This window comes from Synechocystis sp. FACHB-908, from assembly GCF_014698595.1.
Classification (GTDB): Bacteria; Cyanobacteriota; Cyanobacteriia; order Cyanobacteriales; family Microcystaceae; genus Synechocystis.
The window spans coordinates 115,344-230,686 of the sequence record NZ_JACJTH010000042.1 but is presented as its reverse complement, the minus strand read 5'-3'; the positions used below and the strand labels follow the sequence as shown (position 1 = coordinate 230,686).

94 protein-coding genes, 2 tRNA genes and 2 pseudogenes (2 of these 98 cut by a window edge) are annotated in these 115,343 nt (G+C 48.2%); 48 read left to right on the top strand and 50 right to left on the bottom strand.

The window, feature by feature from the left end; genetic code table 11:
- Together H6G46_RS16800 and H6G46_RS16795 are read right to left on the bottom strand one after the other, a co-directional pair.
- On the bottom strand, window positions 1-8 hold the 5' end (the start) of the coding sequence (locus H6G46_RS16800) for a type II secretion system F family protein (protein WP_014407124.1). The gene continues 1,207 nt to the left of window position 1, outside the view; 8 of the gene's 1,215 nt are visible here — the first part of the coding sequence; its start codon is at window positions 6-8; the stop codon falls past the left edge of the window.
- Between the two features lie 103 nt (window positions 9-111).
- Complete coding sequence (locus tag H6G46_RS16795) at window positions 112-1,221, bottom strand: type IV pilus twitching motility protein PilT (protein ID WP_010873187.1); 1,110 nt, start codon at window positions 1,219-1,221, stop codon at window positions 112-114.
- A gap of 393 nt (window positions 1,222-1,614) precedes the next feature.
- On the opposite strand from H6G46_RS16795, the gene H6G46_RS16790 reads away from it, so the two are divergent.
- Both H6G46_RS16790 and H6G46_RS16785 read left to right on the top strand, forming a co-directional pair.
- Window positions 1,615-3,018: an efflux RND transporter periplasmic adaptor subunit gene (locus tag H6G46_RS16790; RefSeq protein ID WP_010873186.1), complete on the top strand. Its 1,404-nt coding sequence runs from the start codon at window positions 1,615-1,617 to the stop codon at window positions 3,016-3,018.
- A 187-nt stretch (window positions 3,019-3,205) separates the two neighbouring features.
- The gene (locus H6G46_RS16785; protein WP_010873185.1) at window positions 3,206-6,433 is read left to right on the top strand and encodes an efflux RND transporter permease subunit; all 3,228 of its coding nucleotides are present in this window, start codon (window positions 3,206-3,208) and stop codon (window positions 6,431-6,433) included.
- A gap of 111 nt (window positions 6,434-6,544) precedes the next feature.
- Here H6G46_RS16785 and H6G46_RS16780 read toward each other — a convergent pair whose 3' ends face one another.
- The gene (locus H6G46_RS16780) at window positions 6,545-7,033 is read right to left on the bottom strand and encodes a hypothetical protein (RefSeq protein WP_010873184.1); all 489 of its coding nucleotides are present in this window, start codon (window positions 7,031-7,033) and stop codon (window positions 6,545-6,547) included.
- 30 nt (window positions 7,034-7,063) lie between these two features.
- On the bottom strand, window positions 7,064-9,760 hold the full coding sequence (clpB, locus tag H6G46_RS16775; protein ID WP_010873183.1) for an ATP-dependent chaperone ClpB: 2,697 nt from the start codon (window positions 9,758-9,760) through the stop codon (window positions 7,064-7,066).
- A 247-nt stretch (window positions 9,761-10,007) separates the two neighbouring features.
- Between clpB and H6G46_RS16770 the strand changes: the two genes are divergently transcribed.
- The 9 genes and pseudogenes from H6G46_RS16770 to H6G46_RS16735 all read left to right on the top strand — a co-directional run bounded on the left by H6G46_RS16770 (window position 10,008) and on the right by H6G46_RS16735 (window position 20,135).
- Window positions 10,008-10,352: a type II toxin-antitoxin system HicA family toxin gene (locus tag H6G46_RS16770; protein ID WP_020862242.1), complete on the top strand. Its 345-nt coding sequence runs from the start codon at window positions 10,008-10,010 to the stop codon at window positions 10,350-10,352.
- On the top strand, window positions 10,353-10,574 hold the full coding sequence (locus H6G46_RS16765) for a type II toxin-antitoxin system HicB family antitoxin (RefSeq protein WP_010873182.1): 222 nt from the start codon (window positions 10,353-10,355) through the stop codon (window positions 10,572-10,574).
- Between the two features lie 200 nt (window positions 10,575-10,774).
- Window positions 10,775-11,497 carry a UMP kinase gene (gene pyrH / locus H6G46_RS16760; RefSeq protein WP_010873181.1) on the top strand — a complete coding sequence of 241 codons (723 nt, stop codon included), beginning with the start codon at window positions 10,775-10,777 and terminating at the stop codon, window positions 11,495-11,497.
- Window positions 11,484-12,032, top strand: a complete 549-nt coding sequence (gene frr / locus H6G46_RS16755) for a ribosome recycling factor (RefSeq protein WP_010873180.1) — start codon at window positions 11,484-11,486, stop codon at window positions 12,030-12,032. Before pyrH ends, frr begins: the two co-directional genes overlap by 14 nt.
- An 81-nt stretch (window positions 12,033-12,113) precedes the next feature.
- Window positions 12,114-13,232 carry a branched-chain amino acid ABC transporter permease gene (locus tag H6G46_RS16750; RefSeq protein ID WP_010873179.1) on the top strand — a complete coding sequence of 373 codons (1,119 nt, stop codon included), beginning with the start codon at window positions 12,114-12,116 and terminating at the stop codon, window positions 13,230-13,232.
- Window positions 13,225-13,462: pseudogene (locus H6G46_RS18540) on the top strand (hypothetical protein); the annotation flags it as partial. The gene H6G46_RS16750 and the pseudogene H6G46_RS18540, both read left to right, overlap by 8 nt.
- 466 nt (window positions 13,463-13,928) lie before the next feature.
- The gene (locus H6G46_RS16745; protein ID WP_010873178.1) at window positions 13,929-15,935 is read left to right on the top strand and encodes a hypothetical protein; all 2,007 of its coding nucleotides are present in this window, start codon (window positions 13,929-13,931) and stop codon (window positions 15,933-15,935) included.
- 152 nt (window positions 15,936-16,087) lie between these two features.
- Complete coding sequence (locus H6G46_RS16740) at window positions 16,088-18,295, top strand: caspase family protein (protein ID WP_010873177.1); 2,208 nt, start codon at window positions 16,088-16,090, stop codon at window positions 18,293-18,295.
- Between the two features lie 91 nt (window positions 18,296-18,386).
- Window positions 18,387-20,135, top strand: a complete 1,749-nt coding sequence (locus H6G46_RS16735; RefSeq protein WP_231848819.1) for a hypothetical protein — start codon at window positions 18,387-18,389, stop codon at window positions 20,133-20,135.
- Window positions 20,136-20,206: 71 nt separating this feature from the next.
- Here the strand turns inward: H6G46_RS16735 and H6G46_RS16730 are convergent, their stop codons facing one another.
- The 15 genes from H6G46_RS16730 to H6G46_RS16665 form a co-directional block, all read right to left on the bottom strand.
- Window positions 20,207-22,069: a serine/threonine-protein kinase gene (locus H6G46_RS16730; protein ID WP_020862246.1), complete on the bottom strand. Its 1,863-nt coding sequence runs from the start codon at window positions 22,067-22,069 to the stop codon at window positions 20,207-20,209.
- Window positions 22,070-22,189: 120 nt separating this feature from the next.
- Window positions 22,190-23,152 carry a tetratricopeptide repeat protein gene (locus H6G46_RS16725; RefSeq protein ID WP_010873174.1) on the bottom strand — a complete coding sequence of 321 codons (963 nt, stop codon included), beginning with the start codon at window positions 23,150-23,152 and terminating at the stop codon, window positions 22,190-22,192.
- 124 nt (window positions 23,153-23,276) lie between these two features.
- On the bottom strand, window positions 23,277-23,588 hold the full coding sequence (locus H6G46_RS16720; protein WP_010873173.1) for a 2Fe-2S iron-sulfur cluster-binding protein: 312 nt from the start codon (window positions 23,586-23,588) through the stop codon (window positions 23,277-23,279).
- 33 nt (window positions 23,589-23,621) lie between these two features.
- A complete protein-coding gene (locus H6G46_RS16715; protein ID WP_010873172.1) occupies window positions 23,622-24,092 on the bottom strand; it encodes a hypothetical protein in 471 nt (156 codons plus the stop codon).
- A 53-nt stretch (window positions 24,093-24,145) separates the two neighbouring features.
- A complete protein-coding gene (locus H6G46_RS16710; protein ID WP_014407123.1) occupies window positions 24,146-24,628 on the bottom strand; it encodes a 2Fe-2S iron-sulfur cluster-binding protein in 483 nt (160 codons plus the stop codon).
- A 31-nt stretch (window positions 24,629-24,659) separates the two neighbouring features.
- Complete coding sequence (locus H6G46_RS16705; RefSeq protein ID WP_020862247.1) at window positions 24,660-25,325, bottom strand: V4R domain-containing protein; 666 nt, start codon at window positions 25,323-25,325, stop codon at window positions 24,660-24,662.
- A 2-nt stretch (window positions 25,326-25,327) separates the two neighbouring features.
- A complete protein-coding gene (locus H6G46_RS18535; RefSeq protein WP_010873169.1) occupies window positions 25,328-25,840 on the bottom strand; it encodes a phycobilisome protein in 513 nt (170 codons plus the stop codon).
- A 14-nt stretch (window positions 25,841-25,854) separates the two neighbouring features.
- Window positions 25,855-26,265, bottom strand: coding sequence for a hypothetical protein (locus tag H6G46_RS16700; protein WP_010873168.1), 411 nt, complete (start codon window positions 26,263-26,265; stop codon window positions 25,855-25,857).
- Entirely contained in the window at window positions 26,262-27,050 is a 789-nt protein-coding gene (locus tag H6G46_RS16695; RefSeq protein WP_010873167.1) for a V4R domain-containing protein, read from the bottom strand. The genes H6G46_RS16700 and H6G46_RS16695 overlap by 4 nt, the downstream gene beginning before the upstream one ends.
- A gap of 342 nt (window positions 27,051-27,392) precedes the next feature.
- The gene (locus H6G46_RS16690; protein ID WP_010873166.1) at window positions 27,393-30,968 is read right to left on the bottom strand and encodes an AAA-like domain-containing protein; all 3,576 of its coding nucleotides are present in this window, start codon (window positions 30,966-30,968) and stop codon (window positions 27,393-27,395) included.
- A gap of 97 nt (window positions 30,969-31,065) precedes the next feature.
- Window positions 31,066-31,800 carry a YoaK family protein gene (locus H6G46_RS16685; protein WP_010873165.1) on the bottom strand — a complete coding sequence of 245 codons (735 nt, stop codon included), beginning with the start codon at window positions 31,798-31,800 and terminating at the stop codon, window positions 31,066-31,068.
- Window positions 31,801-31,945: 145 nt separating this feature from the next.
- Window positions 31,946-44,545, bottom strand: a complete 12,600-nt coding sequence (locus H6G46_RS16680; protein ID WP_010873164.1) for a SwmB domain-containing protein — start codon at window positions 44,543-44,545, stop codon at window positions 31,946-31,948.
- 264 nt (window positions 44,546-44,809) lie between these two features.
- A complete protein-coding gene (locus H6G46_RS16675; RefSeq protein WP_010873163.1) occupies window positions 44,810-45,622 on the bottom strand; it encodes a class I SAM-dependent methyltransferase in 813 nt (270 codons plus the stop codon).
- A gap of 72 nt (window positions 45,623-45,694) precedes the next feature.
- A complete protein-coding gene (pyrC, locus tag H6G46_RS16670; RefSeq protein WP_010873162.1) occupies window positions 45,695-46,723 on the bottom strand; it encodes a dihydroorotase in 1,029 nt (342 codons plus the stop codon).
- A gap of 138 nt (window positions 46,724-46,861) precedes the next feature.
- Entirely contained in the window at window positions 46,862-47,050 is a 189-nt protein-coding gene (locus tag H6G46_RS16665; RefSeq protein ID WP_020862251.1) for a DUF2442 domain-containing protein, read from the bottom strand.
- A 153-nt stretch (window positions 47,051-47,203) separates the two neighbouring features.
- On the opposite strand from H6G46_RS16665, the gene H6G46_RS16660 reads away from it, so the two are divergent.
- Window positions 47,204-47,668, top strand: coding sequence for an ABA4-like family protein (locus tag H6G46_RS16660; protein WP_010873161.1), 465 nt, complete (start codon window positions 47,204-47,206; stop codon window positions 47,666-47,668).
- A 60-nt stretch (window positions 47,669-47,728) separates the two neighbouring features.
- Here the strand turns inward: H6G46_RS16660 and H6G46_RS16655 are convergent.
- Window positions 47,729-47,821: pseudogene (locus H6G46_RS16655) on the bottom strand (IS1 family transposase); the annotation flags it as partial.
- A gap of 78 nt (window positions 47,822-47,899) precedes the next feature.
- On the opposite strand from H6G46_RS16655, the gene H6G46_RS16650 reads away from it, so the two are divergent.
- Together H6G46_RS16650 and H6G46_RS16645 are read left to right on the top strand one after the other, a co-directional pair.
- Entirely contained in the window at window positions 47,900-48,892 is a 993-nt protein-coding gene (locus H6G46_RS16650) for a DMT family transporter (RefSeq protein WP_010873160.1), read from the top strand.
- Between the two features lie 100 nt (window positions 48,893-48,992).
- Window positions 48,993-49,649, top strand: coding sequence for a phosphoribosylanthranilate isomerase (locus H6G46_RS16645; RefSeq protein WP_010873159.1), 657 nt, complete (start codon window positions 48,993-48,995; stop codon window positions 49,647-49,649).
- A gap of 17 nt (window positions 49,650-49,666) precedes the next feature.
- On the opposite strand, the gene H6G46_RS16640 is transcribed toward H6G46_RS16645, so the two are convergent.
- A complete protein-coding gene (locus H6G46_RS16640) occupies window positions 49,667-49,960 on the bottom strand; it encodes a DUF6439 family protein (protein ID WP_010873158.1) in 294 nt (97 codons plus the stop codon).
- Here H6G46_RS16640 and H6G46_RS18705 point away from each other — a divergent pair.
- Window positions 49,959-50,093 carry a hypothetical protein gene (locus H6G46_RS18705; protein ID WP_020862253.1) on the top strand — a complete coding sequence of 45 codons (135 nt, stop codon included), beginning with the start codon at window positions 49,959-49,961 and terminating at the stop codon, window positions 50,091-50,093. The two genes, H6G46_RS16640 and H6G46_RS18705, sit on opposite strands and share 2 nt — an antisense overlap.
- Window positions 50,094-50,231: 138 nt before the next feature.
- Here the strand turns inward: H6G46_RS18705 and H6G46_RS16635 are convergent, their stop codons facing one another.
- Complete coding sequence (locus tag H6G46_RS16635; RefSeq protein ID WP_010873157.1) at window positions 50,232-51,233, bottom strand: DUF1517 domain-containing protein; 1,002 nt, start codon at window positions 51,231-51,233, stop codon at window positions 50,232-50,234.
- Window positions 51,234-51,535: 302 nt separating this feature from the next.
- Between H6G46_RS16635 and H6G46_RS16630 the strand changes: the two genes are divergently transcribed.
- Window positions 51,536-51,874, top strand: coding sequence for a P-II family nitrogen regulator (locus tag H6G46_RS16630; protein WP_010873156.1), 339 nt, complete (start codon window positions 51,536-51,538; stop codon window positions 51,872-51,874).
- 100 nt (window positions 51,875-51,974) lie between these two features.
- Here H6G46_RS16630 and rdgB read toward each other — a convergent pair whose 3' ends face one another.
- The gene (gene rdgB / locus H6G46_RS16625; RefSeq protein ID WP_010873155.1) at window positions 51,975-52,559 is read right to left on the bottom strand and encodes an RdgB/HAM1 family non-canonical purine NTP pyrophosphatase; all 585 of its coding nucleotides are present in this window, start codon (window positions 52,557-52,559) and stop codon (window positions 51,975-51,977) included.
- 97 nt (window positions 52,560-52,656) lie between these two features.
- Here rdgB and H6G46_RS16620 point away from each other — a divergent pair.
- A tRNA-Thr gene (locus tag H6G46_RS16620) sits at window positions 52,657-52,728 on the top strand.
- A 35-nt stretch (window positions 52,729-52,763) separates the two neighbouring features.
- Here the strand turns inward: H6G46_RS16620 and H6G46_RS16615 are convergent.
- From H6G46_RS16615 to H6G46_RS16595, 5 genes are all read right to left on the bottom strand, one after another.
- Window positions 52,764-53,918: an extracellular solute-binding protein gene (locus H6G46_RS16615; protein ID WP_010873154.1), complete on the bottom strand. Its 1,155-nt coding sequence runs from the start codon at window positions 53,916-53,918 to the stop codon at window positions 52,764-52,766.
- Window positions 53,915-54,832: an NAD(+) kinase gene (locus H6G46_RS16610; protein ID WP_010873153.1), complete on the bottom strand. Its 918-nt coding sequence runs from the start codon at window positions 54,830-54,832 to the stop codon at window positions 53,915-53,917. The genes H6G46_RS16615 and H6G46_RS16610 overlap by 4 nt, the downstream gene beginning before the upstream one ends.
- Window positions 54,833-54,931: 99 nt before the next feature.
- Entirely contained in the window at window positions 54,932-55,912 is a 981-nt protein-coding gene (locus H6G46_RS16605; protein WP_010873152.1) for an NAD(P)H-binding protein, read from the bottom strand.
- Window positions 55,913-56,131: 219 nt separating this feature from the next.
- A complete protein-coding gene (locus H6G46_RS16600) occupies window positions 56,132-56,617 on the bottom strand; it encodes a hypothetical protein (protein WP_010873151.1) in 486 nt (161 codons plus the stop codon).
- A gap of 171 nt (window positions 56,618-56,788) precedes the next feature.
- Window positions 56,789-57,364, bottom strand: a complete 576-nt coding sequence (locus tag H6G46_RS16595) for a DUF3038 domain-containing protein (protein ID WP_010873150.1) — start codon at window positions 57,362-57,364, stop codon at window positions 56,789-56,791.
- A gap of 333 nt (window positions 57,365-57,697) precedes the next feature.
- Here H6G46_RS16595 and H6G46_RS16590 point away from each other — a divergent pair, with 333 nt between their 5' ends.
- The 4 genes from H6G46_RS16590 (at window position 57,698) to alaS (ending at window position 62,552) form a co-directional block, all read left to right on the top strand.
- Complete coding sequence (locus tag H6G46_RS16590) at window positions 57,698-58,165, top strand: AbrB family transcriptional regulator (RefSeq protein ID WP_010873149.1); 468 nt, start codon at window positions 57,698-57,700, stop codon at window positions 58,163-58,165.
- Window positions 58,166-58,352: 187 nt separating this feature from the next.
- Window positions 58,353-59,186 carry a type II CAAX endopeptidase family protein gene (locus tag H6G46_RS16585; RefSeq protein WP_010873148.1) on the top strand — a complete coding sequence of 278 codons (834 nt, stop codon included), beginning with the start codon at window positions 58,353-58,355 and terminating at the stop codon, window positions 59,184-59,186.
- Between the two features lie 87 nt (window positions 59,187-59,273).
- The gene (locus H6G46_RS16580; RefSeq protein ID WP_231848031.1) at window positions 59,274-59,738 is read left to right on the top strand and encodes a hypothetical protein; all 465 of its coding nucleotides are present in this window, start codon (window positions 59,274-59,276) and stop codon (window positions 59,736-59,738) included.
- Window positions 59,739-59,918: 180 nt separating this feature from the next.
- A complete protein-coding gene (gene alaS, locus H6G46_RS16575) occupies window positions 59,919-62,552 on the top strand; it encodes an alanine--tRNA ligase (protein ID WP_010873146.1) in 2,634 nt (877 codons plus the stop codon).
- 19 nt (window positions 62,553-62,571) lie between these two features.
- Here alaS and H6G46_RS16570 read toward each other — a convergent pair whose 3' ends face one another.
- Together H6G46_RS16570 and H6G46_RS16565 are read right to left on the bottom strand one after the other, a co-directional pair.
- The gene (locus tag H6G46_RS16570; protein ID WP_010873145.1) at window positions 62,572-63,501 is read right to left on the bottom strand and encodes a LysR family transcriptional regulator; all 930 of its coding nucleotides are present in this window, start codon (window positions 63,499-63,501) and stop codon (window positions 62,572-62,574) included.
- 268 nt (window positions 63,502-63,769) lie between these two features.
- Window positions 63,770-64,972: a phosphoglycerate kinase gene (locus tag H6G46_RS16565; protein ID WP_010873144.1), complete on the bottom strand. Its 1,203-nt coding sequence runs from the start codon at window positions 64,970-64,972 to the stop codon at window positions 63,770-63,772.
- Between the two features lie 50 nt (window positions 64,973-65,022).
- On the opposite strand from H6G46_RS16565, the gene H6G46_RS16560 reads away from it, so the two are divergent.
- Entirely contained in the window at window positions 65,023-65,442 is a 420-nt protein-coding gene (locus tag H6G46_RS16560) for a DUF2358 domain-containing protein (RefSeq protein WP_010873143.1), read from the top strand.
- Window positions 65,443-65,543: 101 nt separating this feature from the next.
- On the opposite strand, the gene H6G46_RS16555 is transcribed toward H6G46_RS16560, so the two are convergent.
- The 5 genes from H6G46_RS16555 to gcvP all read right to left on the bottom strand — a co-directional run bounded on the left by H6G46_RS16555 (window position 65,544) and on the right by gcvP (window position 69,963).
- Window positions 65,544-65,669 carry a DUF433 domain-containing protein gene (locus tag H6G46_RS16555; RefSeq protein ID WP_020862259.1) on the bottom strand — a complete coding sequence of 42 codons (126 nt, stop codon included), beginning with the start codon at window positions 65,667-65,669 and terminating at the stop codon, window positions 65,544-65,546.
- A 56-nt stretch (window positions 65,670-65,725) separates the two neighbouring features.
- Window positions 65,726-66,091 carry an HNH endonuclease gene (locus H6G46_RS16550; RefSeq protein WP_010873142.1) on the bottom strand — a complete coding sequence of 122 codons (366 nt, stop codon included), beginning with the start codon at window positions 66,089-66,091 and terminating at the stop codon, window positions 65,726-65,728.
- Window positions 66,084-66,419, bottom strand: coding sequence for a hypothetical protein (locus H6G46_RS16545; protein ID WP_242021177.1), 336 nt, complete (start codon window positions 66,417-66,419; stop codon window positions 66,084-66,086). The genes H6G46_RS16550 and H6G46_RS16545 overlap by 8 nt, the downstream gene beginning before the upstream one ends.
- Window positions 66,420-66,426: 7 nt before the next feature.
- A complete protein-coding gene (locus tag H6G46_RS16540; protein ID WP_010873140.1) occupies window positions 66,427-66,906 on the bottom strand; it encodes a hypothetical protein in 480 nt (159 codons plus the stop codon).
- A gap of 105 nt (window positions 66,907-67,011) precedes the next feature.
- Window positions 67,012-69,963, bottom strand: coding sequence for an aminomethyl-transferring glycine dehydrogenase (gene gcvP, locus H6G46_RS16535; RefSeq protein ID WP_010873139.1), 2,952 nt, complete (start codon window positions 69,961-69,963; stop codon window positions 67,012-67,014).
- 179 nt (window positions 69,964-70,142) lie between these two features.
- On the opposite strand from gcvP, the gene tsaE reads away from it, so the two are divergent.
- Window positions 70,143-70,616: a tRNA (adenosine(37)-N6)-threonylcarbamoyltransferase complex ATPase subunit type 1 TsaE gene (gene tsaE / locus H6G46_RS16530; protein ID WP_010873138.1), complete on the top strand. Its 474-nt coding sequence runs from the start codon at window positions 70,143-70,145 to the stop codon at window positions 70,614-70,616.
- 3 nt (window positions 70,617-70,619) lie between these two features.
- On the opposite strand, the gene H6G46_RS16525 is transcribed toward tsaE, so the two are convergent.
- Window positions 70,620-71,450, bottom strand: a complete 831-nt coding sequence (locus H6G46_RS16525) for a sirohydrochlorin chelatase (RefSeq protein ID WP_020862261.1) — start codon at window positions 71,448-71,450, stop codon at window positions 70,620-70,622.
- A gap of 257 nt (window positions 71,451-71,707) precedes the next feature.
- Here H6G46_RS16525 and H6G46_RS16520 point away from each other — a divergent pair, with 257 nt between their 5' ends.
- Both H6G46_RS16520 and psbV read left to right on the top strand, forming a co-directional pair.
- On the top strand, window positions 71,708-71,908 hold the full coding sequence (locus tag H6G46_RS16520; RefSeq protein ID WP_010873136.1) for a hypothetical protein: 201 nt from the start codon (window positions 71,708-71,710) through the stop codon (window positions 71,906-71,908).
- A gap of 158 nt (window positions 71,909-72,066) precedes the next feature.
- Window positions 72,067-72,549 carry a photosystem II cytochrome c-550 gene (gene psbV, locus H6G46_RS16515; protein WP_010873135.1) on the top strand — a complete coding sequence of 161 codons (483 nt, stop codon included), beginning with the start codon at window positions 72,067-72,069 and terminating at the stop codon, window positions 72,547-72,549.
- Between the two features lie 76 nt (window positions 72,550-72,625).
- On the opposite strand, the gene H6G46_RS16510 is transcribed toward psbV, so the two are convergent.
- The 4 genes from H6G46_RS16510 to rpsP form a co-directional block, all read right to left on the bottom strand.
- Entirely contained in the window at window positions 72,626-73,060 is a 435-nt protein-coding gene (locus H6G46_RS16510) for a DUF29 domain-containing protein (protein ID WP_010873134.1), read from the bottom strand.
- Window positions 73,061-73,223: 163 nt separating this feature from the next.
- Window positions 73,224-75,398: a glutamine synthetase III gene (locus tag H6G46_RS16505; RefSeq protein ID WP_010873133.1), complete on the bottom strand. Its 2,175-nt coding sequence runs from the start codon at window positions 75,396-75,398 to the stop codon at window positions 73,224-73,226.
- Window positions 75,399-75,640: 242 nt separating this feature from the next.
- Complete coding sequence (locus H6G46_RS16500) at window positions 75,641-75,997, bottom strand: KH domain-containing protein (RefSeq protein WP_010873132.1); 357 nt, start codon at window positions 75,995-75,997, stop codon at window positions 75,641-75,643.
- Between the two features lie 40 nt (window positions 75,998-76,037).
- Window positions 76,038-76,286: a 30S ribosomal protein S16 gene (rpsP, locus tag H6G46_RS16495; RefSeq protein WP_010873131.1), complete on the bottom strand. Its 249-nt coding sequence runs from the start codon at window positions 76,284-76,286 to the stop codon at window positions 76,038-76,040.
- 289 nt (window positions 76,287-76,575) lie between these two features.
- Between rpsP and H6G46_RS16490 the strand changes: the two genes are divergently transcribed.
- Window positions 76,576-77,922: a hemolysin family protein gene (locus H6G46_RS16490; RefSeq protein WP_010873130.1), complete on the top strand. Its 1,347-nt coding sequence runs from the start codon at window positions 76,576-76,578 to the stop codon at window positions 77,920-77,922.
- Here the strand turns inward: H6G46_RS16490 and H6G46_RS16485 are convergent.
- The 3 genes from H6G46_RS16485 to H6G46_RS16475 form a co-directional block, all read right to left on the bottom strand.
- Window positions 77,919-79,199: a hypothetical protein gene (locus H6G46_RS16485; RefSeq protein WP_010873129.1), complete on the bottom strand. Its 1,281-nt coding sequence runs from the start codon at window positions 79,197-79,199 to the stop codon at window positions 77,919-77,921. The genes H6G46_RS16490 and H6G46_RS16485 overlap by 4 nt on opposite strands.
- Entirely contained in the window at window positions 79,192-80,043 is an 852-nt protein-coding gene (locus H6G46_RS16480) for a radical SAM protein (RefSeq protein WP_020862265.1), read from the bottom strand. Before H6G46_RS16480 ends, H6G46_RS16485 begins: the two co-directional genes overlap by 8 nt.
- 125 nt (window positions 80,044-80,168) lie before the next feature.
- Window positions 80,169-80,519: a phage holin family protein gene (locus tag H6G46_RS16475; protein WP_010873127.1), complete on the bottom strand. Its 351-nt coding sequence runs from the start codon at window positions 80,517-80,519 to the stop codon at window positions 80,169-80,171.
- Window positions 80,520-80,656: 137 nt separating this feature from the next.
- Between H6G46_RS16475 and H6G46_RS18700 the strand changes: the two genes are divergently transcribed.
- The 11 genes from H6G46_RS18700 (at window position 80,657) to priA (ending at window position 96,501) form a co-directional block, all read left to right on the top strand.
- Window positions 80,657-80,779 carry a hypothetical protein gene (locus H6G46_RS18700; protein ID WP_255345199.1) on the top strand — a complete coding sequence of 41 codons (123 nt, stop codon included), beginning with the start codon at window positions 80,657-80,659 and terminating at the stop codon, window positions 80,777-80,779.
- A gap of 38 nt (window positions 80,780-80,817) precedes the next feature.
- Entirely contained in the window at window positions 80,818-82,524 is a 1,707-nt protein-coding gene (locus tag H6G46_RS16470) for an NAD-binding protein (protein WP_010873126.1), read from the top strand.
- 494 nt (window positions 82,525-83,018) lie between these two features.
- Entirely contained in the window at window positions 83,019-84,098 is a 1,080-nt protein-coding gene (locus tag H6G46_RS16465) for a fatty acid desaturase (protein WP_010873125.1), read from the top strand.
- 46 nt (window positions 84,099-84,144) lie between these two features.
- Entirely contained in the window at window positions 84,145-84,864 is a 720-nt protein-coding gene (locus H6G46_RS16460) for a hypothetical protein (protein WP_010873124.1), read from the top strand.
- The gene (locus H6G46_RS16455; RefSeq protein WP_199303489.1) at window positions 84,828-85,967 is read left to right on the top strand and encodes an aromatic ring-hydroxylating dioxygenase subunit alpha; all 1,140 of its coding nucleotides are present in this window, start codon (window positions 84,828-84,830) and stop codon (window positions 85,965-85,967) included. Before H6G46_RS16460 ends, H6G46_RS16455 begins: the two co-directional genes overlap by 37 nt.
- A complete protein-coding gene (locus tag H6G46_RS16450; protein ID WP_010873122.1) occupies window positions 85,951-86,856 on the top strand; it encodes a ferritin-like domain-containing protein in 906 nt (301 codons plus the stop codon). Before H6G46_RS16455 ends, H6G46_RS16450 begins: the two co-directional genes overlap by 17 nt.
- Window positions 86,853-88,082, top strand: coding sequence for a hypothetical protein (locus H6G46_RS16445; protein WP_020862268.1), 1,230 nt, complete (start codon window positions 86,853-86,855; stop codon window positions 88,080-88,082). Before H6G46_RS16450 ends, H6G46_RS16445 begins: the two co-directional genes overlap by 4 nt.
- 205 nt (window positions 88,083-88,287) lie before the next feature.
- Entirely contained in the window at window positions 88,288-93,024 is a 4,737-nt protein-coding gene (locus tag H6G46_RS16440) for an EAL domain-containing protein (protein ID WP_010873120.1), read from the top strand.
- A gap of 96 nt (window positions 93,025-93,120) precedes the next feature.
- On the top strand, window positions 93,121-93,468 hold the full coding sequence (locus tag H6G46_RS16435; protein ID WP_041425826.1) for a YtxH domain-containing protein: 348 nt from the start codon (window positions 93,121-93,123) through the stop codon (window positions 93,466-93,468).
- A gap of 117 nt (window positions 93,469-93,585) precedes the next feature.
- Window positions 93,586-93,999 carry a hypothetical protein gene (locus H6G46_RS16430; RefSeq protein ID WP_010873118.1) on the top strand — a complete coding sequence of 138 codons (414 nt, stop codon included), beginning with the start codon at window positions 93,586-93,588 and terminating at the stop codon, window positions 93,997-93,999.
- A gap of 6 nt (window positions 94,000-94,005) precedes the next feature.
- Window positions 94,006-96,501, top strand: coding sequence for a primosomal protein N' (gene priA, locus H6G46_RS16425; RefSeq protein ID WP_010873117.1), 2,496 nt, complete (start codon window positions 94,006-94,008; stop codon window positions 96,499-96,501).
- 18 nt (window positions 96,502-96,519) lie between these two features.
- Here the strand turns inward: priA and H6G46_RS16420 are convergent, their stop codons facing one another.
- On the bottom strand, window positions 96,520-98,328 hold the full coding sequence (locus tag H6G46_RS16420) for a phosphodiester glycosidase family protein (RefSeq protein ID WP_223211271.1): 1,809 nt from the start codon (window positions 98,326-98,328) through the stop codon (window positions 96,520-96,522).
- A 228-nt stretch (window positions 98,329-98,556) separates the two neighbouring features.
- On the opposite strand from H6G46_RS16420, the gene nusB reads away from it, so the two are divergent.
- The 4 genes from nusB (at window position 98,557) to H6G46_RS16400 (ending at window position 102,188) form a co-directional block, all read left to right on the top strand.
- Entirely contained in the window at window positions 98,557-99,222 is a 666-nt protein-coding gene (nusB, locus tag H6G46_RS16415) for a transcription antitermination factor NusB (RefSeq protein WP_014407122.1), read from the top strand.
- Window positions 99,223-99,252: 30 nt separating this feature from the next.
- A complete protein-coding gene (locus tag H6G46_RS16410; RefSeq protein WP_010873114.1) occupies window positions 99,253-99,726 on the top strand; it encodes a DUF2996 domain-containing protein in 474 nt (157 codons plus the stop codon).
- Window positions 99,727-99,773: 47 nt separating this feature from the next.
- Window positions 99,774-101,396 carry a sodium:proton antiporter gene (locus tag H6G46_RS16405; protein WP_010873113.1) on the top strand — a complete coding sequence of 541 codons (1,623 nt, stop codon included), beginning with the start codon at window positions 99,774-99,776 and terminating at the stop codon, window positions 101,394-101,396.
- A 207-nt stretch (window positions 101,397-101,603) separates the two neighbouring features.
- A complete protein-coding gene (locus tag H6G46_RS16400; RefSeq protein WP_020862273.1) occupies window positions 101,604-102,188 on the top strand; it encodes a pentapeptide repeat-containing protein in 585 nt (194 codons plus the stop codon).
- Here H6G46_RS16400 and radA read toward each other — a convergent pair.
- From radA to H6G46_RS16385, 3 genes are all read right to left on the bottom strand, one after another.
- Complete coding sequence (gene radA / locus H6G46_RS16395) at window positions 102,185-103,702, bottom strand: DNA repair protein RadA (protein WP_010873111.1); 1,518 nt, start codon at window positions 103,700-103,702, stop codon at window positions 102,185-102,187. The genes H6G46_RS16400 and radA overlap by 4 nt on opposite strands.
- Before the next feature lie 201 nt (window positions 103,703-103,903).
- Window positions 103,904-105,244 carry an urea ABC transporter substrate-binding protein gene (gene urtA / locus H6G46_RS16390; protein WP_010873110.1) on the bottom strand — a complete coding sequence of 447 codons (1,341 nt, stop codon included), beginning with the start codon at window positions 105,242-105,244 and terminating at the stop codon, window positions 103,904-103,906.
- A gap of 318 nt (window positions 105,245-105,562) precedes the next feature.
- Complete coding sequence (locus H6G46_RS16385; RefSeq protein ID WP_010873109.1) at window positions 105,563-106,522, bottom strand: DNA polymerase III subunit delta'; 960 nt, start codon at window positions 106,520-106,522, stop codon at window positions 105,563-105,565.
- 68 nt (window positions 106,523-106,590) lie between these two features.
- Here H6G46_RS16385 and H6G46_RS16380 point away from each other — a divergent pair, with 68 nt between their 5' ends.
- The 3 genes from H6G46_RS16380 to ureB all read left to right on the top strand — a co-directional run bounded on the left by H6G46_RS16380 (window position 106,591) and on the right by ureB (window position 108,442).
- A complete protein-coding gene (locus H6G46_RS16380; RefSeq protein ID WP_010873108.1) occupies window positions 106,591-107,547 on the top strand; it encodes a 2-methyl-6-phytyl-1,4-hydroquinone methyltransferase in 957 nt (318 codons plus the stop codon).
- Window positions 107,548-107,624: 77 nt separating this feature from the next.
- Window positions 107,625-108,089 (top strand): DUF6790 family protein, encoded by a 465-nt coding sequence (locus tag H6G46_RS16375; protein WP_010873107.1) that lies wholly within the window; start codon window positions 107,625-107,627, stop codon window positions 108,087-108,089.
- Between the two features lie 35 nt (window positions 108,090-108,124).
- Window positions 108,125-108,442 (top strand): urease subunit beta, encoded by a 318-nt coding sequence (ureB, locus tag H6G46_RS16370; RefSeq protein WP_010873106.1) that lies wholly within the window; start codon window positions 108,125-108,127, stop codon window positions 108,440-108,442.
- Between the two features lie 56 nt (window positions 108,443-108,498).
- Here ureB and H6G46_RS16365 read toward each other — a convergent pair whose 3' ends face one another.
- Window positions 108,499-109,131 carry a Uma2 family endonuclease gene (locus H6G46_RS16365; protein ID WP_010873105.1) on the bottom strand — a complete coding sequence of 211 codons (633 nt, stop codon included), beginning with the start codon at window positions 109,129-109,131 and terminating at the stop codon, window positions 108,499-108,501.
- Between the two features lie 109 nt (window positions 109,132-109,240).
- Here H6G46_RS16365 and purB point away from each other — a divergent pair, with 109 nt between their 5' ends.
- Both purB and H6G46_RS16355 read left to right on the top strand, forming a co-directional pair.
- Window positions 109,241-110,536 carry an adenylosuccinate lyase gene (gene purB, locus H6G46_RS16360; protein WP_010873104.1) on the top strand — a complete coding sequence of 432 codons (1,296 nt, stop codon included), beginning with the start codon at window positions 109,241-109,243 and terminating at the stop codon, window positions 110,534-110,536.
- A 120-nt stretch (window positions 110,537-110,656) separates the two neighbouring features.
- On the top strand, window positions 110,657-111,595 hold the full coding sequence (locus H6G46_RS16355; protein ID WP_014407121.1) for an isoaspartyl peptidase/L-asparaginase: 939 nt from the start codon (window positions 110,657-110,659) through the stop codon (window positions 111,593-111,595).
- Window positions 111,596-111,693: 98 nt separating this feature from the next.
- Here the strand turns inward: H6G46_RS16355 and H6G46_RS16350 are convergent.
- Window positions 111,694-111,765: transfer RNA gene (locus H6G46_RS16350), tRNA-Asn, on the bottom strand.
- A gap of 221 nt (window positions 111,766-111,986) precedes the next feature.
- Here H6G46_RS16350 and H6G46_RS16345 point away from each other — a divergent pair.
- Together H6G46_RS16345 and H6G46_RS16340 are read left to right on the top strand one after the other, a co-directional pair.
- Window positions 111,987-112,454, top strand: coding sequence for a hypothetical protein (locus tag H6G46_RS16345; RefSeq protein ID WP_010873102.1), 468 nt, complete (start codon window positions 111,987-111,989; stop codon window positions 112,452-112,454).
- A gap of 80 nt (window positions 112,455-112,534) precedes the next feature.
- Window positions 112,535-114,139: a radical SAM protein gene (locus H6G46_RS16340; protein ID WP_010873101.1), complete on the top strand. Its 1,605-nt coding sequence runs from the start codon at window positions 112,535-112,537 to the stop codon at window positions 114,137-114,139.
- A gap of 2 nt (window positions 114,140-114,141) precedes the next feature.
- On the opposite strand, the gene aroA is transcribed toward H6G46_RS16340, so the two are convergent.
- Window positions 114,142-115,343 carry the 3' portion of a 3-phosphoshikimate 1-carboxyvinyltransferase gene (gene aroA / locus H6G46_RS16335; protein WP_010873100.1) on the bottom strand. It continues 142 nt past the right edge of the window, so only the last 1,202 of its 1,344 coding nucleotides appear in the window; the start codon falls outside the window, past its right edge; its stop codon occupies window positions 114,142-114,144.

The window sequence follows — 115,343 nt, the reverse complement described above, 5'->3', positions numbered from 1 at the left end:
GTAGCCATGGTTAATTGTCTCCGTCACAATTTTACGAGCTTAATAGTTTGGGGTCAGATGATTAGGGGGATTGCACCGAAAAACTTATGTTAATCGGTATATTTCCGTATGCTAACGACGTTTAGCGGCAACCTGGGGGGTCATGCCACCGATTAAGCGCTGTAGCTCGTCCGGCTTACCACTCTTAGCTAAACCTTCTTCCAGGGAAATTACCCCCGACACCACCAACGTGGCCAGGCCCTGTTCCATGGTCTGCATACCTAGTTTTGCTCCGGTTTGAATGGCGGAATAAATCTGGGCCGCTTTGCCTTCCCGAATTAGGTTGGCGATCGCCGGGGTAATGACCATAATTTCCTGCACTAGGGCCCGGCCAAACTCCCCGGGTTTGGGGGACTTTTTCTTGACTAAGTTTTGGGCAAATACCGCTAGTAAAGAGTTGGATAACATGGCTCTAATTTGGGCCTGTTGGTTAGCCGGAAACACATCCAACATCCGGTCAATGGTGCCCGCTGCTGAGTTGGTGTGGAGAGTGCCAAAAACCAAGTGTCCGGTTTCTGCCGCAGTGATGGCAAGGGCAATGGTTTCCAAATCCCGCAATTCTCCCACCAGTACAATGTCCGGATCTTCCCGTAACGCTGCCCGCAGAGCATTGGAGAAACTTTTCGTATCTTCCCCCCGTTGCCGCTGGTGAAAAAGACTGCGCACGTTGGGAAACACATACTCGATCGGATCTTCGATGGTGAGAATATGTTCGGCCCTGGTGCGGTTAATTAAGTCTAAAATTGCTGCCAAAGTGGTGGTTTTACCGGAGCCAGTTTGTCCCGTCACTAGAATTAGTCCCCGGGGGCGTTCCGCCATTTCCCGCACAATGTTGGGCAGTCCCAATTGTTCAAAGTTGGGAATTTTAGAAGAAAGGGCCCGTAAACAGGCGGCATAACAACCCCGTTCTTTGTAAACGTTAATCCGGAAACGAGCTAAACCTTTCACGCCATAGGAACAGTCCAATTCCCAATTTTGTTCTAGTTCTTTCCGTTGGGAATTGTTCAGCATGCTGAAGATTAACTTTTGGCTTTCCTGGGGAGTTAAAACTTCCTCGTTAATCGGTTCTAATTTGCCGCTCACCCGGAAATAAACCGGTGCCCCCGCTTGAATGTGCATATCGGAGCCGCCCATTTCCACCAACTGCTCCATGAGGTCTTCGATCATGTATTCCAAAGCCATGACTTTAATGCTCCTATAAGTTCTGAACCCACAGCCAAAGCAAGCACAGGGGCTAACAAAAGTTTAATGCCACTTTCCTCTATTTGTCCGGCGATCGCCACAAATGGTCACAATTTATCAATTCCTTGGACTTCTTTGCCCAAATTTGCCAACTTGCTGGGGGTTTTTACGGAGAAAAAATGGACTGAAGACAACTGGCACAGGGACGATTGGAATCGGCCACCCCAAAGGTGGGTTTTGTAAACTTATTTGTTACTTTGTTAAGGTAAAGCAATATTACTGGGCTTTTCTAGGTCACTTGGCCTGGCTAAAACTAAATTCTAAGGCTGGTATTGACTTTCCTTCCTGTCCTAGCCCGCTAATTCGGTACTATTCTTCCCTCGCATCGTTTTTATGAACAAGTACATCCCCCACCAACGTCTGCGACGGCAACTTTCCCTGCTAGGTTTATTAAGTTTTTCCCTGATGGGTTGCAGCGATCTCTGGGAACAAAATGTCAAAGCCCAAACGGAGAATACTGAATCAAACCAGGCGATCGCCGTGGATGTGGCCCTAGCTCGACCCCAAGCATTGACCAAGGAGTTGGAATATACGGGCACCACAGCCCCAGTGCGGGAAGCCTCCATCAAAGCCCAGATTGAAGGACGACTGCAAAGGCTACCAGTGGATGTGGGCGATCGGGTCAGGGGAGAAGAAATATTGGCGGAAATTGAAGATGATTTATTACTGGGGGCGGTAGACCAGGCCAAAGCGGAGAAAATGGCCCAACGTTCGGAAGTTTTAACTGCCCAAAGTCAGGTGGGGGATGCCCAAATTCGGGTAGAACAGGCCCGTTTGCAACTGCAACAGGCCCAGGCGGACATTATCCGTTTGGAAACTTCCCTCAACGCCCGCATTGAACAAGCCCGGCTGGAAGTAGATCAAACCCAGGCCGATGCTGCTCGCTTCCGACTATTAGCCGAAGAGGGAGCTGGCGGTGCCCAACAGGCGGAACAGGCAGAAACCAGAGCCCGTCAAGCCAAGGAAATTTTGCGTAACGAACAGGCCAGCGCTAGCCAACAATTAAGCCAAGCTAAAACAGCGGCCAAAACTGCGTCCCAAATCCTCAACTCGGCGATCGCCCAGGTGCAGATCGAACAGCAGAGGGTGGGGGCGGCCACCGCCCAGATGAATGCCCAGCGAGCTTCCATTGAACAGGCCCAAACTAGGCAACAGTACGCCACCGTCAGAGCACCATTTCCGGGGCGGGTGTTACGACGATTAAGTGAACCAGGCAATTTAGTGCAGCCGGGGACGGAAATTTTGCAACTGGGGGATTTTCGTCAGTTAGAAATTGACGTGCAGGTATCGGAGTTGCAACTGGCCCAAATTGCCCTACAGCAAAAGGTCAACGTCAAGCTAGATGCGTTTCCTGGCCAGACTTTTACGGGCGTGGTAACCCGCATTTCCCCCCAGGCTGACGTTAATTCTCGCCTTGTGCCGGTGGAAATAACCATGGATAATCCTGGTGAAAAAATTGGCGCTGGGCTGTTGGCCAGGGTCAGTTTTGATGCCAGTGCAGATACCAATGTGGTAGTTCCAGAATCTGCCATTGTCGATGAAGATGCCATTTTTGTGGTGACCAAAGCAGGGGAAAAAGACGTGCTGGAACGGCGATCGGTTACCCTGGGGCAAACTGCCAACGGGAAGGTGGAAATTGTGGCAGGCTTAGCTCCCCAGGAACGTTTTGTGGTCCGCAGTAGTAGACCGCTACAACCGGATAGTCAAATTCGTCTCAGCGTTTTATCAGAAAAATAGCAGGAACAATAGTGTTAATGGAGACTGTTAAGTTTTTGTTCGTTTTAGCTCCACTGGAACTGTTCAAATAAATCGATTAAACCTCTCCGACATTTTCCCAGTCAAAAGACTCGAATCCTCGAACCATTGAAATTTTTCCTTTCCCCAGGAATTATTGCCTCCTCTGTTCCCCATCCCCCCAGCCCCTATGTCCTCCCCCAACTCCGTTTTTAGTCTGAGTGGCCTGGCCATCCGTCGGCACATTGCCACCCTTATGCTCACCCTGGCCATTATTGTGTTGGGGGTTTTCGCTGTTTTTTCCCTGCCGGTGGATCTGTTGCCTTCCATCACCTATCCCCGCATTGGCGTGCGACTAGATGCTCCAGGGGTATCTCCGGAAGTGGCGGTGGACGAAATTACCAGACCCTTGGAAGCGGCCCTGTCAGCCACGGAAGGGGTGGTGCAGGTTTACTCTCAAACCAGGGAGGGGCAAATTAGCCTGGATTTGTTTTTCGAGCCGGGGGGCAATATTGACCAAGCGTTGAATGACGCCACCGCTACCTTTAACCGGGCCCGCAACCAGTTGCCGGATGATCTGGAAACCCCCCGGTTATTTAAGTTTGATCCTTCCCAGTTGCCGGTGTATGAATTTGCCGTTACCTCCCCGGAGTTGTCGGGGCCATCGTTGCGGGTATTTGCAGAAGAGGAGTTAGCACGGGAATTGGGAGTGGTGCCGGGGGTGGCATCGGTGAATGTGTCGGGGGCAGCCCAGGAAGAAGTCCGGATCAATGTGGATTTACAACGACTACAGCGGTCGGGGGTGAGTTTGACCCAGGTATTGGATGCTTTACAGAGCCGAAATGTGGATATTTCCGGGGGCAGAATTGTTGGTACGGAGTCGGAACCTTTAACCCGTACAGTGGGTAGATTTGCTTCAGCCCAGGAAATTGAGGATTTAGTGGTGGGCACAGTGTCTGGTCTGGAGGATCAATCGGCCCAAAAAGTTTATCTGCGGGATGTGGCCACTGTTATTGACGGTACAGAGGAAGAACGGATTTTTGTGACCCTCAACGGTAATCCGGCGGTAAAAGTGAGTGTGCAGAAACAACCGGAGGCTAACACCATTGAAGTAGTGGATGGGGTTAAAAAACGTTTGGAGGAGTTACGCACAGAAGGCATTATTCCCCAGGCGGCGGAATTAACCCCTACCTTAGATGATTCAGTTTTTATCCGTAACTCGGTCAATAACGTTGTTGTTTCGGGGTTAATTGGTACGGTCCTGGCGGCGATCGCCGTTTTGTTATTTCTCGGTTCTTTGCGACAGACGTTAATTATTGTGTTGGCTATTCCCTTGGCCACCATGGCGGCCATCATTGTCATGAAGGCCTTTGGTTTATCCTTGAACGTTTTTAGTTTGGGGGGCTTGGCCCTGGGGGTGGGCATTGTGGTGGATAACTCCATCGTCATGTTGGAAACCATTGCGGAAGGGGCGGGCATGACCCCCGGCAAAGTTAATCCCCTCCCACTAACTAAAGGGGAAATGCGCAACCAGGCGATCGCCAGTAGTCAAACGGTGGAATCGGCACTGGTGGCTTCCACTAGCACTAACTTGGTGGCGGTATTGCCATTTTTGATGATTGGTGGCTTCATTGCCCTGATTTTTAATGAATTAATTTTGACCATCAGTTTTGCGGTGGCGGCTTCCATCCTGGTGGCAGTGACCCTAGTGCCCATGGCCGCTTCCCGTTTATTGGCCATTCGCCGCCGGAGTGGTTTGGGTAATTGGTTATTTTTTCGGGAATTTAACCGACGTTTTGCAGGGGCCACGGCGGCCTACGCCCGTTTTTTATCCATCCTGATCCGACATCGATTGGTGGCGGTGGCTTCTATTTTCATTGTTTTTGGTGGCAGTAGTTTGTGGATGATCGGACAGATTCCCCAGGAAATTTTGCCCCGCATCAATACGGGTCAAGCCAGTATGTTTGCCCAGTTCCCCCCCGGCACTCCCTTAGAGGAAAACCAACGCTTAATGGCGATCGTGGATGACATCCTCATCAATCAGCCGGAAACCGAATACGCTTTCACCACGGTGGGGGGGTTTCTCTTTGGCAGTAACGTTAATGCTAATGCTCTGCGCAGTTCCAGCACCATTACCCTAAAACCCAATACCGATGTGGAGGCATTCACCGAACGGGTGACGGCGGAATTGGAAGCGCTGAACTTGGTGGATATTCGTCTGCGGATGGCACCGGGACAGTTGCGGGGTCTGATTTTGAGCAATTCCCCCCTACGTAACGTAGATGTGGATGTGGTTTTGCAGGGGAATGATGCCGATGTGTTAGATGAAGCGGGGCGGGCAGTGTTGGCGGAATTAGGAGAAAAAGTTACATTGGCCCGTTTTCGTCCCGATGCCGATCCCCGTCAACCGGAAGTGCAGATTCGTCCCGATTGGCAAAGGGCGACGGAATTAGGTTTAACCACCCAAGCCATTGGGCAGACAGTCCAAACTGCTTTAGACGGTGCTGTGCCCACCCAGTTGCAACGGGAAAATCGCCTGGTGGATGTGCGAGTGAAATTGGACAATGATTTGCTCTCTGGCCCTGGGGATTTGGCACAAATTCCCCTCTTTATTGATGGCGATCGCCCGATCCGTTTGGGGGATGTGGCCACCATTGACCAAGGTCGGGCACCGGGGGAAATTCAACGCATTAACCAACGGCCGGTGTTTTTAATTGCTGGTACGTTAGTGGAAGGGGCTAGTTTGAGTGAAGCTCTCACAGAAGTTGACCAAGTTTTATCCGCCATGGAGTTTCCCCCCGGGGTGTCTCGACTGCCCAGTACAGCGGCGGCGAGCAATGAACAGTTACAGTCTTCCCTGGTGATTTTAGGGGGCTTGGCGGCGTTTCTCGTCTTTGTGGTTATGGCGGTGCAATACAATTCTCTCCTCGATCCTCTGGTAATTATGTTCACCCTACCTTTGGCTTTGGCTGGAGGCATTTTGGGTTTATACGTTACCCAAACGGCGATCGGTGCCACGGTAATTGTTGGTACAGTACTCCTGGTGGGGATTGTGGTCAACAACGCCATCATCATGGTGGAGTTAGCTAACCAAATCTGGGCCGAAGAAGGCATCAGTCGAGAAGCAGCTATCTTACGGGCAGCCCCCCAACGCTTACGACCGATTTTGATGACCACCATTACCACCGTGCTGGGCATGTTTCCCCTCGCCCTGGGCATTGGACAAGGATCAGAATTGCTCCAACCTTTGGGCATTGTGGTGTTTTCCGGTCTTTCCCTCGCTACCTTACTAACCCTATTTTTAATTCCCTGCTTGTACGTGTTGCTACACCAATGGGAAGGGGTTGATATAGAAAAAGTCAAAACCGATTTGGAATCCCGCTTAACCGAAGAAGATGTACCAACAAAAATCCAATAATCGTTTGCTCAAAATTTTTGCAAATATTCTAGGTTGAAAAAAGATTGAAATACCAGTCTATTGGGTATCCACAGATGTTTTCGGTGCCTTGCAGAGCTGAACAATATTTTTTCAGCTAGGAAATGTAGTTAGTGTGTCATTGATTAGGTATTTGTTTTGATCTATAAAGCTATCCAAGATGTTTCTGGCATTAGGGTGCCAAGCACCATGATTCATTTGTGGAATAGGAAATGGCAGTTTTTTAATTTCATAAGATACGGCTGAATCCGATGCAACTAGACGAGCAACATGTTCACAATTCCATCCCAAAAGCCCATAATCCCAATCTTTAAAGCAAATCAAAGCGTAACAGAGCCGCTCGATTGTCTGATATGGAGAAAACTTTTGCACGTCTGGGACAATAAAGAACTCGCTTGGATTTCTCGTAAAAATCGAAAGCCCGCCTGTGTCAAAAATCAGATTTTCATCGAGTCCAATGCCATAATGCCAAGAAACGCCCTCATACCAATTTACTAAATGTCCGTAAAAACGACTATTCGTATTTATCACTTGATGAATTTCTATTATTTTTTGATTATCTTCATCTAGAGAGATAGCCATAGTCTTATGTTGATTTACTTAGAGTTAATATTATGAAGAAAGAACCTCGACTTCCACCGCTGTGATATTTTCTTCTGGCTCTTCTGGTAATGTTGTGGGCTCTATTTCTTTATCAAAGATTAACTGACCATCCACACAATCAATGAGAATTTTGTCCCCTGCAACGAAAGTATTTTCTAAGATTTTAGTGGCAATAGGATTTTCCAACTGTCGTTGAATAGCACGTTTTAAAGGTCTTGCTCCGTAGGTGGGATCGTAACCAGCACTGACGATGTGATCCAGGGCAGCATCGGAAAGAGAAAGCGTGATTTTTTGCTCGTCTAATAACTTCTCGATGCGTTTAATTTGTAGGACGACAATGCGACGCAACTCATCCCGTTTCAACGTATGGAAAATAATTAGATCATCAATACGGTTGAGAAATTCCGGACGGAAATGTTTGCGCAGGGATTGTAATACCTGTTTCTGCATTTTGTCGTAGTCGGCATCATCGGCGGAAAGGCTGAGAATATGGTCACTGCCAATGTTACTGGTCATGACGATAATGGTGTTGCGAAAATCCACCACCCGCCCCTGGGAATCGGTAATGCGGCCATCATCCAAGACCTGCAGCAAAATATTAAACACGTCTAAATGGGCTTTTTCCACTTCGTCCAACAACACAACGGAATAGGGACGACGGCGCACTGCTTCCGATAATTGTCCCCCTTCCTCGTAGCCCACGTAACCGGGGGGAGCTCCAATTAAACGGGAAACGGCGTGTTTTTCCATATATTCGGACATATCAATCCGCACCATGGCTTCTTCGCTGTCAAACAGAAACCCGGCCAAGGCCCGAGCCAATTCCGTTTTACCTACCCCCGTGGGCCCCATAAACAGAAAAGAGCCAATGGGGCGACTGGGGTCCTTCATGCCGGCCCTAGCCCGACGTATGGCCGCAGAAACTGCCGCTACTGCCTCCTTCTGACCGATCACTCGCTGATGGAGGTGACCTTCCAATTGCAATAATTTTTGCCGTTCCGTTTCCATGAGACGGTTCATGGGGATGCCCGTCCAACCGGCGACAATTTCGGCAATGTCCGATTCCGTTACCTGTTCCCGCAAAAGAGTATTACCGGAGCCTTGAATTTCTAGTAATTTACTTTCTTTTTCTTCAATGTCATGTTGGAGGACTTCTAACTCTCCGTACTTAATTTTGGCGGCCTTTTCCCAATCAGTGGCCCGCTCAGCTTTTTCTACCTGAAGTCTTAGCTCTTGCTCCTTTTCTTTGAGGGTGTTAATTTCTTCCAGCATCTGTTTTTCCGACAGCCATTGACCGGATAATTCCTGTTGCTGACCCTCTAATTCAGTAATTTCCTGCTGAATTTTTTCTAGTCTTTCTTTGGAAGATTTGTCAGCTCCTAAACCAGGACGTTTTTCTTCCCCTTCTAGGGAAAGTTTTTCCATTTGTAGTTGCATTAAGCGTCGGTCAATATCCTCTAATTCCACCGGTTTGGAAGTAATTTCCATTTTTAATCGGGCGGCTGCTTCGTCCACTAAATCAATCGCCTTGTCGGGCAAAAATCGATCTTGGATATAGCGATGGGAAAGGGTAGCTGCTGCTACTAGGGCGGAGTCGGTGATTTTGACCCCATGGTGTACTTCATATTTTTCCTTCAAACCCCGCAGGATGGAAATCGTATCATCCACGCTAGGTTGCTTGACGTAAACCTGTTGAAATCTTCTTTCTAAAGCAGGATCTTTTTCGATGTTTTTGCGGTATTCATCCAATGTGGTGGCCCCAATGCACCGCAGCTCCCCCCGGGCTAACATGGGCTTGAGCAAATTCCCTGCATCCATGGACCCAGAACCTTCGCGACCACCGGCTCCCACTACGGTATGGACTTCATCAATGAATAAGATGATTTGCCCATCGGAATTGGTCACTTCCTTCATCACTGACCGCAGTCTTTCTTCAAATTCCCCCCGATATTTAGCCCCGGCAATTAAACTGCCCATATCCAGGGAAATTAACTGCCGATTTTTTAATGATTCTGGTACGTCGCCATTGATAATCCGTTGGGCCAAACCTTCGGCGATCGCCGTTTTGCCCACCCCCGGTTCACCGATCAGGACAGGGTTATTTTTGGAACGCCGAGAGAGTACTTGAATAACTCGACGAATTTCCTCATCTCGACCGATCACTGGGTCTAGCTTACCCTGGCGGGCCTGCTCCGTCAGATCTCGTCCGTATTTATCCAACGCTTCATATTTTTCTTCTTGATTTGGCTCCGTCACCTTTTGGGAACCTCGAATCGCTTTGATGGCCAACTCTAAATCCTGGGGGTCAAGGTTAAACGCGCGGAGGGTTTTGCGCCCCACCCGGTCGTCCTCTGCAAACCCCACCAGTAAATGTTCAACGGAAATGAATTTATCTTCCCAGCTACTACGGGCGGCATCGGCCCGGTCTAGCATCACATCCAAACTACGCCCCAGGTAAAGTTGTTCTACATAAGCCTGCTTGGGTTGCCGGTTGGTGAAAATTTCCAACTGTTGCCGTAGTCCCTCGCCATCCACCGCCGCCCGCTGGAAAATCCTTGCCGCCAAACCCATATCCTGCTCCAACAACGCCAGCAGAATATGCTCTACTTCCAAATTTGTGTTCTTATAACGACGGGCTACTTCTTGGGATTTAACAATGGCGTCCCAGGCTTGTTCAGTAAATTTGGTTGGATCAGTAGGTTGCATTCAGACTAGCTTGAGGGATATGGGCAAAACTGCTCATCCATTGTAAGGGGGACTGAATCATTTTCCTAGTTGTTAAGCTTTGCATTTTTGATTAAGCTTGTCTGGAATACAATTTGGCAAATTTTTTATTAGCTATTATCCCCTCAGCTTTGTCCCTTTAAAATTCCATCTAGCTATCTAATAATGATTGTTTTTCCTAGATATTTTAAAAGTAGGTTGTCATAGTCTATGATCTTAGTTTACTGCTTTGTTACCTGAAATTAATATTTGCCAAATCAGTTTTGCCAGCAAAGAAGAGTCACTTCAACAAACATTTCAGACTCTGGTAAAATTTTGGGGAATACAATTGATAAGTTATGAAACTGTGCCTAAAAGAAAAAAACTCATTGCGCTCCTGAAAAATAGTCCTAACAACATTAGATTCAGTGATGTCTGTAAGTTACTGGAGCTAGAAGGCTTCTATCTTGAAAGAATCACAGGTAGTCATCACATTTTCAAAAAAAATGATATTATTCTGGTTATTCCCGTCCACAACAAGAAAGTCAAGTCAATCTATATTCGCCGAATCCTTGAAATTATCGAGAAAAAATAGATGAATTATCCAATTGTTATTTATCCCTGTGCAGAAGGTGGTTTTGTCGCTGAAATTCCTGCGTTATGTGGCTGTTTGGCCCAAGGAGAAACCCTAGAGGAAACTCTAGAAGAATTAATGATAGTTAAAGATCTCTGGCTAGAAACAGCCCAGACCCACAACCAAAAACTGCCTAGTTTGGAAGCAGAAATTGCCAAAATTAAGATGTTGAGTGCCGCATAGGGTACATGGGTATTTTTAGGGCGATCGCCGCTAAATCCGATTGCAGGAATTGGGTAATGAAAATGAAATAGCTGGCTGACCGTTGGAGAAAGACCGGGGGTGTTTAAAAGTCGTTGCAGGTTCCCCTTGGGTGCTATGGTATGGGGGGAATTTTGCGTTTAACCCTCATTCCTTGTCTTTATATCAATGGTGATGGCGGCATGAGTTACCAGCGAGTTTTGTTGAAATTGAGCGGTGAAGCCCTCATGGGAGACCTGGGCTATGGCATTGACCCCGCTGTGGTGGGAACGATCGCCCAGGAAATTAAGGATGTTCTCCAGGCCGGGGTACAGTTGGCCATTGTGGTGGGGGGAGGCAACATTTTCCGGGGAGTGAAAGCTTCCGCTGCTGGGATGGACCGGGCCACCGCCGACTACATCGGTATGATTGCCACGGTGATGAACGCCATGACCCTCCAGGACGCCCTCGAACAAATGGATATTCCCACCAGGGTGTTAACGGCGATCGCCATGCAGGAAGTGGCGGAACCTTACATTCGTAGGCGGGCCATCCGTCATTTGGAAAAGGGCCGGGTAGTAATTTTTGGGGCTGGTTCGGGTAATCCTTTTTTCACCACCGACACCACTGCCGCCCTGCGGGCCGCCGAAATTGATGCGGAAGTGGTTTTCAAAGCGACCAAGGTGGACGGGGTCTATGATTCTGACCCCAAAACCAATCCCAATGCCCGCCGCTTCACCACTCTGACCTATAGCCATGTGTTGGCCGAAGATCTCAAAGTCATGGACAGCACGGCGATCGCCTTATGCAAAGATAATAATATTCCCATTATGATCTTCGACCTGGGGGTTCCCGGTAACATTGTACGGGCCATCAAAGGCGAAGCAGTCGGTACGTTAGTTGGAGAAAATTGTGAAGTTAGCTGAACTCAAGGACCACATGCAAAAAAGTGTTGAAGCGACCCAGAGATCCTTCAATACCATCCGCACCGGCCGGGCCAATGCCTCCCTGCTAGACCGGATTACTGTGGAGTATTATGGCGCCGAAACCCCGTTAAAATCTCTGGCCACCATTGGCACCCCCGATGCCAGCACCATTGTGATTCAACCCTTTGACATGGGCAGTATTGGCACCATTGAAAAGGCCATTTCCCTGTCGGATCTGGGTTTAACCCCCAACAACGATGGTAAAGTCATTCGTCTGAATATACCTCCTCTGACAGCGGAGCGACGCAAAGAACTAGTGAAAGTAGCAGGTAAATTGGCGGAAGAAGGCAAAGTGGCCATCCGTAATATTCGCCGGGATGCGGTGGATGAAGTGAGGAAACAGGAAAAAAATTCGGACATTTCCGAAGATGAAGCCAGGGATCTGCAAGAAGAAATCCAAAAATTGACTGATCAATCCACCAAGCGTATTGATGAATTGTTGGCGGCTAAGGAAAAGGACATCACCACGGTGTAATCCTTTGCTAGACTGACTTTCAACAGTGGTCAAAATAAACCCTGGACTCATTGGCCGAACATCATTGCTCCCTTGAATTCTATGAACTTTGGCTATCTGATTTTTTTGATCACTTCCGCCGCTACCTACGGTATTTTTGCCCTGGGCTTGAATTTACAATGGGGCTTTGCCGGGTTGATTAATTTTGGCCATGTCGCTTTTATGACCCTGGGGGCCTACGCGACCACCTTGCTGAGTTTACGAGGTTTGCCCATTCCCCTGGCAGTGTTGGTAGGGATGGGATTGGCCATGGCGTTGGGTTTGCTCATTGGCACCTCTACCCTCAGATTAAGGGAAGATTACCTGGCGATCGTTACCATCGGCGTTTCCGAGTTAATTCGCTTGATAGCCAACAACGAAGAGTGGTTAACCCAGGGAACTTTTGGGGTACAAAGTTTTCCCTGGCCGATGGATTTTAACCCCACATTATTAAGTCGCATTGTTTTTGTGATTTGGCTCACAGTTCTCACTATTTATGCTGAAAGTATTTTAATTAAAAGTCTCTTAAAACAGTGGAAAGAGGGTAAAAAAATCCAAGGTAAGAGTTATCAGCCCCGTAAGCCTTTGGCTTTGCTAATTTGGGGAATTATTACCACAGCGTTGATTTTAACTGCCTATGTGCCTGGGGTAGTTTCTTTGTATAACTACTCTGGTAAGGCGGGGCTAATGTTATTAGCTTTAACCTTGTTGGCCCTTACCTATGCTGGTTTGGAATTTTGGGTCCATTCCCCCTGGGGTCGTATTCTCAAAGCCATCCGGGAAGATGAAGAAATTCCCCGGGCCCTGGGCAAAAATGTTTTTTGGTATAAGTTACAGGCCTTCATGGGTGGCGGGGCGATCGCCGGTTTAGCGGGGGCATTGTTTGCTTGGCAATTGACCAGTATTTACCCCAGTAATTTTGACACGTTGCTGACTTTTAACGCTTGGATCATTGTGGTGCTGGGGGGAGCGGGCAGTAATGCGGGCACGGTGTTGGGCACCATTATTTTTTGGGCCTATGATTCCCTAACCAGGTTTTTGTTACCCCAAATTGCTTTTTTAGACCAGAGTCAAGCCGGAGCTTTACGGGTTATGGTCATCGGGCTAATTTTAATGGTGTTAATGGTGTGGCGACCCCAGGGCATTTTAGGCAAAAAAGAAGAGTTAACCCTAGGGCGCTAAGGGCAACTTTGTTCAAATTCCCTTAAAGAATGAATTGGGGTGGGCAGATTTTAGAATGATGGGCTATTCGAGAATAGAAAAATGGGAGGAAATAGTGATGAGCGTGTATTTAACGGTAAGTCTTTAGATAGAAAATTTATCCCCGCAGAGTGATTCCTTAAAGTCAATCAAAACAGACTAAGAAGATAGCTTATCAGAATATACAAAAATATCTCTGCTGGAATCAAAGAAGTGGCTGGAAAAACATACTTAATAATATGAGGTTAATAATTCAGTCATTATGCTATTTTAATTTATTAAAGCCCTGGATGGCGGTGATTTATACACCCCAGCCATTAAGAAGCTTTCATTTATTAAAATTTTCCCGGCTTACCGTGCTGACTAATTCCCTAACACCACAGGTTTTTCCAATAAATTAATGACAAGATTTAGGCTTGCTTTTAATTAATTAAATCTGGGCGATTAAATTATTAAATCATCAAAAAAACTTGTAAATCTCATATGATTTCAGTGGCAATTTTGTCAAGCCTAGGGTTTAATCTATAGGCAAACTTAGTTTTTTGTCCGACAAATACTCAACCAGTTGCCCATTGGTTGATACCATAAATACAAGCCAGATACATTTTGCTTTTTTCCTACACATTTTTTGTGCTTTGGCAATCCGCCGGCCACGACTTTTAAGTCCATTTCCAACCCATGCGTGAACTGCTCTACTGTGAAGTCCCCACCCCTGCCACCGCTGAAGTTGTCGCTTGGCTTCAGGGAAATTGGTCGCCCTTAGTGGGGCAAAAGTTGCCTACGGAGCAAGGTTTACGGTTGCGGGGTTCCTCCGGCCAAAGCAGTGAACTATCCATTTTTGTGTGGTCTCTACAAAGAACTACCTATCTTAAGTGTGTGCGTTGGGGTGACACTAGCTTCCCCCAAGAAACGGCGATCGCCAAGGAATTAAGGCGGGCATTAGGGCAAAAATTTCCTCCCACCTATCCGGTCCCACCGGCGATCGATCTGGATCGGCAAAATATTTTCCAGGCGTTACAAGATCGATATCCTGAAACGGTTAAATTCTTCCAAAAATTTCCCCAAGGAGAATATGACCTCAAGCGCGTTTACTGGTGGGAACAACGGTGGCGGGACAATGTAGCGAATCCCCAAACCCCTAGGCAGGTGGTCAGTCAAACCTCCACGGTAACGGCGATCGCCCCTGCAACCCCTGAGTTTGACCTAATTTACCTGGGCGGGGCTCTGGGTTCAGTCCATGCGGCGGTGATGGCCCGGTTGGGTTATCGGGTACTGCTCATTGAACGATTGCCCTTCGGCCGAATGAATCGGGAATGGAATATTTCCCGGGATGAATTTCAGCGGTTAATTGACTTAAATTTATTCACCCCAGAGGAATTTGAAAGCGTCATTGCCCGGGAATATCGAGACGGGTTTAATAAGTTTTTTGATGCCTATAATCCGCCCCATCTTAAAGCTAATGTGCTCCACACTCCCACTGTATTAAACATTGCCCTAGATTCGGCTAAATTCTTGGCTATCTGTGGACATAAACTCCAGCAAGCAGGGGGAATTATTTGGGATGAAACTGAATTTATTAACGCCACTATTGATCCGAACAAAGTGGTAGTCCATTGCATTAATTTGGAAAATAATCAAACAAAATTAGCCCAAGCCAGATTGTTAGTAGATGCCATGGGTACCGCTTCTCCCATTGCTTGGCAATTAAATGGCGGTAAAACTTTTAACAGTGTTTGTCCCACGGTGGGGGCCGTGGTGGAAGGCCTAGATCCGGTGGTTTGGGATAATGCTTATGGTGATGTGCTCAATTCCCATGGAGATATTTCCCGGGGTAGGCAGTTAATTTGGGAATTGTTCCCCGGAGCAGGGGACGAAATGACCATTTATCTTTTCCATTACCATCAAGTTAATCGGGAAAATCCTGGTTCTTTGTTGGAAATGTACGAAGACTTTTTCAGCATTTTGCCGGAGTATCGTCGCTGTAATCTGGAAAAGTTAACTTGGAAAAAAGCTACCTTCGGTTATATTCCTGGTCACTTTAGCACCAGCGCCCAAGACCGTACCATTGCCCTAGACCGATTAATGGCGATCGGGGATGCCGCTTCTCTCCAATCTCCTTTGGTGTTCACTGGGTTTGGCTCTCTAGTACGGAATCTAGCCAAATTAACGGACTTGTTGCACACAGCTTTGCAGTATGACCTGCTCCAAGCAAAGCAATTAAATCAAATTCGGGCCTACCAAAGTAATATTGCTGTGACTTGGATGTTTTCCAAGGGAATGATGGTGCCGACGGGGAAACAATTGCCGCCCCAACAGGTTAATGCCATGCTCAATACTTTCTTTGGTCTATTGGCAGACTCGGCCCCAACGGTGGCGGAAACTTTCATTAAAGACCGCACTACTTGGCTATTATTTTCTCGCTTAGCTCTTAAGGCTGCTAGCAAAAATCCCCAACTATTGTTTTGGATTTGGCAGATGGCTGGCACCGAGGATCTACTAAAATGGCTGTTAGTTTATTTTGATTTTTCCCGTCAAGCTTTACTCAATGCCCTATTCCGCTTTTGGTATCCCCAGTGGCTAATTAATTCCCGCAATTGGTTGGAAAAGCTTTCTCCCCAACTATGGTTTTCTTTGTTGTGTTTCGGTTATCAAATTCAACCAAAATTAGCTCAACAATCCAAGTAAATTAGGGCGACATTAAGAAAAAAATATTTGCTCCGGCACATTCACCAATGCAAACATTGCTGTTAATCTGATTATGGGAATGTGTCCAGCACCAAAGTTCTCAAAACGCTAAGCTAGGCCCATGGCGATCGCCTTAGAGAGTTGAATTGACAATGACCTTTGACCGACGGACATTTTTACGTAGCGGCATGGCCCTGGGCCTTGGTTCCTGGGCCTGGGCATGGTCCGGCAGAAATATGGGCCAATCCCTCGCATCCAACACCAATCAAAAGTGGGCCCTACTGTTGGCGGCGGGGCAAGGTAATGGAGCCAATGGCGATCGCCGGGGATTGATGGGATGCACCACCGATAGGCAATTGCTGGGGGAAGTTTTAACGGGGCGTTACGGTTTTGATCAAGCCAAGATTGCCGGGTTAGACCCCCAAGGTATTACCCTGTCAGCCCTGGAAATTTTATTTGATGAGCATCTACGGCAACAGGTGCAGAAAGGCGACCCAGTGGTGGTGGCCTTTAGTGGTTATGGCAGTTATAACCCACCAGCAGCCATGACCCCCAACCCGACCTGGGAGCAGGCTCTACCCCATTTGGGACTATTTCTAGACGGGGAAGGAGAGGATAACTTTCTACCCCTCACTACCCTAATCAATTGGTTGCAATCTCTCAAAACTAAGCAGGTCTATCTTGTGCTCGACTGTGGTTTTAGCACTGGGGTGGAGGAGTTTGAGGGCAATCTCCGGGGTCGTAGTGGCGGTCGGGGTGGGCCAATCCCCCCAGAAGTTAACCCCAGCAATCCCCCAACCAAAGCAAGTTTGGGCAATATCACCCTAATTAGTGCCACTAGCCCTGGGCAAACTGCGGTGGAAGTTCAACTGGGCAAGCAGTCAGCGGGACTATTCACTTTGGCCCTCACCCAAAGTCTTTGGGAAAATAGCTCCACCAGTGTGATGGCCAGTCTGTGGGACCATAGCCGCAATTTACTGGTTCCCCGCCTAGGGACAGAACAAATTCCCCAATGGCGATCGCCAAATAATTCCCCTGATTTCCTCGCTCCCACCACCCTAACCACGGGAGGAGAGGGAATGGTAACTGGCTTAATCAGTGGCAATTCCCTACAAAGTCAAATTGTGGCCCTGGCTCCCCTGGTGCAAAAGCGGGCTTTGGTGCATTCCTGTTATTTAACTTTTCCAGCTACGGAGACGGGGAGCGATCTTAACTCCACGGATAATTCCCTCTGGCAAGTGCAAAGTGTTAAAGGACAAAGCGCCACATTAACGGCGATCACCAAAACTTCATCGACCAAGGCCGAGTCAGCGACATCCTCAACGGAAGCCAATGGCGGGGAAAGCAAAAAGGAAATGCTGGTGGGCAGTGCCCTGCGGGAAATATACCGAGCTATCCCTAAAAACCTCGCTTTAACAGTGGCCCTAGCCCATGACCTGGAACGCATTGAGCGGGTGGATGCCACCAGTGCCTTTGGGGCGATCGCCGCCGTGGAAACAGTGATTAATGCCGGGGAAGGTAGTGCAGACTGTGTGTTTGGCAGACTGGAAGCCCATCGCTATAGCCTCTTTACCGAGGGGGGAAACCCTTTGCAACCCCTGACTAAGTCTGAGTCCAGCGGGGCGGTGAAAACTGTCATTGGTGCCCTAGACCCCTGCTTGAACCGTTTGCTGGCCTTGAAATGGCTGACCTTACTGGCCAATGGCAATAGCACCCAACTGGGGGCCGGCATCAAACTGGTGCAACAAACCAGCGGCGATAATCCCCTGCCCCGCCTAATTTACCAATGGCGATCAACCCGTTACCCCTATCCTCCCCAGGACAACAACCCCGGCAATGGGGGCAATGGCATACCCAATGCTCCCCCCAGCTTCCTGCCCGCCGTGGCCACCAACCAAGCTTTACAGTGTGAATTGGAAAACTTTAGCAATGAAACCCTCTACGGTTGTTTGATTGGGGTGAATAATCGCGGTCTGAGTGTGGCGGCCATTCTCCGTCCAGACCTAAAGTTACTACAGGGCAAAGAACAACTGACCTGGCCTAGCCCAGAAGATCCCCTCTGGATTATTGGTGGAGACAAGGCGATCGCCCATTGGTTTTTAATTCTTTCCCGTTTTCCCCTGGCCGGCACTGCCACAGCCCTAGGACAACAAATCACCGGCAACAATTCCATCGATCCCCCCAGCCTAGAAAGCCATCCCCCCCGGGTGCTGCCATTGAAAAATTTGCTCCCTGTGGTACTAGCCCTGGTCCAAGACCTAACCGCCCATGGGGTGACGGTGGCCCCAGTCCCTGACGATATGATTTTACTATCCACCGCCGATTGGTTAAGTCTGCCCATTATGTATCAAGTCATTTAGAAAAGCCCGCAATCTAGGGATTCCTTGTTAGGATATTAGACGTTTCAGGGTTGGTGGAGCTTCCCTTGACCAGCGGGGTCTGATTATGGGTATGCCATGGACCTTGGTGCGGTCATTAACTCTAGGCATTGCTTTTTCCGCTGAAAATGCCCCAACCCAGCCACTGTGCTACATATTTTTGTCTGTCCATTGTTCATCTATGACATCTTCCTTGCCCTCGTCCACCCAGCATCGGTTGCAGCAACTACCACAGATTCCGAGTGTCTGGGAAGGCGATCGCCGCCCGTTTCAGGGGGGATCCTTGGGGGAAAGGGAAGATGGGGAAGCAGGGGAATGCATTCTCTGGGTGGATGGCACTGAGGGGCTGGTGCGTTCCATGGATGTGATTCCTGAAACTTCAGGCATGGAAACCGTAGTCCGTACTCTGATCCGGGCCATGGAGATGCCCCGATCGCCAGCGCCCCCCTGTCGGCCCCAAAAAATTGTTGTCCGCAACCGGGAGCTACAGTTTTTACTGCGGGGAATTCTCCAGGGCCTGAATATTAATGTGGAATACCAAGCCCAGCTTCCCCTCATTGACGAACTCTTTCGCACCTTTGACACCATTGACGATCATCGCCCGGCTCCCATTCCTCCAGCATTCGATGTCCCCCTTAAAAAGTTAGCCCGGGAAATTTGGCATTTATCCCCCTGGGAGGTGTTGACCGACCTAGACATTATCGCTATCCAAATTCCCACCCTGGAGGGAGTGCCCCCCCTCTACGCCTGTGTGATGGGAATGTTGGGGGAAGAATATGGCATCATCCTCTACCGTTCCCTGGAATCCCTGAAAACCTTTCGGGCAATGGCCATGGGTGAGGACGATAACCAATGCCTAGAACAGGTTTTTCTCTCCCAGGACTGTTGGTTCATTAACTACGAAGCCGGAGACCAGGGAGAAACCCTGCCGAGGGCAAACCCGCCATTTTTCCCAGCTAGCCAAGATAACCAGGCCACAGCCATTTTCGGCAGTATCCATCCCCTAGAAGGCATTCGTCCGTTTATCGACGAAGAGGAGGCCTTAGCGATTTACTGTGCCCTGGAAGGATTGGCCCATTTTGTCAAAGCCCACCACGGCGATTTTGAAGCGGAAAATGTCGAGCTAATTACCAAAGAAGTGAAGGTCAAACATCCCCTCAAGCCCAAGAACACCAAGGAACAGCTATTGGTGCAGCTTTCCACCCAACCGGAGCTAACGGCGGAGTTTTTGGGGCAATTGGGTTTTGATGAGGAAGAGGAAGAAGACGATGATGATCTGTTGGAAGATGATTTAATTCCCGATAATTCGTATATGAGTTTGGGTATGGTGCCCTGGGACTTAGTGCATAGTCTCCGTTCCTCCCCGATGGTTCATTACCAAGCCAGTGAATTTCGGCAAAAGGGGGATGGCATGCCAGTGTTGATGATCCAAACTAGCCGTCCTAAGGCCAAAGATTTAATTCGCCGGTTACAGCAAGAGGGAGAAATCGCCGGACTGGGTTTTAATGCGGGGCGAGACTGCTGGACGGAAACTAGGTATGACTTGGGTATCCTCAAAACCGGCCAGGATAAATTGTTTCTCTTTGGAGAATTTCTCCTTGATGCCCCGGCCCACCGCCAGGCGAAAAAAAATTGGGAGCGTCGCTGTCGCGATACCAAGGGTTATTGTGCGGTTTTAATTGCCATGGGGGTAACGGGACAATCCAAAGGTAGGCCGGAACTACGCCATATGTTGGGCTATTTTGAAACCCGTTTCCTCACTCCCCAGGAGTTGGGATTGGGCACCCTGCGCTTATCTTTGGGAGTTGACCTAGACTTTTAGGGATTTTGTCAATTTTTATTCTAAAAATTCCACCATGACTAGCCAGAAATCCAATCTTACAGTCTGTGGTTTTAGCGTTTTTCCTGGCGTTGGCGAATAATGTTTTCCACTTGGGGACCCAAATCCAGAAGACGTAAAGTTCCCCCATTGCCCTGCCAGGTAGCAAATAAACAGAGATAGCGACCCATGGGGGCGATCGCCGTGATGGTTTCCCCGAGGGAAAAATTGCCAAATAAAAAACCTTCATAGTCCAACAAAGCTACTTCCCCATGGCGATCGGCTAGTAGATAACCCCAGGGAAAAGGCTCAATGAATTGGGGCTGGATAGTTAGGGCAATGCGATTGACTTTCAGGGGTTGCAGACGAATCAAAATACCAGTGTAGGGAGCATTATCGGCCAAGCCAAACAGATGGTTGCGGGAGTAGCGATTAACTACCAATTGAAATACCAAAAAAGAAAGGCGAAAGGCTGGAAACAGGGACCCCCGCCGATTAAACAGGAAAAAAATAGTATGACAATAACTTGCCGTTGATTGAGACTGCACCAACAGGCCATGGTTTTGGTCTAGGGTGAGCAGTTGATCCGGCCATCGAATTACTACGGCTGCAGCCACAGGTAAGCTGTGGTCAGTGCGCCATAATTGAAAATGGCCTTTTTCACTGTCCCGATCGCCTACTACCACTGCCAAAGTTTTACCACCGGGGCTTAGATTGGCCAACAGACGCTCTGCCCGCAAATTAATGCGAGGTTTGGGGAGAGAGAGAGCGCCAAGTAGGGTTTCTCGCCACTGGTAAAATTGCCATTCTCCTGGTTCACCTCCCTGGATTAAGAGGCTAATTTGGTCTTGATTTACTTCCAGATTAGCTATGGTTCCCGGTAAACCCAACGCCCAGCGGGGCAAAGGATGGTGCTCCACATTTCCATCGCCATACTCCCATAGGTACAGTTCGGCCCCATTGCCTAGGTATAACCAAAGTCCTGCCCCAGTTAGGTGACTAATGGGAAATAACAAGGGAGTACTGTGTTTGACTGTGGCCGTAAAGGCTAGCGGAGCTGGAGCCAAGTGATGGTAAAGATAGCCGTTACCCCTGGGGGGATCCTGTTCCAATATTTGTTTTTGAACCGTGGCCAAATCACTGGCCATGGCTGTGGCATTGGGAAATCGTCTTTGGGGTAATTTCTCCAAAGCCCGTTGGACAATGGGGGCAAGTAAGGGAGGAAATTCCGGCGGTAAGGTTAAGCGGACATTGAGATGGGCTGCCTGCAACGCTTTAGGAAATCCTGAAAACGGGCGATCGCCGACGATGAGCTCGTACAGCAAAATACCCACAGCATAAATGTCGGAAGCTACAGAAAACTTGCCGTAGAACCGTTCCGGGGCCATATAGGCGGGAGAACCAGTGTAACCCTTGCTGAAATTAGGATTGCCCGTTTTAGCTGTTAGGCGAGCAATGCCAAAATCTGATACTTTTACCTGCCATCCCTCTGCCCGGGGTATTAACAGGATATTTTCCGGTTTAAGGTCACAGTGGACAATGTCATGCTGATGGGCTTGGGCCAAACCCAGCAATATTTGTCTTAATAAATCTATTTTTCCCGCCAAACATAAATCTCCGTCCCCATCAATAATGTCCCGCAGAGTTCCCCCCTCACAGTAATCCATCACCAAATAGCGGCCCCCAGGATGGTACTCCAAACCATGGCAAGCCACAATGTTGGGATGGCGCAGGGTCAACAGATAGGACAGTTCCCGCAGAAATTTATTAGTGGGAAATACCCGATGTTCTAAATCCTTCAGGGCATACATTTTGCCCGTAGTCCGGTGAATAGCACAGTAAACCCGCCCGAACTGTCCCTGTCCGATCTGTCCAATGATTCTATATTGGGAGCGGGGAAACAGCGGCATAACCGCCACATTGGCAGTCTTTACCATAAAAAATACGCCTAGGACGGGGAGTGATTCCATCTTACCTTTGTCCTAGGCGATTATTACTGTTGTTGTTGTCTGGGAGGCAATAGAGAAAGTCTTGGCCGGGGGGCTAAAACTGGAGTTTTAACCAAATAGGTTAGCTGCGGTGGTATCGCTTTCTTCGGCCAACAGGGGTTTAATTTCCCGGTCTGGATCGGCAATATAGGCCTCATGGCCAACTCCCTCCGCCGGGGGCATTACCGGGGTCGGCTCTAGCTCTAGGTCTTCCACTGGCCCTTCATAGTACTGCTTATGGAGCGCTCGGGCGACTTCATAACTGTCCAAATCCCCCTGGTCAAAATAGAGCTTGTAGGCCTGACGCAGATCGTCTGTAGCCTGCTTGCGGTTATCCAAACGAGCGTAGGCCATGCCTCGATGGTGAAAAGCGCCGGCCAAATCCCCCCTAAGGCGGATGGCTTCCGTACAATCCCGCACGGCTTCGGCCCAATCTTCTAAACGGTAATGGCTTAAACCCCTTTGGTAATAGGCTTCGGCGTGGGGATAGGCGGCAAGACTCTGGGTGCAACCTTCCATGGTGCGTAATTCGGTCACCACGGCCAGCAGGTCTTGGTGTTTAATATCCAAACCGGCATGGGTTTGGGCAGCAGCGGCTTGGAAAGCTTCCAACTTCCCTTGGAGAGCTAGGGATTTTTCTGCCAAAGCCTTGGTCAAATTTTCTTGGTTCGCGGCGATCGCCTGTTGTTGTTGGCCAAGGGAAGTTTGAATATCTCCTTGGAATTTTTGTAGATACTCCTGTAGGTGGGCTTGATTTTGATTGACCAACTGGACAATTTGAGCCGCTGTGGCCCGTTGATTAGCCAGTAAATGCTCTTCCAACTGCTTACGGTTAAACAAATGCAGTCCCACCCCTGCTGCTACTGGAATTACCCCCGCCGCTGGGTTAGCAGGCAAGACCACACTGGCGATCGCCCCACCGATTAAGGCCACCACCGACAGCCCATCCCAGATCCCGGAGTTGTAGCCGGTGGCTGAGGATCCATTTTCTGGGGAAGTTACTGTTTGCTCATTAACTTGATTTTCCATCATAATCCTGATTCCTTTGTCGACAATGGGTAAAACACAGATTGCTAGAGCTAAAAAAACTCATCAACGTAATTTGAACAGCTTGGGCATCCTCAGGAAAAACTCCGCTGGACTAACATTCCGGGGCCTAACCAAACAACGCTTCCTCTTGGTGAGTAAGAATTTTGCAATCAGAAGTGGCATAGGCCGCACAGAGCAACACACAACCCGCCGCCAACTCCTCCGGCTTGAGGAAATCGGAGCCTTTATCCGTATGCTCAACCGTCCCCTCCAGCAAACGACCGGCACAGGCCACACAGGAAGCTGCCCGACAGGAATAGGGCAAATCCAATCCCTGATTTTCCGCCGCTTCTAGAATTAACTCATCCTCCGCCACCTCAATGGTGACATCACTGCCCGTAGCTGGATTGACTAAATTGACGGAATAAATTGCACCCATGAATGACCCAAACAATGGACTGAAACTAGCAAATTAACTACTAAGAATGGTGTGGTCTAACTTCAGTGCTGGTAACACCATGGCCACCTCATCCGGCTCCAGAAATTCCTTAATGGTTTCCTGAATTACCTTATAGCTAATCTTGGCGTATTCAGTATAGTTGTAAGCCCGCACAATGGTCTGATACCAAATTAATAGACCCTCCCGCAGACGGTCCAAATCCCCAAACAGGATGGCTGTAATTGAACAACGGAACACATTAGTCATGTCCCGCCGGCAAATTTCCGTCACATCCCGATTGCCCATGTGGAAAGTATCCTGGGGTAGACCCCGCTTTTGGGCTTCCCAACGGTGGATAATTTGCTCTTCACTATCCCGGATTTTTTCGTAGGCACTGATACGGGTTTCCGCTGTGTCTAAAAAGTCCTGGAGGAATTGCAACTCCTGGTCCGTAGCATAGCGACCATCCGCATCAATGGTGAGACGAGTCAACGGCTTAAACATAAATAAGAATCCTCATAAAAACAAACATTAAACCGCCACAGTCAGCCAGGAAATTATTCATCGGTATCGTTGACAATCTGAATTTTGGCCGCCTGTAACTGGTCATCTAGTTGACTAATCATGGAACGGGTAATTAACTTACCTTTTTCCACTAGGATGCTCCCATCCCGAGGATTGAGAATATTTTCCTCCGCTCGACGGCCAATCAGCTCCTCGATGTCCTCAATTTCACTGACGTACATCCCAGCGGGCAATTCCACCACCACGCCTTCATCCAACACCCGGGCTTGGCAAGCCAAACGGGAATAACGATTGTGGGTGGTGATCACCTCTAGGGTGCGCTGCTCCCGACGGTTGAGGGGAGAAAGACTCTCCATCCCAGCGGTGATGTAAACGTGACAAGTGGCACACATACCCCGACCACCACACTCCTTCATGATCCGTAAATCCTGACCGAGCAACCCCGAGAGCAGGTTATCGTTGGTCTCGATGGCGACTTTTAAATCAATGGGGTCGAGCTTAATAGTTTTAGCCACACAATCCTCCTTAGTACTGGCAACAATGGCATTAACCCTGTTGGCGACAGAGCAATTCCATAATGGTGGCATGGTCATGGCCTTCTGTTAACCAAGCAGAAACTGGTTTGAGCCGTTCCTTGAGACCGAGGATGAACAGATTTTTTTCTGCCCCTAGGGATTCACAGGTGGTCTGTTCACAGTGGAGGTTTTCCCCCGTTAACTGGGAGAAAAAGGCGGTGAGAATTCCCGCTTCCAGGAAACCCATGGGGCATTTACCCTGGGGAGCACAGGCTACAAAGGGAGAATTGACCACTTCAGCGACAATGAAGCCGTTTTGGTAGTACTTTAAGTCGATGTCCACCAGGCCGTAACCATGGGATTTCCAGCACTGTTTAAAGGTTTGCAGAAATTCCACCATTTCCATCGCTTGGATGGGTTTGCCGTAATACTCCTGGAGTTCATCGGCAAAGCGTTTGTAGAAAGCACTGCCCCAGGTTTTGCCACAGGCGGTGAGGGCTACCCCAGCGCCAATGCCGAGTTCTGAATCGATGGCCGTAAATAAACCCTTAATTAAGGTGTCTGGCAAAGCAATGAGGCGAGCCCCACTGCGGTTTTCCAAAAGGCCAAATTCGTTGTCTCCTTGGAGGTAAACGTCGGGGGCAAAGTAGTTGCCTTTGGGGGGTTGGGCATTAATTAGGGCATTGACATCAATCATGGTTACTCTCCTAGGGTCATCATTTCTGCTTCTTCCTCTGCAACGGCGGCGGGGGCTTGGCCGAGGATGGTTTGGTCGGCCTGAACTAGAAAGGGTTCTAGGAGACGGTATTGGGGGCCACCCAAGAGGGACTCCAACTGTTCCTTGAGTAATGCGGATAGTCGGATTTCGATCGCCAATAGGTCGTGGGCTTGAACCATACCTTCGAGCCATTCCAGTAAACGGTATTGGAGATATTCCGGATTACTGAGGAGCATGGCCATGGCCCCATAGCGCAAAACGCTAATCCAGTGCAGAAGGGCCTGTTGTAATTGGGTTGCCGGGACGTTGCTAAATTCCTCTTCTAACCGATCGGCGATCGCCTGAAAAATGACAATTTCGTTGTCCCGGAGTAGACGGTAAGCACTCAACCGTTCCCGCATCAACCCCAGTTGCTTATGAAAGGAAATGATTTCCGGAGGTTGGAGATAGTGGTCTTCGGCCCGATGAAAAAGCCGTTCAAAATCTTTTTGCATAGTTTTACGGGTCCTTAAAATAAATCGGAAAGATCTTCCAAGCCGATGGTTGGTTCAAGCTTGGCCACTGGTTCCCTGGACTGGACTGGGGCCTTAGCCTGGGGTAAGGTTCCCCTCGATAAACTTTGCCCATGCCAATCAATGCCCCGACAAAATTCCGCCACCGAAGCAGTGAGAGAAAGGGGACGGGGAGGAGCTTTGGGACGATGTAGGGCCGGTAAATTTTCCTCTGGAGCATGGGGGCGCTGACCAGTCCAATTTGCCTGGGTAAAAAAGTCCGCCACCGACAGACAGAGCAAAGAAGGTAAATTATCCAAACTTTCTTCCGTTACCGAACATTCCAGCACTGGCGGTGCTCCCTGCCAGTTGTAGCCCCGGAAAAAATCCCCTACCTTCATTTGCCCCCACTGGGCTTGATGAATCATTTCAGGTATTCCCCTTTGACGAGTTTGGTGGCAATATCGTTGGCATTGGCCCCTTCGTTTTGCCAGAAAGTGGCGGCATCAATGCGGTCTTGCTTACCAATCAGAAACTTGCAATAGGTTTCCCCCATGGCGTAGCACTGAATTTCAATGCAGTTGAGGGACTTATTCACCAGGCGGCTAAAGAAACCTGCCAACAGGCCAGCGTAAATATGGCAAACAGGCTTACCCACATCCCCCAACGTCCGGGCCACAGCGGAGTCGAAAATATCCACAAACAAAAAGCCGTTTTTCTGTTCACTGAGGTCAATGGCCCAGTTACCCCAGCCCTGGGCGGTGAAGGGCCACCACCAACCTTCTAGCACATAGTTAAGATTGAGCTCGCTCAAAGAACTGGTATAGCCAAATTCCGTCGGGAACCACTGGTTAAAAAATTCGGCATCGTAATGGCCCCACTCCTTGCCGATGTTGTACATCACCACACTGGAGGCGTTGCCCACTTCTTCCTGCAAGCCGTCAATTAAACCGACGATAAAATCTTCGCTGGTAAGAACATTGCGGCAGTTATTCCAGTCCACAATGGAACCGGAATTCATTTGAAAACAAAAGAAGTCTTCTACTTGATAGTGGTGATGTTTGCTGGGATGAACCTTTCTTAAACTATGTTCCAACAAGTTAGATCCTTTGACCTTAGCCGGAATATTTGATGTACTAATGGAAGTTAAAACCATGGACGACATCCCCTTAGGTATGGTGAAAAAATCAGTTTGGCTTGGCAGGTAACCCATCTATGGGTTAAAAAAGGATTCAGGATAAAACGGGCAAATGCTGTGAAAAATCAAGAGCTCTGTCCTGGGTTCACGGTGTCGAGTGATTTTGACTTACCACTGGCTGTTTTCCTAAATGGAGAAAATTTGACTGATGTCCCGCCGATGACCGATCCACTTTGTATTCAGTACAAAGAATAATCGAAGCTGTTGTTGAAGTTCCAACTAACCCTAATTCTTACATAGCTTTTGTAGGCGGGAGAAACCTCTGTTACAAAACGTTGTCAAGGGGAGAAAGATAAATCAAAATTTCTCCATTAATTATTGTTAAGTTTGATTTGATTTTATTGACAAAAACATCGATTAATTTCCTGTCGGCTGGCAAAATTCTAGGGAATAGGTCTGGGCCGGTTGCTTCTCCGTGGCTAGGTAATCTCTCAACCAGTCACAACCCTGTTCCACTAGTTGACGGAGCCGTTCCTTCTCTGGAGTGACGGGCCAACTTTGTAGGTCCCCGTTTTGGGCCACGGCTAACAACCATTGCCCTTGCCGATTAAAATCTAGCCCTAATAGCGAACCTGATGTGCTGGTAAATTCCCCCCGGAGGTTACCCTGTTGGTCCCAAAGTCTGACCATGCCGTCACTGGCAGCGGTGGCAATCCATTGGCTGTCGGGACTGATGGCAATCTGATCAATGGGTAGGGGGTCACTTTTTAGGGTATGCAATAGTTGTCCCTCCACACTCCAAATTTTGGCGGTGCCTTCCCGCCCAGCGCTTAACAGATACTTCCCGTTGGGGCTGTATTGCAGTTGATTGAGGCGATCGCCGTGGGCCACAATACTTCTAATCAGGGTGCCATCAAAATTCCAGAGGGTGAGATTACCCTGTTCATCGCCAGCGGCCAATTGCGGCAAGGTCGGGTGGAGACTAACACTGCGGATGGGTTCTTTCCGTTGTATGGAGTTTCCCAAGGCAAGGACTATGGGGTCATTCAATTCAATGGGAACCCCTTGGGACTGGTTTCCACTGGTCTGGTTATTTTTTGTCCCCTGCCAAAGTTGCACCTCTCCGCTCCCGGTGGCCATGGCGATCGCCCATTGGGGGGATGTGGGAGTAGTACGCAGGTCTACGTCGTAAACCCGGCTAATATCCGTCCTCCAGGTTTTGAGCAATTGGGATTTAGTCTGGAGTTGCCAAAGTTGCCATTGCCGACCCCGTTGCCCCAATAACCATTGGCCATCGGCACTGAACTTGAGGCGGTCAAGATTTTGGCTAGCATCGGATAAAAACTGTCGGCTCCTATTCTTTGTGTTGAACAAAATTAAGGGCTCATTTTCCATGGCCAAAGCAATGGTGTTGGTCTTAGCATTTTCCGCCACCGCCCCGAGTACAGCGGGCAGATTGAGGTTAACCAAATCGGACTTTGGGCTCATGTCCCAAACCTTCACTAAGTTATTCTCCGCACCGATCGCCAATAGGGCTCCATTGGAAGCCAAGGCCAAACCAAAAATTGCCTCTGGGTAACCCTGGTACTTTTTCAGCATTTTGCCGCTGGTGGACCAATGAATGACACTGCCATTACTACTGCTGGAAAATAACTGTTTGCCATCGGGGGTGAAGACCACCCTGGTAACAAATTCATCGTGGCCCGATAGGGTGGCTTTAATTTCCCCTTGGGGAGTCCACAGTCTCACTGTGCCATCGTCCGCCGCCACAGCCAGTAGATTGCCATTGGGATGCCAATTAACTCCAAAAAAAGCCACCTCCGGTAAGCCAAACTGACGGATGAGATTACCATCTAAATCCCAGAGGCGAATTTGTCCGTCCCGACAAACGCTGACTAGGGTTTGGCCGTCAGGGCTAAATTGGGCGTCATCCACGGATTTAGTATGGCCCCCCAACACAGCCAAGGTCTTACCCGATCGCCAATGCCAAAGGCGCACAGTGCGGTCTCGGGAGGTGGACGCAAGGATTTCCCCGTCGGGGCTGAAGCTAACGCTATAAACAGAATCTTGATGGCCCTTGAGGGTTTGGAGCAGATTACCGTCTAGGTCCCAAATTTTGACCGTCTGATCTTGCCCAGCGGTGGCGAAAATTTTGCCGTTGGGGGAGAAATCCACCCGGTAGATACTGCCTGTGTGGCCGGTGAATTCCCGTAAAAATTCCCCCTGGGGTGTCCAAAGGTGCACTGTCCCATCCCGGGAAGCAGAAGCAATCAAATTCTTATGGGAACTGATGGCTACGCTGGTAACTCCGTCCCGATGGCCCGTCAAAACGTTTTTTTCGGCAATTTGGCTAAGAATTTGTTGCAAACTTACCAAGGGACTGGTGGCGGGGTATTGACTAAGGGTTTCATCCGCTTTGACCAGGTGATGAAGTTGGTTCCCGGCTTCCAAAGCGGTGACCAAACCAGGAATTTGATCAAAGGTAAATTGCCGTTGGGCGCTGGTGCCTAAGCGTTGGAGTTCTGTGCCCTGTTGACTCCGTTGTTGTTTGAGGGTGGCAAAGTAGGCCTGGCTCAAGGCGATCGCCGAGCCCCCCAGGGACATCATCAGCACCACAATGCCAAAACTGATCATCCGTTTCGCTTTGACATTGGCTTGAGTCAAAATTTGGTTGGCAGCGAGGGAAGCTTCCTGTTCCTGATTTTGGCTGGCGTTGAGGTAGCGGTAATCCACCCCGCTGAGGTTTTTGCTACTGGCCCAAGCCAATGCTTCCCGTAGGGCTTCCCCCCGCAGTAATCGGGAAGAATCTTGGTAATTGGAATTGATCCAGGCTTGGAGGTTGGTGCCATAGGGTCGGAGTTTGTTCAGTTCCTTACTGACCCATTGGGCGTTAAAAATTGCTTGGTAAATGGGGTTATAGGGACGCAACTGCCCTTTCACTTTCACCACCAGCCCCGTTAGTCGCAACACCGTTTGTTCAACGCTATCGTCCGCCGGAATAGCACCTTTATGCAAAATTTCTTGGTACAGCCCCAACAGTTGCCCACTGCGGGCTTGATCTTTTAATAGGCGATCGCCAATGGTGCGAAAGTGTACCGGCTCATCGTTGGATTCCCAATGGCGGATAATTTTTTCTTCAATTAGTTGGGCAATGGTAGTGGCAATAGTTTGAGATTGGCAATCTAAATCCCCTTTCTGTAGAGCTTCTGCCACCAATTCGCACACTTTCTGGGTTAAAAAGGGTTGCCCCCCAGTCCAAGCTAAAATTTCCCCCAAAATTTCCCGGGCGCTAACTTCATCTACCGGCAAACCAGCACTCAGGGGCAGAGCTTCCGTTAGGGTAAAACCCGTGAGGGCAATGGCTTGGCCAATGTTAAATGGCGTTTGGGTTTTGTTATCAATTAAATCTGAAGGAGTGGCTACGCCAAACAGGGCAAAACTCAGGCGGTTATATTCGTGGTCATCGGCCCGTTGGTTATAGCAAAAACGAATGTAGGAAAAAAAGTCATCCAGGGAAAAGGGCAGACTCAATACCTTATCAATTTCATCGATAAAAATGACAATCTGGCGATCGCCAATGGTTTGAAGAATGATTGTTTCAACAAATTCCCGTAGCTTTTGAATGGGACTGAGTTGTTCCCGCTCCCGTAACCAAGGCTTGAGGGCCACCTTCCCCGCCAAAGGCAAACCGAGGTAAAGCTGGGTAATAATGCCGTTATACCACTTCTGAGGGTCAGCTTCGGTGCCTAAACTGGTGATGTCAATGGACACACACACCACCCCGTCCTGTTGCAGTTGATGCATGGCCCGCACCCGCAGGCTAGATTTACCCATCTGCCGGCAGTTGAACACATAGCAAAATTTGCCCGCTCGCAACTGGGCCAATAGTTCCCGATCCGCTTCCCGTTGACTGTAGCTGGGATGATTAGCGGCCAAGCTCCCCCCCACCTGATAGGGGGTTGACTGCAATAAATTGAGGGCGATCGGCGACATTGTTTCAGCTATGTTTTACTGGTGCATCCTAATGAATTAGGAGATTAGAACAGTATCCTGATTCTTTGATAGCATACAGGGCCTTTGCTTTAGATTTTTATTTTATCTTGTCGTCAAGGCGATTATTTCCAAAGACAAACTCCACTTTAAACGATAAAAATATCATCAACGTCAGGGGAAAACATAGGGAAATTAAGCCAAACTTAGCGGTTAATACTCCACCGCAGATAGCACCGACGGTAAATCCAAGCAAGGAGCTACCAAATTTAATTAATCTGGTGCGGGAAGCATCAAGATCTTGAAGGGATAGTTGTAGTTGAGCATGACTTTGTAAGCTGCTAGTCAATGCCAAATCCATGGTGAACTGAGTTAGGTTATTGGTCATGGCAGTAGTAGGGGCAATGTGTCCCAAAGATTCCCGCATTAGTGCATTTTGCATGCCCATGGAAAATACTCCCAAAGAACCAGTCACAAACAATGGTAAGTTATTAACCGATTTATGGTGAGGTGGATCCAAGGCAACGGCACTGATTGTAAATAGTAATAAAACTAAAGTTTCTAAACTGATTAAATAGGCTAAACGTAGTTGATGGCGACGGGCAAGAACGGTGGTTAGGAGTACCGCAAACATAAAAACTGGAATGACTGCAATCCTCACCCAAAGGGCTTCTCCCCCTACCCCAATTATTTCCGTTGCGGCAATGACCAGATTTCCTGTGATGTGGGAAGTGAACAGACCATTGAGCCCTAAAAAGCTAGCCGCATCGATAAAACCAGCCACCCCACTGAATAATACACCGGCAACTAACTGCCCACTTGATAATAGTTTCATTGTCCATAGTTGCCTAGCAAAACTACGTCATTGTAGCGTCAATCAGTGGAGTAAATTATAGGCTAAACTACGTTGACTGAGTTGGACTAAGTTATATGGAAAAAACAAAGTTTAACAACTCAGGGTAGCTTATTTTTGCTTATTTTTAAGCAGGTAAAAAGTCGAATTGCAAAATCAAGTCGTTATAATCTTGATCGCCGCCACCTACCATATCTTCAAAGCCGAAAAGGTTACTACCTAAACGTGACATTTGACTGATGCCATTGTGGTTAGCTCCATTGAAAGAGAACAGGGCAACCGGACCGAAGTTGGGATCATTACTGGGATTTTGACTCAGAACTTCTGCAATGGTGCTATTGGGAATAATGACCATGCCGTACATCTGATTACCTAACAAATTAACCGTCTGTTGAGTAGTACTGAAAAAGCCATCGGGGGCAGTTAAGCTAACACCAGTTAAGGGAGCTTGGGCACGACCTAATGCCGCTTCGGTATAACCTGAATCACCGGGTTTGAGATCAATTTGGCGATCGCCATTAAGGTCCAATCCCCCAGTCAGACTGTCGACTTTGTACAAAGCAATGGCATTATCATAGGCCCCAGCCCGACTAATGGAAACTTCGGCAGTGACGGACTGACCCAATACCCCTGGCACCACCAAAGTTTTGGAGCCAATTTCGGCAGTGATACCAGCAAAGTTTAGTTGATGATAACCGCGGCTATCGGTCTCTATGATGGGAGCAGTATCGATGGAAAAAGTAGTTTCATCCCCCTGTTGACTGTAGAGAATGTAATAACGGTTTGGTTCTAAATTTGCGTTGCTAAAATCACCAAAAAACTGTGACTCTGTTGCAATTAAATTATCAACATTAGTAAAGCTTTGTTGGGCTAAGCTACGGGTTAGTGCCTTTGTGGAAGCACCATTTTGATCGCTGAAAATAAGCTGCTTACGAGCTAAAGCGGCCGCTTCATAACTTGGATCATCCGGCAACAGACCATCGATGGAACCATTGGTATCATCCACCTCAATCCAGCCCATGGCATAATTTTGGTTAGGACTATTAATTAGCCTTAATTGCACTTGGCCATCGGCACTGGTGGGAGCCCAGAAAACTCGGTTGTCATTACTGATTAAGCCTGGAATCACCCTGCCCAAATAGCCTTTAGTTTGCACTAAGCCATTGGTTAATCCATCGGCATCACCCCGATCGCCATCCCAAAGTTGAAGCTCTAGACCCTGGGGATTATTTTCGTTATCAAAGTTGGTAAATTTGGCTCCCGTCATGCCATTGAGCATCAAGGATTCATAGTTGCCGGCTACGGGGTTATAACTGCCAAAGTCATTAAATTCTGCTAAGCCATTAACATCTAACTTAACTAGGGCTTGACCAGCATTAACGGTGGTAGAGAAGTTAATTACGCCCCCTGTTAAACTATTTGCTGACTCTCCTGGGAGATAATTCCAATTGCGAATTTGGGAACCATTGGCATCAGCAGCTAAGAAAAATGCTTGTTCCCCATTCCCTGGCTGTAACCCTTCTTCCAACAGGGAAACCAACAGGCCAAATTGTTTGTCTCCTGTGTAAATACTATCATTAGGAACTTTAACTTTAATCGTTTTTTTTGTCTCCCCAGGTTTGAATACTAGCTGTCCTGCTACTGGTAAATAGCGATCGCCTGCTTTGCCATCCATATCCTGGGTTAGGTAACTGACAACAACATATTTGTCTAGATCGCCTGTCCGTTCAATGGTGAAGTCAACTTCCCCCAAAGCTTCAGAAGCTGTAGGACTGGAAACAAATAGTTTTGTAGCAATATTTATATCTCCGACATTGCCTGTGTTGGTATTTCCGTTATTAAAGTTGCCGGTATTAGCATTGCCTGTGTTGATATTTTCATCATTAAAATTGCCGGTATTGGCATTACCCGTATTAGCAATATTGGTATTTAAAGCTGCTGTATTGCTTGTTCCATTGCCATTCGGTAAAACAGGCTGGGGCTTATTCTGACTTGGAGCGGTAAAACTTGGCATTGTTGGCTGATTAACTAAGACAATGGCGGCGGAATTATTCGATTTATATTGATAGAATCTTTGTCCGTATTGATAAGTCGTCCCGTCCGCACCAAAGTCACTGCTTAACTGCAAACTATCACCGCTTTCATCCATTAAGACGATAACGGTATTATTGCTGGACAAATTAATAACGCTGAGGGAATTAAGGGTTAATTGATTTGCACCATAATCCCGAATATCAATGGTTTCAAAATCCTGTAACCGCAGGCCAGGGGAAAGGGTAGTTAGATCCCAGTTTTGGCCGTTGTAACCCTGCAAAGCTAAAATATCAAATCCTGTGCCCCCATTTAACCGACGGAAATAGGTATCACTGACGGAAACCCAGTCATCACCGGGGCCAGCATAGACCACATCCAAACCACCCTTGGTCAAAATTTGATCATCCCCCTGCCCTGCCAGGAAGCTTTCCCCCGTGGCACTGCCCACCATCACATCATCACCAATAGTGCCCGTTTGATTCACCGTGTCGTTAAAGTCACTGCCAAAGAAAACGTAGCTGAGATTATCAGTTTGACTGTTGGGAACGAGGGATTCCGTCCAGGAGCTATCAATCTGGGTAATGGGGGAAGCGTAGTTGACCGATCCTTGCAATTCCTGCCAAGACTGACTGGGGTTGGGCAAATACCAGAGTTGGCCGTTGTCGTATTCAGGATCTCCCAAGCCCACAGTGATCTGGGGCTGGCCATTGGCGCTCCACTGGACGGTTATGGCATTTAGGGTGGGAATTTGCAAGCTGGAGTTAATGGCTGGGGTGGCAGTCCAACCATTGCCGTTGTAGTAACTCACCGTACTATCGGCTTGCCCCACCACTATTTTTAAATCATTAACATTGTTGGGGGGATTGGGACTAGAACTAAAATTCCATTGCACCGCCATTTGGGCGATCGCCGCTCCCGAAGGAAGACCGGAAAGGAAAGTCCACCCGCCCTGTTCCCCGGAGCCTTGGTAATACCAGACGGAGCCATTGTTGCCGTTATCATCCCCCAGACCCACCACCACTAAGGGTTGAGCGTCATTGCTAGTCCACTGCACGGCCAGTTGTTGTACGGGATAAACCCAGCCATCATCGTGGAATTGAGTCCAGACACCGTTACTGCCCTGGTAATATTGCACCTCGCTATTATCCAAGCCAACCACAATATTGGGATTACTAGCTTCCTGCCATTGCACCGATAACTGGGTAACACTTTTGCCAAAATTATTAATGGTTCGCCAACCGGACTGGGTGTTGTAATAGATCACCGCCCCATCAGCCAAACCAACAACAATTTGGGACGGAGATCCATCCTCCCCCCATTGCACCGCCATTTGGGTAATGGCAGACCGCCAACCGTCTCCCTGGTAAGGGCCGTTGTTAACCCAGGTTGAACCGTTGTAGTATTCAATCCCGCCCTTGCCCCCCAGGCCCGCAATGATTTGGGGATTACCGCTCGTATTCCAATTAACTGCTAACTCGTTTATTTCTGCGGGAAGTTTGCCCCAGGATTGCCAGTTTTGATTACCACCGGGATAGTACCAAATATCGCCATTGGATTGGCCAATAACTGCCTCGGGCGGTCGGCTACTGTTATTCCAATTGGTGGCCACCTGATTGGTCCAAACTTGATTGGCTTGCCAATCACCTCCCCCCATTTGAATCGTTTGGTTACCGTCAAGGTAGAGGATATAACTATATTTATCATCATCGCTAAGTTCGCCATTTTCAATAAACACAATCTGCTGGTTATATTGCAGATTGTTTTCACCAGGAGCACCAATAATAAAATCTGCAAAACCATCACCGTTAATATCCCCTCCGCCATTCAGGGCGATACCCGCTTGGGAGTTGGGCGAACCATCAATGGCAAAACCCCTGGGATTTGAACCCTGGGATTGATTGGCCCGCAACTGCCCTAAATCGAAGGGTTGATTATTCCAGTCATCGCCGCCGAAAACCACAAACACACCGCCCTGATTATTTTCCGCATCAACGGTGTAGGGGGAACTAATTAATAAATCATCAAAACCATCCCCATTAACGTCCCCTGCCTGGGCAATGCGGGACAGTTGATAGGTACTGATCTGTCCACTGGGGTTGGTGAAGGGAGCTGCCAGAATAACATCGGGTTGGGCCGTATTGCTTAGACCATTACTATTCCCGTAGAAGATAAAAACGCCCCCTTGATTGCCGGGCCGACTCAAATAATTGGGCAGATTATTCGGTTCCCCGATCGCCGCCGCATAATAATTGGAAGCTAGGACTGCTAAATCCGCAATGCCATCTCCATTGAAGTCGCCAATATTTTCTAATTGATTGGCCGCCGCCAGGGTATTAATTACAGAGGAAGTGGTGGGAGTGGGCAATAGGGAAAAACTGCCGCTGGTGGAAATCTGCCCTGCTATTTTCCTTTCGTCACTACCAATGGCAATTTCTGGAATACCATCACTGTTGAGATCCACCCCTGTGGCTGTTGTTTGGGTTTCGGGATAATCAATATTGGTAAAACTGTTTAGTACTCCTGTGGAATTCCCCCAAGCTACCTGATTGCCGTTATCTCCCCACAAAAGTACGTCGTCATAGCCGTCACCGTTGTAGTCACCAATGGCCATGGATTTGGTCACGCCCCCCACTTGATTAATGACCACAGGGGAGGAACTGGAGGTAATACTTAATGTTTTTAAGTCCCCAAGACTGGTATTGCCCAAAACAACATAAAAATTGCCGTTACCATCTAAAACTCCCAAATCTTTAATGCCATCACCGTTAAAATCACCGACACTAATCACGTCCCGAAGGGTAGCATTGGGAACGGAAATCACTAAATCTTCACTGCCACTGGCGGTTGTTAATAAATCTTTGGTGCTGTTCCCAAAAATAATTGCGCCGGCATTAGTTCCACCCGAAAAAACATCGGCAAACCCATCCCCGTTAACATCCCCCAGGAAACGAACTAAACTACCGTTGCCCAGGATACTGCCTGTAAAGGGAAGGGGAAAACTGGTTACATTCAGTTCTTGGGAACCTTGGGGGCCGGGATAGCTTAAATAAAGTTCATTGTTGGCAAAGGCGATCGCCGGCGGGGACTGACTGATGTTGTTGGTAATGACTTGGGGCGATGACCAATTAATGCCATTACCGGAACTGACGAAGTTAAGTTGATTACTACTGTCGAGGTAGCTCAGATAGAGATTGGTGCCGTCATTGGTAAGACTGGGGCCGCCCTGGGAACTCACTCCAGGAATAGGAATACTGCTCCAATCGTTAGCGGAAAGATCGGCGTTGGTGGTGGATGTTATGTAGTCAAGAGTACTGGGGGTATTTCTAGTTCCTCCTTTGTAAACCAGATAGAGGGTATCCCCCAACACTGTGGCACTGATAGCACTAATAGCAGTTTGGTTACTACCAATTTCGTTGGCGTAAATCCATTCATTACTGCTGTTTAAATAAAATTGCAGAACGGTGGAAGTTGAGTTGTTGGCGGCAAAAAGTAGGGACAGGGTTCCTTGGTAAACAAACAGGGTCGGCGGTGTGGAAGAAGTGCCCCCCAAGGCCAAAGGAGCATTCCAGGTCTGGCCTTGATCTTGGCTAGTGATGATATTTAACCCGTTGTTACCATCTACATAGGCCAGGTATAAAACATTGTTAAAAAAGGCGATCGCCGGGGGAAAAATAGTTTGGGCAGATTGAGGTAACTGTACTTCCGAGTTCCAACTTTGACCATTATTAGTGCTGACGGTGAAATAAATTTGGTTATTGCCACCGAAACCTTTATAGGCTAGGTAAAGGTTGGAGCCATTGATAAGAATTGCCGGGGTGGTGTCAATATACTGGGATGTAGTTTCAAACGTGGTGGGAGGATTACCAATTAAATTGCCATCAATGACAAAACCGTTATCGGAAGCAACATCCGCCAAATTAAGACTGCCATCGGCGGCCAACCAAGGCTGACCGAAAACCACATAAAATTGCTGGGCATTGGGGGCACTGATTAAAAAGCTATCAATGGGTCTGTTGTTCGGCCCTTGTGTGCCCGTGATATTCCCTAAACTAACTACTGCTGTTCCTGCTAGTTGATTGGGCAAACTGCCATTCAATACAAAAACTTGTTTACTGTCATTGGCGATCGCATTTAATTCAATGATCGGTACTATTTCGGTTGATAAATCCAAGGGGCCAAACAGTAAATAACTTTGCCCTGTGCCGTTGCCTGCTTGGGGGGCAGTAATTAAAAAGTCCTGATAACCATCGCCGTTCACATCCCCTGGGGTCATAATGGTCATGCCGGCCCGACCCCCAGCAATGCCGCCATTAATGATTAAATTACCTGCTTCATTGAGGGCTTGGAGAGAACTGGAAGGGGTAAATTTACTGCCGCTAAGTGCATAAACCGCCCCCGCACTGCCATTAACTCCCAAGGCAGAAATTGCTAAATCCTGATGGCCATCCCCGTCTAAATCTGTAAAGTCCCCTAGGGAAATGGCCGCTCCGGCCAAATAGTTTGCCCCTACTCCATTGGCGGCAGGAATATTAGGCCCAGTATAGGTAGCCACTTTGCCAAAGGGCTGGCTACTGGTCTGGGAATACACATGGACTGCTCCAGCGGCGATCATAGTAGTATCGGGATAATTGCCCTGGTTGTTCGACGGTAAAGCACTTTTGCCCACCCATTGGTTACTGACTTGTACGCCGTAGGTGGAGGAACCGATAAATAGATCGTCGCCAGAGTTGTTGGTGAAAGTGACCGGGCCACCGGAAATTTTACGGGAAACCCCCAAGCTGTAGCCGGCCGTTTCTCCCACGGTCACAGTCTGGGCAGGATTTTGGGGATTGGTCAGATTAAAGGTGTTGCCAATATGGATGGGGGAAAGTTGACTAGGATTACTGGGGGAAACAAGATAGACTTTGCCCACCGCCACCCCATTACCGTTTTTGGCAAAGGGAGCACCAAAGGCAATTTGGGGGTCATTACCAGTGAAATTGCCGATCGCCACGGAAAAACCAGCCCCGCCCTCGGCATCCACTCCATCAATCACAAAACCCTGATCACTAGTCCAGTTACTGGCATTACTGAGATCAATAATTTGATTTTTGCCCTTCAGGCCATTGAGATAATGGCCGTTAATCACATAAATGCTTCCCGTTCCCCCATTGGCGTTGGCATTCCCAATGACCAAATCATCTACGCCATCCCCGTCCACATCCCCCGTCACTAAAGCCATAGGCACATTATTATTAATATCCCCGGCGTCGGTAATGCCCGTAATTAGCACCCCGTCCCCATTGCCCGATAAATCCGTGGTGGTTAAAGGCAGGGTGGATTTTTGGCTTAAAACATCGCCCCCGGCAAATAAAATCTGGATTGACCCCTGTACGGCATTGCCCTGGGTTGTATAACCCCGATTGCCCACGGCCACATAGGCCAAAGCCCCATTACTAAAACCACTGGCCATCACTGCGGCGATCGCCGGATTATCGGTATCAATCACAAAGCCACTGTCCACCAAGGAAAGGGAGGCATCATTAGCTTCTTTGATGGTGGCGATGCCGAGAACTTGGTTGTCTAAATAATCGGGACTGTTAGCCGATACGGGGCCACCTTGGTTGGGAATCGGGGAAAGGGAGGTAAAGGTAATAGGGTCAGTTTGCCCCTGGAGGTAAATATTGACTGTGGCAGGGGAAGTTAGGGGACTACCCTCTGTATCCACAAAAATGGTAAAGGTTTCCGTTGCCCCCATAACCCGATGGGAAAAAGTAGCTCCAGGATTCAGACTATTGAGTAACTTATCCCCAGAAATGAACTCCAATTGGGGCGTCGTACTATCTGCGTTCTCCGCTAGAATTACCCCTAGCTGCCAGCTCTCACTAAACGCATTACCTGTGCCATCTGTGCCTACAGTCCAGAGTTGATTATTGGACGTAGTTACAGTAAACCCAGTAATCTCACTTCCCTGTTGCCCGGTTAAGTTAACTTGAAAAATGGTATCGGGGTTACCGTTGGGAGCAATTTGGGCATTATTATTACCAGCAGGATTAGCAGAAACAATGTCCCAAATGGGATTATTGGCTGCCGAAAGAATGGTAGGAACGACTTCATCAACGGGGTTAATACTAACGGGACTTTGCCAACTATTGCCACTGCTGTCCCAAACGCTGTAGTTAGTTTCTGGTCCCGCTGTCACTGGCTCAAAAAAGCGAGCTTGATAGTGGGAACCGACTTCGTTAACCCCCCAAATTCCGTTAATTAGTTGGGAACCCGTTAAATTGAGAAAATTATTATTACTTGAACTAGGGCTAGAACCATTATCAACATAGGAAAGAATCGAATTATAAAAAGCAAATTCATCCAAATAAACAGACCCACCACTACCCGCTAAAGTTAGCGTTCCCGACTGGGGCAAATTGGCAAAAGCAATATTTTCTAGAGTATTTACCAATTGACCATCGAGGTAAAGGTCAAGAATTTGTTTAACAGGATCATAAGTTCCCACCACATAATGCCAATTACCAGTGGTAACAGTGCCGCTAATCTGGGGGTTACTCCCATTATTCAAGGTAAAAGTTAAGCTATCTTCATTCAAACTCAGATCAAATACCCCGGCCAAATTAGCCAAACCCACTACTCCGTCAGACGTTGGTAATTTGAACCAAAATTCCACCGAAAAACCTTGCACGGAAACAGGTACTGGCGAATTGATTGTTATCCCGCCACCATTGAATAACACGGCGGGGTTAAAGTCCCCTGTATTGGTGTTAGTATTTTCCAGCGCCCCCACCTGGCCCAGAGTATAACCAGCCGTGCTGTAGGTGCCATTTCCTGCCACGGATAATTGCCCTTGGTTAATAACCGTTGTGCCGCTCAATTCCCCTAGCCGTAGATAAACCAAAGGATTCTGCTCTGATACCAAGTTGCTGTAGGAAGGGGGCCGGCTTTCCGTCCAGAAAATCGCTGGTTGTCCATTAATGGAACTAATACTTAATTCACTGAAACTATTGGGATTGATGCCGGCATTTGCTCCGCCTAGGATTGTTGGATTAGTCCACGTAGTACCATTAAAAGTCGCTAACTGAATAGTGGTATTGGGATCACCATCGCTATCCAGTTGGGTATTCAACCAAGCCGCCAGTAAATTGCCCCCAGGGCCAACTCCCAATGTTACTTTTTGGTCCTGTCCTGGTTGGCTGGAGAAAATCGGAGCGGCTAAACCCCATTGATTATCGGGGCCAAGCACCGCATAGTAGATGTCCGATTGCTGAGCGGCAGTGGTTATCAAGGCCGCTTCATTGGGGCCGTAGTTTTGCCCGGGAATGGTCTTAAGAGAGAGGGCGGAAGTATCGACGTTAACCCAAGCTACAACGTTTTGCAATGCTTTGGTGCTGGGATTTTGGTAAAGCGTGGCCACAACATCCGAATTAATACCGGTAGTGCCAGGAATAGTGGTGATGGAGGAAATACCACTGTCCCCAAAGGGAGAAAATGCCGTTTTAATAACCGTACCTGTGCTAGAAGCGGTGGTTAAAAAGTTGTTGGTGCTGAAGGATGCAACGGTTTGGGGAGTGCCAGTATTGCTAACTAAGTTATTTTCACCATTGGAGTTAGGGGTATAGGTAATGGTGACCAATTGACCCTGGCCAATAATCTGATTTAAAACCAGGGTGATAGAAGTATCAGCAACGGTGACGCTGGTGACGGTAATGGGACTGGTGCTATTGCCATTAACGGTGACTTGAAATTGACCGCCATTGGGAATTTGATTGACGTTTAGGGTCTGATTGAAGGGAATGGTGATCAGGTTAGAAATTACCGACCCTAACAAACTGGTGGGAGCAGTACTAGTACTGCCAGCGGATTGAACAGAGTTGGTGAAATCAGGAACCCAAAAGCTTGTATTTGTGGCATCAGCCAGATACAGATTAGAAGTGAGATTAGTCCCGCTTAAGCTATAACTAACTTCAACAATTTGGCTAGCATTAACAGAATTAGTCAGGGTTAGGGTAATGGTATTTTGGGCTAGGGAAACGTTGGTGGGAGTAGTGGTATTCCCATCGCTAGTTTTAATCGTAAATTGGGAGTTACTGGGGGGATTAGCCGAGTCATTTTTGAGATTATCGGCAAAGACAAGGTAAAGATAATCGCCTTCTGCTAAAACGGAAATGGGAGTAATGGGAGGGGTGTCACTACTCCAAGCTAATAAGATGTCCCCCTGACTGGTGAGGGCTAAGGCGGGGGAAGTGTCCTGGGCAAAGTCACTGGTTAAATTACTCAGTACCGGTTGGGTTTGGACATTGATAACACCGGCAAAGGTACGATTAATCAACCCCCAGGCAGTGGGAGCAGTGCCATTACTAACGGTAAAAGCTGTGATAGTTTTCTGATTGGCAGCTTTAAGTTGTTGGTCACTATTGGCATCAGGATTGTACTGGACAGTATAGATTTCACCAGGGTTAATGGCGGTATTGGAAGCAAGGGTTAAAACAATTCTGCTTTGATTGACCGCTACATCAGTGATAGCAATGGCTTGATTACTGCTGTTGGTGACCGCAAACCAATTGAGTAATTGATTCTCAGTAGGCAGAATATCCGGGTCTAGTGGACCGTTAAAAGCAATAGTAATCTGTTGATTATTTTGGGTGTAGTCATTTCCTGTACCACTGGTGGGATTATAGGTATAAATTAGAGTGTCGGGAGATTGAAGGGCAACGGGACTACTGGTAAAGTTACCTAATTGATTGCCACTGTACTTAACAATAATATTGGAAAAAGGCTGGCCATTTACGGTGGTGTAGGGGATTTCCTGCTCTAGTCGTAAAATAACTTCACTGTTGTTACTTTGGCTATCAGTTTGAACCACCACTCCAAACACAGGAATAGTGGAAATTTGACCATTGGCGTTGGTAACGGTGACAGTAAAGTCTGTGGGATTAAGACTAAGATTAGGCTCCAGGAATTGAGCAAGATTAATGGTGAGCAAAAAGCCATCAACACTAGCAGTATTATTCGCTTCCAGCCCAGTTTGGTTATTTTGAGATGAAGAAGCAGCAAATGTTTGCGTCCAAGTGGGAAATCCTGCAATCCTAGCACCAATAAGACCAAGCAGACTGACAGTAAGATTGAAAGGAGCACCAATGGTAATGGAAGAGGGAGTATCTCCTTTGATAGTAAAAGTACCATCAGCAAAGAAGCCAATGGAACCAAATAGCTTAAAAATAAAGGGAATTTCAAGGGTTCCTTCAAAGCCTAATGTAACAGGAATTCCCACCAGTAAAGATTCCAGCTCTACAGAACTATTTTGATCAATGGAAGCAAAGGCCGCTTCCAGATTAGACAGTAAAGCTAGAGCTGCTGTTACTTCAGAATAGGTCGGTAAAGCATTGTAAAAACCATCGGTAATAAATAAACGGTCTGTGTTACCGCTTAAATCAAGGTATGGAGCTAATAGGGGAAAATAATTACCGGGATCTTTTGGGGCAACCTGCCATTGCAGAGCTACACCGGCATTAAAAAATAAGCCGAAGTTAAAATTTAGACCACGATTTAAGATATCATCAAAACCAAATAAAGGAATAGACCCCGCTAAACTAGCTAATGCTCCTCCAGTTTCCAAATAAAGGGGAAATTTACCGTCAGAATTACCATTACTGTTGCCATAGCTATACAGAGAAGACAACGTAAAGGATAAATCAAACCCTTCTTGAGAATCCGGAGAAAGTGCACCTCTTCCCTGACTTCTCCATTTATCAAAACGATTACTATCCTCGCTATTGCCAACATTCCGTCTTTGTTTTCTCCCTACGGTAGCCAGGGAATTCAGTAGTAACCTCCCTTTGGTTGATTCACCGCCCCCAAACAAACTCCATTCGGGATTATTGCCCGATGAACCCTGCAAAGAGATAGATAAAATTAGAGGGCCGAACATGCTTTTTAAAACTTTCTCTGGTTCTTGTCCTAATTTTTTAGCAAGAATAAGTGAAAGGGCATTAATATTAAATTCATTGGATGCGTTCCAATTTAATCCTAATCCTTGATAGGTAGGTTTGTTGCCAAGAAAGCTTGCTTCCCCTGCACTAAGAACTTCATAACTGGCGGCAGGGGCATTGCGATTACGACCTAAATAATTGTAGGAATTTCCCTGGATAATATTGCCGCTAGCAGGGGAATTTTGATTACTGCTAAATTGATTTTGGTTGACTGTAAAACTTTGATAATAGAGATCTGTATCCTCTCGGATGGCTTGGTTTTTAGCTTGCTCTGCATCAACTTTTTGCCCTACTACAAGCACTGTGCCATTTTCTTCGGCGATCGCCCTGGGGGCCAAATCTCCCACTTGGTCTGAAGTTAGGGCCTGGGGAGTGCTTAACCATTCCGTCCTGCCCCCGGAGTTGTAACGAGCGGCGGTGTAAAAAATATCACTGTCATTGCCACTGCCCTGTTGATAAACCACCACTAAACCAGGGGCCGGAGCGGCGTTACTGTTATTACCAGGGGGCTGAATTAACTTGTCATTGGCGATTAAATTTAGACTAGTGAGGGATTGATTACCCACATTGGCGATCACCTGGGCATTAACCCACATGGCGGAGTTCGGATCATAGACAGCGTGCCAAAGACTGGTATTTTCCACCCACACAACATGGGTCGTTCCTGCTGAATCTGTGGTGAGCGCAGACAGGCGATCGGCCAAATTGATAGTCATAAGTTCGATTAATTGCTGGGAAGATAGGCAAAACCAATGGCTTTTATTTGGCTTGACTGCTCAATACTGAGATATTACGTTACTATTCCGCCGATTTCCTCTTTGCTCTCCGTCATTATAGCGAAACAACAGTGAAAACCACTAATTTTCAAGTCATAGCAGTTGGGAAAATGATCATTCTTAGTAATATTACTTAATGGTTAATCATCACCGCCAAATAATCGGGTAAATACAGGAGTTTTAATTTTTAATACTAATAACTAACTAAGGCTTTCTGCCCCTAACTAAAAATGCCGTAAAAGCGCAGAAAAATTCTCCCGCTTGATCATTTTGGTCAATCGCCTTGAACCAAAGGGTAAGATCATTTTGGCTGATTGTTCCCTGTTCGCTAATTTTTTCCACCGTCCGAGATAGGTCCAAAATTTTATCAGCTAATTCAAACTCAGTCAGGCAAATGGTAATGGGGTCAACGGCAATATCAGTTAGCCCCGCCTGCCGGAAGTATTTAAACAGATAGCGACCCACCCAGCCAGAAGGAAAGTTATCACACCAAAAATTGGTAATTGCACGGGTTACGCCCCGCTGGTCAGAATCGATGACCAACGTTTCCCAGTCCGGCTCAAAGGCCACTACCCAACCATTAGATTGTACAACCCTGGCCATTTCGGCGATCGCCTTTTGGGGCTGGGCAATGTGTTGCAGAGTGCGGTCAACCCTAGCCGCAGTGAAATTAGCACCGGGAAAAGGTAATTGCTCTGCATCAGCTAAAACAAATTCAAACTTAGTGGTGGAATTTTTTGCCCGCTCTCTTGCCTGGTCAAGCATAAATTGACTACGATCCACCGCTGTAACTTTACCCGTTTCCCCTACATAATTAGCCAATAAAAGGGCATCATTGCCAGTGCCACATCCCACTTCCAGCACTGAATCACCGGGCTTTAACTGCATTTTCTCAAACGTTTTTTGTTTGTAATATTTATACAAGTCCAGTGACTGTTGCAATTCCAGACAACGGATAAAGTTTTCAATGTTTCCAGAGTTATCTAAGTCTTGAAAGTCGCTGGCAAAGTATGTCATGATTGTGACTCAATAAAAAGCAAATTCATGTAATTACTATTAATAATTTTCACTCCACTTTACCCGTTTGGATCACACCATTTGCCAAGTTATTTCCTCGCCGGCCCGCAGAGGCACCAATCCAGATTCAGGGAAAGGTAATTCAGCAGGAATACGCCAAGGGTTTTTCATCAACGTAATTTGTGCTGTATTACGGGGCAATTGGTAAAAATCTGGGCCATAAAAGCTAGCAAAGGCTTCTAGCTTATCCAGGGAATTAACACTTTCAAAAGCTTCGGCATATAGCTCCATAGCATGGAGGGCAGAATAGCAACCAGCACAGCCACATAAACTCTCTTTACTATTGCGAGCGTGGGGAGCACTATCAGTGCCGAGAAAAAATTTAGGATTACCAGATGTGGCCGCGTGTAGCAATGATAAACGATGTTCTTCCCGCTTCAGAATTGGCAGGCAATAAAAGTGGGGACAAATGCCACCTTTGAATAAAGCGTTGCGACTAAATAGTAAATGTTGGGGCGTAATAGTGGCTGCAATATTATTAGCAGATAAAACAAATTGCACTGCATCTGAAGTAGTAATATGTTCCAGCACTACCCGCAGCCGGGGAAATTTTTCCCTGAGAGGAATTAAATATTTTTCAATGAATACTTTTTCTCGGTCGAAAATATCAATATTACTGTCCGTTACTTCGCCGTGGAGTAATAGGGGCAAGTCCACCTGTTCCATGGCTGCCAACACTGCATCACATCGATGGATATCCGTGACGCCAAAGTCAGAATTGGTGGTGGCTCCAGCGGGATAGTATTTTACTGCTTTAACAAACTGGGATGCTTTGGCCGCAATAATTTCTTCGGGATTAGTATTATCCGTTAGATAAAGGGTCATCAGCGGTTCAAACTGGCCTCCCGCAGGTATGGCGGCGAGAATCCTTTCCCGATAGGCGGCGGCATCAGCCACGGAACGCACCGGAGGCTTCAAATTGGGCATGACGATCGCCCTAGCAAATTGACGGACAGTGTGGGGTAGAACTGCTTTCAGGGCCGCTCCATCCCGTAGATGCAGGTGCCAGTCGTCGGGTCGAGTGATGGTAAGCTTTTCCATGGCTTAATCATAAGCTGGTTTAGGTTTAGTTAAAAGTCTTTTTCCCCTTCCTTAAACTTCAAGATTTAGGGGGCTTGGAGACGGCGATCGGGTAATTACTTCATACAGCACATCGGGGTCTAAATCGGCTCCATTGGGTCATTGAATAGTTCCAAGTTCCGGATTGATTTTGACTTGAGCAAAATATTCAAGGTCTTTAAGTGGCTCAAATACACCTGTAAATTCAATTTGTTTTTGAATATCAACTATTCCATCTTGATTATCTTCAAAGCGTAAATAAAGCTTGTAGTTTTTGAGAGGGTTAACAGCAACAATATCTTGTAGCATAGCTTACTCAAATGGTTGAATTTTTCCTTAGCGACAGAACTTAATAAACACTTACCTGTTACTTTAAGGGACTGCCTACTCGGCATGATTCTGTAAATTCTTTTATACTCTAAATTGTTCTGTCGAGTTGTTGGTAAGCAACTGTTATTGAAAATGGCTACTGAACTACTTTTTAATCTCAGCAATGTGTTTGTGTTGCCGTTTTGGGGCTTGATGATTCTACTGCCACGGTGGCAATGGACGGAAAAAGTGATGAAGTCCCTGCTCCCCATCGCCATTTTAGCTGCGGTTTATCTATTTTTATTTATCGGTTCCTTGGGGTCCGAATCGGCGGCGGCGTTGGCCAGTCCGGAGTTGTCCGTTATTGCCCAAGCTTTTGCTGACGAAAAAATTATGGCTGTGGGTTGGGTCCACTATCTGGTGATGGATTTGTTTGTGGGTCGCTGGATTTATTGGCAGGGGCGAGAAACTGGGGTTTGGACGGTACATTCCCTCATTTTATGTTTATTCGCTGGGCCCATTGGTCTGTTGTCCCATCTGCTCACGGCGGCCATTACTAAACAATGGGGCAAGGGGAATGACTCGACAATGGAAACGCCCCAAACGGAGATTGGTTAATCGCATATAATACATCGGGGCATAGGTCTGCCCCTTTTTGCTATAAATTATTCGAGAGTTTCAAGAAAGTAATGAAAGGCGCCAGTTGCGTAATAGTTCTATGTTACCATTGACCCTAAATTTGGCAAATATTGCCATGGTGATATCAACTATTGCCTTGGCCATAGCTTTGTAACAAAACTATACATACAATGGGAGGATGGCCATACCTGCTCCATTACCCCCCCGCCAATGCAAATTGAATCAAAAACAAATACCAACATCCGTTCTGGGTTAACCCTAATTGCGCCTTTTTTCCTTTGGGGAACGGCCATGGTGGCCATGAAGGGGGTTCTGGCAGATACCACGCCTTTTTTTGTGGCAACGGTGCGCCTCATACCAGCCGGAATCTTAGTCTTGCTCTGGGCCATGGGACAGAAACGTCCCCAACCCCAGAATTGGCAGGGCTGGGGCTGGATTATTTTATTTGCCCTGGTGGACGGTACTCTTTTTCAAGGATTTTTAGCCCAGGGGTTGGAGCGCACAGGGGCAGGCTTGGGCTCAGTGATTATTGATTCCCAACCGATCGCCGTGGCATTACTTTCCAGTTGGTTATTTAAAGAAGTAATTGGCGGCATTGGCTGGCTGGGACTCTTACTAGGGGTGGGAGGCATTAGCCTAATTGGGCTGCCGGATGAATGGTTTTATCAGCTTTGGCATCTCCAGGGTTTAAGCATTAATTGGAGTGGTTCCGCCCTCGGTAGTAGCGGGGAACTGTGGATGTTGTTGGCGTCCCTCTCCATGGCGGTGGGCACAGTGCTGATTCCCTTTGTTAGTCGTCGGGTGGACCCGGTGGTAGCTACGGGGTGGCATATGATCATTGGTGGTTTGCCCCTGTTGGCGATCGCCTTGGTGCAAGATTCTGAACCTTGGCAGAACATTGACCTCTGGGGTTGGGGCAATCTCGCCTATGCAACAGTGTTTGGCAGTGCCATTGCCTACGGCATTTTTTTCTACCTTGCATCTAAGGGCAATTTGACTAGCTTGAGTTCCCTGACTTTTTTAACGCCCATTTTTGCCCTCAGCTTTAGTAACTTGATTTTGGAGGAACAACTTAGCTCTCTGCAGTGGTTAGGGGTTGCTTTTACGTTGGTGAGTATTTATTTAATCAACCAGCGGGAGCAGTTAAAGATACAACTGCGAGACATTTGGAGTTTGGTTCGTAAACCCGTAATTAACGATTAATTTGCGATTGTTGAGCCTATTTCAACAATTTTCCTAAAATTTAGAACATTTCCATCTGTTTATTCACTATTCAACCTAAAATCCCCAGGAAATTTGCCCTATGGCCATGGAGGTAAAAATTTGCGGTTTACGCCATCCTGCCCAAGCCCAGGCGATCGCCGCTTTGGGATTCACCACCCTGGGATTTATTTGTGTGGAAGCTTCTTCCCGTTACGTCAGCTCCAGGGAAATTGAACTGGTTTTGCAAAGCTTAACTGCCCATAACAAGCGATCGGCGATCGGAGTATTTGCCAATGTTTCCCTCCCTAAACTGGGGGAATTTTTAGCCCAAACTAGTCTGAACGGTATCCAACTCCACGGCGATGAAAGCCCCGACTTTTGCCGCCAGGTTAAACAAGCATTTCCCCAACACCGATTGATCAAAGCTCTCCGACTCCGGCGATCGGCAGATTTAGAACGGGCTGAAGCCTATTACAATGCCGTGGATGTCCTCCTGCTCGACGCTTACCATCCAGAACAATTGGGAGGTACTGGGCAAACCCTACCCTGGCAAAAGCTACAGCAGTTTCGGCCGCCCCTGCCCTGGTGGTTGGCGGGGGGATTAACTCCTAGCAATGTTCAAGAAGCCTTAAATTTACTCCAGCCTGACGGCATTGACCTTTCCAGTGGCGTGGAACAGGGCCCGGCGGATAAGGATGTGGCCAAAGTTGCCCAGTTAAGGGCTCAGTTGGACGCCCTAGCAATTTTGCAGCACTAAAATTATTCTGGAAAAACCTAGGCTTTTTGAGACCGATTGCCGTGGGTCGGACAGGGAGGCGCACTCAAACTGCGGTCTAACCAACCTTCTGCCTGTTGCACATGGGTTAAGGCTTCCTGGGGATTATCTTTGAGTAGATACACCAATGCCGCTGCCAATTCTTGTCCGGCCTGGGCTTGACGATTACCCTTTAAACGATGCCAATCCTGGGGGGCGATCGCCAATCTTTCCGCTAGGGCCTGGGCCAGTTCTAGGGCAGAAAGTTCGGGGTGACTGACGAGGGAGGAGGTTTGGGAAGCAAAGGGAATCATGGTTACAAGCTACGGGGAAAACTATGGCCACCAAGCCATGGACGGCGGGGTAACTGCTCTGATTATTACCTTTTTTGCCGGGCGCCTGTTGGAAATTGCCCTTGCTCCCTTGCCCCGAAAATTATGGCATTAGACCCATTCCCCCAGAGGCAAAAAGTTTTCCCCGGCATATTCTGGATAAATTTTGCCCAAAAAAGAAAGCCCAGGCAAAGTTCCCCAGGCTCACTCAAATATGTATTTTTTGGCTATGGGCAAGGAATCGCTCCCACCACTACACCAGCCTGAGTTCTGGATATTCGCTGATAATGTCGTTGCTGGTGAGGGTATCCCCTTCTTCTTGGGGCGTCCAGAGCACCTCAATGGCCAACAGGCGATCGCTACTAATACCGCCCAAAGTTTGCAAGGATTGTTTTAACTGACTGGAATCATTCACTGCCGGCAAGTTCAAATTGCCCAAGGCTGCGGCAATAATGGTCACCAGAATATATTCTCCCGCACCATCGGGAACTGCATCGGGACTATCTCCACCAATGGCGGTTGCCCTTCCCCCTTGACGTAGCTGATTGTTAAAGTTGCTCAGGGTTTCGTCGGTAAACTTACTCCGTTCGGTGAGAGCTAATTGATTAAAGGCAGCCTCAGCAGCACTCAAGCGCACCTTGTCACTCTGACTAGATCCATAAACCCAATATTCAGGATGGCGGAGCAGAGCTAAAGTAGCTTCCTGGAGCACTAGGGAACGACCATTGGCAGTGCCAGTATCAGCAGACAGGGCCAATTCATCCAGTTCTTTTTTCAATTCCTTGGCACTGGCCAGTAACCCCACCTGAATTTGGGCAATGCCCACTTGGGGATCGCTGCTGGCCGCCAGGCCACCGCCCCCTTCACCACTGCTGCCACCACCATTACGGATGGCATTGATAACTACGTTGGCGATCGCAATCATCACTAAAATGCCAAAGATGCCGCCGAATCCCCCACCAAAGCCAAAAAAAGGAATGATGAAGGGAAAACCAAAGCCACCACCACCATAGGTTCCACCGGAACGATAGGAGCCACCACTAGGACCGCTGTAACTACGACTGGGGGCACTAGGGGCTCGGAAGGAGCCACCACCAATGCGGCCACCACTCCGGCGAGCTTCAGCTTCAAAGGTGGGGGTAAAAACTAGGGTAAAGGCCAGGACAAAAATAATTACCACTGAAGTGCCCCGCATCCAGACCGATCGCCAGGTAATATTTTTGGGTAGAGGTAAATTCTTGAGCATCTTAAGCATAGAGGAAAAGTTTTTCGATATTCCGGCTAGGACTCCCTGGTCAAGGGTTCACCAAATCCAGGGTAGATTCAAGCCTGTCAGTTAAACATAGTGCCGTTCACTCCTCTAGGGTAACGGATTCTTCGGACGAAAGAGCAGGGATTTTGTACTTGCAATTGTCACTAAAATGCCTCATCTCCGGCCATGGGCGCTGCCAAACGGTACTGATTTTTACAAAAAAACTTTTGGAGAACATGTTAAAAGTGTCTGGCTAGCCTTATAAATAAGACAACAACCAGATCATTGCACGAGGAGTACCAGGTTTGAAAAAAGTAGAAGCGATTATTCGCCCCTTTAAACTAGACGAAGTCAAAATTGCGCTGGTTAATGCAGGGATCGTTGGTATGACGGTTTCTGAAGTTAGGGGCTTTGGCCGTCAAAAAGGTCAAACAGAGCGTTACCGTGGCTCTGAATACACTGTTGAGTTTCTCCAAAAACTCAAAATTGAGATTGTCGTCGACGAAGGACAGGTTGACATGGTTGTTGACAAGTTGGTATCGGCGGCCCGCACCGGGGAAATCGGTGACGGTAAAATCTTCATCAGCCCGGTGGATTCGGTGGTACGGATTCGGACAGGGGAAAAGGATACCGAAGCTATTTAATCTTTTTGAGATTAGCTTTCCGGTTGCCGTTAATGTTGGGCAGATTGAGACAAGTCTCGGTTTTGTTCTCTTGGCCCCAGACACTTTCCTGTCACTGCCATCAAAAGCTGTCAAATTTCAACCCAGGCCACTGGTGGATGAGTTTGTTAAACGCTTTTCCCCGGTGGCTCACTTTCTGTTTTTCTACCTTTGTCATTTCTGCAAAGGTTTTTTTGTGCTCCGGGAGCCAAAAAATTGGGTCATAGCCAAAACCCTGATCGCCTCTTGGGCTATGGGTAATTTCCCCTGAACAGATGCCTTTAGTACTCAGTTGAATACTGCCATCGGGGGCGGCGATCGACACCACGCAAATGAATTGAGCTTGTCTTTGGCTTACCCCTTCTAGAGCCTGGAGCAATTTGGCAATTCTTTCCCTGTCGGTGTTGCCATAACGGGCGGAATATAAACCCGGTGCCCCATCCAAAGCATCCACTGCCAAACCAGAATCATCGGCGATCGCCCATTGATTCACGGCCTTTGCTACCTGGGAAGCTTTTAAGCAAGCATTTTCATAGAATGTACTGCCGGTTTCCTCCACCTCAATTTCCGTTGGCTTAAGGGTTAATTGACAACCAAGGGGCTCTAAGTAAGTTTGCATCTCGGCTAATTTACCGGGGTTACCCGTGGCGACAATTAAAGTAGGCATGGTTTTACTAGGTTTTACGGATCGTTAAAAAAGTTTTTCGGGGACAAAAATTAGCCAGACCCTCTGGGTTAATCTTCTGCTATTCTGTATCAGAGATGCTGGTGTAGCTCAGTGGTAGAGCAACTGATTTGTAATCAGTCGGTCGCAGGTTCAAATCCCGTCACCAGCTTATTTTGAATTCATTAACCTATCATTGATCATCGTCTAAGCACTCCGCATGGTTTGCCAGAGTTGCTTATATTGGTTGACGGTGGCAATGTCCAGGGGCGCGAGAAATTCACAACGCTCCAGTAACTCCGGTGAAAAAGCCAATAAAGGGTTAGTGCTCAGGGCGGAAACCTCCAGGTTTTGATAGGGCACCGCCAGGGCATTACTGAAAGTTGCCATCTGCTCTAGACTGGAAGGCTGGGCGGAAAAATTTAACCATTCATAGGTAATTTCAGCCGCCTCCATCTCAGCGGGCATAGTCCAGAGATCAGCCCAGAGGGATGTACCGGAACTAGGAATAACCGCCCTGAGTTCTGACTGATTTCTCAGCAGAGGAATAATTTGGTTTGACCAGCCCACTGCTAACCATACATCTTTATTGAGTAGAGCTTGGAGATAATATTTACTGTTGTAAAACTTCACTTGGGTCGCCAATTCTTGCAAAGCGGAAGGTAGGGCATTAACAGCTTTGGGGTTGGTGACATTGTAGGAATAACCCAGCTTTTTCAGAGTCAAACCGATCGCCTCCCTGGGATCATCCACCAGAGCAATGCGTTGCTTTAACTCTGGCCGCCAGAGGTCAGACCAATCGGTCGGTTGCCAACCTAAATCAGCAAATGGTTGTTGGCGATAAATAATCATGGTGGGCCCCCAACGGTAGGGAACAGCCCAAATTTTGCCGCTTTGATCCGGTAAGCCTTGGTCATTGCGTTGCCCCAACAATTGCCACCGTGGAGGCAGACTAGACCATTGGCTCAATTGGTCGGGGACAAAGGGTTGAATGAGCTTTTCTTTGATTACCCGTTCCAACCATAAATCTCCCCCGGTGACCAACTGGGCTTTTGGGGTCTGATTTGCCCTCGATCCACTGCCCCACAGTCCCTTGGAAGTATCTGCATTTTGGGCATTGTGCCAGGTTTGTAAATTGTCGAACAAACTCTGCAGATTGGCGATCGCCTTGAAATTTAATTCCTTAGCTTGGGGAAACTGCCGCTGAAATTGGTTAATTAACTGGGGCGGCAGGGAACGGTTCAAAAACTGCACTTCTTTGCTACTGCCCTGGCCAGGCCAACAGCCTCCTAGACCCGTGGCAAGGCCGACAGCGGCGGCGGACTGGAGAAAATGGCGGCGGGAATAGCAGGGTAAATTCATGGCAACTCCACCGATGTTGGTTTAGCAATGTGGGGCAGCCCCCAGCCCAATTTCTCCCGCAGAATCCGGAAAAACTCTGGCGTTTGCAGGCGAATAAACTTGGCAGGATAGGGAGATTTTGATAAATGCACCCGGTCTTCTGGCAACACATAACAACCGCCATTGCCATCCACCACCAACACCATGCGGTTGGGAGTAGCGGGAAAAATGGTCACCGGTTCTAGGTCGGAAAATACTAACGCTCGGGAAGCCAGGGAATGGGGGCAAATGGGCGCTAACTGAAACACTGGTACATCGGGGGTAACCACTGGGCCTCCAGCGCTAAGGGAATAGGCCGTGGAACCCGTAGGAGTGGAAACAATAATGCCATCGGCGGCAATGTCCACAGAAGCATGGTAGCCTACCTGAATTTCAAAATGGCACATGCTGGTGAGGGGTTCCCGGTGCAATACCATTTCGTTCAGGGAGAGCGCTTCCCATAAAAGGTTTTCCTCCCGCATTAACCGCACTGTCATCATGGAGCGGCTTTCAATTTGGTAATCACCGTTGATTAACTGCTCGATCGCCGTGGGTAGTTGGTTGAGGTAAATTTCCGTTAAAAAACCCATGTGCCCTGTGTTAATGGTCAACAGGGGGATGCCGAGGGGGGCCAACTGACGAAAAGCTGATAGTACTGTGCCGTCTCCCCCCAGAACAATGGCAAAGGGCATGGACTCATCAAAATGGGGCGGAGTCAGATGTTCAATGCGGGTATGGCAAATGGGGCGATCGGGCTGGGAATAGCCCAACAGGCCACCGGATCCGGTTTCCATCGCCACTGTAAACCCACTCTGTTGCAGTTGCTCCTGCAATTCTTGGGCAACGCTACAGGCGGTGGGCTTATCGTCGTTGAAAATGATGCCGACTTTTGGCACAGGGGCGAGATCCTAGGGAGTCAGGGAACAGGGAGCGGAAAAATCGAATAGAAAACGAGATTATCTAAAAGTATCAAATTGTCAATCAAACTAGTCAAACTAGAAAAAGAAATTATTTTTCTTCTTTTTGCCTTCGGTTTGGGTCGGGTTAACCTCATAGTCCAGTTCTTTGAGCTTCTTGATGATGCGCCCAAAGTATTCCTGTAGGTAGGATTCTAGGGTGGTGGTTTCCTTCGGATCAAGGCCAAATTGTTCGTACACCGGAGCCATGTCCGCCGTTAAAGCTTTACCACTGGCCAGCACTTCCGAAAACGCTAGGCGATCGGAGGCGTTATAGGTCCACTGGAAAAAGCGAGTAAAGCTCCGCATAAATCTGAGCACCGCCATGGGCACCTGGGAAATACGGGCATTATTGCCAGACATTCTTTCACAAAGTTGAATAATTTCCGTTGCCCCCCAAGCCCGACTGCCCACCACTGGATAGGTTTTACGGGCCACACTGTCCAATTCCACCGCCCGCACTGCAAACTTAGCCACGTCTTGGGTGTTCATGTAGGCGATCGGGGTATTCTCGCCGGTTTGCCAAACCGATTGATTATCCAAAATGGGAATAGCGTACTGACCAATTAACCCCTGCATGAAACCCGCCAGTTGCAGAATGGTGTAGTCCAAATTCGTTTGGGCTAAAAATTTCTCGGTACAATTTTTGATGTCCATCAGGGGCACTTTGGGATATTCGGCCGCCCGCAAAATGGAGAAAAAGACAAACTTTTTGATACCCGCTTTCTGCACTGCTCGAATTAAATTAAGCTTGCCTTCCCAGTCCACCTGGCGAATGGTGAGGGAGTCGGTGGCCCTGGCGGTGGAAGCGTCAATCACTGCGTCAATATTTTCCAGGGCTGGGGACAGAGTTTCCGGCTTACAAATATTTCCCCCCACGATGGTGGCGCCCCACTCTTTAAGAAAAGCTGCCTTTCTTAGGCTACGAACCAGACAAACAACGGTGTGACCTTGGTCGATCGCCTGCCGAACAATTTGCCTGCCGAGGGTTCCTGTGCCGCCTACCACCAAAACTCGCATTTTAATTTTCTTTACAAATTTTAATACTTTGCTAAATCCTATCAGACTCTGACAATTATGGGTATTGGGGCCAGGGCACAAAAATTTGTTTCCCTACCCCGGTACTGGCTCCAATGTCAATGCAATCCCACCATGGCAGGGTCAACCCCCACCAAAAACAAGGATAAGGTAACCCATCCAACTGCCCCAAGGTTAGGAAGAAGGGAGGAATAATAATGGTCAGGACGTTGGACGCTCCACTAAACCACTGGGGCCAGCCTGTTGACAATATTGCAAAAAAGTAGAGAAAGCTTCGGGGCAGTCCACCTCAATAATTTTGCCGCCAATTTCGTCAAAACTTTCGTTGCGGGATTGACGCCACATGGGAGTGAGCTTGATGGTGATGGTGGGTAAAGCTTCATTGTCCATGCGCCGGAGCTTGACGGTAAAATCCGTGTCCTGGGGCCAATCATTGGGAACGCTCACACAGATACCGTTGCGAGTTAAGTCGAAGGATACCCCCACCAATTCCCCTTCCATATCGAACACTTGGCAAAAGGCCAACATCCGCTCTTCCTGCCGTCGCTCCTGCACCCCCTGGAGATGGGCAATGGTTAGGGCTTCTTGGGAGAGGGAAGATGGAGAATCTTGAGCCATGGAGATTATTTCCTCGGTTAAATTAGGTTTACCTAGTAAATGGGCCAGGTTGACCATTATTGTAGTCATTCACTGGGTCGATCTTCCTTCCATCAGGGTCATTTGGTTAATTGTTGATGAGAAATGGGAAGGAGTAATCCATAGATATTTGCCCAGTTAACTCGATTTGAGCAGAATTGGGAAGGACGTATTGGGAACTTTGGTTGACAGGGCAACAAAGCCAGCATTTTTTGGGTTTATCTAAGCGGGGGACACCATGGTGGCCAATACTCCCCAGAGTCGGCGGGGGCCGTCTTGACTGCTAAAGAAAAATAATTCTGTCAGCAAAGAAAGCAGGCGATCAGAGGTAATGGGGGCTAAGGGAATATGGGCTTCTCCCCCTTGTTTCTCTCCATAGGCTTGCCAAGCTGAGGTAAATTTTCGGGCGTACTCGCTTAAAAGTACGGTTTGTAAAGGATTTTTACCCTGTTCCTTGGTCTGTTCAACTAAACTGACCGATCGCCGCAGTAGTTCTTGGTAATGGGCCCCTAAATAGGCGATCGCCATGGCCAAAAGTCGAATTCCCTCCACATCTAGCTGGCCGGGGGCAACAGCAGGAATGGGGTATTTCCTAGTCAAAGATTGGCCTGTTGTCGTAGATGACGAAATTTTTTCTAGGATTGCCGTCCAAGTATCCTCGTCCACATCAGTCAGGGCAACCAAGGCCAACAAAAGCTGGTCCAGGTAGCAATTCATTTGTCGCAATTGTTGACGGTTGGGGGCAACAGCAAAGGACTGGGGAGGAGCTGGGCTGGAGGCGAACTGGGTGAGAACCATAAAATCTTGGGGAACAGGGGAATGTTAATGAACACATGACATGCATAGGATAGCGAATTGATTTAAAGCAATGATTCCCCCTGAGATAAATATATTTTGACCCACTGCTCCGCTTAATTTTGGCGCTAATCTGGGCAAAAATTCGTTGGTTTTCGGAAAGGTGAACCCGTAGCTAGCTTGTATTGCCCAAACCTAACTCATCATTGCTCCATGGCGGCCAAAAATCTTTAGGACAAAACTCGCCAGAGGTCAAGGCTTGATTTTTTCAGAGGGAAAAATTCCTCGGCTAAATAATCAAAAAGTTGAAAAAAAAAGTTTTTCAGCTAAGGTTTGATGTTATATTTTATCTTATGTAGACTTTTGAAAAAAACAAGTCCCCGCAATCAAGCATCATTCAACGGAAAAAATAATCCTATGCCAAACGCCTCCACCGCACTAACCGGCAAAGCATTACTCAATAAAGTTAAAGAACTATCCCATCTGCCCCGTCGAGAAACGGCAAAAGCCTGTGGTTACTACTCTACTTCTAAGGAAGGACAAGTACGCGTAAATTTGACCGACTTCTATGACGCAGTGCTAGCGGCCAAAGGGGTTCCCCTCGATCCCTCTGGTACCAAAGATGGTCGGGGTCGTGAACCGACATTTCGTGTTAGTGTCCACAAAAATGGACAGATTGTTATCGGATCCACCTACACCCAAGAAATGGGTCTTAAGTCCGGTGATGAGTTCGAGATCAAGCTCGGTTACAAGCATATTCATCTGAAGCAAATTACCGATAGCGATGACGAAGAGGAAGTATAAATTTCTCGACTGCGGTTCCCTATGCAAGGGGGACTAAGTGCTTTTTCGCCGGGGGGGAGACCTGAAACAAAAAGGTTTCTCCCTTTTTTTATCAATTAGGGATGACGGCGGACGTACTGTCAAGCTGGGCCTTGCAAATTTTGCTTTTGTTTAAACGAAAATTGGCGATCGCCAGTGGGATGGGCCGATGGAAAATTTGATGGAGTTTTGGCAACCATGGCCGGGATTGTTAAAAATTATTGTTTTTCTTTTTAGTTGGCTAGTGCTGTGGTATCCCGTTGCCCTGGTGGTGGGTCGTAAACTAGCTTGGCAACCCTGGCAGGCTGTTACCCCGGAGCAAAAATTACCCTTGGTGTTATCGCTTTACTTGGTTTCCCCCCTACCCATCTGGGCGGTGACTTGGTTAGACCAACAATCCTTGGGGGATTACGGTTTAAGCGTCATCTCCGACCAATTACTTTCCCTGGCGATCGCCGTGGGGGTGGCGGTATTCGGTTTAGGCTTAACTTTGGCAATACAGGGCCAAATTGGTCTACTGCAATGGCATCGGGAAAAATGGTGGGATTTAGTCAAACTTTCCCCGCTTTTTCTCATACTGGCCCTGGCGATCGCCTTGGTGGAAGAGTTAATTTTTCGGGGTATTTTCCAAAATCAACTGCAACAGGATTTACCAGTCTGGGGGGCAGCCACCATCGTCAGCACCATTTTTGCCATCCTTCATCTGCTATGGGAACGGCGTTTAACAGCTTACCAACTGCCAGGATTGTGGTTATTGGGCATGGTATTGCTGTGGGCCCGTCTGGTGGATGGCGGTAATCTCGCCCTAGCTTGGGGACTCCACGGGGGGTGGGTTTTTGCCCTGGCGGCCTGTGATGCCACTGGTTTAATTACCTATCCCAACACCGATGGCAATATTTGGGTGGGCAAGGCCAATCAACCTTTAGCCGGTTTAGCTGGCATTATTTGTTTGCTCCTCACTGCTTTGGCGATCGCCTTATTTCCCCATCTATCTCCCCTCTAGCCAGGATTTTAACTCCCTAATTGAACCGAATGATTTTGCTATGATGGTTCCCCGTTGCCATCTTTTCTCTACTTTGTCCCTATGCCAATGTCCCCATCAGTAAGATTTACTGGCTTTCTTCCCCGCCGATTAATGGGCCTTAGTTGGGGCGTTATTTTAATGCTGGCATTGAATCAGGGCTTAATTAGTTGCGGGGCTAGCAAAGCGGATCAATGCCGACAGCTAATTTTAATTACCAAACAAATGGCAGAGGAAGGGGCAAAATATCGAGATACCACCTCAACGGAAGAAGTGCTGAACATGGCCGATGCCTTCGATGCCACCGCCACAAAAATAGAACGACTCAACCTTGAAGATCCAGTGCTAGCTAACTATCAAGGGGAATTGGTCAGTATTTACCAGGGCAATGCGGAGGCCACCCGCACCATGGTCAAAGCCCTGGAAAGTAAAGATATTTTGACGGCCCAGCTTGCCCAAAAACAGGTAGCTACCATTGGCCAGCAGGAGCAACAGGTGATCACCAACATCAATGTCCATTGTCAACAGCCCTAGGCACACTAACTCCGAAGTTTTTTGTCCATCATGTCACCGCAGTGGGCAGATTTTGGACTCCCCATGGCTTAGTTTTAACTCCGGTTTAACCTCCGGTCAGAAAGGGTCAGGAACCAACCCCTAAAATGGGAAAATAGCCACAGTGCCCGAAATTTTCATCTGCAAAATCTTCAACTAGACATGACCACTACCCCGCCCGTCCTCAGCGGTCCCGAAATTCGTCAACAGTTTTTAAACTTCTTTGCCGATCGCCAGCATCAAATTTTGCCCAGTGCGTCCCTGGTGCCGGAGGACCCCACCGTACTGTTGACCATTGCGGGGATGTTGCCGTTCAAGCCAATTTTTTTAGGACAAAAGTCGGCGGAATTTCCCCGGGCCACCACTTCCCAAAAATGCATCCGCACCAACGACATTGAAAACGTCGGCCGCACCGCCCGCCACCATACTTTCTTTGAAATGTTGGGCAACTTTAGCTTTGGGGATTACTTCAAATCCCAGGCGATCGCCTGGGCCTGGGAATTATCGACCCAAGTATTTAAACTGCCAGCGGAACGGTTAGTGGTCAGTGTGTTTGAAGAAGATGACGAAGCTTTTGCCATTTGGCGCGATGAAATTGGTATTCCTGCCCACCGCATTCAACGCATGGGAGCGGACGATAACTTTTGGGTTTCTGGCCCCACTGGTCCCTGTGGCCCTTGCTCGGAAATTTACTACGATTTCCACCCGGAATTAGGGGATGAAAAATTAGATTTGGAAGATGATAGCCGCTTTATCGAGTTTTATAACTTGGTATTCATGCAGTACAACCGGGATAATGCGGGTAATTTAACGCCCCTGGAGAAGAAAAATATTGACACTGGCATGGGCTTAGAAAGGATGGCCCAAATTTTACAAAAAGTGCCTAATAACTACGAAACAGATTTAATTTTTCCCATTATTCAAACAGCGGCGAATATAGCAGGTATTGATTACGCCCAAGCCAATGAAAAAACCAAAGTTTCCCTGAAGGTAATTGGGGATCATGTCCGCTCCGTTGTCCACATGATTGCTGACGGTATTAGTGCTTCCAATTTAGGACGGGGCTATGTGTTACGGCGGTTGATCCGTCGAGTGGTGCGCCATGGTCGTTTACTGGGCATTAACGGTGAATTTACCACTAAGGTAGCAGCCACTGCTGTTCAACTCGCCCAGCCAGTTTATCCCAATGTTTTAGAACGGCAAAGCTTGATTGAGCAGGAGTTACAGCGGGAAGAAGCGGCTTTTTTAAAAACCCTAGAACGGGGAGAAAAGTTACTGGCGGATTTAATGGCCGACGGAGTGACGGAAATTGCCGGCGCAGATGCGTTTACTTTATATGACACCTTTGGTTTTCCGTTGGAATTGACCCAAGAAATTGCCGAGGAACAGGGCATTACTGTGGACGTAGAAGGGTTTGAAAAAGCCATGCAGGAACAACAAGAACGTTCCAAAGCAGCCCACGAAACTATTGATTTAACCGTGCAGGAAAGTCTGGATAAATTGGCTAACCATATCCATCCGACGGAATTTTTGGGCTACACCGATTTACAAAGTTCTGCAATAGTCAAAGCGGTATTAGTTGGGGGGGAATTGGTAGATCAAGCGGTCGCAGGGCAAACGGTGCAAATCGTACTAGATCAAACTCCCTTTTACGGCGAATCCGGCGGTCAAATTGGGGATAAAGGTTTTCTCAACGGCGACAATTTGCTCATTCGCATTGAAGATGTGAAGCGGGAGTCGGGCATTTTTATCCACTTTGGTCGGGTAGAACGGGGTACAGTGCAAATTGGCACCACTATTACCGCTACTATTGACCGGGCTTGCCGCCGTCGGGCCCAGGCCAACCATACCGCCACCCATTTACTGCAATCGGCTTTAAAAAGAGTGGTGGACGAAGGCATTTCCCAAGCTGGTTCCCTGGTGGATTTCAACCGTTTACGGTTCGACTTCAACTCTCCCCGGGCGGTGACCATGGAGGAGCTACAACAAATTGAGGACTTGATCAATCAATGGATTGCCGAAGCCCATCAAACTGAGGTGGCAGTAATGCCGATCGCCGATGCGAAGGCCAAAGGGGCGATCGCCATGTTTGGGGAGAAATATGGGGCTGAAGTGCGGGTCATTGACGTTCCGGGAGTTTCTTTGGAACTGTGTGGCGGCACCCATGTGGCCAATACGGCGGAAATCGGTTTATTCAAAATCGTCGCAGAAACGGGCATTGCCGCCGGGGTAAGGCGCATTGAAGCCGTGGCAGGGCCGTCGGTGTTGGATTACCTCAATGTGCGGGAAGCGGTGGTCAAAGAGCTCGGCGATCGCCTAAAAGCTAAACCGGAGGAAATCCCAGACCGGGTCCACCAACTACAACAGGAATTAAAAGCCAGCCAAAAGCAGTTGGAAGCCCTCAAGCAAGAGTTAGCTCTACAAAAATCGGAACAGTTATTAACCCAAGCTCAAACTGTGGGTGAGTTTAAAATTCTGGTGGCGGATCTGGGTACTGTGGACGGGGAATCTCTCAAAACTGCGGCGGAACGGTTACAACAAAAATTGGGAGAAAGTGCAGTGGTGCTTGCTTCCATTCCAGAAGAGGGCAAAGTCAGTCTAGTGGCGGCCTTTAGTCCCCAATTGGTTAAAACCAAACAGCTTAAAGCTGGTCAATTCATTGGTGCCATTGCCAAAATTTGTGGCGGTGGCGGTGGCGGTCGTCCTAATCTGGCCCAGGCCGGTGGACGGGATGCCAGTAAGTTACCAGAAGCCCTGGCCACGGCGAAACAAACCTTGTTGGCTGAACTAGGTTAGGGGTTAGGTTTTAAACCCGTCATTTTACTGTCAAGGCTCCACAGCGGTAATGGTCCACTACTAAATTGAAAAATTCGGCCACGGGGGGTATTTGCAAACGATCCACCGTGGTCACCACCGATACTTGCCGTCGAAAATCCTGGCGATCGCCGGACTCTGGGCAAAATAAATAGCGCACGGAAAAGTTGGGATTATCAATCACCGGTGTGACCAAGGATTGGGGCATCAAGGCAATCATTTCGCTCCCCTGTACCACCCCATAAAAGGCTTCAGGAATATTTAGTTCTAAACTAACGTTGAGGGGGATTTCCCGGCGACTAAATTCATCTTCTACCAGTCGTCGCATCCGGTAACCATCTTTAAAAATAACCTGGGGATAGGGGCCTAAATTTTCCCAGGTGATAAATTTTTTTGTTGTCAGAGGATGATCGCTCGCCATCAAAATACAAATTTGCTCCTCATAGAGGGGTTTAATAGCCAACTCTTTGGTATTAGTTAAATTGCGATGGCTCATAATAATGGCCACATCCACCAAACCATCCTGTAAAACCTTCAAAGCCCGGTCACTCCCCAGGGCCGTCACCCGTAGTTGAATTTGGGGATGGCCCAGGCAAAATTTGGGCAATAAACTAGGCAAGGAAGAGACACAAACTGAGTGAATTGCTGCCACACATAATTCCGTTTGTTTGCCTTGAAAAAGACTACTAATTTCTTCGCTAGCCACATCCCATTCTTGACAAATTTTCCTTGCCCGCCGCAGAAATAATTCCCCTGCCACCGTTAATTTAGCCTGGGCTCCCCGATGAAATAATTGGCACTTGAGGGCAGATTCCAAACCTTGAATTTGCCTACTAATGGTGGATTGGGTGACTTCCGATTGTAATGCCGCCTGTTGAAAACTGCCTAGCTCTGCAACTTTTAAAAAAGCCTGTAACTGTTCTAGTCGCATAGGTTAGTTTTCGGGGAAAGTTGGCATAATAAACTATTCCTAGCTATAGCACTCTCCATTATTCAAAAATGTTATTGATGCACTTTTCTCGGGGCGATATAATGAAAAACGGGAGGACAGATTTTCATCCATCTTCCCGGTTAATTTCTGAGGAGTTTTTCAGCGTTCTAAGATGAAAAGAATCCATTCATCTAGTGAAAAAAGTTATCCCGTGGTCCAGTCTGCAAACTGACGAGAAAAATCTTTTTCCAGTATCATCTAGGGGAATTTATCGGTCATCTAAAGCGGCAATGCCGGGCAGAACTTTACCTTCTAGCAATTCCAGGCTAGCGCCCCCACCGGTGGAAATATGGCTCATTTTTTCGGCCACTCCCACTTTTTCCACTGCGGCGACAGAATCTCCACCACCGATGATGGTGACAGTGCCACTGGCGGTCAATTCAGCCAAGCTGCAGGCGATCGCCTCGGTACCAACGGCAAATTTGTCAAATTCAAATACCCCCATGGGGCCGTTCCAGATGACAGTGCCACAACCAGCGAGGGCATCCTGGAAGGTTTTGACGGAGTCGGGACCAATGTCTAGACCCATCCAACCATCGGGAATTGCATCGACACCAACGGTTTGGGCATTGGCATCGGGGGCAAAGTTGTCGGCCACTACTACGTCCGTGGGCAGGAGAAATTCCACGCCTTTTTCTTTGGCTTTAGCCATGAGGGATTTGGCCAAGTCCAATTTGTCTTCTTCCACCAGGGATTTGCCGGTGTTTAAACCTTGGGCTTTGTAGAAGGTGAAAATCATGCCGCCGCCGATGATCAACTTATCGCACTTGTCCAATAGGGTTTCGATCACACCGATTTTACTGGACACTTTGGAACCTCCCACGATCGCCACTAGGGGACGTTTGGGGGCTTCGATGGCTCCTTGGAGGAACTGTAATTCCTTTTCGATTAGGTAACCAGCAACGTTGGGGCTGAGGAAATGGGTGACCCCTTCGGTGGAAGCGTGGGCCCGGTGGGCAGTACCAAAGGCATCGTTAACGTAGAGGTCGGCGTTGGCCGCTAAAGCTTTGGCAAATTCAGCATCGTTACCTTCTTCCCCGGCATGGAAGCGGAGATTTTCCAACAGGGCCACACCACCATTGGGTAGGCTAGCAATTTTGGCTGTAACTTCAGCACCAATGCAATCGTCGCATTTGACCACCGGCTGGCCCAATAATTCCCCTAGGCGATCGCCAACGGGGGTGAGGCGCATGCTGTCCACTACTTTGCCCTTGGGACGGCCAAAATGACTGCCCAAAATAACTTTGGCGCCTTTGCTCAACAGGTCTTTGATGGTGGGTAAGGCTGCCCGAATCCTGGTGTCGTCGGTGATGCTGCCGTTATCTAGGGGCACATTAAAATCTACCCGGACAAAAACCCGTTTCCCTGCGAGGTCTGCCTCCGTCAAATTGGCGATCGATTGCTTAGACAAAACCTTTTCCTCCTAAATGTCAAATAAACTTAACAAAATTAAACCAGTCAATGTTACCGCCGACAATGGAAAGCCCCAAAATGACCTCCAATGATCGCATTCTGACCATTCTGCAACAGGACTACGCCAATTTTCCCTGGCACCAAACCTTCAGCATCTATGACCCAAACGTTTATTTTCAAGATCCTTTAAGCCAATTTCGGGGTTTGGCTCGATACGAAAAGATGATCCAATTCTTGGGTCGTTGGTTTCAGGCGATCGACCTACAGCTCCACGAGATTACCCAGGTGAACCAGGAAATTACCACCCGTTGGACCTTGAACTGGACTTCTCCCCTGCCCTGGAAACCGAGAATTGCCATCAGCGGCTGCAGTGAATTAACCCTAAATGAAGCTGGGTTAATCATTTCCCACATCGATTATTGGGATTGTTCCCCCTGGGATGTGGTGAAACAGCATTTTTCACGATAGGTTTTCATCTTCATTCGAGTGCAGATTAGCTTCTAATTAGCTGCGGCTCCAACAATTAATTTCAGATCAACACTGAATCAGAATTGCGCGAGAAATTTTCATCAAACAGCAATTTCATCAGGAACAACCATGAGGCGACGATCACGATCAGCAGCAAAGGCAAAACAAGCCTGGATATCTTCTGGAGTGAGATCAGGGAAATCATCCAAAACCTCTTCAATAGTCATTCCACCTCCAAGGTAATGTAAAGGTTTTACAAAAAATAAAATAGTAGTTTAATAATTTATCTCCCCCCTTTTCTTTTATTGCAGGGAGGGCAAAGCAATCTTAAGTTTTTTATATTAACAGATAATTCGGGATGAGTTGCAATAGGTTTTATGTGATCTATTTCAAGATATTCCGGGCTTTGAGCGACAAAAGCACAACCAAAGCAAGCACATTTTCCTTGCTGTTTTTCATATTGATTTTGTTTCCATTTTTTTCCTTCTATTGAGTCTCGCCAACGATTAAATACATTTCGAGGAGTATAATAACCCCTTATATTTTCCTCCCTTCGCTGAAGCTTTTCTAGATCATGGCAAAATTTTCGGCGAGCTAGCTTGTATTTTTCATACAATTTTTGGAAGTCATTATCTAAATCTTCATTCATATCGTCCTTTAATTTCTAATGAACGCCTTTCTAACTTAGCTAGCTTACGATTTACTTCTAAGGTTGTAGTTAATGCTTGCTGTGCTAGTTGTTGTAATTCAGATGTGTTTTCCTGAGTAAAACTAATAGGTATGATATTGTCAAGAGTGGGGATCAATATATCTATTACTTTTTTCAAACTTGTTCTTGTTCTTTTCTGAATCCTCTTATTTTCAAGTAAGGTATTAATCGATAAAATTACCTCTTGAATATTGTAATTTTTACCTCTTTTTGTTTTTGAAATCGGCTTAAGTTCTTTAGTTATCCGCTGAGCTTGATAACTTGTCAATCCAAGTTCAAGCAACTGTTTGCGAGTTATCAGTTCCAATTTTTGCCTCCTCATAAGCATCAATCATAGCTTCAATCCACGGTTCCGGTTTTAGACCGAATCTTTTCGCCGTGCTATAAACCTTTATCAAAAGCTCCATTAATGCACTGTGTTGCTCGTGGAAGCTTTTTTTAAAATCAGCAATTTCTTGGGCGTGACTCTGTTCGATTTCTTTGATTTTATTTTTCTTTTTTGTTACTTCACCTTGTTGTGCAGCTTGTTTCCTTTGCCTATCCAGCAAAACCTCGCCTGCGAAATCTGCTAGTACGAGTGAAAGAACAGCTATATCTCGGTCTGTTACATCCTCAATACCGTACTCATGTTTGTAATAATCGAGGGTGGATTGAAGGTCGGAGAAATTAACATTTAAAGCTTGATAAGCCCTTTCCGCATCAGCCTTTGTCCACCCCAAGCCTTGAGCGAAGGTAAGAGCCTCTTTCTTCGTCATACTCAAAATCAGAATTTCTTACTACAGTTTCTCAGTCTAGCATTTTAGAGATCGCCTCATTAATCCTTCACAAGTGACGATCTCTCTAGGATAAAGCTACCTGGGCTATCCTTCCTTATAAGCCTCCATACCTTCACAGGAGCAAACTAAATGGCGATCACCGTAGGTATTATTAATGCGGCCAACGGCGGGCCAAAATTTAAACTGCTTAGTCCAAGGAGCAGGGTAAGCAGCTTCTTCCTGGCTGTAGGGATGGTTCCATTCGCCACAGATGAGGGATTGGGCCGTATGGGGAGCATTTTTCAACGGGTTATCAGCGGGATCAATTTCTCCATGGGTGATCGCCTGAGCTTCTTGGTAAATGGCAATCATGGCATCACAAAAACGGTCTAACTCCCCTAGGGATTCACTCTCCGTCGGCTCCACCATCATGGTACCCAGCACCGGCCAGGACACCGTGGGGGCATGGAAACCAAAATCCATGAGGCGTTTGGCCACATCTTCGACCTCGATCGCCGCTTGTTTCTTCAGGGGACGCAGATCGAGAATGCATTCATGGGCCACTAACTCATTATTGCCCCTGAATAAAATGGGGTAATAATTTTCCAGCCGCTTTGCCATGTAATTGGCACTGAGAATGGCCACCTCCGTTGCCTTGGTTAAACCCTGGGGGCCCATCATGGCAATGTACATCCAAGAAATAACCAAGATACTGGCACTGCCGTAAGGGGCAGCGGAAATCATGCCAATGGATTGGTCTTCTGCTTGGAGTTCAGCAGTCGAATTTAAACTAGTCCGGGGTAAAAATGCCTGCAAATGGGATTTAACCCCAATGGGGCCCATACCGGGGCCGCCACCGCCGTGGGGAATGCAAAAAGTCTTGTGTAAATTGAGATGGCACACATCCGCCCCAAAATCAGCCGGACGGCACAGTCCCACCTGGGCATTCATATTGGCCCCATCCATGTAAACCTCGCCGCCAAAACGATGCACAATGTCGCAAATAGTTCCGATGGTGGCTTCAAATACCCCATGGGTAGAAGGATAGGTCACCATTAACGCCGCCAGGCGATCGCCGTACTTTTCTGCTTTACTGGTCAAATCTTCCACATCGATGTTGCCTTCCCCGTCGCACTTAACCGGGACCACCTGCATGCCACACATCACCGCACTGGCTGGATTGGTGCCGTGGGCCGATTCAGGGATTAAACAAATATTGCGTTGTTCCTCACCCCGACTGAGGTGATACTGACGGATCACCTGCAAACCCGCATATTCTCCTTGGGAACCGGCATTAGGTTGCAAAGAAATGGCATCAAAACCGGTGATTTCCCCCAACCAGGCTTCCAATTGGGCAAATAAAATCTGATAACCTTCCGTTTGACCAGCGGGGGCAAAGGGGTGAATTTTGCCAAATTCAGGCCAAGTAACCGGCATCATTTCCGCTGTGGCGTTGAGTTTCATCGTGCAGGAACCCAACGGAATCATGGAAGTGTTTAGGGCTAAATCTTTGCTTTCTAATTGATGCAAATAACGCAGTAACTCGGTTTCGGAATGGTACTGATTAAAAACTGCATCCTGTAGGTATAGACTCTGACGGGTTAAATCGGCGGGAAAGCTCGTTTTAACTTCCGACCACAGTTCCTCCGGTGTAAAGGGTAAATTATCCTTACCAGCAAAAACTTGCCACAGGTCAAGCAGATCCTGCACCGTCACCGTTTCATCCAAGCTAATGCCCACTTCCCCAGGGACCAGGGGCCGCAGATTAATTCCCCGCCCTTCCGCCGCTTTCAAAATGGCTGGAGCACTCTGTTCCCCTACCCCCACCCGCAGGGTATCGAAAAAGTAATCATTATTGAGACTGTAATTTAACCGCTTTAAGCCGATCGCCAATAGGACCGTCAACTGGTGAATTCTCAGGGCAATATTTTTTAGCCCCGTGGAACCGTGGTACACCCCATACATAGAAGCCATCACTGCCAAGAGAACCTGGGCAGTACAGATATTACTAGTGGCCTTGTCCCGACGGATATGTTGTTCCCTGGTTTGCAGCGCTAAACGGAGAGCGGGGTTACCATGGGCATCCTTGGAAACCCCCACAATGCGTCCCGGCATTTTCCGCTGATATTCGGCCTTGGTGGCAAAGTAGGCGGCGTGGGGCCCACCGTAACCCAAGGGAATGCCAAACCTCTGGGTACTGCCCACCGCAATGTCAGCCCCCAATTCACCGGGGGGAGTGAGCAGGGTCAGACTGAGGGGGTCGGCGGCCAGGGTAACCAAGGCTTGGTGTTGATGGGCTTTGTCAATGAAACTACGGTAATCATAAACAGCCCCATCGGTGGCAGGGTATTGCAGTAAAGCGCCGAAAATGGACGTAGAAAAGGAAAAAGTATGATGGTCGCCGACAATTACTTCAATACCGAGGGGATTGGCCCGGGTTTTAATCACCTCAATGGTTTGGGGATGGCAGTCCTGGGCAACGAAAAAAGCATTGGCTTTACTTTTGCTGACCCCATAACTCAGGGCCATGGCTTCAGCGGCGGCGGTACCTTCATCCAACAAAGAAGCATTGGCAATTTCCAGCCCGGTTAAATCCATCACCATGGTTTGAAAATTCAACAGCGCTTCCAACCGACCCTGGGCAATTTCCGCTTGGTAGGGGGTATAGGCTGTGTACCAACCGGGGTTTTCTAAAATGTTCCGTTGGATAACCGGCGGGGTGATGGTGTCGTAGTACCCCATGCCAATATAGGAGCGAAAAACTTGATTTTTGGAGGCAATGGATTTCAGTTGGGCGATCGCCCCATACTCACTTTGGGAAGCTGGTAGTTGCAAAGACCGGGGAAAGCGAATGGCCGGGGGCACGGCTTGGTCAATCAAATCCCCCAAAGTATCAAAACCCAGTGTCTGGAGCATTTGCCGCTGTTCCGTTTCTCCGGGGCCCAAGTGACGATCCAAAAAACTATCCGCCGGAGCTAACTTCTCCTCTAGCTTAGTCAGGTCAACGGCGATCGCCTCGGAGGTAGGGACAACAACGGCGGGCTCTAGGTTGGGCATAATGGCGGAGTAGGGAAAGGATGAACGCCTGGACTGGATCTGTCAAAAAATGTTACAGATTGGCTCTAATTAGATACAAAGCTTAACAAATTTTGGTAGGCCTAGGGGTCAGCATTGCCAAGGCGGCCCCATCCCCATAAAACTCGTCCAAATATTCTTAAAACGTTTCCCATTTGCCGATGAATGAAAACTCCATGGAATTTTTTCTCCCTGACCTAAATGCTACCGATCAATGGGGACAACAATTGGCCCAACAGTTACCGCTGGGCACCATTATTTTGTTGCAGGGGGATTTGGGAGCGGGGAAAACTAGCTTAGTCCAGGGCCTTGGCCGGGGGTTGGGCATTACGGGGGAAATTGTCAGTCCCACTTTCACCATTGTTAATGAGTATCGGGAAGGTAAGATGCCCCTTTACCATCTGGATTTGTATCGACTTAACACCCTTGAAGTCGAGTATTTATACCCGGAACAATATTGGCAAGGGGAAGATTTTCCCTTGGGTATTACCGCGGTCGAGTGGCCGGAAAGATTACCGCAACTACCAAGTCAGTATTTACAAATTCAACTGTGCCACCAAGGAGAAGGAAGGAGCATCGCCCTGACAGCCCAGGACTGGGCCATGGATTTAAAAGAGCTATTGCCCCCTAGTTAAAACCTAGTTAAAACGCTGTAGTTCCGTGGCAATTAACTGGGCCAGCAACGGTTGGGGCCCCAGGGGTTCCCCCAATTGCAGGCGGAGCTGGCCATGGACCAATTGGAGTTGTTCCCGCTCTTTTCTGATCAGGTCTGTCAATCCTCCGGCAAATAGAAAGTAAGGCAAAATCACAACTTCCCCCGGCGTCTTAATTTCCCCCAGGACGGTGTTCAAACTAATGCCCCCTTTCCAGTAGGCTGCCCTGGCCCCTAATTTTTCCGCCACCGTGGCGATCGCCAAATTACCACCGGCCCGTTTACTACCGTGGGCCAAGAGGATTCTCTCCGCCTGGGGTTGGTTTTGGTACTGCAGGAAAGACTTTTCTAGTAAGGCTGGTAGCCAGGGATAAACCCCCAAAATGGGCAAACAGTGAATGGAGATGCTATTACCCAACTCCGCTTTGGCCTGGGCAATGGCCTGGGGCAAGTCTTCACAGGTATGTACTCCCATAAGCAGAAACAGGGGCAGAATGACAATCCGTTTGACCCCCTGGGGAATCAGGTTTTCGGCTAAGTTTACCAACTGTTGATGGAGAGGTAACGCCTGGGCCTCCAAGCTGGCACTAAACACCGGCGGTTCCAGTTGCTTCCCCTGATTTACCTCCGTTAATAATCCTCCGGAATAATACGCCCGCCAAGTTTCCGCCCCATTGCGCTTAGCTAACCCTTTCTTGCTTTCCAGGGGGCGGGGTCTGGGTAAAAATTGACCCACTAGGTAAGTCAGGCGATCGAGGGCGATCTGGGGACGGGGATCACGGCTACCGTGGGCAACCAACAGATAGGCAGTGGACAAGGTTGATTAGGGGTGATGGGAAGTTGGGCTTAATATATCTTAATCAACACATCCCTACCCTGGGGTGACGATTTTAACCAAATTCAGAGCTTCCAACGGCCCAAAGCCCCCAAATGCGGCGGGATCTTTTCCAGCAATGGCATAGGGCACAGCATATCTCGGTTAGATCCCCGGCGGCAGGCTGTGGCAAAGGGAACCGAGAATGGCATGATAGTTATACCGCTCAATCTTTCGGTAAACCATAGCAATTAAATTTTATGGGGTTTGCGGATCTGTCGATTCAGTCCATTGCCACAGAGTACGATCTGACTGTGCAGTCGGTTTTCGACCTGTGCGACCAACTCGGCATAGCCTACAAAAACCAGGATACTAACCTTGCCCTAGAGGACGCTAAAGCGGTGATTATGCAAATTCTACACCGCCAGCAATCTGCTTCTGAGTTAGGGGGCCTTTCCTGACATTGTCGGCTGGTTGCTATGGCTCCTGTTCCCATACTGACCGAGCAAAAACCCTCGATTTTCTTGGCATACTTGATTAAAACCCTATTTTTAAAAAGATTGAGAATTGACCGATTCCCTTTCTCACCCCTTATACCAACAGTTTGAGGAGAACCTTTGTGAAACGCTTTTTTCTGGTGGCGATCGCCTCTGTCCTATTTTTCTTTAACACCATGGTCGGCAGTGCCAATGCGGTGGAGTTAACCGAAAGCACCCGCACCATTCCCCTCGATGAAGCCGGTGGCACCACAACCTTAACCGCCCGCCAGTTCACCAACGGCCAAAAGATTTTTGTGGACACCTGCACCCAATGTCACCTCCAGGGTAAAACCAAAACTAATAATAACGTTAGTTTAGGCTTGGCAGACTTGGCTGGTGCCGAGCCCCGTCGGGACAACGTCCTGGCCTTGGTGGAATTTCTCAAGAATCCCAAGAGTTATGACGGTGAAGATGACTATTCGGAATTACATCCCAATATTTCCCGTCCCGACATCTACCCAGAAATGAGAAACTACACCGAAGACGACATCTTTGATGTGGCTGGTTACACCCTCATTGCTCCCAAATTAGATGAACGGTGGGGTGGCACCATCTACTTCTAGAAAAATAGAGAAGTAAACCATCGAACTCCGTAAAAACTAGCAAGATCTCCCCTCGATTCTGAGTTGGAGGTCTTTTTTATTGCCAAAAAGTAACCGTTAATAATTGATCCAAACTTTCACCAAATGGATTGATTGTGGGCAGTGGAGTAGTCGGATAAATGTCTTGGATATCAGAGCGTGCCTCCTGCCAGATTTCTGGAATTAAGGCCTCGCCGTAATTCTTTAAACTAGGGGAATCTCGTAATAACCGTCGAATTTTCTTTCGTTGTTCTTTAATAGTAATTTCCCAGCCACGATTATCGTAAGCGCTATTGATATAGCCTCGTTTTAACAGATGCTCCAGGAGAACTTCAAGACGATTTTCTAGCTCATGTTTTTCACTGCGACCCAAGGCACTTATTTCTTCCTGAATATTTTGCCAGTCAATGGATTCCAAGTCATTTTGTTGAATATATTGTGCCTGTTCTTCTGTCCACCGTACAAAATCCGTTTCGTAAAGTTGGTTTTTCATGGGTTTTAATCAAATCTATTGACCAATTTTAAAGGTATATCTAAAAAATCAGCAATTTCCCGATCATTAATCCCCCCAAACTTCCAAAAGCTTGAGGGGACTTTAAGCTGGTTTACCCCAGCATTGGGAGATGGTTTTACCCATCCCCCTGGGGTGATATGCACTATTTGATAAACAACATTTCCTGGTAGGTAGGCAGGGGCCAGAAACTATCGGCAATTTCCCCTTCCAGGGCATCGGCAAAAGTCCGTACTTCATCCATCAGGGGACGGAGAGTTTGGGCGCAATACTGCAACTTCTCTTCGGTGTTGGCAAAGTCGTGTTTAGCCATAGCTTCACTTAGTTTGGCGACAGCACCGACCATTTGGTTGGTCAAATCAGCGATCTTTTTGGCACTTTCCTTTTCAAAATCAATGCCTAAACCACTGAGGCTGGCAATGGTGGAGGAAAGTTTGGACAGGTATTCCACTGCCGCTGGATAAATGACCGTTTTGGCCATGCTGACCACCAGTTTGGCTTCCACTTCAATGGAGAGGATGTACTGCTCAGCGTAGACTTCAAAGCGGCTTTCCAACTCCACTGGAGTCAATACACCAGTTTTTTCAAATAGGTCTTCGATATACTTCTCCTTCAGCACCGGCAAAGCATCGGCAGTAGTACGCAAGTTGGCCAAACCCCGTTCTTCCACTGCCATTTTATGCCATTCTTCGGAATAGCCATTGCCACCAAAAATTACCTGGCCGTGGTTTTCCATAATTTCCTTCAGCACCGTCAAAATGGCAGTGTCCAAGTCCAATCCCTTGGCCAACTCCGCCTCCAGACGATCGCCAATCCAGTTAAGGGAGTCAGCCAGCATGGTGTTCAGCACAATTAGCGGACCAGAAACCGACTGACTGGAGCCCACTGCTCGGAATTCAAAACGGTTACCAGTGAAGGCAAAGGGAGAAGTACGGTTTCGATCGCCAGCGTCCTTGGTTAAATCTGGAAGTACATCAACTCCCAGATCCATCACGCCTTTTTTCTTGGAATCCTTCACACTGCCGGTTTTGATCTGTTCAAACACCTCTTCTAATTGGGTACCCAGATAAACGGACATAATGGCCGGGGGAGCTTCGTTGGCCCCCAAACGGTGGTCATTACTAGCCGTGGCGATCGCCGCCCGCATCAGAGGGCCGTATTTGTGCACTCCCCGAATCACTGCACCGCAAAAAACGAGGAATTGGGCATTATCGTGGGGAGAATCGCCGGGATCAAGCAAATTACCCTGGGTGGAGTTACCCACTGACCAGTTAACGTGCTTACCGGAACCGTTGATGCCCGCAAAAGGCTTTTCATGGAGTAGACAGACAAAGCCATGTTTTTTGGCCGTATTTTTCAGTACCGTCATTAACAATTGTTGGTGGTCACTGGCCACGTTAGCCGCTTCAAAAAAGGGCGCAATTTCGAACTGGCCGGGAGCCACTTCATTATGGCGAGTTTTAGCTGGAATACCCAACTTATAAAGGGTCTCCTCCACGTCCTGCATGAACACCTGCACCCGTTCAGGAATAGCGCCAAAATAATGGTCATCGAATTCCTGACCCTTAGCCGGGAGCTTGCCAAACAAAGTCCGTCCGGCGAGGAGTAGGTCCGGCCGTTGGCTAGCAAAATTGGCATCCACCAAAAAATATTCCTGCTCCGCCCCACAACTAGAATTAACGTGGGCAATGTCTTCGTTACCCAACAAACTGAGCACCTTGCGGGCCGCCTTATCCATGGCCGCAATGGACCGCAATAGGGGCACTTTTTTATCCAACGCTTCCCCTGTCCAGGAAACAAACACCGTCGGAATACATAGGGTGGAACCATTATCCGTTTCCATAATGTAGGCAGGACTGGTTACGTCCCATCCCGTGTAGCCCCTAGCCTCAAAGGTATCCCGAATGCCACCGTTGGGAAAAGAAGAGCCGTCCGGTTCCCCTTGTACTAGAACTTTGCCGGAAAACTCTGAAATGACATTGCCATCCCCCTGTACAGAAATAAAGCCATCGTGCTTTTCCGCCGAGAGGTTGGTCATGGGATAGAAAACGTGGGCATAGTACATTGCCCCTTTCCCCATGGCCCAGTCCCGCATAGCAGTGGCCACTGCATCAGCAACGGAAGGGTCCAATTTTTCGCCAGTGGTAATAGTATTTTTAATTGATTTGAAAACGCCTTTAGGAAGACTGGCCTGCATTTTGCTCAAATTAAAAACGTTCTCAGCCCACATATCTTCCAGGCGGGATAACTTCTTGCCAGAAGATAGAGGTCGATTGATGATTTGGTGAACTGATTGGGTGCGGGCGGCGTTTCCAGTCATGGACTAAATCTCTATTTCAGAATTTACAAACCCCCCAATCATACGCAAGATGATTTTTTAAAATAGACAATATAGATACAAAAACAACGACCCATTTCTTTGCCTCCCAAGGGGAAGCGTAAATGGGTCGACATCGTTGGATCACAATATGAAGAAATATTACAAACAGATACTACTACCCCATTACCCAGAGATAAATTAGAAAACTTTCCAAGTTATGTTGTCTGAGAAAACCGTTGCCCCTAGTAGCGATTAACGGACTCTCCCCGACTGCGGGAACGACGGACAGGGGCGGGGCCAGCAGAGGAGCGACGACGGCGTAGGGGGGTCGATTTCCCAACGGAATCGGTGAGGTATATCTCTAGGAAGGCTGACTGTTCCATCTGGTCAGCGGCGGTGGTAAGTAGGGTGCGAATGGTTTGCAAACTCCTCCCTCCCCGGCTAAGGAGCCTTTCCCGGTCTTCGTCCCCTAGGGCTAACCGAATCCAAACCCGGCTATTTTGTCGAAACACCTCACAGTCCACCTTCAGATCATCGGGCTTTTCCAAAAAGGGACGGACAAGAAACTTGACCAATTCAACGTAGTTTAGGGTAGTCACAGGGGGCAGACGTTGGTAAACACCACGGAAAAAACCGGCACTAAGCTTTTAGCTGTTCGAAAACCTGGGCTTTGGTCAAAATGGAGCGGACGGTGTCGGTGGGTTGGGCACCTTCTTTTAATCTTTTGACGATCGCCGGTACATCAAGGCGAGTTTCATCGGTGCGGGGATTATAGAATCCTAATTCTTCCAAGGGGCGACCATCCCGGCGGGTGGTGCTGTGCATGGCAACGATCCGATAGCTAACTTCACGTTTCTTACCAAAGCGTTTTAGACGGAGTTTAATCATACTAAATAAAAATAGACTGGGAAAAATTTCGCGTTTATCATTCTAACCTATTTTTTGGGGCCAGAATTTTTAGGGTCGTAAATTTTCAGGGGCCCAGCTCAATCGCCGCAGATAGCCATGGCACCAGGGCTTTCCCAATGGGGTCAAGGATTCCGAACTCTCCCCCGGGCACAAACTGACTCAGGAGCACAGACAGTCGGGATGTTTTCTTCTATGATTGATGTTTGTCGTCAGCCACTCCCCACTAAATTTATCCCCGGCCTACCGGATTTCTATCCCTAAAAATTGAATGTTTTCCTCTTCTGTTGAGCTGGAACTTTTTTTCATCTTCGTTTTGGTGGTGTTAAATGGAATTTTTTCTGGCTCGGAAATTGCCATAGTCTCAGCTCGTAAAGTTCGTTTGGAACAGTTGGCAAAGCGGGGTAATCGCAAAGCAAAGCTGGCACTGAAGCTGGCCACAGCCCCCAATAATTTTCTGTCGGCGGTGCAGATTGGCATTACTCTGATTGGCATTTTAACCGGTGCGGTGGGGGGAGCAACGGTGGCCCTGCGTCTGGCGGAGTTTTTGGACGATATTCCCCTCTTAGCCCCCTATGCCGGCCCCCTGAGCATTTCTCTGTTGGTGGGGTTCATTACCTATTTATCCCTGGTGGTGGGGGAGTTGGTGCCTAAGCGCATTGCCCTCAGCCATCCGGAACACATTGCCTGTGGAGTGGCCCCGGCGATGCATTTAGTAGCCCAGTTGACAGCGCCCCTAGTTTATCTTTTGGGGGTCTCCACCGATGCAGTACTACGGCTATTTGGTATTACCAGTAAGGAAGCTAGCCCGATCACGGAAGAGGAAATCCGGGTCATGATCGAGCAGGGGGCCCAGGCCGGCATGATTGATGAAGCAGAGCAGGAAATGGTGGAACGGGTTTTTCGCTTGGGGGACCGCCCCGTTAAAACTTTGATGACTCCCCGCACGGCGATCGCCTGGTTGGATGTGGAGTCGGACTGGGAAGAAAACCAACAGGAAATTCTGGACACACCCTATTCCCGTTTTCCCGTGGGTAGGGATAGTCTGGACGAGTGCCTAGGTTTTGTCCGGGTCAAAGACATTCTCAATAGCCAGTGGTCAGGACAAAAAATCAACCTGGAGGAAATTGTTCAGCCGCCCCTATTTGTGGCGGAAAATACCCGCTCTCTCCATGTGTTGGAAATGTTCCGGGCTTCCGGTACCCACCTGGCCCTAATTACGGATGAATATGGTGGCATTGAAGGCCTAGTCACCCTAAACGACCTCATCGAGGCGATCGTGGGAAGTATCCCCAATGACGACGAAATTCAAGAGCCCCAAATCATTCAACGGGAAGACGGTTCCTACCTGCTCGATGGCTTACTGCCCATTGATGAATTTAAGGAAATTTTTGACATTGAAACCCTCTCCAACGAAGAGGAAGGCCACTACCATACCCTCGGCGGCTTTGTGATCGAAAGCTTGGGCAAAATTCCTCAATCCGGTGATTATTTTGTTTCCGATACTCTCCGAGTAGAAGTGGTGGATATGGACGGTATCCGTATTGATAAAGTATTAGTCAATCAACTGCCGGAGGATTCTTCTACAACGGAGGAAGAGTCTGAAACAGATAATTAAACTTGTTTCTCTGCATAGATAACAAAGTCATCAATAATATATTTACTCATGGAAGAATAACCGAAGTACTTTTCTTGCAGTTTGGAAATTTGGGGACGCTCCGGCAGATCCCCTTGGATAAATTGCTTGAAGTCTTCCTTGTTATTGGTTCTTTTGCCAGTTGAAGTAAAATATTTATAAAGGATCAATCGCAAACCGAGGCAATCTAAAAATGATTTGATTAAATCTCTCTCCTTCGCTAAATTTTCATCAGGATAAGTGTCAAACATCTTATAAAATTTATTGCCTTGGATAACCAATAGAACTTTTCCATCCGGTTCTAAACATTGCTTGAAAATTGATCGATAAATATCCAAAGATTTACTTCTATCTTCCCCTTGGTAGAAAAAACAATGGGCAATAATAATCAAATTAAAAAATTCCTTCGGTAGTTTATGGCGATAGTTGTCATAATCAAAAATATTGACTGTATTGAATTGATAAAAAATATTGGGCGGGAATTTAAGTTCGTTAATGTACTGTCGCCAAAATTGTAGGCCTCGGTATTGTAAATTACGTTCCTTTTCTAGAGAATAATAAGAGCAATTAAAATCACTAATTTCTTGATGTTGAGCTAAAGATTCTAGAAATAAAGATAAACCGAATAGCATTGTAGCTGGGCCGGCGGCAATATCAAGAATCGTAATATTTTTGGGAAGATATCCAGCTTGATAAATAAAAAAATAGGCGAGATAGCTACAATAAACATTGTCCAAAAAATATTTTATTAAGTACACATGGGGGCTAAAGGCTTTGTCATAGGTTGGATCTAGTCCCTTTTTCAACCCATTTAAATCTCGATGGGCTTCGTCTATTTTTTTCTTGGCTTCATTATCATTTAATCCACTATCGGCAATGATTTTTTCCAGAAAATGAACTAACTCAGTTTCTAATTTTGCAAATATTGAAGTTTTAATACCCGTACATTCGATTTTGTAACCGTCATGGTCAATTAAGCGAAAAGATTGGCTGACTTGCTGTATTAGCTGTTTTTTTATCGGAAATTTTTGCTGAATTACTGATGAGCTTTGTTGAAATATATAGTCAGTAGCTTGCCGGACTTTTGCTTGATAGTTTTGATTTTCTAGAAATAACTTTTCTAAAAGAGTTAGCCTATAACCTTGCTTTTTTCTGGCTAAAATTAAGTGTTGGGCTAGTTTGGTATTGCCGCGAGCAATTTCAGATTTTATGATTTTTAACTGCCATAAGCCTTTGACAGCCTTGATCGGATTAATCATAGCCAAAACCTTCTCTGCCTTCAAAAATTTCTACACCATAGTATTGATTGAGTAACTCTAATTTTTTGAATAGATTATGATAATTCTTATCTTCATCTACATACCACCATTGATATTTTTCTTTTAATTCTATAGCTTTGGCTGGAGTGGAAGCTTTTAAAGATTGATTTTTACTGCTGTGAAATGGCTGTATAACTATCCTGTCAACTGTGGCTAATTGTTCAATAAACTGGGGTAAATCTTCATCATAGGACGGTAACAGGGGGGTCATGGTAATGGCAAATTTAATTTGATAACTGTCATCAGAAGGAAGTTGATGTCTGAGTTTTTCCACTGTTTGTAAGCGAGCTTTAACACTGGGAGAGCGACTTTCAAAATCTTTTCTCACCTTTTCGCTAGCGGTGGGAATACTAATATTAATTCTCAGCTTGTGAAATTGACCTAAAAGATCAATATCTCTCACAACCATGGGACTACGGGTTTGTAAGACTAGTATGGGTTGATATTTAACTAATACTTCGAGAATTTTTCTTGTTATTTGTACTTCTTTTTCAATTGGTTGATAGGGATCGGTCACACTGCTCATATAGATCCGAATCGGACGGTCATATTTTTTACTAATTCTCTCTAGTTCACTCACCAATAATTCTGCTGAATTTTCTTTTACCATTACCCAATCTCCCCAATTAGCCCTTAGTTGAGAGTTGGGACTAAAGGCCGAAGCATAACAATAGTCACAACCGAACTGACAACCACGATAGGGATTGAGGGTGAAATCGTAGTCCTGAATAAAACCAGTAGCTTTATTGAGGATAGATTTAGCTTGGTTAATGGTAACTTGCAAAATTTTTCCCTCAAACAATTTTTAATTTTTGCAAGAACAGATGAAAACGGTGAAGTTAGAATCAACCCCACCGCATTAATTAGATACTTTGAAATGCCAATGTCATAGCTAAGTCAAACTGTGGACTAGCTGCTGATGGGTAGTAATTGGAAGAGGAGAGAGTTGATAAATCCCAGCAGAATGGCGCCAATGAGAGCGCTCCAAAAGCCCCAGCGGAGGCTAAAACCATCTACAAAAGCGGCAGCAAGGGCAAAGATGATGGCGTTGACTACGGTGTAAAACAGGCCAAAGGTCAGAAAAATTAGGGGAAAAGTGAAAAACGTCAGTACTGGACGCACTAGGGCGTTGAGTAAACCGATAACGACGGCAGAAATGAGGGCTTTTTTAAAGCTGGAGATTTCTACCCCTGTGGGCAGTTGGGCAATGATCAGCAGGCTGACTGAGGTGACAATCCAGACGATAAGTAGTTGTAACATTTTCCCTCCGTTGGTAATTACAATGGTGGACTAAAACAATGCCCCCATCTTAAACGTTGGCCGCAATGATTGGCAGATCAATTTCAGTACGATGCTGGGGCTAGGGCGATCGCCGAGTTGAGCAAAATGATTGAACGGTGACAGTTTTGCTAGCGTTGTCTGGAGAGAATGGAGACAATGAAATGGCCGGGCTAGCAAAGGGCAGTTTGGTGAGTTTTAACCAGTTCCAGCGGCCCTGGGATAAGGCTTACCGTCGGTGACATTTTTTTCCTTCAGATTCCCCTTTTTTTAGGACGTTATGAAACCGCACATCATCGTTTGTGGTTTGGGGCAAACGGGTTATCGAATTTTTAGCCTGCTTAAACAACAGGGAGCGGAAGTGATTGGCGTTTCCGATCGCCCCGTGCCAGGGGAAAATCCCAGCAATATTGTGGTGGGGCAACTGAATTCCACTGCTACTCTGACTAGGGCCGCTATCCACACTGCCCAAACTTTGGTGCTAGCCACCAGTGACGATGCCTTGAATTTGGCCATTCTGACCCAGGCCCGTATTCTGAATCCCCGCATTCGCATTGTTAATCGTTTGTTCAACCATGCCCTGGGTAAACGTTTAGACACCACCTTGCCAGACCACGTTAGTTTGAGTGTTTCCGCCCTGGCGGCCCCGATTTTTTCCTTTGCGGCTTTGGGCAATCAGGCGATCGGGCAATTGCGTTTGTTTGACCAGACTTGGCCCATTCAGGAAATTGTCATTCACCAAGACCATCCCTGGCTCAATTTACCCCTGGCGGATTTATGGGATGATCCGAGCCGAATGTTGATCTATTACCTACCGGCCCACAGTGAAACGGATTTAGTAGGCGCAGTGGTGAATAATTTAACGTTGCAATCTGGGGACCATTTAATAGTGGGACAAAAACCCCAACCCAAGACCAAACGGCGATCGCCTTGGCGCAAATTTTCCAAACTGATTACCAACCTGCGGGAGTATCAGCGGTATGTCCAACAGGTGATATGGGTGGTGTTGTTTTTATTGTTGATGATTTTTCTGGCCACCTTCATCTACGTTTCCATTGATCAACATATTGCCCCAGTGGACGCGTTGTATTTTTCCGTGGGCATGATTACCGGGGCCGGTGGCAAGGAAGAGGTGGCCGAAAAGTCCCCCGATATCATCAAAGTATTCACAGTGGTGATGATGATCGCCGGGGCGGGGGTGATTGGTATTTGTTATGCCCTACTGAATGATTTCATCCTTGGCAGTCGCTTTAGTCAGTTTTTGGATGCGGCCAAGTTACCCGATCGCCATCACATCATCATTTGTGGGCTGGGGGGAGTGAGCATGGCCATTATTGAAGAGTTAATTCACCAGGGCCATGAAATTGTGGTAATCGAAAAGGATACAGATAATCGTTTCTTGCATACGGCCCGCTCCCTGGGGGTGCCCGTAATTGTGGAGGATGCCCGCCTAGAAAGAACGTTGGCCTGCGCCAATATCAACCGAGCCGAAGCCATTGTGGTGGCCACCAGCGACGACACCGTTAACTTGGAAATTGGCCTAACTGCCAAGGCGATCGCCCCTAGCCTGCCAGTGGTGTTGCGTTGCCAGGATGCCCAGTTTAGCCTGTCCCTGCAGGAAGTATTTGAATTTGAAACGGTGCTTTGTCCGGCGGAATTGGCCACCTATTCCTTTGCGGCGGCGGCCCTGGGGGGCAAAATTTTGGGCAACGGCATGACCGATGATTTGCTGTGGGTAGCCCTAGCCACCTTAATCACTCCTAACCATCCCTTTGCCGACCAATTGGTTAAAATTGCAGCCCAAAAGTCTGATTTCGTTCCCCTCTATCTAGAACGGGGTGGCAAAACCATCCATAGCTGGGAATTATTGGGTACCCATCTCGACTCTGGAGACGTGTTGTATTTAACCATGCCCGCCACTGCCCTAGAGCAACTTTGGCGATCGCCCCGTGCCACTGCTGATCCTCTGGACTCTTTTTTGGTTTAGCATGGGGGGATGGAACTCTTGACTCGGCCCAATGGTGATCAAGAAAGAACGCTTTGTCTATGTTTAGTATTTTTAAGTTAACCAACAGCAGAGGATAACTTCCAAAAGAAATTAAGCTCAAAAAGTAGCAAAATAAGTTTAATTCATAACTGAGTTTTACTGCTAAACAGCGGTGCAAAAAAGTCAGATAAAATAAAAGCTTCACTTCGGTTTTATATTGTGACCATGGTTCCCAGGCATCTGCTCTAGGGAGTTTTTCCGCTGCCTTTAGAGAGTATTTTCTCCAAGTCGGCTAACTCCCCCATTTTTAGGCAAAATCATATACAGACTATCCCAATATTGCCAGAGCTTTGATGACTCACTGTAGAAGGCAGACTAAAATTCTAGCAATGGACTCCCAGTTGGAATAAATTTTTAGTCTCCCCCGGCGCTGGAGTTTTTTTGTAGTTAATGGCGGTATAATGTGAAAGTTTTTTATCTATTTAAATTTATAAATGCTAACAGCGGAAAGAATTAAATTTACCCAGAAACGGGGGTTTCGTCGGGTACTAAACCAACGGGTGGATGCCTACTTTGCCGAGCATGGCCTGACCCAAAGGGATAATCCCTCCATGTATCTGAAAACCCTGATTATTGTGCTCTGGTTGTTTTCCGCTTGGGCCTTTGTGCTTTTTGCTCCAGTTATTTTTCCGGTGCGCCTACTGGGTTGTATGGTTTTGGCGATCGCCTTGGCGGCCTTTTCCTTCAATGTCGGCCACGATGCCAACCACAATGCCTATTCCTCCAATCCCCACATCAACCGGGTTCTGGGCATGACCTACGATTTTGTCGGGTTATCTAGTTTTCTTTGGCGCTATCGCCACAACTATTTGCACCACACCTACACCAATATTCTTGGCCATGACGTGGAAATCCATGGAGATGGCGCAGTACGTATGAGTCCTGAACAAGAACATGTTGGTATTTATCGTTTCCAGCAATTTTATATTTGGGGTTTATATCTTTTCATTCCCTTTTATTGGTTTCTCTACGATGTCTACCTAGTGCTTAATAAAGGCAAATATCACGACCATAAAATTCCTCCTTTCCAGCCCCTAGAATTAGCTAGTTTGCTAGGGATTAAGCTATTATGGCTCGGCTACGTTTTCGGCTTACCTCTGGCTCTGGGCTTTTCCATTCCTGAAGTATTAATTGGTGCTTCGGTAACCTATATGACCTATGGCATCGTGGTTTGCACCATCTTTATGCTGGCCCATGTGTTGGAATCAACTGAATTTCTCACCCCCGATGGTGAATCCGGTGCCATTGATGACGAGTGGGCTATTTGCCAAATTCGTACCACGGCCAATTTTGCCACCAATAATCCCTTTTGGAACTGGTTTTGTGGCGGTTTAAATCACCAAGTTACCCACCATCTTTTCCCCAATATTTGTCATATTCACTATCCCCAATTGGAAAATATTATTAAGGATGTTTGCCAAGAGTTTGGTGTGGAATATAAAGTTTATCCCACCTTCAAAGCGGCGATCGCCTCTAACTATCGCTGGCTAGAGGCCATGGGCAAAGCATCGTGACATTGCCTTGGGATTGAAGCAAAATGGCAAAATCCCTCGTAAATCTATGATCGAAGCCTTTCTGTTGCCCGCCGACCAAATCCCCGATGCTGACCAAAGGTTGATGTTGGCATTGCTCCAAACCCACTTTGAGGGGGTTCATTGGCCGCAGTTTCAAGCTGACCTAGGAGGCAAAGATTGGGTGATTTTGCTCAAATCCGCTGGGATATTGAAAGGCTTCACCACCTTTGGTTTCTACCCTGCTCAATGGGAAGGACAAACCGTCAGAATTGTTTATTCTGGTGACACCATCACCGACCCATCCATGTGGTCTAACCCAGCCCTGGCCAAGGCTTGGACCAAGGCCATGCAAATTCTCCACGAGGCTAGGCCAGAAAAATTATATTGGCTCCTGATTTCTTCCGGCTATCGCACCTACCGATTTTTGAGCATTTTTGCCAAGGAATTCTATCCCCACTATCTCCATCCCACTCCCCCGCCTGTACAAAATTTTATCCATCAGCTAGCCCAGAACAAATTCCAAGCCAACTACGATCCTAGTTTGGGCATTGTGCGCTTACCCCAGCCCCAAGTATTAACCCCTAACCTGCGCCAGGTGCCAACGGAAAAATTAGGCGATCGCCATGTGGAATTCTTTTTACAAAAAAACCCCGGCCATATCCAGGGGGATGAGTTGGTGTGTTTGGCGGAAGTGTCAACGGAAAATTTGACCAAAGCGGGACTAAGAATTTGGCATTCCAGCTATGCTGTAAATATCTTGAATTGATTGGTCTGACCACCGTGGTCTTTCTGCCTAAACCGAACTCCGCCAAAGTGTTTAATCAGCCCCAGCGCTTCGTGGCCGGTTGGTACTGGTTGCTGCGCTCAAAACAATTAAAACGAGGCCAAGTTAAGGCAGTATTTTTACTAGGTAAAGACTTGGCGGTTTATCGCACTGACAGTGGCAAAGTAGTGGCGGTGGATGCCTATTGTCCCCACATGGGAGCCCATTTGGCCGAGGGCAAAGTGGAGGAGGAAAGTTTACGTTGTTTTTTCCACAATTGGCGATTTGATCACCATGGGCATTGTGTGGAAGTACCCTGTTTAGCTAAATCATTGCCGGTGAAAGTTAATAGCTGGCCCGTGACGGAAGCCTATGGTTTAATTTGGCTCTGGACTGGGAATCAACCTAGTCAAACTTTGCCTCTGCCCCTAGAGTTGACCAAGGAAAAAGTAGTCAGTGCGTTGGGTAAAAGTTTTACAAAAGCTTGCCATCCCAATGTGGTGATGGTTAATGCCATCGATGCCCACCACTTCAATACGGTACATAATTTTCCGGTGGAAATTGACTTTAAATCCGAGGTTATTGATCAAAATATCATTAATTTTGCTAACACTACCAAGGGGGGGAATGATTCCCTTTTAGTGCGTTTGATTAAACCCTTTTATCGGGAAGCAGGTACCTATAATTTATCCTATTGGTTTGGCAGTACGGGAACGGTAACTTTGGGGCCAGATTTTTTACATTTTTATATTATGTTTACCCTGCGCTTAGGCAAAAATGGGCAAACGGAAGGGCAAACAATTTTGTTGACTAAGCATCGCCCTGGGCTTTGGGGTTGGTTTATTAACGGCATCATTCTTTGGCTAACTAAACTGGTGGGTAATTACTTTGCTAAGGGAGATACAAAAATTTTTCAGACAATTAAATTTGCGCTTAAAACACCTTTAGCAGAAGATAAATCAATTCTTGAATTTATTCACCATCTGGAACAACAACCTGTTCTCCAGTGGGAAACTTGGCAATCACTAGATGAAGACAAATCTTTGTCTGTCCCGGTAATAAATAACCACAATGGAAGTGTAAAAATCCATGGCACAAACTGTTAGTGGCTTTAATTTACCTTCCCTTGCCTCCGGCGATCGCCTGCATCGGATTTTTGCCTCTGCTCTGGATAGACCGAGGGAGGAGGAAACTCTTGATTTGACCCAGAAATTATATTGGCCCGCCGAATATTTTGGCTTAAACCAAGTCACCATATTTCAACAGGCCAGCGCCGTGGAACAGGCAACAATTTTGGCGATCGCCAACCAGGACTTGCTGACGGAAATTTATTGGGTGGAGCAGGCCGGCATGGGCTATATGGCTAAAATGTCACTGTTGGCAGAAACCTGTGAAGAACGAATTTTATACAGTTTATTTGCCGCCGATGAAGCGCAACATTTATGCCAAATTGAACAATTTTTTCAGCAAAAGCCAGAGTTTAATCAGGATAGTTTTTTATCTTTTATGGGGCAATTATTGGAAGCCGACGATAAAGCCCTGTTACTAACTATGGTGCAGGTAGTGCTAGAGGGTTGGGGGCTGAGCCATTACCGTTCCCTGGCACACCATTGTCGGGACAATCATCTGCAAGCAACGTTACAGGGATTTTTAGCCGCTGAAGCCCGTCACCATGCCGCAGGAGTCCAGCAATTACAAACCTGGCCGTATGAGCAACAAAGTCTAGATAATATCTACCAGGCATTAAGGGAATTTTTGCACATGGTCCAGGTGGGGCCCCAAAGATTGGTCAAGGCCATAGAACAGGGCAAAGGTTATTTATCCCCTGGCGATCGCCAAAAAATCTTTCAGGAGTTGAAAACGGAAGAAAACAGTCAACAAAAACTTAATCTTTTGCGTTCCTTAATGAACCATGGAGTGCCCCCAGAAATTATCATTCGTCTGGAGGGACAACAATGTTTTCTGCCCTATAGTGCTGAGCAATGTGTACTATGACTGCTGTGATTAATTCCTTGTCTCAACCCAATGTTACATCAACATCCTTGTTGGCAAAAGATAGCAAAACTCGAAAAAAATTAGAACTTAATTACCGCCGGGCGAAGCAAACAGATCACAGTCCTAATTTAGATCAATTGGCGGAGCAATTTGATTATCAGCAATGCCGGGATCAATACTGGCAAGCACCGGAATTTTCTTTACTTCACGGCACTCCCCTTTGGGAACAGTCTAGTCCAGGGCAAAAATTAATTCTGAATCATCTTTATTGGGTGGCTTACTACAGTCAAATTATTGCGGCGGAAGTGGCGACTATTTTCTTCAATCAAACCAGTGCCACTGGTTTATATCCTCTGACAGATTTTCGTTTAGTTTGTGACACCCTAGACCTGGAAACTTCCCAGGAACGTTGCCATATCAATGCTTTTCAGACTGTAATTGACCAAGTAGAGTCAACCCTATTCGGCGGTAATCTGTTTGGCCAACCCCGGCGATCGCCCTTCCGGGAAACGATGATTTTTGCCAACACAAATTGGTTTAAAAATTGGTGGAAAGGGATACAACTCCAAAGCTTTGGTTTACTGTCTGCTAACAATGCTTTTTTAGCTTCTCAATACCTGACTGTAAGGGGACTGCGGACCTTGAATGGTAAGTTAGTGCAGCATAAGCTGAGTAACTTTTACCAACCCCAGGAGCCGGAACATAACACCATCCCAACCCAAATTTCCTACTACCATTTCCTAGACGAAAGCTTTCATTTCAATACTTCCACCATTTTGTCCCACGACGTTGGAAGTCTTTTTCCTAGTCCCACTGTCTTTGAGCGGCAATTAGTCAATTTGGGCATTAGGGGATGTCAAAGGGATCATTACCATGTGTCCGTTGCTATCAATGGAATTTTTTGGTACGACCCCGCCTTATACGACACCATTACGAAGTTATTAACCTCGCCTCTATTTGGCCTTTCCGCCCAGGAATGTGAAGCCATGCTTTGGGCCTGTTTCGCCCAGGAAACGGAAGCCTTGCACCGTAGTTTTCAAACCCATCAAGAAGCCTGGTTATCCTACCAAGCTTACCTAGACCCCCTACCGTTTGTAGACCGGACAAACAAATCCATGGCTCTGATGAAGGGCAATTCCATGGAACGTTATTTAAGACTCCAGGGCAGGGCATTGCAGCGATTTTTGCAAACTGCCCCATCGGTACACTATCTAACGGAAAAATAAACAGTATTAGCCCTATCAAAAATTCAGTAAATTTTGTTTAAACTTGTTTAAACTGGTGGTGGTATGGAGAAACGTATAAACTCCATCCCCCAATGGTTAGCAAGAATTAAGTCTTCCCTCGGAGCAAGCAACAGGAAGGAAAGTACTATTGTTCGAAATGGTAGCTCCGGCATTTTCCCCTGGGTAATCTATCCCCAATTTCCCGATGTCCATCATGCCCCCTCCTCCGTCTTCGGTTCCGCCCCATCAGGGGCATGGGTTTTGGCGGGGAGCGGTTTTGCTTGTCTTGATTTTTTTGATTATTTTTGGGGGAGTTGCCGTTGCCCACTGGCGCATAGAAATGGTTAGTCAACAGATGCGCCAACAGTTGCTGAGCCAGGTGGAAATGGTCTCCCTAAACCTAAACTTTCGACTTTTTCAAGAGCTTTCCTTCACCCCACAAGACTTGGAGAATCCTTCCTTCCAAAGACTCCACAATCAGATGGCTGCCTACGCTCAGACATTCGAGCACCGTAGCATATACACCATGGTTATAAGGAGTGGAAAAATTCTTTTTGGCCCTGATAGTCTTAAGTCCGGAGATTTTCTTGCCCGCGACCCTGGTGCCGTCTATAAAAATCCCCCGGAGGCGGTCCGACAGTTATTTGAGCTCCCTTCCAAAAAATTAGTCATTGGTCCATACCATAGTGAACGGGGTAATTTTGTTTCGGCCTATGCGCCCATCCTACAGCCCCAATCCGAAAGGGTTTTGGTGATCGTTGCCATGGATATGGAAGCGAGGCAGTGGCACCAAAAATTACAGCAAAAACTCTGGACTCCCCTCCTGTTCTCCGTGGGATTAATAGCCTTAATTTTAGGGGGAGATTATCTGCTCCAGGAACGCCGCCGCTGGAGAAATTCTTTCATCACTAACCAAGGGGAAGCTTTGGCCACGGCGATCGTGGGTCTGTTCCTAACCCTGGCCCTAACAGCAGTGGTTCAGGAGAATTCTTTACTCAATAGCCAAAGAAATTTTAGCCAACTTGCCATCCCAAGGGCTAACTTGTTTGCACAAAAACTTTGGGAATTGCAAAATTATGGTCTTTCTAGCCTCAATAGCTTTATGGAGTCCAGTGCGGAGGTGACCCGTGCTGAGTTTGCCCGGTTTACCCTACCCATGATCAGAAAATTGAGTATTCAAGCCTGGGAATGGATTCCTAAAGTTACCGCCGCCGATAGGGAAAATTTTGAACGTAGGGCCAGGCAGGATGGGATAGAGAATTTCCAAATTTTTGAACTTAATCGTCGGGGGAAACCTGTTCCTGCCGAGGGAAGGGAAGTTTATTATCCAATTTTTTATGCGGAACCATTGGCGGGTAATGATATAGCCCTGGGCTTCGATGTCAGTTCTAACGAGTCTGCCAAAATGGCTTTGGATGAAGCCCTTGAGAATAGACTACCCACCGCCACCAATCCCCTGACTCTGATCCAAGAATTGGGAAAACAAAGGGGCATTGTTGCTTATTCCCCAGTGTTTGCCGACGGTAATCTGGAAAATCCCCCCATGGGGGTAGCAGCGGTGGTGTTGCGATTGAACGACTTTTTGACCCAAACTTTTGGAGAAATTAGTTTTGGTGATAAATCTCTGGAATTACAGTGGTTGCAACTGAGTGTGGATCGATCGCCTCTGGTTTTGGCTTCGTCTGCCCCTTCTCCCTTCTCTATGAACAATTGGCAGAGCAATAAGGAGCTATTCCAGGTTTACCCCCTGTTTATTTTTGGCAGGGCCTATGCACTGCTGCTTTGGCCCGGGCCAGAGTTTAACCAGAACTATCCCAAGCAAATGGCCATGGTCGCTTTTGGTGTGGGCACGGGGATCACAGTTCTAGTCACCATCATTGTGGCAATTATCACCAACAGTCAGGCCAATCTCACCCATCAGATTAGGCAAAGAACCAAAGAATTACGGGCAACCCTGGGGCAATTGCGGGAACGGGTTAAGGAAATGGATTGCTTAGTGGCGATCGCCCAGATGGGCCAACAAGCGGATTTGGTGCTGGAGGAGTTTTTACAAAACACCGTAGACCTTTTGCCCCTGGCTTTCCGCTACGAAAAATTAGCTTCCGCCCGTTTGACCTGGGGCAACTCCATCTACCAAAGCCCTAACTATCAAAAGACCGATTACTGTTTGATAGCAGAATTCCAAACGGAACATTTCCATCGGGGCCAGTTAGAAGTTTGCTATGGCGAAGAACGGGATTTTTTGCCGGAGGAAAAAGCCCTACTCAACACGGTCAGCCAATTTCTGAGTCGTTTCCTCGAATCCCATTACACCGAAATCATCTTGGAAAGAAATGAGCGCAATTACCGGGAAATTTTTAACTCCACCCACGAAGCCATTTTTATTCAAGATGCTCACCAGGCGACAGTGCTGGACGTGAACCAACCTATGTTGACCATGTATGGCTATGGCAACAAAGAAGAAGTCATTGGCCGGCCCATTGGTGATTTCAGTGCCGATAAACCGGGTAAAACCGAAGCAGAAATTGAGCAAAAACTCCGCCAAGCCAGAAACGCTGAGCCCCAAATGTTTGAATGGTTAGCGAAAAAACAAGATGGCAGCCTCTTTTGGGCCGAAGTATCCATTCAACCCACAGTGATTGATGGCAAATCCCGCTTACTGGCCGTAGTCCGGGACATTAGTGAACGCAAACAAAACCAGCAGCGCATTGAATATCTCTCCCGCCTATACGCCACCCTGAGCCAAGTTAACCGAGCCATCATCGAAAATCGCGAACGGGATGATTTATTCCGGGCCATCTGCGATGTGGGAGTGGCAGTGGGGCAGTTTTCCCTGATCTGGTTTGGGCTCATTGACCCCGATCGCCAAACCATCATTCCCTACATGGCCGGGGGTCACACCACCGCTTACCTAGAAAATATTCGCATCACATTCAAAGACGAACCGGCCGGCCGGGGTCCCACCGGTACCGCCGCCAGGGAAGGAAGATTGGTGATCTGCTCCAACATTAGCCAAGACCCCAAAATGGCTCCTTGGCGTGGCAGTGCCATGCGCTATGGCTTTCTTTCCTCCGCCGCTGTACCCATCCGCCAGGGCGGCCAAGTAGTGGCGGTGTTGACTTTTTATTCCCAGGAAGCGGGCTTTTTCAGCGAAGACGAGCAGGATTTGCTCCAGGAAATTAGCGATAACCTTTCCTTTGCCCTGGATGCGATCCAATTAGACCAGGCCAACCAGCGGGCCCAGAATCAATTGGGAGAAAACGAAGAACGGTTACGCCTGGCTCTGGAGGCGGCCAACCAAGGTTTTTACGACCTTAATTTACAAACGGGCCAAGCCGTAGTTTCGCCCCAATACGGGCAAATTTTGGGCTACGACCCCCAGTATTTCCAAGAAACTGAGCAACGCTGGCTGGAGCGCATCCACCCCCAGGATCAACAAAGGGTCAGGGAAATCTACGACCAATATATCCAAGGAAAAATTCCCCGTTACGCAGTGGAGTGTCGCCAACGAACCATGGCGGGGCAATGGAAATGGCTCCTTTCTCTGGGCAAAATTGTCGAGTGGGATAGCCAGGGCAAACCCCTGCGGATGTTAGGTATTTTGACCGATGTGACGGAACGAAAACAGGCGGAGGCCCAGATTGAAAACCTGGCCTATTACGATCCCCTCACCGCTTTGCCCAACCGTCGTTTGTTGTTGGACCGGGCGGAAAATGCCTTGGCTTTAGCCCAACGGTCGAAGCATTTCGGTGCCATTGTTTTGATAGACCTCGATGGCTTTAAAACCCTCAACGATGCCCGGGGCCATGACAGCGGCGATCGCCTGTTGCAGATGGTGGCAAAAAGATTGGCCGATAGTTTGCGGGATTCCGACACCGTGGCCCGTTTGGGGGGAGATGAATTCATTGTGCTGTTGCCGGAGTTGGCCCATGACCGGGAATTGGCGGCTAGGTTGGGGTTGGGGGTGGGGGAAAAAATTCGCCAAGCCCTAGCCACCCCTTTTACCCTGGAAGCGGAACAGGTACAGATTAGCGGCAGTATCGGCATAACCCTCTTCCCCAAACTGAACGAAAAAGTTAGCGATTTGTTTAAAGAGGCGGACACGGCCATGTACCAAGCGAAAAAGGCTGGCCGGGATAAGGTTTGTTTATTCGAGTCGCAGATGCAGTTGGAAGTGGAGTCCCGCTTTGCCCTGGAGGCGGATCTACGCTCAGCCCTGGAACAAAAACAATTCCAGGTTTATTTGCAACCCCAGGTGGATAGCCATGGTGTCTGGATTGGGGCAGAGGCTTTACTCCGTTGGAATCATCCCGGTCGGGGTTTTATTCCCCCCAACATTTTCATTCCCATTGCCGAAGAAATTGGCTTAATCGGGGGCATTGGCGATTTTGTACTGGAGCAAGTTTGTCAGTACTTAGCCCGGCTGCAACAATTGGGCTTAACTCTGCGCATTGCCATTAATGTCAGTCCCCGCCAATTCCGCCAAGCCAACTTTGCCAAGGAAATCAAAAACTTGCTGGCCTGCACCGGAGTAGATCCCTATCGCCTCACCCTGGAAGTGACGGAAGGTTTAATTGTGGAGGATACCCACCAGGCGATCGCCACCATGTTTGAGCTGCAAACTTTGGGTATTCATTTTTCCGTGGATGATTTTGGTACGGGCTATTCCTCCCTGTCCTATCTGAAACGGTTACCCCTGAATGAACTGAAAATTGACCGAGCCTTTGTCCAGGATGCGCCCCAGGACCTCAACAATGCCGCCCTGGTGGAAGCCATCATTAGCGTAGCCCGCACTTTCAATCTGGCGATCGTGGCGGAAGGGGTGGAAACGGAGGAACAGGTGCAATTTTTAGCCCAGTTGGGTTGCAATTTTTACCAGGGTTATTTCTACGGTCGCCCCATGCCCATAGATGAATTTCATCAAAAATTAACCGCCAGTTAAAGTTGGCCGAACGGATTAACCCAGACAAATGGGGGAATGAGGCCAGCATTTTCTCCCCTTCCACTAGAATGGGGGAAATTCTTTTTACGGGGGAACATGGCCAGCAATAACAAAGGTGGCGCTCTGTTGGCAGGCATGGTAATTGGCGGTTTAGTGGGATCGGTGACTGGGTTATTGTTAGCCCCCCGCTCCGGCAAACAAACCAGGCAACTGTTAAAAAAATCTGCCGACGCCCTCCCCGATTTAGCCGAGGATTTGGCCACAACTCTGCAACTCCAGGCAGACTATCTTTCCGAAGCCACCCAACGTAATTGGCAGGGCACCCTGGAACGGCTCAAAGAGGCGATCGCCGCTGGGGTGGAAGCAACCCAAACCACCGTGGTGTCAGAACCGGAACCAAAACCAAGGGACATTACAGCGGAAACTACCCTGGCGGACAGTTAGTTTTTTCATTAATCTTTGGGCTGGTTATGGTTGTTTAAATCCTTCCCCACCAGAAACTTGTGGCCACCGCTGTCGCCCCTCACCCCATTGCCCCCGTAGTTGACTTTTTCTGTACCTATGACCGAACCCCTTTTCTGGCTGGGTCTTTCCCTCACCCTGGTGTCCATTAGCCTGACCGCTGTGTTGGTGGTGGCCCTACCGGCGTTACAGGAACTGGCCCGGGCGGCACGCAGTGCAGAAAAATTATTTGACAGCCTTAATCGGGAATTTCCCCCCACGTTGGAAGCCATTCGTTTAACGGGTTTGGAAATTAGCGAATTGACAGATGATTTAAACCAAGGGGTCAGAACAGTGGAAGACGTAGTTCAAACCGTGGACCGGGGCGTAACCATCACCAAAGAGGGAGCCAAAAAGGTGCAAGGGGGTTCCAAACGCTTTGTGGCGGGAGTCAAGGCAGCCTGGCATTCCTGGCAAGTCTATCCCACAGAGCATTTAACCGTGGAGAGCAAGGGAAAAAATGGTAAAAAGTAAGCAAATATGACTGTTTCTCCCTCAGCCCTGGCGGAATTGGGGTTTAACTACCAGGAAGAAGATTCAGTGCGCCCTTGGGCGGCGGTGCTGGTGGATTTACCCCAAAATGAAGGGGTTTATACCTATGCCATTCCCCCAGGTTTAACCGTGCAGGATGGGGACATTGTGGCGGTGCCCTTTGGTAACCAGCAGTTGGGGGGCATTGTGGTGGGTTGTTTGACAAAACTGCCACCGGATTTGCCGCCGGAAAAAATTAAGCCCATTCAAGACGTAATTGTATCGGGCTTTTTTGCGCCCCATTATTGGCGGCTGTTGCATTGGTTGGCGGAATATTATTGCACCGAGTTAATCACCGTTATTCGCATGGCGTTGCCACCAGGTTTACTCCAGCGGTCCCAGCGTCGCATTAAATTGAATGGCGATCGCCTGCCATCGGACTGGCCATTGTTTTTGAGTCAACCGTCCCACCAGGGAGCAAGGCAAATTCTAACCCTACTGCAATCATCTAAGGAAGGGGATTATAGTTACCGTTACCTGCGGCAAAAAGTACCAGGGTTGACTAAGGCGTTGCGGGATTTGCTCAAACGACAATGGGTGGAAAGTTACCTGGAACCCCCCAAAGCGGTGCAGCCCCAGTTACCCAAAATGGTGACTTTATTAAATTTTGACCCCAGTTTCAAACTGACGGAGCTACAGGCCAGAACCCTGATAGTGCTCAAAAACCAGGGGGGGGAAATGTGGTTAGCGGATTTACTCAAAGCAGTGCCCTGTTCCGCCTCTACCATTCAATCCTTGGCAAAAAAAGGACTAGTGGCGATCGCCGAACGGGAAAAATTACGGCTTTTCCAGCAACCGTCGATTAATGCCAGCCAAGCTCCAGAACTAACTCCTGCGCAGAAGCAAGCTTGCCAAACTGTCCTGCCCCTCCAGGGTTACCATCAGGTTTTGCTCCACGGTGTCACCGGCTCCGGCAAAACGGAAGTTTACCTGCAAATCTGTGGCGATCGCCTGGGCAAGGGCCAATCGGTTTTAGTGCTAGTACCGGAAATTGGTTTGACCCCCCAGTTAACCGACCGTTTTCGGGCCCGTTTTGGCAATAAGGTGGCTGTGTACCATAGCGGCCTATCTTCCGGGGAAAAGTACGACACCTGGCGGCAAACTCTCCTAGGTCATGAACAGATTGTCATTGGTACCCGTTCCGCTATTTTTACGCCCCTGCCTAATCTGGGATTAATCATCCTTGATGAAGAACATGACAGTAGCTTTAAGCAAACCCAGTTAACTCCTAATTACCATGCCCGCACCGTGGCCCAACGCCGGGCCGAACTTGAACAATGCCCCCTCATCCTGGGTTCCGCTACCCCTTCTTTGGAAAGCTGGCATACAGTTCATCGCCATCAAAATGACCCCCAGCGACATTACCTAGAGTTACCAGAACGGGTGCAGTCCCGCCCCCTACCCCCGGTGCAAATTGTCGATATGCGGGCGGAATTAAAACAGGGCAATCGCTCCATTTTTAGTCGGGCTTTACAAACTGCCCTGGGGGAACTCAAAGCCAAACAACAGCAAGGTATTTTGTTTATTAACCGCCGGGGCCATAGCACCTTTGTCTCCTGTCGCAGTTGCGGTTATGTGTTGGAATGTCCCAACTGTGACGTTTCCCTTTCCTATCACTACGTCCAGGGCAATGGCCAACCTCTCCTGCGGTGCCATTACTGTAACCATGCGGAAATCCAGCCCAAAGTGTGTCCGGAATGTTCTTCCCCCTATCTGAAATTTTTTGGCAGTGGCACCCAAAAAGTAACCGAAGCCCTAACCCAAGAATTTCCCGATTTACGCTGGATTCGCTTTGACAGTGACACCACCCGCCGTAAAGGTGCCCATCGAGCCTTGTTGGATCAATTCCAACGGGGAGAAGCAGATTTACTGGTGGGAACGCAAATGTTAACCAAAGGGTTAGACCTGGCCCAGATTACCTTGGTGGGGGTGGTGGCCGCCGATAGTTTACTTAATTTTGCCGATTATCGTTCTGCTGAGCGGGGTTTTCAGACCTTAACCCAGGTGAGTGGCCGGGCTGGCCGGGGAGAAGAGCCGGGGCAAGTGATTATCCAAACCTATACCCCCCGCCATCCTGTGATCCAAGCCGTTAAAACCCACAATTACCATGGTTTTATCGCCCAGGAGTTACCCCAACGGGAAATGTTAAATTATCCCCCCTACGGCAAGTTAATTTTGCTCCGTTGTCTGGGGACCAATGAAAGGGAGGTGGAAAAAACGATCCAGGCGATCGCCGTTTTGTGTGAACAACTTTTACCCAAGACCGTGGAGATTTTGGGACCCGCCCCGGCCAGTATTCTCCGCATTGCCCAACGGTATCGCTGGCAGTTGTTAGTTAAATATCCCAGCTTCATCAAAGTAATTTTGCCGCTGGAGAGAATTAAACAAATTTGCCCTAGCTCCGTTTACCTGGATATTGACGTGGACCCCCTCAGCATTGATTAGGGTCGGCACAACCATTATTTAACGAACAAACACGCCAATGGCATTGCTCACCCGGGCCGCCGTCACTGGCGATCGATCCAGCAACTGACCCCCCAGGGCCAGGGAGGTGGAACTGCCGCCATCTAAATTCAACGCATTCACCGCCCCCAACTGTTGCAAAATTTGGGCAAATTCCCCCAAGCTAGCTCCAGCTCCCCCCACCCGGTTATGGCTAGCCACCAGGATAATGTTGCCGTTTCTGTCCACGGCGATCGCACTGCGGGAGGCCCGTTGCTGTTGAAAAGCACTGGAAAAACCTTCCCCTGTTGCATTGAGCACCATGCGTCCCTGGTCAATTAATAAGGGCCCTGCCCCCATGCCGTTGGGGAAAGCGTTGAAAGCTTCCGGCGTCGATCGCCCATTGACGTTAAGGGTGGTTCCCACAGCCAGAACCCCGGCGGGAATTTGGTTGCCCCGGTCAATGATTAAATAACCATCGCTGGGAATGGGCATTTGCTGTTGGCCCGCTTTGGGCAAAGGATATTGGGCAGTGACCTGGCTATTTTGCACCACATAAACCTGTTCGTTATCACTGAGGGGAATATAGCTGGGGCCCCAGGCGGGGGTATAGCGGGCAATGCCCCGTTGCACATAGCCACTGTTGAGATAATTGGCGGTTAAGCGTTGACCAGACCCAGTGGTGATTATTTCCGACAAAGATAGGCGCCCAAAAGTGGTTTGTCCCTGGTCATTCCAGGCGATCGCCCCCCGGTTCAAAATCGGCCCCGATCGCCAATTTTGCTGACTCCACACTGCCCCTAGGGGAAGTTGATTATTGCGGTTGAAAAAGCCCGCATTGATAGCTACCGCCGCCCGTTGATCCCTAGCAATGGTCACCAACGGTGCTGTGCCCTGGGCCATGGTGGGATTGGCCATCAAAGGTCGTAAAGAAATGCCTGGAGATCGGGGGTTAATGGTGACGGTGGTGACGGGAAATTGGCCGCCGCTGATATTGACAAAGCGTTGTTGCCAAGTAATGCCCTCTGTCCAGTTGATAGTTTTGACCGGAGGAGCATCAGCCCGGGCATCAATTACCAAACGGAAGGGAGAAGTAAGAGTACTAACCTGGAGCTTGTAACCCACGGGTAATTGAAAATGGACTTTGCTGCTGGCCCCTGATCTTTCCAGGCGATAACGAATTTGTTGCCCGCCGCTGGTTTTACCACCCAAATCGTCCTGGTCAATGGCCTGTAGTCCGGGGGCGTTGGCATTGCCTTGGCTACCGATGGTACTGCTGGCGTTAATGGTGACAACGGCTTCTTCCCTGGCTTGGCTCACTTGCCAAAAGGCTGGTTGGCTTAGTTCCAACACTACCCTTTCCCCCCAGGATTGCCTACCGTCCCGCACGGTCAGAATTTGGGCATTGGTGTTGGGCATCACGAGGGTATTGCCCTGGGCTTGCAACGGTCCGAAGCCTTGCAAGAGGGAAGTTACATCCAGGTAACGATTGGGAGCGACAAAACGGGCGTTTAAAGTTTGGCGATCGCCACTGAACCATTGCACAGGTTGCTGATTGGGGCTGGTGTTATCAAGCAGATCTAGCCCTAGAAACTGCATGGCCCCAGTATCCCCAAGGCCGGTGCGGGTCTGGCCTCCCTCCTGCCATTGACCCCAGGCCACAGGATAGGATTTACCGTCAATGCTAATTTGATTGCCCTGTTGAATAAAATCTGAAGAGGATTGGGCCACCACTGGACTGGGCAAAAACAGTTTTAGCCCCAGCATTACCGCCAGAGTAAGAACAAATAAGCACGAAAAACCAAACCAATTTCTAGTCCAATTAACCATTTTCAGCAAATCCCCTAGGGCCATGGAGCCATTCTGCCATTAATCCACAATGGAACCAATCCTTTGGTGCCGGCTCTGGCACAGGGTAAACCCATCGGCATTGGTGAGTTGCATGGTAATCGAAATCCAGTCGGCGATCGCCTAGGCTTGGGCCAGATTATCCAAGTAACCAACAATGGCCATAGGATCAGAGAAAGTATTACTCCTGATTTGCTGAGATTTGAACCTATGCTTGCCCGTCAACAACCCCGCCGTGTGGCCCGTGAACTGTCCCTGTTGAGCCTGAGCCAATTGAGCCGCAAGGACACTAAGCCCGAAACCTTGGAGCAAGGCGACCTGGAAGCATTGTTGTTGGCCGCCACCCGCACCCTGAGTGGGGAAGTCCATGAAATTTTAGAAACGGCCTCGGCGGAATTGAGTCGTAGCCATGAACGCCTGTTAAACAGTGAAATCCGGGCTAGCAACCTCAACAGTGCTAAGGCCATGTTGGAAGAGGCTATGACCCTAACGGAAACGGTGATTAATCGCCTAGCCCTAGCGGTGGATTTACCGGAAACGTTGCAGTTGGCGGGGCAAATGGAAGTACGAAAATTTGCGTTGGAATTGATTGGCACCGTCTGTCGCCGCCGTCAGCAGATTGATGAGCAGTTGCAAGAAGCCATGGTGGACTGGCAACTGTCCCGCCTGGCCAAAATAGATCAAGACATACTCCGTCTGGCGATCGCCGAACTGGATTACCTCGGTGTGCCCCAAAAAGTCGCCATCAATGAAGCAGTGGAGTTGGCCAAACGTTATTCGGGTCAGGATGGTCACCGTTTTATCAATGGGGTCTTGCGCCGAGTTACCGAAAAAAAGACTGACGGAGCCCCCGTCACCCCTGGTGAACCCCGTTAATATTTGTTATTTTTTTTGTGACTGCCTCCAGTGGCGCTCATTCCCTTTTACGTATATGGCGATCGCCTCCCCAAATTAATGACAGAAGCCAAAGCCCCCGCTGAAAAGAAAGCTAAACCCCCCGCAGTGGAAGAGAAGCCCTTCACCGAATTCATCAACCAAGATTTTCTGCCGGCCCTCCAAAGTGCCCTCGGCAAAATTGGCCTGGGTCCGGTGGCCCTGGATTTTAGCAAAAAGCCCATTGCCATCCCCGGCGCTGACAACACCCCCTATTGGCAAGTACAAGGCACCTGGAGCGGCGATCGCCAAATTTCCAAACAGTTCAACCTCTACTTCTTCCAGGAAGACATCAAAGGTCCCAAAGGCTTTGCCTACAGCGTGGATAATCGCCCCCCCAGCACTCTAGAGTCCTTTATGATTGACGAGCGTAAAGTAACCCTGGATCTGATGGTGCTCTACACCCTGCAACGGTTAAACGGTCAAAAATGGCTAGGGGGCAACTAAACCCAGATCAACTCCCAGTGCCCCAGCAAAAGTAACTCCCCAGCTCCATGATTAAGCTCCCTGTGCTCCTCGCCGACATTAATATCCAGAGTCTGCCCACCGAGCCGGAGCTAATCCTCAATAATTTAGCCATCACCACCCTAGTGGAGAATCTAATCATTCTTCTCTTAGTGGCCACCCTGGTGGCCTTGGTGGCCCGCTGGCTAAAAATTCCCTATGTGATCGGCTTAGTCTTGGCTGGTTTAGCCATTCCCCGGGGTCTATCGGTTGGACTAAATCCGGAACTAATCCTGAATTTCTTTTTGCCCATTCTCATTTTTGAAGCGGCAATCAACACCGACATCAGCCGTTTACGCAGCACCATCAAACCTATTACTGTGTTGGCCGGCCCTGGGGTCGTAATATCGGCCGCTATCACCGCTGTGTTGTTAAAAATCGGCCTGGGTTTGGCTTGGGTTACCGCCGCTGGGGTTAGTGTTATCCTCACTATCACTGACACCGTTTCCGTCATTGCCGCTTTTCGGAGTGTGCCAGTTCCCCGCCGTTTAGCCACCATTGTGGAAGGGGAAAGTATGCTCAATGACGGGGTGGCCATGGTGTTGCTCAGCGTCATTACCACCATCCATATCCAAGGAGGCTTTAGCGCTGGGGAAGGCATTAGACAAATTTTTGTTGCCTTTGTGGGGGGCGGCTTGGTGGGGCTGGGGCTGGGCTATCTCTGTGTGGGTCTTTTTCGCCAACTCAACGATGACCTGAGTGATATTCTCCTCACCGTGTCCGTTTCCCTTGGAACTTTCCAAATTGGTCAAATGCTGGGGGTTTCCAGTGCGATCGCCGTGGTGGTGGCAGGGTTGGTAATTGGTAATTTGGCTCTGAAACAGACCTCCGCCTCGATTAAGGTCACCCTGTTAAGTTTTTGGGAATACGCCGGTTTCGGAGTTAACACTCTTATTTTTCTGTTGGTGGGCATTGAAGTCTATCCGAGTATTCTCCTCTCCACCATTCCTGCAGCCCTGATTGCCATTGTGGCCTATCAAATTGGTCGTGTTTTCTCCATTTATCCCTTGCTTTATCTGCTCAGCTTTTTTGATCGCCCCCTGCCCCTGCGTTGGCAACACGTTTTAATTGCGGGTAATGTCAAAGGCTCCCTTTCGATGGCCCTGGCCTTAGCCTTGCCCCTGACTCTACCAGGAAGGGATCAGGTGGTGACACTGGTATTCAGCACCGTGATGGTTTCCCTAATTGGCCAGGGTTTGAGTTTGCCTTGGGTGGTGAAAAAATTGCAACTAAGCAAACCTTCTCCATTGGCTCAAAAAATTGCCATGCTCCAGTTGAATTTGGTCACAGCTAAGGCCGCCCAAGGAGAGTTAAAATATTTGTTAGAAGCGGGAAGTTTACCTAAGTTTTTATATGAAGAACTATTCGCCGATTATCAAGCTCGTATTGCCAACTCTGAGCAAGAATTAAGAGAATTTTATAACCAGAGAAATTTAATTTTTTCCGAGGGCGAAGTGGAAAAGAAATACATTGATGGCCTATATCGGCGTCTCTACATAGCAGAAAAAAGTGCCATTAATGATGCCTTAGCAAAGGGTATATTAGCCGATGACATCAGTGATGAATATTTACAGGTGTTGAATGAAAAACTTTTAGCCCTGCAGGATGACTGACGAACTTAACGGCAGAGGTAACCACAATTTAGTTCGCTTTTAAAATTTCTCCTGACTCTCCAATTTTTGGGGAAACTAAATAAAATTTCTCCCCCATGATCGGATTTCTAACGGCTCGGTTTTAGGGACAAGCTAAAACTCGACCAACAGGCTCTTAGGCACTGATGTATAGTGGAAAAAGGTAAGTGCTATGGGAGCTGAATGTTAATGAATTTTTTAGTAATTTGTCAAAAATTTTTCACCCCCAATCTATTCCCATGGAAGGCGATCGCCAGGGTCCAGAGGGAAAAGCCCCAGTCCCTTGGCCGATGGCAGTTCGTAGTCCGGACTGGCATTCTAGTTGCTACTTTTATCCTCGCTTTGGGGAGCCTCGCAAGCCCTAGCCTAGCCCTAGACTATAACCGGGGTAACTTAGTGGGGGCAGATTTTTCCCATCAGGATCTGCGGGGCTCCATCTTTGACCATGCCAATTTACGGGGGGCGGACTTCACTGGAGCCAATCTGCAGGGAGCACGATTCTTTTCTGCCAACATGGATGGGGCTATTTTAGAGGGGGCCGATGCCCGGGGCGTAGATTTTGAATCGGCTCGTTTGACCCATGCTAATCTTCGCAATGCTCGCTTGGAGGGTTCCTTTGGCACCAATACCAAGTTTGGGGAAGTAGACATCGAAGGGGCTGATTTGACGGATATTATTCTGCGGCCCGACACGGAGGACTATCTTTGTGGGCTAGCCAAGGGAACCAATCCAGTCACAGGACGAGAAACAAAAGAGACTCTATTTTGTCCCTAATCCTTTTTACCTAAGTCCTCCTCAATTTTGGCTTCTGACCCATTGCCTTGATCCGTTGTATTTTCGTTGGCTGGTAGAGCAACGGCGATCGCCGCAAAGACCTTGCCTACAGGGATCAGCTTGATGCCAGCGGATTCAATGCCCGTTTGACCTTTGGGCACAATGGCCTTTTTGAACCCTAACTTTGCCGCTTCTTTTAAACGAATTTCTAACTGGGAAACGGGACGAATTTGGCCGCCTAAACCGATTTCCCCCAGAATAATCATGGTTGGGTCCACCACCCGGTCCCGGAAACTAGCCACCAAGGCGATCGCCATGGCCAAATCCACCGCCGGTTCTTCCACCTCCAGACCCCCCGCCACCGATAGGTACGCATCCAATTTAGAGAGGGGTACCCCCAGGCGTTTTTCCAATACAGCCAGAACTTGTAAAAGGCGATTGTAGTCCACCCCAGTAGTCGATCGCCGAGGGGAAGCGTAACTGGTGGGACTCACTAAAGCTTGCAATTCCACCACCAAGGGGCGGGTACCTTCACAAGCCACAGTGATGGCGGTGCCGGACATAAATTCCTCCCGACTGCCCAAAAATAATTGGGACGGGTTGAGCACTTCCTGCAGCCCCGATTGCACCATTTCAAAAATGCCGATTTCCTGGGTGGCCCCAAAACGATTTTTTACGGATCTCAGCAAGCGATGGGATGCAAATCGATCGCCCTGAAAATACAACACCGTATCCACCAAATGCTCCAAAACCTTCGGCCCGGCGATCGCCCCTTCTTTAGTTACGTGCCCCACAATAAACAAACTAATGTGATCTCGCTTGGCCAATTGCATTAATAAACCCGTACATTCCCGCACTTGGGAAACGGAACCAGGGGCCGAACTAAGGGCCGGAAAATATAAATTTTGAATACTGTCAATGATGGCCACCTGGGGTTGCAAGGCTTCCAATTCCCGCAAAATATCGTCCAAATTAGTTTCCGGTAAAACAAATAAATTGCCATCGTGGGCAAGATTGTTTATGCCATCTTGAGCTTGGCTTGGCTCAACGGTTTGGGTAATGCCTAAGCGGGTGGCTCGGAGCTTAATTTGTTGTCCTGATTCCTCCGCTGAAACGTATAAAATCCGGGGCAAACGGGTGGCCAACTGGAAAGCCACCTGGAGCAACAAAGTTGATTTGCCAATGCCCGGATCTCCGCCAATTAAAATTAACGCCCCTGGCACAATGCCCCCTCCCAAAACCCGGTCCAACTCCCCGTAACCAGAGAGGAAACGCCCTTGATTTTCCTGGCGAATCTGGGAAAAAGTTAAAGCCGCCTGGGGCTGGCCGGTTTTTACCTTGGAAGAACGGGATTTTTGCGCCCCTAAACTACGGTGATTGGTACCACTAGAAACGGCATTGACAATTTCCTCCTGCAAACTTCCATACTCATGGCATTTGGGGCAGCGGCCAAACCATTGGGCATGATCCGCCCCACAGGCAGAGCAAACAAACTTTGTCCGGGCTTTAGCCATGGTTGTCAATGGAGGAGAAACTTAGGGCCCTATCTTCACCTAATCACGCCGAATGGAGCAAGAAAAAACCACTGGCCCCTTCAAATTCCGTTCTAGGGAAATCAATGGGGCCAATGGCCGTAATAATTCAAACCATCAAACAATCAGTGAGCAGTGTTTTAGTTCTTTACTCGGTTAAAAACTAGTAAAAACTAGGCCAATTTAGCTGGCCTTGAACTTACCAGGATTTTCCACATCTGTGCGGGTCCAATCGCAGGTGAAACCTTTGGTTTCCGGTACGAACTGGTTCCAGGGAATGGGGTCCACGGGGCCATCACTGGACCAAACAATGGTGAACTGACCTTCGTCATTGACTTCCCCAATGCGGACAGTTTTGGAAATGTGGTGGTTGGGTTGCATGGTCACCATGCCTTCCGGAGCGTCAAAGGTTTTACCAATCGCCGCCGCCCGGACTTTTTCTAAGCCTTCGGGAGTTTCACCCACATCTCCAGCCGCTTCCACCGCCGCCTTCCAGAGGTAAACGGAAATATAAGCTGCTTCCATGGGGTCGTTGGTCACCCGGTCTTCACCGTATTTAGCCTTAAAAGCTGCCACAAATTTTTGGTTGGCAGGGGTATCCACACTCTGGAAATAGTTCCAAGAAGCAAACTGGCCGAGCAGATACTCCTTACCAATTTGACGTACTTCCTCTTCCGCCACACTCACGGACATGACCGGATATTTATCGGGGGTCAAACCAGCGGCTTGGATCTGCTTGAAGAAGGCAACATTACTGTCCCCATTCAGGGTGTTGAAAATTACGCCGCCATCGGGCAGGGCTTCCCGGATTTTGGTGATGATAGGGGTAACTTCGGTGTTACCCAGGGGTAGGTAATCTTCCCCAAGGGTTTCGCCACCTTTGGCTTTCAACTGCTCTTTAATGATGGTGTTAGCAGTGCGGGGGAAAACGTAATCGGAACCCACCAGGAAGAACTTATTGCCTTTATTTTCCAGCAACCAATCCACCGCCGGTTCAATTTGTTGGTTGGGGGCGGCACCGGTGTAGAAAATGTTTTTGGAACATTCCTGACCTTCGTACTGTACTGGGTACCAAAGCATATGATTTTTGGCTTCAAATACCGGCAGTACCGCTTTCCGGCTGGCGGAAGTCCAACAACCAAAGACTACGGGTACCTTATCTTGGTCAATTAACTTAGCCGCTTTTTCCGCAAAAGTCGGCCAATCGGAAGCTCCATCTTCTTTGATGGCTTCAATGGGTCTACCCAAAACTCCACCGGCCGCATTGATCTCTTCGATCGCCAGTTCCGCCGCTTCCACCACGGTGGTTTCACTGATGGCCATGGTGCCACTGAGGGAGTGGAGCAAACCAACTTTAATCGGTTCCCCGGTGGGAGCAGTACCGGTGGTGGGGGACTCAGTCGGTTCAGCAGTGGGTTCGGTGGTAGGTTCCGTGCCGCCGCCACAGGCTTTGAGCAATAGACTGGCGCCTAGGGTTGCTGATCCATACAGCAAAAATTTACGTCTTCCAAAAGGGTTAGTCATACGCGAAAAATTATTACCTCGTAAGGATTCTAAATATGCTTGTTGGCTGGTGGGGAGGAGTTTATTGGGCGGAAACAGTGCTCTTAAAAAGTTTTTATCCGCAGTTTATTTTGGTCAACAAGGCAGTGGATTTCCAGGGTAAATCCGCCGGAAACAAATAAGACCCCATACTACGAGTAGGTTAAGAAAAAATTATGTAGCATAGGATACCGTTTTGTCCGACTAAGCCCCTTTTGCGCCTGTTTTGTCCCCATTGTCAGGGAGGCTTAGCATTGGAACCGTTCAGCAAGAACAATCTTGGGGCTAGTTATTGGGGAATTATCGGCGATCGCCAGAGTTTTCTAAACGATAAAGGGCGAGGAAAGTCGTTTCCCACACTAGCCGAGGTTGAACGTAGGCGGCCAGGTATTTACGGGCTTTTTCCAGAATTTCTAACCATGGCCGTTGGTGGTGGCCATGCCAATAGTGATACTGGAGATAGTCCACTAACCAGAGTTGGGCACTGTTATCCAAGTTGCCATCCACCATCTTGGCCAAATCAAAGGCTGCTAGAGGACTAGTTGGTGGTTGCATTAACTTTTGCCGCAGTTCCGCCGGAATGCTCTGCATTTGCTCCCAAGCTTGAAATAACAGACCGGGACTCCCCTGGGCGATCGCCAACAGTTCGGGGTGGTGGAGGATTTCCTGACGGCCCAATCTCTGCAAAATTTTGGTCATATCACCTTCCCCTAAACGATAAAAGGGGATGCGTTGACAGCGGGAAACAATGGTGGGCAACAGGACATCAACGCTGGGGGCCAAAAGGATTAAAGTAGCCCTTCCTGGTTCTTCCAAGGTTTTGAGCAAGGCATTGGCGGCCCCTTCATTCATAGCTTGGGCTTCCTCGATCAGAATCACAGCCCTGTCTGCTTCCAACGGGGGACGACTGAGGAAACGGTTGATTTCCCGCACCTGTTCCACTCGGATTAATGGAGCCGCCCGTCGTTTAAGTCCAGCCTGGTCTGCTTCGCTGGCGGTTAGCAGTTTGCCCTGGTGTTGAAAAGTGGGTTCTATTTTCAATAAATCGGGATGATTCCCGGCAAAAAAACGTTCCTGGCGATCGCTTTTAGTACCCAAGCCCATTAGCAAGGTTTCCCCAAAGGCCTTGGCGGCTAAACTTTTGCCCACCCCCTCTGGCCCCACTAGCAAATAGGCCGGAGCAATGCGTTTCTGGGCGATCGCCTGTTGGAGTAGAGCAATGGCTTGGTCTTGACCAAGGATAGATTGGAAGCGATTCATGGCCCTGCCCAACTTTGTTACCCTAAACAAGATTAATACTTAATTTTCCCTGCTGTTTTAACTATTCCATGCCCGAGTATTTGCTTCTGCCCGCTGGCCTAATTTCCCTCTCCCTGGCGATCGCCGCTGGACTGTATCTCCTAACTGCCCGGGGCTATCAGTCATCGGATTCCGTGGCCAACGCCTACGACCAATGGACAGAGGACGGCATTTTGGAATATTACTGGGGCGACCATATCCACCTCGGCCATTATGGCGATCCGCCAGTGGCCAAGGATTTCATCCAATCGAAAATTGATTTTGTCCATGCCATGGCCCAGTGGGGCGGATTAGATACACTTCCCCCCGGCACAACGGTATTGGATGTGGGTTGCGGCATTGGCGGTAGCAGTCGCATTCTCGCCAAAGATTATGGTTTTAACGTTACCGGCATCACCATTAGTCCCCAACAGGTGAAACGGGCGACGGAATTAACTCCTCCCGATGTGACGGCCAAGTTTGCGGTGGACGATGCTATGGCTTTGTCTTTTCCTGACGGTAGTTTCGACGTAGTTTGGTCGGTGGAAGCAGGGCCCCACATGCCTGACAAAGCTGTGTTTGCCAAGGAATTACTGCGGGTCGTGAAACCAGGGGGCATTCTGGTGGTGGCGGATTGGAATCAACGGGACGATCGCCAAGTGCCCCTCAACTTCTGGGAAAAACCAGTGATGCGACAACTGTTGGATCAATGGTCCCACCCTGCCTTTGCCAGCATTGAAGGTTTTGCGGAAAATTTGGAAGCCACGGGTTTGGTGGAGGGCCAGGTGACTACTGCTGATTGGACTGTACCGACCCTCCCCGCTTGGTTGGATACCATTTGGCAGGGCATTATCCGGCCCCAGGGCTGGTTACAATACGGCATTCGTGGGTTTATCAAATCCGTGCGGGAAGTACCGACTATTTTATTGATGCGCCTTGCCTTTGGGGTAGGACTTTGTCGCTTCGGTATGTTCAAAGCAGTGCGAAAAAACGCCACTCAAGCTTAAATTGCCACGTAAGAACTCGCTAATTTCTTAATTTAGCTGAATATTTGAGGTTTTTGACTGCATTTCCCAGAACTATTATGTACTTTCTGCTTGTAACTCTGGTAATTTTAGTTTTTCCCCTACTTTCTATTGCTTTGGAGTGGACCACTTCCGGCAATAGCCAAGCTTTGGTGGATGTGCTGGCCCGCTGGTTTGTGTTTTGGGGGGTGGGGGTGAGGCTATTTTTAGCTGGGGTGGTGCAAATCACTAAACCAAGTTTCACTGCCGAGAAAATTCTAGGTGTTCAAAGTCAAGACTCTCTGATTTTGGTCAAAGAGTTGGGCATCGGCAATTTGGCGATCGCCAGTGTGGCTTTGGGGAGTATCTTCGTCAACGCGTGGGTGCTGGGGGCCGCTCTGGCCGGGGGAATTTTTTATCTTTTGGCGGGCATTAACCATATTTTGCAACCCGAACGCAATGCGAAAGAAAACTACGCCATGGCCACGGATCTATTTTTGGGGTTACTGTTGGGGGGTATCTTGTTTTTTGCTTGGCAGCCCTAAGCCAATCGACTAATACCCATAGCTCAACTAACCATATGGCAACTATGATTCCTGGCGAAATCATTACCCCCGAAGGTGACATAGAACTAAACGTAGGCCGCTCCACCTGCACTATTAATGTGGCCAACACTGGCGATCGCCCTATTCAAGTGGGTTCCCATTACCATTTCTACGAAGTCAATGCCGCTCTGCAATTCGACCGGGATTTGGCCAAGGGGATGCGGTTGGATATTCCAGCGGGAACGGCGGTGCGCTTTGAGCCAGGGGACGAAAAAAACGTTAACTTAGTGGCCTATGCTGGCAGTCGGGAAATCTATGGCTTCAATGGCTTGGTGAACGGCCCTCTAGAGTGAAGAGAATCTGCCCAAAAGATTAGGTTTAGATCACATTAAAATCAGGCGATCGCCGCCTATTTTTGTTGACTGGTAAACCTTTGCATCGCTTCTAAAGCAGAAGACATCAGTACGCACTCTTCCAACAGGGCAATATCCAAATCTGGAAGCAGTTGGCTTTTGGAAATGATTTGGTAATGATCGCCATTTAAAAAGTAGATAGAAAACTTTTTGTCTTGCCACATCCAGACTTCACCAATGCCAAGTCGTTGATATTTTTCCAGTTTTTTGGCACTGCCACTGCTGATATTGACTTCAATGGCCAAGTCGGGATGGGCCTTTTTCTCACCAAGATAGTAAGATTCATCGGGTTCAAAGGAAACAGATTCTCCCTTCGATTCCCGGGTGGCACTGCCCACCGGAATAAATTCAATTTCCCGTTGCCAAAAGTAGATACCCAACAAAATGGCAATCATACTTCTAATTGATTCGTGGTACTCCCCCAGGGTCATGAACTCAATTACTCCATCTAGATAGGTAATGCGTAGCCCTGGCTGTTGTTCCATGACCGCTTGAATGGCTTTAAAAGCCTCCCAACTGTGGTGACCGGGCAGCACAAGGGTTTGGTCTTGGGTAGGGATCGGCGCAGAACTGGTGATGGTCATGGGGACAGACCCTGCTCTGGGTGGCATAAATGCAATATCTTCCATATTACAAAAAACCTGGAAAACGCCATTGCCTTGGCAGTTGGAATGCCAGTATCTGACGATGGTTGCCGCCAAATAGTAAAATTAAGCGGTTATTTGGAGAACTGGCCCTGTGATCGAACGTTATACCCTGCCTGAAATGGGCAAAATTTGGACGGATACCTACAAGCTACAAACCTGGCTAGACGTGGAAATCGCCGTTTGTGAAGCCCAGGCGGAGTTGGGTTATATTCCCCAGGCAGCGGTGGACGAAATCAAGGCCAAAGCTAAGTTCGATCCCCAACGAGTGCTGGAAATTGAGGCGGAAGTGCGTCACGATGTCATCGCCTTTTTAACCAACGTTAATGAATATGTGGGGGATGCGGGGCGTTATATTCACCTGGGACTAACAAGCTCCGACGTACTGGACACCGCTCTGGCGTTGCAATTGGTGGCGAGCCTAGACCTGATTTTGGAGCAGTTGGAAAAACTAATTCAGGCCATCCGTTACCAAGCTCAGCAGCATCGTTACACCGTCATGGTGGGCCGTTCCCATGGTATCCATGCCGAACCCATCACATTCGGATTTAAACTCGCTGGTTGGTTAGCGGAAGTATTGAGAAACCGCGATCGCCTGGTGCGGGTAGCCCAATCCATTGCCGTGGGTAAAATTTCCGGCGCCGTGGGCACCTATGCCAACATTGACCCCAAAGTGGAGGCGATCGCCTGTCAGAAATTAGGCTTAGAACCAGATACGGCTTCCACCCAGGTCATTTCCCGAGATCGCCATGCGGAATACGTGCAACAGTTGGCTTTGCTGGCCGCCTCTTTGGAACGGTTTGCAGTGGAAATTCGCAACCTGCAACGCACCGATGTTTTGGAAGTGGAGGAATATTTTTCCAAGGGCCAAAAGGGTTCTTCCGCTATGCCCCATAAACGTAACCCCATCCGCTCAGAACGATTAACGGGAATGGCCCGGCTGGTTCGGGGTCATGCAGTGGCGGCGTTGGAAAATGTAGCTCTCTGGCATGAACGGGATATTTCCCACAGTTCTGTGGAGCGGGTTGCTTTTCCCGACTGCTGTATTCTCACCCATTTTATGTTGAAGGAAACCACGGATTTGGTGAAAAATCTGTTGGTCTATCCCGAAAATATGAAACGCAATATGAACGTTTACGGCGGGGTAATTTTCAGCCAAAAAGTTCTGCTTGCCCTAGTGGAAAAAGGCATGAATCGAGAAGATGCCTACCGAGTGGTGCAGGGTTCCGCCCACCAAGCCTGGAACACGGAAGGGGGCAATTTTGAAGAGCTAGTCCGAGCTGATGCCCAGGTAACGGCCCTACTTTCTGCCGAAGAAATTGACCAGTGCTTTGACCCCCAACAACATTTGACTAACCTGGCGGAAATTTACAGCCGTTTGGATATTTAGTTAAAAGTTTGGATCTGCCTTCCCTTCTGACTTCGACCCATAATCACTAACGGTTTCCTTTCCCATCTACGATCCGTTGGTGCTGATCTATCCTTCACCCAAGCCTTTACCTAAAATTCTATGACCCCCAAATTAATCATCCATGGTGGTGCGAGTTCCCTCGACGATAAGGGGGGCTTGGCCACTGTGCGCCAATCCCTACATCAAATTGTGGCCGCAGTGTATGAAACCCTAACAGCGGGGGGCAGTGCCATGGATGCGGTGGTACAAGGTTGTGAATTATTGGAAAATGAGCCTCGTTTTAACGCTGGTACTGGTTCGGTGCTCCAGTCGGATGGACAAGTTCGCATGAGTGCTTCTTTGATGGACGGCGATCGCCAGAATTTTAGTGGGGTAATTAACGTTTCCCGCATTAAAAATCCGATCCAGATGGCCCAATTTTTGCAGGGGCAAACAGACCGGATTTTGTCCGATTATGGGGCGGCGGATTTAGCCAGGGAAATGCAACTGCCCATTTACGATCCCGCCACGGATTTTCGCATTCAGGAATGGATGGAGGAACGGGGAGAAGATGTGCGCAAAAAAATGGCTCGGCTAATTGCTGATCCCACCGTGGGCATTGAAGCCAGAAAAGGCACCATCGGCGTAGTGGCGTTGGATGCTAACGGCAAAATTGCGGCCGGTACTTCCACTGGGGGCAAAGGGCTAGAGCGCATTGGTCGGGTGAGTGATTCTGCTATGCCGGCGGGGAACTATGCCACCCGTTTTGCTGGGGTTAGTTGCACTGGAGTAGGGGAAGACATTATCAATGAATGTTTGGCCGCCAAGGTGGTAATCCGGGTTAAGGATGGCCAAAATTTAGCTCAAGCCATGGCAAAATCCATCACGGAAGCTTTGGAAAATAACACTGACCTGGGGGCGATCGCCTTGGATCATCAAGGCCATATTGCCTGGGGAAAAACCTGCCCTGTCCTATTGGCGGCCTATCACACCGGTACGGCGATCGGAGACACGCTGGAATTAACCGATGGCGACCACTACGGCAACGCCTCAATATAAAAACTGCAAAAAACAGTTAAAAAAATACAGACAAAAACACGGGGAAAATAAACAGATTCCCCTGGTTTCTAACCGTAAAAAACATCCGAGTTTTAGAACTCCCCGGGTAGGATTCGAACCTACGACCAATCGGTTAACAGCCGACCGCTCTACCACTGAGCTACCGAGGATTGACTCAACGATTCAACATCATAGCAACTAAAAGATCTTTTACACAAGCCCCTTGCTAAAAAAATTACTAAATTCTTAGGCCGGTTCCCAGCTTGGGGCCAATTTGCTCCCAGGGCCCTATGGCAGGGGGCCAATGTTGACCGTTATGCTGAAACAGAATCCTGTTTGTCATCCCCTGGATAGATAGGCTGATTTGCTTTTCCTCACCCGTCAAGTTTTTATGTTGACCCACCACCGTCGTCCGGTTTGCCTATCGCTCATTTCCACCGATTTGCCCATTCTTTCCACCCTGGAGACCGCCGCTACCCTCTACCAAAAGGATTTGCATCGCTTTCACCTCCTACTCCACCAAGAACAGGAGCAAGTTCCCAACGGCGATCAACAGGTATTACCCTCCTCTCAACTATTGTGGTTAGAACTGTCTCCCCGACGCATTGTGCTGACTCGCCAGGGTAATAGTCAATTTTCCTACCGTCATTTTTGGGAACAGGGAGTTTATGGCATTAGCCGCTATTGGCTCAATGAACAGGAAAGACATCTGAGCGACTCCTTCCAGTTACGGAATTACACCAGGGACATTACCTTGCAGGGGTCTCCCTTGCCGGAATTTTTGCGGGTGGAATATGAACTCTGGGCAGCCCAGGAATGTTTGGGTCATTATGTGTTGCATTTGGAAATTTACCATTAACCCCAACTCCCTGGCGATCGCCGTTGTTTTATTGTTGATCCGTTTGATCTGCCATTGATTTAACTAAGTATTCTGACTTTATGCACCAAGCCCAGGCCGAAAGGCTGCTGTTTACCCCTGCGTCTCCCCAAGCCGATGCGGTGCCGTTAATTTTTGCCTTTCCCAACATCTACAGTGTGGGCATTACCAGTTTGGGGTATCAAGTAATTTGGTCAACCTTAGCCCAACGCTCCGATGTGCAGGTTAGTCGTCTTTTCACCGACGCCCAAGAAACGTTACCCCGATCGCCAGAATTGGTAGGCTTTTCCTTTTCCTGGGAGTTGGACTACAGCAATATTTTGACCCTGTTGGAGCAATTACAAATTCCCCTGCTGGCGAAAGAGCGGGCTGCTGAAGATCCTTTAATATTCGGTGGCGGCCCGGTGCTGACCGCTAATCCAGAACCTTTTGCAGACTTTTTTGACCTAATTTTGTTGGGGGACGGGGAAAATCTACTGCCGGAATTTATTGATGGTTACCAAAGCGTGCGGTCTTGTTCTAGGAATGAAAAACTAGAAAAACTAGCCCAAATTCCCGGCATTTATGTGCCTAGTTTGTACGAAATAAGTTACGAAGCCGCTGAGGGCAAAATTAGTCACATCCAACCCAGTACCACCGCCATTCCCGCCCAAGTTAGTAAGCAAACCTACCGGGGTAATGTTCTGTCTGCCTCCACAGTAGTGACGGAAAAGGCCGCATGGGAAAATATTTTCATGGTGGAAGTGGTACGCAGTTGCCCGGAAATGTGTCGATTTTGCCTAGCTAGTTACCTGACGTTACCTTTTCGGCCAGCGGATACGGAAAAATCCCTACTGCCCGCCATTGAACGGGGATTGCAAGTGAGCGATCGCCTGGGATTGTTAGGAGCTTCCGTAACCCAACATCCGGAATTTAACGAGTTGTTGGATTACCTGGGAAAACCAGAATTTGACCATGTGCGGCTCAGCATTGCTTCAGTGCGTACCAACACAGTGGACGAAAAATTGGCCCAAACCTTAGCTAAACGGGGCACTAAATCCCTCACCATTGCCATTGAAAGCGGTTCGGAAAAACTCCGGCAAATTATCAATAAAAAACTGACTAACGAGGAAATTCTCACCGCTGCCCAACAGGCCCAGGCGGGGGGATTACAGGGATTGAAGCTTTATGGCATGGTCGGCGTGCCAGGGGAAACAAGGTCAGATGTGGAAGCAACGGTAGATTTATTAAAACAGGTCAAAAAAGTCGCCCCCGGTTTACGTCTCACCTTTGGCTGTAGCACCTTTGTCCCCAAGGCCCACACCCCGTTCCAATGGTATGGGGTCAATCCGGAAGCCAAACAGCGTCTACAATTTTTGCAAAAAAAACTGCGGCCCCTGGGTGTTGATTTTCGTCCCGAAAGTTATAACTGGTCAGTGATGCAGGCTTTAATTTCCCGTGGCGATCGCCGTTTGGCCCCATTACTTCTACTCACTCGCCATTACGGAGATACGTTGGGCAGTTTTAAGCGAGCTTTTAAGGAATTAAAGGGAGAATTACCCAGTTTGAACGATACGGTCCATGCCGATTGGTCAATTGCGGATAAATTACCCTGGCAGCACTTGCTGGGGCCTTTACCCCAAACTACCTTGGTAAAACATTTACAAACCGCCCAGGAGTTTTTCTAACTTTATCCTTGGGCAACTTGCCCTAGCGTGCCAAAAAATTCTGGATAGGAAATGGCGGCCGCTTCCGCCCGGTTAATAATTGTTTGCCCCCCACTACCTAAAGCGGCGATCGCCAACGCCATGGCAATGCGATGATCCGTCAAGCTATCCACCTCGGCCCCTTGTAACGGGCTTCCCCCTTGAATTTCCAGGCCATCATCAAATTCGGTGACTTTGGCCCCCATTTTGCCCAACTCCGAAGCAATGGCCGCCAGGCGATCGCTTTCTTTAACCCTCAGTTCTGCGGCATCTTCAATGCGGGTAGTGCCCTCTGCAAAGGCCGCCGCCACTGCCAAAATGGGAATTTCATCAATCAGTCGGGGAATAATTTCGCCGCCGAAGGTGCAACCCTGGAGATGGCTTGCCCTAACCCGCAGATCTGCTACCGGTTCCCCCGTTACCAATCGTTCATTCTCCGGGGTAATGTCCGCCCCCATCTGGGCCAACACTTCCAACACCCCTGTCCTGGTGGGGTTAATGCCTACATTTTCCACCAACAATTCTGATCCAGGCAAAATGGATGCCGCCACTAACCAAAAGGCCGCCGAGCTGATGTCCCCTGGCACCACCACCCGTTGCCCCGTTAAATGGGCCGGGCCATGGACAGTGACGCTATGGGTTACTGGATCAATGGTTAATTTGGCTCCAAAGGCCTGCAACATGCGTTCGCTATGATCCCGGGATAGAGCTGGTTCTGTAACCGTGGTGTCCCCCTCGGTGGTTAACCCCGCTAGCAACAGGCAGGACTTTACCTGGGCTGAAGCAATGGGGGAATGGTAATGGATCGGTTTTAATTGGCTACCCTGGACTGCCAGCGGCGCAAACTTGCCGTTACTCCGGGCCCAAATTTTTGCCCCCATTTGTTGCAAGGGTTGAATTACCCGGGACATGGGGCGGTGACGGAGGGAATCATCGCCGGTGACGGTGAATAAACAATCTTTTTGCCCGGCTAGCAAGCCCAACATTAAGCGCATGGTGGTGCCAGAGTTCCCCGCATCCAAAACGGTACTGGGTTCCTGCAACTGTCCCAGACCCCGACCCTGAACGATGATTTTTTCTGAATTTAGTTCGCTGATTTCTGCTCCCATGGCCCGAAAGCAATGGGCCGTACTACGGGGATCTTCCCCCAACAGTAGCCCTTCGATAATGGTTTCCCCGGTGGCGA

Bases quoted from the DNA above. Each gene is read 5' to 3' on its own strand.
- H6G46_RS16385 (WP_010873109.1), bottom strand. From the start codon at position 106,522: ATGAATCGCTTCCAATCTATCCTTGGTCAAGACCAAGCCATTGCTCTA.
- H6G46_RS16505 (WP_010873133.1), bottom strand. From the start codon at position 75,398: ATGACTGGAAACGCCGCCCGCACCCAATCAGTTCACCAAATCATCAAT.
- H6G46_RS16640 (WP_010873158.1), bottom strand. From the start codon at position 49,960: ATGATTCCCTTTGCTTCCCAAACCTCCTCCCTCGTCAGTCACCCCGAA.
- H6G46_RS16430 (WP_010873118.1), top strand. From the start codon at position 93,586: ATGACCGAACCCCTTTTCTGGCTGGGTCTTTCCCTCACCCTGGTGTCC.
- H6G46_RS16590 (WP_010873149.1), top strand. From the start codon at position 57,698: ATGTTATATTTTATCTTATGTAGACTTTTGAAAAAAACAAGTCCCCGC.
- H6G46_RS16475 (WP_010873127.1), bottom strand. From the start codon at position 80,519: ATGTTACAACTACTTATCGTCTGGATTGTCACCTCAGTCAGCCTGCTG.
- H6G46_RS16785 (WP_010873185.1), top strand. From the start codon at position 3,206: ATGTCCTCCCCCAACTCCGTTTTTAGTCTGAGTGGCCTGGCCATCCGT.
- H6G46_RS16445 (WP_020862268.1), top strand. From the start codon at position 86,853: ATGACTGCTGTGATTAATTCCTTGTCTCAACCCAATGTTACATCAACA.
- H6G46_RS16695 (WP_010873167.1), bottom strand. From the start codon at position 27,050: ATGGGTTACCTGCCAAGCCAAACTGATTTTTTCACCATACCTAAGGGG.
- H6G46_RS16605 (WP_010873152.1), bottom strand. From the start codon at position 55,912: ATGCGAGTTTTGGTGGTAGGCGGCACAGGAACCCTCGGCAGGCAAATT.
- nusB (WP_014407122.1), top strand. From the start codon at position 98,557: ATGCTTGCCCGTCAACAACCCCGCCGTGTGGCCCGTGAACTGTCCCTG.
- H6G46_RS16485 (WP_010873129.1), bottom strand. From the start codon at position 79,199: ATGATTAATCCGATCAAGGCTGTCAAAGGCTTATGGCAGTTAAAAATC.
- H6G46_RS16550 (WP_010873142.1), bottom strand. From the start codon at position 66,091: ATGAATGAAGATTTAGATAATGACTTCCAAAAATTGTATGAAAAATAC.
- H6G46_RS16720 (WP_010873173.1), bottom strand. From the start codon at position 23,588: ATGGGTGCAATTTATTCCGTCAATTTAGTCAATCCAGCTACGGGCAGT.
- H6G46_RS16490 (WP_010873130.1), top strand. From the start codon at position 76,576: ATGTTTTCCTCTTCTGTTGAGCTGGAACTTTTTTTCATCTTCGTTTTG.
- H6G46_RS16355 (WP_014407121.1), top strand. From the start codon at position 110,657: ATGACCCCCAAATTAATCATCCATGGTGGTGCGAGTTCCCTCGACGAT.
- tsaE (WP_010873138.1), top strand. From the start codon at position 70,143: ATGAATGAAAACTCCATGGAATTTTTTCTCCCTGACCTAAATGCTACC.
- H6G46_RS16730 (WP_020862246.1), bottom strand. From the start codon at position 22,069: ATGGTAAAGACTGCCAATGTGGCGGTTATGCCGCTGTTTCCCCGCTCC.
- H6G46_RS16615 (WP_010873154.1), bottom strand. From the start codon at position 53,918: ATGAATTTACCCTGCTATTCCCGCCGCCATTTTCTCCAGTCCGCCGCC.
- H6G46_RS16465 (WP_010873125.1), top strand. From the start codon at position 83,019: ATGCTAACAGCGGAAAGAATTAAATTTACCCAGAAACGGGGGTTTCGT.
- H6G46_RS16645 (WP_010873159.1), top strand. From the start codon at position 48,993: ATGGCCATGGAGGTAAAAATTTGCGGTTTACGCCATCCTGCCCAAGCC.
- H6G46_RS16570 (WP_010873145.1), bottom strand. From the start codon at position 63,501: ATGCGACTAGAACAGTTACAGGCTTTTTTAAAAGTTGCAGAGCTAGGC.
- H6G46_RS16540 (WP_010873140.1), bottom strand. From the start codon at position 66,906: ATGACGAAGAAAGAGGCTCTTACCTTCGCTCAAGGCTTGGGGTGGACA.
- H6G46_RS16790 (WP_010873186.1), top strand. From the start codon at position 1,615: ATGAACAAGTACATCCCCCACCAACGTCTGCGACGGCAACTTTCCCTG.
- H6G46_RS16750 (WP_010873179.1), top strand. From the start codon at position 12,114: ATGAACTTTGGCTATCTGATTTTTTTGATCACTTCCGCCGCTACCTAC.
- H6G46_RS16715 (WP_010873172.1), bottom strand. From the start codon at position 24,092: ATGTTTAAGCCGTTGACTCGTCTCACCATTGATGCGGATGGTCGCTAT.
- urtA (WP_010873110.1), bottom strand. From the start codon at position 105,244: ATGACTAACCCTTTTGGAAGACGTAAATTTTTGCTGTATGGATCAGCA.
- H6G46_RS16725 (WP_010873174.1), bottom strand. From the start codon at position 23,152: ATGATGGAAAATCAAGTTAATGAGCAAACAGTAACTTCCCCAGAAAAT.
- clpB (WP_010873183.1), bottom strand. From the start codon at position 9,760: ATGCAACCTACTGATCCAACCAAATTTACTGAACAAGCCTGGGACGCC.
- H6G46_RS16675 (WP_010873163.1), bottom strand. From the start codon at position 45,622: ATGACATACTTTGCCAGCGACTTTCAAGACTTAGATAACTCTGGAAAC.
- H6G46_RS16690 (WP_010873166.1), bottom strand. From the start codon at position 30,968: ATGTCGCCGATCGCCCTCAATTTATTGCAGTCAACCCCCTATCAGGTG.
- H6G46_RS16440 (WP_010873120.1), top strand. From the start codon at position 88,288: ATGTCCATCATGCCCCCTCCTCCGTCTTCGGTTCCGCCCCATCAGGGG.
- H6G46_RS16735 (WP_231848819.1), top strand. From the start codon at position 18,387: ATGCCATGGACCTTGGTGCGGTCATTAACTCTAGGCATTGCTTTTTCC.
- H6G46_RS16680 (WP_010873164.1), bottom strand. From the start codon at position 44,545: ATGACTATCAATTTGGCCGATCGCCTGTCTGCGCTCACCACAGATTCA.
- H6G46_RS16470 (WP_010873126.1), top strand. From the start codon at position 80,818: ATGAAACCGCACATCATCGTTTGTGGTTTGGGGCAAACGGGTTATCGA.
- rpsP (WP_010873131.1), bottom strand. From the start codon at position 76,286: ATGATTAAACTCCGTCTAAAACGCTTTGGTAAGAAACGTGAAGTTAGC.
- H6G46_RS18705 (WP_020862253.1), top strand. From the start codon at position 49,959: ATGGTTACAAGCTACGGGGAAAACTATGGCCACCAAGCCATGGACGGC.
- H6G46_RS16450 (WP_010873122.1), top strand. From the start codon at position 85,951: ATGGCACAAACTGTTAGTGGCTTTAATTTACCTTCCCTTGCCTCCGGC.
- H6G46_RS16765 (WP_010873182.1), top strand. From the start codon at position 10,353: ATGAATTATCCAATTGTTATTTATCCCTGTGCAGAAGGTGGTTTTGTC.
- H6G46_RS16685 (WP_010873165.1), bottom strand. From the start codon at position 31,800: ATGAAACTATTATCAAGTGGGCAGTTAGTTGCCGGTGTATTATTCAGT.
- gcvP (WP_010873139.1), bottom strand. From the start codon at position 69,963: ATGCCCAACCTAGAGCCCGCCGTTGTTGTCCCTACCTCCGAGGCGATC.
- ureB (WP_010873106.1), top strand. From the start codon at position 108,125: ATGGCAACTATGATTCCTGGCGAAATCATTACCCCCGAAGGTGACATA.
- rdgB (WP_010873155.1), bottom strand. From the start codon at position 52,559: ATGCCTACTTTAATTGTCGCCACGGGTAACCCCGGTAAATTAGCCGAG.
- H6G46_RS16580 (WP_231848031.1), top strand. From the start codon at position 59,274: ATGTCCCCATCAGTAAGATTTACTGGCTTTCTTCCCCGCCGATTAATG.
- H6G46_RS16365 (WP_010873105.1), bottom strand. From the start codon at position 109,131: ATGGAAGATATTGCATTTATGCCACCCAGAGCAGGGTCTGTCCCCATG.
- H6G46_RS16375 (WP_010873107.1), top strand. From the start codon at position 107,625: ATGTACTTTCTGCTTGTAACTCTGGTAATTTTAGTTTTTCCCCTACTT.
- alaS (WP_010873146.1), top strand. From the start codon at position 59,919: ATGACCACTACCCCGCCCGTCCTCAGCGGTCCCGAAATTCGTCAACAG.
- radA (WP_010873111.1), bottom strand. From the start codon at position 103,702: ATGGCTAAAGCCCGGACAAAGTTTGTTTGCTCTGCCTGTGGGGCGGAT.
- priA (WP_010873117.1), top strand. From the start codon at position 94,006: ATGACTGTTTCTCCCTCAGCCCTGGCGGAATTGGGGTTTAACTACCAG.
- H6G46_RS16660 (WP_010873161.1), top strand. From the start codon at position 47,204: ATGGCTACTGAACTACTTTTTAATCTCAGCAATGTGTTTGTGTTGCCG.
- H6G46_RS16555 (WP_020862259.1), bottom strand. From the start codon at position 65,669: ATGACTATTGAAGAGGTTTTGGATGATTTCCCTGATCTCACTCCAGAA.
- H6G46_RS16435 (WP_041425826.1), top strand. From the start codon at position 93,121: ATGGCCAGCAATAACAAAGGTGGCGCTCTGTTGGCAGGCATGGTAATT.
- H6G46_RS16520 (WP_010873136.1), top strand. From the start codon at position 71,708: ATGGGGTTTGCGGATCTGTCGATTCAGTCCATTGCCACAGAGTACGAT.
- H6G46_RS16405 (WP_010873113.1), top strand. From the start codon at position 99,774: ATGATTAAGCTCCCTGTGCTCCTCGCCGACATTAATATCCAGAGTCTG.
- H6G46_RS18535 (WP_010873169.1), bottom strand. From the start codon at position 25,840: ATGCAAAAAGATTTTGAACGGCTTTTTCATCGGGCCGAAGACCACTAT.
- H6G46_RS16345 (WP_010873102.1), top strand. From the start codon at position 111,987: ATGTTGACCCACCACCGTCGTCCGGTTTGCCTATCGCTCATTTCCACC.
- H6G46_RS16745 (WP_010873178.1), top strand. From the start codon at position 13,929: ATGCGTGAACTGCTCTACTGTGAAGTCCCCACCCCTGCCACCGCTGAA.
- H6G46_RS16340 (WP_010873101.1), top strand. From the start codon at position 112,535: ATGCACCAAGCCCAGGCCGAAAGGCTGCTGTTTACCCCTGCGTCTCCC.
- H6G46_RS16560 (WP_010873143.1), top strand. From the start codon at position 65,023: ATGTTACCGCCGACAATGGAAAGCCCCAAAATGACCTCCAATGATCGC.
- H6G46_RS16795 (WP_010873187.1), bottom strand. From the start codon at position 1,221: ATGGCTTTGGAATACATGATCGAAGACCTCATGGAGCAGTTGGTGGAA.
- H6G46_RS16595 (WP_010873150.1), bottom strand. From the start codon at position 57,364: ATGGTTCTCACCCAGTTCGCCTCCAGCCCAGCTCCTCCCCAGTCCTTT.
- pyrC (WP_010873162.1), bottom strand. From the start codon at position 46,723: ATGGAAAAGCTTACCATCACTCGACCCGACGACTGGCACCTGCATCTA.
- H6G46_RS16510 (WP_010873134.1), bottom strand. From the start codon at position 73,060: ATGAAAAACCAACTTTACGAAACGGATTTTGTACGGTGGACAGAAGAA.
- H6G46_RS16400 (WP_020862273.1), top strand. From the start codon at position 101,604: ATGAATTTTTTAGTAATTTGTCAAAAATTTTTCACCCCCAATCTATTC.
- H6G46_RS16780 (WP_010873184.1), bottom strand. From the start codon at position 7,033: ATGGCTATCTCTCTAGATGAAGATAATCAAAAAATAATAGAAATTCAT.
- H6G46_RS16740 (WP_010873177.1), top strand. From the start codon at position 16,088: ATGACCTTTGACCGACGGACATTTTTACGTAGCGGCATGGCCCTGGGC.
- H6G46_RS16585 (WP_010873148.1), top strand. From the start codon at position 58,353: ATGGAAAATTTGATGGAGTTTTGGCAACCATGGCCGGGATTGTTAAAA.
- pyrH (WP_010873181.1), top strand. From the start codon at position 10,775: ATGAGTTACCAGCGAGTTTTGTTGAAATTGAGCGGTGAAGCCCTCATG.
- H6G46_RS16705 (WP_020862247.1), bottom strand. From the start codon at position 25,325: ATGATTGATGTCAATGCCCTAATTAATGCCCAACCCCCCAAAGGCAAC.
- H6G46_RS16635 (WP_010873157.1), bottom strand. From the start codon at position 51,233: ATGCTTAAGATGCTCAAGAATTTACCTCTACCCAAAAATATTACCTGG.
- H6G46_RS16420 (WP_223211271.1), bottom strand. From the start codon at position 98,328: ATGGTTAATTGGACTAGAAATTGGTTTGGTTTTTCGTGCTTATTTGTT.
- H6G46_RS16700 (WP_010873168.1), bottom strand. From the start codon at position 26,265: ATGATTCATCAAGCCCAGTGGGGGCAAATGAAGGTAGGGGATTTTTTC.
- H6G46_RS16650 (WP_010873160.1), top strand. From the start codon at position 47,900: ATGCAAATTGAATCAAAAACAAATACCAACATCCGTTCTGGGTTAACC.
- H6G46_RS16600 (WP_010873151.1), bottom strand. From the start codon at position 56,617: ATGACTACAATAATGGTCAACCTGGCCCATTTACTAGGTAAACCTAAT.
- H6G46_RS16460 (WP_010873124.1), top strand. From the start codon at position 84,145: ATGATCGAAGCCTTTCTGTTGCCCGCCGACCAAATCCCCGATGCTGAC.
- H6G46_RS16380 (WP_010873108.1), top strand. From the start codon at position 106,591: ATGCCCGAGTATTTGCTTCTGCCCGCTGGCCTAATTTCCCTCTCCCTG.
- H6G46_RS16665 (WP_020862251.1), bottom strand. From the start codon at position 47,050: ATGCTACAAGATATTGTTGCTGTTAACCCTCTCAAAAACTACAAGCTT.